The organism is Ascidiaceihabitans sp. (assembly GCF_039986515.1).
Classification (GTDB): Bacteria; Pseudomonadota; Alphaproteobacteria; order Rhodobacterales; family Rhodobacteraceae; genus Ascidiaceihabitans.
The window spans coordinates 1-115,343 of record NZ_JBDWQO010000023.1; the positions used below are offsets into that span (position 1 = coordinate 1).

A 115,343-nucleotide genomic window follows, 5' to 3' on the forward strand; every position below is an offset into this window, starting at 1 on the left:
AATCATCCTGACCCGGCACACCCGCTTCACGGCTTTCAAGGCTGTGCACGGCAATGGTTTCTTCCTCAAGCAGGTATTTTTCCAAAGCGTCCGACGGCAATGACGTCGATTGGCTAAGCGACGTGGCGCGGTTCTGGTTGGCAGACCAGCCTGCGGTTTTGGCATTCACAGGGTTGATACGGAACCAGATGTTGGAAGGCACATGTTCGCCACGGTGGCATGTATAGCATGTCACACCGACCTCTTTGTTGGCGTTGACGTGACCATCCCATTCTTCGTTGATGGCTTGCGTCATCTCGATCATCCGGCGCGAAACAACTTTGGTGTACAGATCGTCGTTGCCATAGTCCTCAAGGTCCGCATCGCCATGGCAATAGGCGCAGCCTTCTTCCGGCGCGATCCACTGCGTCATGGCGGCCATGACCCGGTTGAAGTTGTCTTCTGTCAAATCGCCCAGAACCTGCACGTTTTGATAGATGTCTTTGGCCAGATCTTCGTCGCCTTCGGGAATCCACGGCTCATCTGCCGTGTCGAAGTTTGCGATATCGGGATCAGCTTTGGCCAAAGCCACGTTGAATTCCGGCACCGACATGCCCGTGCCGCGTGGCCCCGTTTGCATGCTGCTTGTTTGGGCCGGGTTGCCCCAGGTCACGATCAACGCTGCTGCAAAGATCGCGCTGCCCACCGCGCCAACAGCAATGGCAGGGCCAAAGATGTTGACGGGGTTGTCAGCGTTCCATTTGTCAAACCACTTGGGAAACATCGCTTAGTTCTCCTTCCCGATGAAGGCTTCGTAAGATCCGTAGTCCTCGTAGCCATATGAGCCGTCATACATTGGTGCAAAGTTGTGTTCTTGCGCCCAGATGAACCAGTTGTCGACGACGGTGCCTGTCAGCAGGATGCCGATGCCGCCCGTGATCGGGGTCAGAACCGCGAACCACCAAGCCCAGCGGTGGATGCCTTCCATGGTGGCGTTAAAGCCCATGGTCCAGCGCCAGAACAAAGCGGCGCGTTCGGTGGCGGTGCCACGGTCATAGATCTGTTCCAACTCGCGGTCGCCGCCGTAACGCGTGACGGCCAGAATGGTGCCGCCGTGCATCGCAAACAACAGAACCGACCCATAAAGGAACACAATCGAAAGACAGTGGAACGGGTTGTAATAAAGGTTGCCATAGCGGATCGAGAACGCGGTCGTCCAGTCAAGGTGCGGGAAGATGCCATAAGGCACGGCCTCGGACCAGCTGCCCATCAGCACGGGCCGGATCAAACCAAGCACAAGGATCAGGAACAGCAAAGCCGCAAAGGCCCAGGCCACATGTTTGCCCATCTTGTGCTGTTGCGCCAATTGATAGGTGCGCAACCACCATGTGACGCAACCCACCAGAAAGAACATGCCGGCAATGATAAACGCACCGCCGTCGTTCAATGGTGGCATGCTCAGCCCGTATTCGGGACCGGGGGGTTCCAACGCCAGCCAGAACAACTGGCGCAGAAGTTCAGGCACAGACCAGTCCACCTGAACCAAAAAGGAAAAGCCCACGATATTGAACCAGATCATGAAGCACACGCAGGAAATGATCCCGTACATGTTGGCATTGACCGGCCCGATTTGGGCGTTGCCGATGAAGCCCGCAAGGCGTGAGAAGAAAGGCTTAAGCGTGCGTTCCTTCATCAACTCGCCGCTGTCATCCATGCCCCATTCGGGATTGCCCTGAACCAGCACCTGATTGAAGATGTTTTGATAGGTATTAAACATGGATCACAGTCCTCCTACAGGCATGGGGTCCGCGCCCCAGATTGGCATGTCCAACCACCAGTTCCACCACTCGGGCCAGCCAGCGGTCCAGACGGGACCAGAGATGATGATGCACACGGCAGAAAAGAACACAGCGTTCAAAGCCAACAGATAACCAACCCGGTGGATGCCTAGGGTGCCGATAGAATAGCCGATATAGTCGCGGAAAAACGTGTCTTCGTGATCGGGGGTCTTGGCCTCTTCGCCCTCTTCGGGGTTCGCCGCAGACAAGATCAACGCGCCATGCAAAGCCAGCGCCAATGTGGTGGTGAAGAACAAGGTCACCGCCAGCATGTGGGCCGGGTTATAATGGAAATGCAAATAGGCGTAGCCGGTGTTGCTGACCCAATCGAGGTGGCTGAAAATCCCGTAAGGGAAACCGTGGCCCCATGCGCCCATCAGAAGAGGGCGGAAAATGACCAGCGTGACATAGGCCAGAATGGCAAAGGCGAAGCCGGCAGGCACGTGATAGCCCATGCCCAGCTTGCGGCAGATTTCGACCTCGCGCAGCGCCCAGCTGATGAAAGCACCGGTGGCGCAGAAGGTGATGATCTGCCAAAGGCCGCCTTCCAACAAGGGCGCCATGCCCAAACCATAGCTTAGGTCTGGTGGCGCAATGTTGATCAGCCACGGATTAAAGGTGCCCTGCTGCGAGGCGCCCCAAAAGATCAAAATGGTGCCTAACAAGGCGAAAAAGGCAGTCGTGACCCCAAAGAAGCCGACATAAAATGGACCTACCCAAAAGTCGAACAGATCACCGCCGACCAACGTCCCTCCGCGGACGCGATATTTTCTTTCGAAGCTGAGCAACGCCATCTTCATGTCTCCGCAATTGGTGGCTTGTGCCCCGAATGGGACGGCTGCCGTCATAACAAGTGATTGGTTTGCTGCGGGCGTCGCGACATGCGCCTCGCCCGCAGCTTTACTTTGGCTTTCCTTGGATCACTGGTTCAAACGCATGCCCCGAAAGGCACGCCTTTTGAACTTACTGCGCGTTTTGCGCCGCCAGTTCGAACCAGTTGAAGTGCTCGGTGCTCAGCAGGACGAGGTGAATCATCGCTGCCAGCAGGAACAGGAAAACGCCTTGTGCGACAAACACACGGCGTGGATCAAAAATGAGCCAGACTTTGTAGAACTTTGCCATTTATCAATCCCTCCTTAGAACCACGGGCGCCAAATGAAGACTGCCAAGTGAGCAACCACGGCAACTGCTGTAAACAGCCAGAGCCCGCTCATGTAGACAGAATGCAATTCTTGCGCCTGTTCGTCTGTGAGACCTGTGAAAGACAGGTTTGTATTATCAGCCATAATTATTCCTCCGGGAGGTTATGCTGACGCCGCGCACCCCGCGGCCGGGTCCTTTAGGGGTCTCCCCCCTCGGGGCTCTGTCCGCCTGTTGCCAGACGTCCAGTTCGTGTTCCCAACAGGCGCACACAAGCCGGGAATTTCGGGGATGGGTCTCAGCCTTAGTGGCTGAAAATCATCGTCACACTGTCAGTGTGCTCGCGGGTCACCGCGAAAAAATCATAGGCGTTATGATGCGGGCTTGGGTCCAGGCGCGGGCCATTGGCCCTTTGTCCGTGAACGATCGCGACTTGAACGCAGCCAGCGCCCACGTCAGGCAAGCCAGCGGCAAAGTCGCCACAAAGATCACGGCAAAATAAACCATGAACTCGGTCTTTTGCGCATTTCGTTTCGGGGCAGCGGACTGCTCCATCGGGGTATTCGACGTGAGGTCAGTCATGTCGTCTCTCCTCCAGTTGGTTGTGACCCGGTCAACGGGTCCAATGCGCGCACAGTTTCCAAAACCACACGTTCCGCACCATTCGCGAGGGCTGCTTGCTCAGCCGCATCGCGCAGGGTTTTTGCCGCGGAAATTCGGGTTAGGATCGGATGCTGTTCCACAATGCGGTCCAGCATGTCTTGGGCGTCGGCGTCCCATGGGAAATCGCGACGCAGGGTCGTTGGGGTGGCCTCGGCGGCGTCCATCTCAGACGCCAAAGGCAGGATGTGGAACAAGGCATCAAACAGCCCGTTGCACACTTCCTGCACCATATAAGTCGCCCCCGCATATCCCATAAACGGCGTGCCTGTGGCGCGACGGATCGCAGCCCCCGGAAAGGACGCCGGAATAAACGCAGGGGCTGGGCCGAAACCTGCCTTAAGCTCAGCCAAATACATCTTTTCGTTGATAGACCCCATCACGATCAGCGGGCGTTTCTGGCCCATCATCGCACGGACTTCTTCGTTGTTGGTTTTCTTGCCAGCCGTGCGGGCGACCGCAAAAGCACAAGGAAGCCCCATGTCGTCCTCAAGAAACTGTCGGATGCCGCGCGTGTAAGTCTCATTTGCTACAATCGCAAAGGACGCGGTGGCAAAGAAATCCTGCGTGACAGAACGCCAAAGATCCCAAACCGGTTTGATGGTGGAATGCTTTTCACGTTCGATAAAAGGTTCGGGATCGAGGCCCACCAAATCCCCCAGTGCGCGCAGGAATTTGGTAGTGCTCTCGATCCCTATCGGGGCTTGCAAGTATGGCTTGGCAAGAAGCTCACACAATCCACGCCCGAACTCGCGGTACATGCAGATGTTTACATCCGCATTTACCAGATCTCTCATTTCGGCAACATGGGCGCCCAAGGGCATCACCATATTGACCTCACAACCGATCCCTTCGACCAGCCGTCGTATCTCGGCCAGATCGGATGGCATGTTGAACGTGCCATACATCGGACCAAGGATATTCACGCGAGGACGCGCACGGTCCTCGCGTTTCTTTTCAGGCGGCATGCGCCCTTTCGTCATGCCAAACTCGGTAAAGATCCAAGTCATGGCACGATCCGCCGCTTCCCACTGATCTTCATCAATGGTGCGTGGCAGGAATCTCTGAATGTTGGTGCCCATGGGCGTGACACCGCCACCGATCATCTCGGCAATGGACCCCGTCACAACAACCGCAGGCAACGCCGGATCAAGCGTACCCCAAGCGCGCTTCATCGCACCCTCGGTGCCATCACGGCCCAATTCTTCCTCACCCAACCCCGTCGTCACAATCGGCAACTCATGGGGCGGCAACGCATCGGTGTAGTGCAAAACAGAGGTCACCGGCAGGTTTTCACACCCCACAGGGCCATCAATGACACACTGCAAACCCTTCACGGCACAAAAGGCATAAACCGCACCCCAATAGCCACCAGCCCGATCATGATCCATCACAAGCATCAGACCGCACCCCCCTGCTTCATCTCGCCAGATAAACCTCGGGGGTGTGGGGGCTGGCCCCCACTGCAAACATATGATGCAAACACACCCATCAAATCATCTGCGCGGCCTTCGCCGCCTTCGCTTGCCGTTCAATCTTTTTCTGGTTCTGTGCACGGAAATCTGGCCGCACATTCGGCGCACCCTCCCAGACACCTGCCGTGTCACCAGAACCCACACCCTCAAAAAACGCCTTCATGTGGGCCATGCGGTCTTTGTTCCCAATCGCCGCATTGACGACTTGGGCCAAAGACCCAGCCCCCGCTGGCCCCATCAAAGGCCGCGCAGAAATCAGGTTGGTGAAATAAAGACCCGGAATGCCCAGCTCTTTCGCCTTTTGCACAACAGGTGTCGTGCCAATGGCCAAATCAGGCTGCACCGCTTCCATCGCCGCACAATCATCTTCCAAAGATGCACGGAATTGAACCTTCACACCCTTGGCCTCAAGCCACGCGCAATCATCCGCATTCCAAGGTGTCTTCGGACAGGCGGTGCCCACATAAGGCACAGTGGCCCCGCTTTCGATCATCAACCGCGCGACCAGCAATTCAGAGCCTTCATAGCCCGATAGCGTGATGGTGCCGTCAATCTTGGCCCCTTCAAGGGCCGATTTGATCGCAGGCAAGAACGCGTTTTGCGCCGCAGCGATTTGATCCGCAGTACAGCCATGCGCCTCGCCGATACCCTTCAACCACGCCGCTGTGCCATCAACGCCAACGGGCGCAGACCCAACAACAGGACGGCCAGCGGCCTGAAACTCACGCACAGAGGCGGTATAAAACGGATGGATCGCCGCCACGACGGTACTATCAAGCGCGGAATAAAGTTCACGCCACTCGCGGCACGGCACAACAGGCCCCGCCGCCAATCCCATCGGGGCCAGCATCGCGCCAATCATCATCGGATCGGCTGGAAACATCTCGCCCAAAAGCGCCACAGTTGGACGGTCCGACTTGCCAGCGGCAGGCGACGCCACAGGCCCCGCCTCAATCTCTTCGCGGGCATATTTCAACATCGCACCGGCCAAAACATCCTTGGCCTCGGCGTGGGTCGGAATGCCAAAGCCCGGCACATCAATGCCCACAACCCGCACGCCATCAATCTCACGCGGCAGCAGACGCAAAGGAACACCGGACGCCGTCGGAACACAAAGGTTGGTCACAACAATCGCGTCGTATTTTTCAGGGTCCGCCAGATCATGCACACTTTCGCGGATGTCCTCGAACAGTTTGCCGGTCACCAACGTCTCGGAATTAAACGGAACGTATCCAACGGACCGACGCGCGCCATAAAAATGCGACACAAAGGTCAGACCATAAACGCAGCAGGCAGAACCAGACAACACAGTGGCCGTACGGCGCATGCGCAAACCCACACGCAAAGACCCAAAGGCAGGACACATCGACTGCGGCTTGTCATGGGGGCCTTGCGGATAATCCGCCGCAAACTTGTCCAACATCTCGGAATTGCCCGCCATACGCGCGGCCTTTTCCATCTCGGACCCGGAATGACAACCAAGACCATCGACAGGCGCCCCCGTCACGGCAGGCATTTCCGCTTCACGCAGGTGCCCCGTCGTGACCTCGACCGCATCGGTGGCGTCATATGTGACTTCATCACTCATGCTTCGTCATAAACCACTTCAAGGGACGGCTTGGGTTCGGCATTCTTGCCACGCATGTCCATATCAGTGGCAGGTTCCAGCACCACGTCACCGCCCGTTTCGGACGCATCAAACAGACCCAGCAAAGCGTCCTGATCCAAAGGCGTCGGACGTACAGGCGGGGCCACAGCGACGTTTTCCCCAAGGGCCGCAAACAATGCGCCCCATTCGGATTCGGCGGTGCCAACGATTTGGTAGTTGGCGGATTTCTTGCGCAAATCATCATTTTGCGGGATCGCGGCCAAGACCGGAATATCAACTGATTCCGCAAATGCCTGCGCCTCACCCGACCCGTCGTCTTTGTTGATGACCAGACCGGCCACGCCTACGTTGCCACCCAGCTTGCGGAAATATTCCACAGCAGAACACACGTTGTTGGCGACATACAAAGACTGCAAATCGTTGGACGCGACCAAGATTACCTTTTGCGCCATGTCGCGGGCGATGGGCAGACCGAAGCCGCCACAGACAACGTCGCCAAGAAAATCAAGCAGAACGTAATCAAAGTCCCAATCGTGAAAGCCCAGCTTTTCCAGCAGTTCAAATCCGTGGATGATGCCGCGCCCACCACAGCCGCGCCCCACTTCCGGCCCGCCAAGCTCCATCGCAAACACACCACCGCGCTTGAAGCAGACATCGCCAATGGCGACCTCTTCGCCCGCCAGTTTCTTGCGGGTCGAGGTTTCGATGATGGTTGGGCAGGCCTTGCCGCCAAACAGCAAAGACGTGGTGTCGGATTTCGGGTCACAACCAATCAGCAAAACGCGTTTGCCTTGTTCAGCCATCATGTGGCTGAGGTTGGCCAGCGTAAAGGATTTGCCGATGCCGCCTTTGCCATAGATCGCAATGATCTGGGTTTTGCTGGTTGGCTCTTCGGCGATGATGTCCGCCAGATCTTCGTGGGCCTCATCACGCAAACGCTGATCGAAATCCTTTAGATTTGGTACTTCGTCTTTCACGGTCAATGCTCCCAGTTCAGTATCATTTTCAGGCAGGACGGATCCGTGAACGCCTGTTCATAAGCGGCCGCCGCTTGGGCCGCATTCGTTTGATGTGTGATCAGACCGCCCAAAGACAGCGTGCCGCTTTCAACCAAAGCGCGGGTGGCCATCAGGTCGTCACGCGTCCATTCGGCAGCGATGCGAAACCGCGCCTCTTTCATGAAGGCCGGCGGAAAGGCGAACGACAAAGGCGTGGCATAGAACCCGGCCAAAACGATTTCACCGCCCTTGGCTATGCGCCCCACCAGATCGTTCAGCAGTTGCGCCTGACCAGACGCGTCATAGATAGATGTATAATCGCGGCGCGTGTCGGCGTCGGGGTGCACAACCTCATAGCCGGTTGCACCCGCTTGACGGCTTTCGTCGATTTCCCAAACCGTTGGCGCAGGAGCACCCGAAGCAATTGTCAGGCGCGCAAGCAAACGACCCAGAACACCGTGGCCCACAATCAGGTCTGGCACGGCTTTGTTCATACCAGCCATCGCATGGCGGGCAGTGGCAGCAAGGGCCAGCAAAGCCCCTTCTTCTTTCAAAGCGGGATCAATGCGTGTGACACGTTCGGAATCAGTGACCAAACGATTGGACGCACCGCCAAACAATCCAAAGGCCCCGTCAAAGCAATTGGCACCCGGCACAAACACGCGGTCGCCCGGCTTGTAGCCGGTCAAGGGACCGGCCTCGACCACTTCGCCAGCCGCCTCATACCCCGGCACCAAAGGATACCCCATGCCCGGGAATGGCGGCATATCGCCTGTCCAGAACAGTTTTTCGGTGCCTGTGGAAATGCCGGAATGTGTGACGTCCACCACCAAATCCCCCACACCCGGCGCATTCAATGCGAGGGTCTCGACCTCTAGATCACGTGGACCTTTCAGAAGAACGGCGGTGGTTTCCAAGTAAGCCTCCCAAGGCGATGATGAAGCGGCACGTTTTCCCAAGACAGACTCAGGGGGTGCGACATTCTGTAAGTGTCATTCTAAGTGGACACGGCCATGTGTCAATTAGTTTAGACACTTTTGTGTCAGGTAAATTTTACAGCAATGGTTTTTGCGCGGTCAAAACACGCGTCACGAAAGGCCGGGCGGGCGTCGGGCTTTGGATGTTTTCAAAGCCTGCGTCACGGCAAAGCGCCTCAATCTGTTGGGGGGATCGCGTGCGTCCGGTTTGCATCGCCATGGTGTAGAAGGCAAAATACACATCGCCAGACCGGTCAGGCTTTGCGCCGCCGCCCATCGGCTCTGACACAATCAGCCGCCCCCCCGCAGGCAACGCCGCGTGTACTTTGTGCAATAAACTGCGCACCGTATCGTCAGAATGGTCATACAGAACACGGATCAACGAAATCGCATCGGCGCCCGTTGGCAAAGCGTCGTCCCGAAAAGACCCCGCATGAAGCGTCACGCGGTCCGCCAACCCCGCCGCATCAAAACGTGCCTGCGCGTCAGGGACGACTGCAGGCAAATCGAACAACTGTAAATCAAAACCCGTATGCACCTGCCCAACGGTTTCCAAAAATGCCCCCGTGCCGCCGCCCACGTCCAGCAAGGTGGCGATGCCTTTGAAAGATGTCATGCGCAGCGTGTCTTCAGCCACCAGCTTTTGGCTTTGCGCCATAAGGTCGGAATAGGTGCGTGCCACCTCGGGGTCTTCTGCGCTGGCCGCGCCAAAGACATAGGGCCAAAATTGCGACAGCTCTGTCTGGTCGGGACCGCGCAGCAAAGCCACCGGATCCTCAAGATCACGGTAAAACGCTTTGTGGTGGCGGATCATCGCCTCAAGTCCCGGCACACCCATCAAGGCCGCACCCCGCCGTGCCAGCGCAAAACGACCATCGCGTTTGCGTGTCAGCAGCTTCAACGCCGCCCCCGCCTGCAGCGCAATTTCCATCCGGTCGGGGGCCACATTCAAAGCTTGCCCCAAAGTCTCGGGCGACATTGGCCCTGCGCGCAGGCGTTTGAAAATATCCATCTCGACCAAAGCCATCAGAACCTGACTTTGAACAAATCCCTGCACCACATCGAACAACACCGCGCCGTCACGCCGCGCAAAACCACGGGTTAAAGGAAACTTGCTGGCCCAGCTTTGAAACCCCGGGCGCGCAATCAAACGGTTGATCCAACCGCCTTTCCATTGGCCCAGATCAGGGGTGTCCGCCGTCATTCGCCAGGCACGCTTTGCGGACTGACCACGGGGGTCAGACGTTCCGCATACATACGCACCATTTCAGCCAGCTGCGCTTCGCCGGGGCAACTTGGAATGGATGAAATCGCACCCCCCAAGATGTCTTTCAAACGCTGGATCGCGCCTTGGACCCCCAGCAGCGTCACCGCATTGGGACGGCCGTGCAGATCATCTTGCCCTGCAGGTTTGCCCAATGTGTCGGCATCGTACAACGCATCCCGCAAATCGTCCGCGACCTGAAAGGCTTCGCCGATGCGCGCACCCAGTTCGAACCACGGCTCTGCCTCTTGGCCCGCAGCGATGGCCCCCATCTGGGTGGCCGCAATAAACAATGCGCCTGTCTTGGCCTGATGATAGGCGCTTAGATCAATCTGCGCTTCGCTTTCCCAGCCTTGGCCTGCACAAATGCCCCCTGGCATGCCTGTGCGTTGGGCCAATGTTACAATCATTTGCGCCACACGATCGGGCGCATGAGACGACTGACGGGCCAGAATTTCAAAAGCCAGCACAATCAGGCTGTCGCCCGTCAGCACCGCCAAAGGTTCGGAATAGGCCAGATGCACGGTTGGCTTGCCACGGCGGGTGTCCGCATCGTCAAAGCAAGGCAAGTCGTCATGCACAAGTGACGCACAGTGGATCAGCTCAAGCGCGGACGCCGCAGCATCGGCCAGCATCGGTTTGTCATCACCACACGCCATCGCAACAGAGGTCAGTATGGTGGGGCGAATACGTGCGCCACCCGGTGCTGTGGCATAGGCCAGTGCCGAAGCCAATCGCGGCGGCACAGCCCCGGCGTTGTCCGGAAACTTGGCTTGTCCCACTTTAACTGCATTGGAAATCGCGGCTTCGATGCGGGTATTCAGGCCCATGTGGACTCCTCTCACTGGCGCATTTTCATGCATGTGTCACGATATTCGGACACTAAAGTGTAAATCATACTGGACACATTGCGTTCACGAGTCAACAATCAGCTCACGCCATCCCAACCCGGAGCCCCAATGCCCAAGCCATCCCATATGCTTGCCCCCCATGCTGTCGTGATCGGCGCCGGCATCGCAGGGCTTGCAACTGCACTGCGATTGCGGGCGCAGGGATTGGACGTGACGGTTGTGGAACGGCACAGCTGGGTGGGCGGCAAAATGCGCACGGTTGCATCGGACGCAGGCCCCATTGATGCAGGCCCAACGGTGCTGACCATGCGACATGTCTTTGACGATCTGTTCCAAAGCGCAGGAACACGGCTGGAAGATCACGTGACGCTTATTGCACAACCCACGCTGGCGCGGCATTTCTGGCCCGATGGCAGCACGCTGGATCTGCACAGTGACCCCGACAAAAGCAGCGCAGCCGTGCATGCGTTTGCCGGACCAGAGGCCGCACAACAGTTTGAGACGTTTTGTGCCAAAGCCAAACGGCTGTATGCCGCTTTTGACGCGCCAATGATGCGCAGCCCAAAACCGACGCTCGCCAACCTTACAAAACACGTCTTGAAACACCCAAGCCTGATCCGTGATATGGCCCCGTTGTCGTCTTTGGCCAAAAGCCTTGCCCGCGATTTCGACGATCCGAGACTTGCGCAGCTTTTTGCACGTTACGCCACCTATGTGGGCGGTTTGCCACAAATGTCGCCTGCGATCCTGTCGCTGATCTGGCAGGCCGAAGCCGCAGGGGTTTGGGTTGTGCAAGGCGGGATGCACAAACTGGCCAAAGCGATTGCAGCGTGTTTTACCAGCATGGGCGGCACATTGCGCACCAACTGCCACACGCACAGCATCGAAACAGACAACGGATCTGTCACCGGCATCAAGCTTCAAAGCGGCGAACGGCTGTCATGTGATTGCGCCGTGTTCGCCGGTGATCCCCGCGCACTTGCAACGGGCCAGCTTGGACCGGATGTCGCACATATTGCGCCGCAAACAAAACGGCTGGAACGCAGCCTGTCGGCGCGGGTCCATAGCTTTGCCGCGACGCCACGTGGTCCGGACCTTGCACATCACAATGTGTTCTTTGACGGCGACCCGAAGGCAGAATTCCAAAGCCTTGCCCAAGGACGCGTTCCTGAACGCCGCACGCTTTACATCTGTGCGATGGACCGCGGCAAGGGCGCAGCGCCACCCCCCCTGGAACGCTTCGAGATCATATCAAACGCACCGGCGACCCATGCCGACACCGACCCACAGGAGCTGGAAACATGGCACCAATCGACACTTCAGACGATGGCGGGCTTCGGTCTGACTTTCAGTCCGACACCACACACGAACAGCATAACGACACCGCAGATGTTCGACGCGATGTTCCCGGCAAGTCTGGGCGCACTTTACGGCCAAACACCGCACGGGATGCTGGCCGCGTTCCAAAGGCCCACGACACAAACCCCTGTGAACGGGTTATATCTGGCCGGGGGCGGGACACATCCCGGAGCGGGCGTCCCGATGGCGACGCTCTCTGCGCAGCACGCGGCCGAGGCGATCTGGAACGACCTAACTTCAACATCGACGTCTGCCCGAACGGCTACGCCTGGTGGTATGTCGACGGCTTAAGCGATTGCGGGGCCCGCGCGGTGTCGGTGATCGGCTTTATCGGATCGGTGTTTTCGCCGTGGTACAAATGGTCAGGCCGCAAGAACCCGCAAAACAACGTCTGCATCAATGTGGCGACCTATGGCCCCGGCGGACGTTTCACCATGACGGATCGCGGCACCCCTGCCCTGCGCCAGACCGCATCACGGCTTGAGGTCGGCCCGTCATCCATGCGTTGGATCGGCGACCAGCTTGTCATTGACATCGACGAAGTGTCATCGCCGCCTCTGGTGTCGCGGGTGCGTGGCCAAATTCGTGTCACGCCTTCGGCGATAACAGGTGTCGAATTGCCTTTGACGCCGGATGGTGCGCATGTCTGGCGCCCCTTCGCCCCCAAGTCACGCATCGAGGTCGACATTGACCGCCCAGGCTGGCAGTGGTCCGGCGAAGGCTATTTTGACGCCAACTTTGGCACCCGCGCCTTGGAGGATGATTTCAGCTATTGGACGTGGGGCCGGTATCCTACCGCAAACGGTGCCACCTGTTTTTATGACGCCACGCGGTTGGATGGTTCGGAATTGGCCGCTGGCTTTGCCTTTGACGCTGACGGCACCGCCCGTGAAATCCCCCTGCCCCCGAAAGCCGCGATGAAGCGCAGCCTTTGGGCCGTCAAACGCGAAACACGCAGCGACGCAGGCTATGTTCCGACCCAGCACCAGAACATGCTGGACGCGCCGTTCTATTCCCGATCCGCCGTAAGGACGAAACTGGACGGCGTTGAGACAGTTGGTGTTCACGAGGCTTTGGATCTGACCCGTTTTCGCCACCCTTTGCTTAAACCGATGTTGGCTGTGCGTGTGCCCCGCAGACGGAACTGGGTATTTGGATAGGATGCAGGGGGCCAGCCCCCGTCTTGCAGACTCCCCCGAGGTTTATTTAGCGAGATGAAGTTAGCCGGCTTGCTCAGGGTTGAGCTTCCAAACGGACGCATTCAAGGCCGCAGCAATCGTCACCCACAACAGGTAGGGCGCAAACAACATCCCCGCCAATGTATCAACCTGCCAGAGCGCAATCATACCAAGCAAAACGGCGACCCACAGCCCCCCGATCACAGCCAACCCAAGCCGGATTTTCTGTAAACCGAAGAACACAGGCGTCCACAATGCGTTCAGCGCAATCTGGATCGACCAAAACGCCATCGCGATTCCGTTGCCTTCTGCCAGTGCCACACGGGCCCCCGCCGCAGACATACAAATGTACAGCGTGATCCACGTGACCGGAAATACCCAGTCAGGCGGCGTCCAAACCGGTTTATTTAAGTCGCGATACCAAGCCCCCGGTGGAAACAGACCACCTGTTGCACCCGCGCTGAAGCACGCCACCATAAACAATGTGAAGAGAAGCCAAAACATAAAAACTAACTAAGCGACGCAGGTGTCTGGTTCAACCCACCGCGTTCCGCGCGGCTGTGATGTTCCAGTGCGGCAAGCACGTCGAACAGCTTGTCACTGCGCGGTCTTTCGCGAGGATCGCTTGTGGCGTCGACCAGAAACTGCACCTCTGGAACGGGGTTGGCATACAGCACCGCAGATCGCGGCATCACCATGCTTAATCCACTGCGACCAACGGACTGGGCCAACCACCCCAGCTTTTGGGCCTTTGAGGTGCGGGCCCGCGCCGTGATCGAATCGTAGTCCATGCGCGTCAGTTTGCCTGCGATCCCCGCATAGATGAACCGTGCCGCATAAATTCCCGGGCGACAGCCCACTGGCAACGCCCCCAAGCCTGCTTCGGATCTATAGTACAGTCGGTTCGCTTCCATCACCAACCGCTTCACCATGGCGCGAATATCTTTCGTCGCGCGCGGATCAGCCATAAAGGCGCCAACATCCACACCAGCCTCTGCAAACCAATCGGTTGGCAGGTACAAACGCCCTTCCAGTGCATCTTCGCCCACGTCGCGTGCAATGTTCGTCAGCTGCATCGCGACACCCAAATCACACGCCCGTGCCAAAGCGTCCGCGTCGCGGACCCCCATCAGCACACACATCATTGCACCAACAGCCGACGCCACGCGTGCACTATAGTCTATTGTGCCACTTAGGGTCTTATATCTGCGTGCCTCCGCGTCCCATGCCAATCCTTCCAACAAGGCATCAGGCAAAGCGCGAGGCATGTCAAAATCGGCAACCACAGCCGCAAAAGCACGGTCAGGGGCCGCGTTTTCCGGCCGTCCTTCGTAGACGCGATCCAACCGATCACGCAAACGCAAAACGGAACGCACCTTGTCCGCTTTCAAATCAACTTCGTCATCAGCCAAACGGCAAAACGCGTAAAGCGCCAAGGCAGGATCACGGACCTTTTTGGGCAGCAGATGTGACGCGGCATGAAAAGACAAAGACCCATGGCGAATTGCATCACGACATTGTTCAAGATCGTCAGGATTTATCATTTCACTGTCTCCGCATCCGGCACCAATTTGCCCAGAACTTCAGCTGTCGAAATCACCCCAGGCACGCCCGCACCGGGATGCGTGCCCGCCCCAACCAGATACAGGCCTTTGGTTTCTTCAGACACGTTGTGGGGGCGGAACCATGCGCTTTGCAGGATGCGTGGTTCAATCGAAAAACCCGCACCATGAGGGCTAAGGTAGCGGTCGCGGAAGGTTTCCGGCGTAAAGACAACTTCGGTGCTGATCTTATCCGCCAATCCCGGCAACAACTGATCCTCAAGCACCTGCAGCATCTTCGCCTTGTACTTGGGTTCTTCGGTTTTCCAATCCACGCCACCATGGCCCAGATGCGGCACAGGGCTGAGGACATAAAACGAATCGTCGCCATCCGGTGCCACAGTCGGATCCGTGATCGAAGGGCGATGGACATAAAGGCTCATGTCGTCGGCCAATTTGCCCTTCATGAAAATGTCGTCGAGCAATTCGGTGTAACGCGGTGCATTCAAAATGGTGTGGTGGCCCACATCGCCCCACATATCGCGGGTGCCTTTGGTGCCGAAATACCAAACAAACAAAGACATCGAATAGCGGGTCTTTTTCAATTTGCCCGGTGTCCACCGGCGCTTTGGGACATCGGCCATCAGGCGATCATAAGTATGGCCCGCATCAGCATTGGATACGATCACATCAGCCGCCATATCCAAGCCGGATGTCAAACGCACACCCTGCGCCTTGCCGTCATTGACCAAAATGCGATCCACTTCGGTGTCCATCAACAGCGCACCGCCCTGATCCTCGATCACATCTGCCATTTTGCGGGCCATCTCGGCGATGCCACCCATGGCGTAATGCACACCGAATTCCTTTTCGAGATAGCTCACAAGGATATACATTGACGTCACATGAACAGGATCACCACCGATAAACAGCGGATGAAAACTGAAGGCCATGCGCAGCTTTTCATTTTTAAAGCGCTTGGCGGCATGGGCATACACGGATCGGTCGGCGCGCAGCATCCCAAACGTGGGCAGCACTTTGACCAGATCCCACAGTTTATGCATGGACCGGCGGCCCAGATCCTCAAAGCCGAACCAATACCGCTTGGCGCTGTCGTTCAGGAATTTGTCAAAGCCTGCCACGTCGTCGGGCGAGATTTTCGCAACTTCGGCCCGCAGCTTGTCGGTGTCTTGTTGGGCCACAAACTTGGTGCCATCAGGCCAGCGAATTTCGTAGAACGGATCAAGCGCTTTCAGCGTCATATCATCATCAAAATCACGCCCGCACGCCGCCCATAGATCGCGGTACAACTGCGGCACGGTCACAATGGTCGGCCCCAGATCAAAACGGTGCCCATCTTGCCAAATGGCACTGCCCCGCCCACCGGGCACGTCAAGCTTGTCGATAACCGTGACGGCATAGCCCTTGGCCCCAAGGCGCATCGCTGCGGCCAAACCACCAAGCCCCGCGCCAATCACAACGGCTTTCGGGCGGGCCGGTGCATCAGTGTCTGCAACGAAGGAATCAAGCGGCTCAACACGTGTCATCATAATCAGACGATACATGTGTCTAGTTTAGTTGACAATTCTTTCCTGAGCCGTACCCTAGCTTTACGCAGAATATGCCAAACGACAGTGCAAGAATGACCCAGACGATCAGTATATCCTTTTTCCGCTTTGACAGGTGGCAAGACAGGCTTTGGGCCATGTCCATGATGGTTGCTGCGCGCGCAATCCTGCCACGTGTGGCGGATATCGGTTTCTGGAAGCTGTGCGGATCTGGCGCGGGGGTCGGCTTTGATGTTGCCCCCAATCCAAAAGTTTTTGCGATTCTGGCCACTTGGCCTGACGCGCAAACCGCACAGGCGCGCACCTCATCGGCTGGTATTTTTCAGCGCTATGTCAAACATGCTTCCGAAACATGGACGGTGTTTTTGAACACAACGTCCGTGCGTGGCCAATGGGCAGGATCTGCCCCTTTTGATGTGTCGGATGAACACCACGCAGGTCCTTTGGCCGTGCTGACACGCGCCACCATCAAAACCCGCAATGTCCTGCGGTTTTGGAAACGTGTCCCCGACATCAGCGCTGTCATCGGTGACGACCCGAATGTCATGTTCAAAATCGGCATCGGGGAAGCCCCTTTGTTGAACCAGATTACCTTTTCGGTCTGGCCCGATGCCCACAGCATGGCGGAATTTGCACGCCGTGACGGACCTCATGCACGCGCAATTCGTAGTGTTAGAGACGAATCCTGGTTCAAGGAAGAACTTTACGCCCGCTTCACCATCGTCGGTGATCGCGGCACGTGGGGCGGTTCCAGTCCCCTTACCCAAACAGAGAGACCCGCATGAAGACCCCTTTTCCTTTCTCGGCCATTGTGGGCCAGTCCGACATGAAACAAGCGATGATCCTGACCGCAATCGATCCCGGAATAGGCGGCGTTTTGGTGTTTGGGGATCGCGGAACTGGAAAATCTACAGCCGTGCGCGCATTGGCGGCCCTGTTGCCCCCCATCACAGCCATCAAAGATTGCCCCATCAACGCAGAGACGGCAGATGAATGCCCGGAATGGTCCCAAAACCGCACAACAGAGACATATTCATGCCCCACACCCGTCGTTGATCTGCCCTTGGGGGCCTCCGAAGATCGGGTTGTGGGGGCCTTGGATATTGAACGCGCATTAACACGTGGGGAAAAGGCCTTTGAACCCGGTTTGCTGGCCCGTGCCAACCGTGGGTATTTGTACATCGACGAAGTGAACTTGCTGGAAGATCACATTGTAGACCTTCTGTTAGACGTGGCCCAGTCTGGCGAAAATGTGGTTGAGCGCGAAGGTCTTTCCATTCGCCACCCGGCCCGCTTTGTACTGGTGGGATCGGGCAACCCGGAAGAAGGCGAATTACGCCCCCAATTGCTTGACCGTTTTGGTCTTTCCGTCGAGGTCCGCTCGCCTCAGGACGTCAAGGAACGCGTCGAAGTCATCAAACGCCGCGATGCCTTTGAACGTGACACAGATGCATTTCTGAAAATCTACACCAAACAAGATGCAAAAATCCGCAAAGCGATCGTTAAGGCAAAGGCCCTGTTGCCGACAGTGACGCAAGAGGATGACATCCTGAATGATTGCGCAGCGCTTTGCATCGCGCTTGGGTCAGATGGCTTGCGGGGCGAATTGACTTTGTTGCGCAGCGCCCGCGCCTTGGCAGCCTACAAAGGGCATGACACAATCACACGCGACCACTTGCGCACAGTGGCACCCATCGCATTGTCCCACCGATTGCGGCGCGATCCCTTGGATGATGCAGGTTCTGCCACCCGTGTCGTGCGCACCCTCGACACCGTTCTGGCATGACAGACGCCGCCGCCAATTGGCATCGCGCCCTGCTGGCAATGGCGCTGTTGGCCGTAGATCCGGTCGGGTTGGGGGGCACTGTGATCCGCATGCGCGCAGGTCCAGCCCGGGACACTTTGATGCAGAGCCTCACGGATATCCCATTGCCGCAGCGCAAAATTCACCCCAACATTTCGGACGAACAGCTTTTTGGCGGAATTGACATTGCGGCCACGCTGTCAAGCGGACAAGTCGTTGAAACGAATGGTATAATGTCAGCGCCCTGCGCCCTTTTGCTGACCATGGCGGAACGTTGCAGCCCTGCATTGGCCGCAAAGCTGGCTTTGACCTTGGACAAACACCCGCACCACTGCGTTGTCGCGCTGGACGAGGGGGCAGACGCGGATGAGGCCTGCCCTCCTGCCCTATCTGACCGGCTCGCTTTTCATGTGGCGTTCGACGATCGCATACCAAGGGCTGCGCCACATGTCCCCGCGGGGACACCGCAGGGTCTCGTTTCGGATGTGACCTCGACCGGTGAACAAATCGAAGCGCTGACCGCCCTTGCCTATCAGCTGGGCATCACAAGCTTACGCGCCCCCCAGTTAGCCATCAAAGCGGCCCGCGCCCACGCGGCACTACATGGACGAATTTCCGTTGAACAAACGGATCTGGACACAGCGGCAGCCTTGGTTCTTGCCCCACGCGCCTTGCACTTTCCTGCCCCACCAGAAGAAGAAACCGCCGAAGACGCCCTGCCCCAGACAGAACGTGACGGCGCCGATGACGGGAACGCCAACCATGATGCACTGCCTGACGGCGACATGTTGGTCGATGCGGTAAAAGCCGTTCTGCCTGCGGATGTTTTGGCAGCACTTGTCCCCGCGGGGACAACCCGCAAAGCGGCAGGGTCAGGCGCAGGATTGAAGCGAACTTCGAACCGGCGTGGTCGCCCCCTGCCCTCGCAACCCGGCAAACTGGACGGCACACACCGCATCGATCTGGTCGCAACACTTCGCGCAGCGGCACCTTGGCAGTCCGTGCGGGCAAAGCAACGCCCCGATGCGGACGGCCTGCACATCAGGCCGTCTGACATTCGTGTCAAACGCTATCAGGAACGTTCTGACAGGCTATTGGTTTTTGCGGTAGACGCGTCCGGATCCACCGCCGTCTCACGCCTGGGCGAAGCAAAGGGCGCGATTGAACTGTTGCTGGCACAAGCCTACGCAACACGCGACCATGTGGCGCTGATCGCCTTCAAAGGTACAAGCGCAGACGTTTTACTGCCCCCCACCAAGTCACTTGTACAAACAAAGAAACGGCTCGCTGCCCTGCCCGGCGGAGGTGGCACGCCTTTGGCAAACGGATTGCAGGAAGCGGCTTTGATGGCTCAGGCCGGACGCGCCAAGGGCCTGACCCCCACAGTCGTTCTGATCACCGATGGACGCGCCAATGTGGGACTGGACGGCACGGCGGGACGGGCCCAAGCTGCAAATGATGCCATTGCCTGTGCAGGGGTCATTCGCACAAATGGGATACCTGCATTGGTCATCGACATGAGCAACCGACCCGAACCACAGCTTAAACAGCTGTCAGCGGCCCTTGACGGATCATACATCGCCTTGCCACGCGCCAACGCCGAACGGCTAAGCGCGGCGGTCAACGCATCCTTGGCTGAGGTTTGATATGAAGTGGCCTGTGCCCACAGACTGGCCACACAGCGATGTGTCACAGCGCATCTTTAACCCACCACACCGATGGCACGTACAGCACATGGGGCAACAGATGGGGCAGGGACCGGTCGCTTTGCTTTTGCATGGGGCAGGGGGCAGCACACACAGCTTTGCAGGGCTTATGCCGCTTTTGGCGGACCGCTTCACTGTCGTGGCAATCGATCTGCCTGGACATGGTTTCACACAGCTCGGTGCACGGCACCGAAGCGGCCTGCCACCCATGGCCGAAGACATCGCGGCGCTGTGCCAAAAACAAGGTTGGAAGCCAGACATCATCATTGGTCATTCAGCTGGCTGCGCCCTTGCACTTGAAATATGCGACACCATTTTGTCCCCGCGGGGACAGGTTCCGAAAGTCATCGGTATCAACGCGGCCTTAAGCACATTTGAAGGCATCGCAGGCGTGCTTTTCCCGGCGATGGCAAAAGCGCTGGCCGCCCTTCCGTTCACCGCAAAAGTGTTTTCCGAATTGGCAGGCAAACAAGCGCGGGTTCAGTCTCTAATTGGCGGAACAGGGTCAAATCTTACCCCCGATCAGATCGACTTATATACACGTTTGATCTCTGACCGTGACCATGTGGATGGGGCACTATTGATGATGTCTCAGTGGTCTTTGGACGCACTGTTGGGCAGGCTACACTCAATCAGCACCCAAACGCTGCTGGTGGCTGGGGCGCAAGACAAGACGGTTCCAGCGACTGTATCCACAAACGCGGCCCACGCCCTACCCTGCGCCCGGTCAATGGTTCTTGAAGGGTTGGGCCACTTGGCGCACGAAGAAGACCCTAATCAGGTGTTTAGACCCATAATCGACTTTGTTGATCAATCCGCCAGCTGATCCAAAAAGCTACGCACCGCAGCCTCCAGTTTGCGTTGATCTATTGCACCGAAATTTCGATCCAACTGAACTTCGAAACGCCCATCCGTCGCGGTGCACCTTGCCTGACCCTCAGGCCGGTTCAATTTAAGCGTCGTCTTCGCACTGGATTTCGCAGAAATAGGTGCCGCGGCGCGTTTCGGGCCTGTGAGACTTGCGGACAGAATGCCCAATTCCTCAGAGGCATCGCGTTTTGGATGCGCCCTAAGAACCGCCGCGATCTGAGTGACCAGCTTGGGATTGCTTTCAATTGCCTTCACCACCTTCAAACCCAAGGCGCGCGGAATGGCTTCGGCATGCATCAGATCACGGCCAAGGACTTGCAGCAGATGGGCAAAGTGGCGAATGTAGCTGCGCTTTTGCCGTCCTGCCGAGGCGAACAGAATGTCCACAGCATCGCGGGCGGCTGTCGTGTCTGAACGCTTGGAATACGACAATGCCAACTGCGCCATTTCAGCAAATGAGATATCGCGCCGCACAAGGTTTTCATCCACCATACGGCGATACAGATGATCCAGTTGCACACCGCTGGCCTGCAAAGTTGCTGGGATTTGCGCGTACATCGGGTCGCGCGTCTCTTGATACAATTCCTGATAGGCCGACAAACGACGAAAGCCTTGGATCAATTCGTAGCCGCCGCCGATGTCTTCCACGTGAATCGGGTTGGACAGGCCCACAGCTTGAATGGACGCCTTCAATTCCGCCAGTTCAGGGTCGCGTGATGCAGCCCGGTCGCGGATCAGCTTGGTGGTGTGAATATCCGTCAACGCGACCCGCGCCACGATAGCGCCGTCTTTTTTCAACGCGACATATTCATGGGCAAGACGATCGTTTTCCGCGCGAATGTCAGCCTCGGCGGATTGGCGTTCTGTCAGTGCTGCGGCGTTTTCGGAAATGGCAGACGCCATAGGCCCGCGCCGGGTTTCGCCCACTGTGGATATTGCCGGTGCAGGCTCTGCTTCAAAGTCGATGTCGAATACGCGGCGCTTGCTCATGTCTCGTCCTCCAGTTTGTCCCAGGCATCTGTCAGATTGGTGCGAAATTCAGCATAGGCCTGATCAAAAGACGCCCGCGCACGTCGCCATGTTTCGCGTGTCATATCGCGGTAGTCGATTTCATAGATCGACGACAAAAACCGCCCCGATTGCTCAACGGCACGCGTCATTTCGATGGGATGTTCCGTCAATCTGTCCCCGAACACTTTGCCAAAGGCAGACTGCATTGCGCGGTGCAATTCGTTGTTCGGCTCAAACCGTGTGATCAGGAAACGCAGATCAAGAAACGCCTTGGGCAAGTTCATTGTCCCCGCGGGGACAAGACCCTGAAAGCGCGACAAATCTTCAAGCGCCTCGGACAATTGCCCGATGAAAGATGTCGTTGAATCGTATTCCCAATAGCCGGGGCCAGAAGGGATATAAAGCATGTCGGCGGCGAACACCGCGTTCATCGATTGGTAGCCGATCGCAGGGGGGCAATCGAACAAGATCACATCGTAGGCATCCGCCGGCAGCTGATCAAGGAACCGCGACACAGCTGCGAAGAAAGACCATTCGGGGTTCATGTGGCGGTATTGGGCGCTGGCAAATTCAACGAAGGCCGCGTTGGCACAGCTGGGTACAATGTCGATGGTCGGCCAGTTTGTTGGCTTGATAAAATCAGCGGCCCGCAACCCTTCCAACCCCATGTCGGCGATGGATTGGGGCAAACGTCGTTGGGGCAGGGCGGCCCCGCTTTCGGCGCCTTGCGCGGCAGAGTTCATGCGGTTGGTTTCTGCGGCCAAATCCCGCGCCATGATGCCCCAGACGGTATATTCCTCGGCCACATCGGTGAGACCCATGGAGTGACTGAGCGTAGCCTGCGGATCAAAGTCGACACAGAGCACGCGGTAGCCATCAAGGGCTGCGGCATGGGCAAAGTGCAACGCCACTGTGGACTTGCCTGCGCCCCCTTTAAAGTTGGCAATGGCCGCCCGCATTGCCCGTTTTCCAGCGGGGCGTTTGGGCATCAGCGACTTGCGGTTCACCTTCAAACGGCGGCGCAATTCGTTGATTTCCTCAAGGCTATACCAGCGTTGCCGCCCGTCTTCTTCCACTGTGCCCTGGGGCAGGGTGGGGTCAGCGGCCAAGCGCCCGCGCATAGTGGATTGGTTCACCTCAAAAATCAGCTCTGCCACCTCCCAGCTTGAAAACCGCCGCAGCGATTTTTCATTCTGGGGTGAAAACGTCTGCTGCCGGATAAAGCCCTGCATCTTCAAGGATTGGGCCTGTAACTGGGCGAGATCTGCGTGTGTGAACATGGTATGCCTGTCGCTGGTGTCTATATGCTGTCCCCGTGGGGACGCTATTTTTGTGTTTTCCATGAATTACGCTGATTTGGAGAAAAAAGCAAAAGGGAATATGGTTTTCATAGAGGGCCCACGATCCAACCAGATATGGGCGCATCCGCGCTTGGAATGATTCGGACCACCGCATCATGACACAACCAACATCACGCAAAACCTAGGGGACAGTTTTTGACTATCCGCTAGGGAATGGGGGACACAACGCACTGAATAGGGGACACTTAGGCTGTCACCCTATACCTATCTTACCTAATTTTCTTTCTAAAATTGGTTTAGCTGGATCAAGTTATCCACATGCGTCTTGACAGAATCGTACAAAAGGACGCAAATCAGCACACAGAGACGAAAAGCGGCGACAAGCTGCGTAAATGAGCCGCAATAGGCCATAGATGAGGCACCATCCGCATAGAAGCGATGGTAACATATGAGGGCAGCCATGCTTTCCACGAAACCGGTGGGACGTGGAGCACAGGCGCGCAAATACGATCTTCTGACAGCATTAGGGGCTTATGCCCTATCGCAAGGCAAGCATGATCAGCGCCGTGTTCTAAGACTAATGACTTTGATAACCGCGCGCTACAATTGGGCGCGTGATGAACTTAGCGTGGGGGGCCGTGAAATCGCCCGCATGTGGTGCGTCGACGAGCGTACCGTGAAACGCGAGATGGCGCATTTGCGCACGCGGGGATGGCTTGTTGTGCACCTGCAAGGGGCGCGGGGACGGGTTACGCGATACGGTGTCGATTGGGACAGGATTATCGCAGACACCCAGTCCCAATGGGACGCTGTCGGGCCGGATTTTGCCCTGCGCATGGGGGCCCAGGACGCAGTGGACACCACCGTGGTGCCGATGCCTGTGAAAGGCACTGTTGTGGCACCTGACGTGTCTGATGGCACGGAATGGGCTTTGGCCAAGGGGTTGATGCATACGCAGGACGCAGGACTTTATGCGTCTTGGATCAGCGGTTTGGACCGGGCCGGTCGGGTAGGGGGGGTGCTGACGATCAAGGCTCCGTCACGCTTTCATGCCGCTTATGTGCAAAGCCATCTGGAGGCGCGGCTTTTGCGGGTCTGTCAGGATGTTGATGGCGACGTGTCAGAAATTCGCATCGTCACATGATTGTACGATATCAATCGCCTGTGCGGTCTTCATCATAAGAGATCAGGTTGTCCATTTCAGGCAGCCAATGTTCGCGCCGTTTTGTCCACAATTGATAGGTTGGCGTAAATTGGTTCGGGTCATCAAGTGCGCCAAGGTGAATTTCTATTTCATCCCCCGTTTGGGCAAACACGGATGAACCACACCGCACACAGAAATGCCGTCCTTCATACGCGTGGGGTGTCCCGGTTACAGAGACTGCAGCCATCGAAAAAACAGCGGCCGCATAAAACGCAGCCCCGTGATGTTTGCGGCACTTGAGACAGTGACACAGGCCCACCCGCTTTGGTGCGCCATGGGCTATGACGCGCACGTCGCCGCAAAGGCATCCGCCCTGAACCGATGTCATATCATATCCCCATTGGGTGCGTTACAGATGAAAAAAGCCGCTGCGTTCCCACAGCGGCTTTCTCTTGAAACGAGAGTGGACTTAGCTGTCAGAGCTTGTCTCTTCTTCGGCCTCTTCCATCGCAGGGCCCACCGATTTGAGATAGGCCGCGACGTCGTCACCGCCTTTTTTCAAGCGAAAGGACATGCCTGATTTGGCTTTTTTGTCATCCAGGTATGTTTGCAGGAATTTCTTGGGGTCGACGACGTATTCTGCCAGATTGGCTTCGTCCCAGACCAAACCGGCTTCGCCTGCAGCCATGATGCTGTCTTTGTATTTGTAACCCTCCAAAGCGCCCGCTTGACGCCCGATGACGCCATACAGGTTCGGGCCGGATTTGCCGCCTTTGTAGATCACGTTGTCACCGTCTGAAATCATGTGGCAGGCTTTGCATTTTTTGAATGCCTTTTCACCGGCTTCGGCGTCACCTGTTGAATGACCATCTGCGAATGCGGGGGCTGCCAAGCTGAGGACAGCCAAGGTTGCGAATGTACGAAACATATTTTTTCTCCAGTGATGATTGCCTTATTACTTAGCGCATCATCACCAGAGTCAACAGTCACATCGCCGCGATTTTACGCGATTTTATGCCACAGCATGTGAAATTGCGCATTGTTTCCAAAGCTCTTTCAACGCCATCACCAGATGTTCGATGTCATCCGTGCTGTGCAGGGGCGACGGGGTGAACCGCAACCGTTCGGTGCCTTTGGGCACTGTGGGATAATTGATGGGCTGCACGTAGATGCCATAGGTCTGCATCAGGTAGTCCGCCAGCATCCGCGTTTTCACCGGATCACCGATCATCACAGGGATGATGTGGCTGGGGTTGTCGAGATGCGGAATGCCTTCCTGATCCAGCCGTTTGCGCAAATAGGCCACCTTTTGTTGCTGCATCATCCGTTCAGAGCTGCTGTTTTTCAGGTGCTGGATCGACGTTTGCGCCGCCGCCGCGATGGCTGGGGGCAGGGCAGTGGTAAAGATGAAGCCCGACGCAAAACTGCGGATGAAATCGCACATCGCCTCGGACCCGGTGATATAGCCCCCCATGACGCCGAATGCTTTGCCGAGCGTGCCTTCAATCAAGGTGATCCGGTCCATCAACCCCTCGCGTTCGGCCACACCGCCACCGCGCGGGCCATACATGCCAACGGCGTGGACCTCGTCGATGTAGCTAAGTGCGCCGTGTTTTTCGCAGACTTCCACGATTTCACGGATGGGCGCGATGTCGCCGTCCATGGAATAGACCGATTCAAAGGCCACAATCTTGGTCGCGTTGGCGGGCAGGGCGGCCAGTTTGCGGTCAAGGTCTTGCGGGTCATTATGCTTCCAGATCACCTTGGGGCATTTTGCGTGGCGGATGCCTTCGATCATGGAGGCGTGGTTCAGCTCGTCCGACAGGATCACCGCATTGGGCAGGCGTGAGCCCAGCGTGGACAACGCCGCCCAGTTAGACACGTAACCAGAGGTGAACAGCAGGGCCGCTTCTTTGTTGTGCAAATCGGCCAGCTCTTTTTCCAACTCTTTGTGGGCGTGGTTGGTGCCAGAGATGTTGCGCGTGCCGCCGGCCCCTGTGCCATAAGCGGTCACGGCATCGATCATCGCCTTGCTGACGGCGGGGTGTTGGCCCATCCCCAGATAGTCGTTGGAACACCAAACGGTGACCTGATCCGGCGCGTCCTCGTCGTGGCATTTGGCCTTGGGGAAAGACCCCGACATCCGTTCCAGTTCGGCGAATATGCGGTAATTGCCTTCGCCTTTCAGATCATCCAGTTGCGTCTGAAAAAGTGCATCAAAGTCCATGATGTCCCCCCTTAATCGTGTTTTTTGGTGTTGATTTGGGCGCGGGAAGCATCCAGCGCCAGAGTTTTTCGTCCGGAACGGGCAGGACCATGACCCAGTGTTCCAAAAGTGCGAGTGCGGTGAGCGCACTTAACAAGGCAAAACCTGTGATCTGCCCCGGTGTTTCTACCGCCATCAGCCGTTCCAACCAGCAGGCTGCGGCAAAGGTCAGTGCTGTTGTTGAAATGGGAAACAGCCAGTTCATGCGGCGATCCCGAAAGTGACTTGGCAGATGCGCCAGCGCGTCGGGCAGAAAATCCACATTGATGCGGGGCACCCCCAGAAACAGGTTCAGTTTCGCGGACACACGCGCAAAGAACAGCACCGCAAACGTCCACATGCCAAAGCCGTTTTCGTGTCCCGTACCCACCAGAAACATCGCAATCAAAGCCGCGATCAAAAGCATTTCGTGGTAGGCCAGCGTGCCCCAAGCACGAATAAAACGTTCCCATTCTGGCGTGTGCGGGGGCAAGGCATGTGTGTTGGGGCCGGTGATTGTGCCTGTCAGAAAGGCCAATTCGATCCAGCCCCAGATGCCAAGTGCGCTAAGGAACGCGACATAGACCCCGAAGAGGGTTTCATTGTCCAAAGACCACCAGAACCCGTAAGCCCCAACCAAGATCATCGGCAAGCCACACAGCACAGTTGTTGTTCGCGCACGTTGCCCTGCGCGGTCTGCGTATTTGACCGCCATCAAAATTGCCCCGGTGGAGAACCACCAGACAAACAGGGCAATAATAGAGGCGATCCAGGGGGTCATTAGTAGGCAGGCTCCATCAGCACCGCGTCAGGGCATTTGTGTTTTTTGACGGGGATCGTGAACAGCGACACAAAGGCCATACCGGCCCGTGCCTGTGCGCCCAGTTTGCGGAAGAATTGCTTGTTTTCCACCGCCTCTGCCAGATCGGCATTCGCCTTTTGCAAACGCTCAAGACCGCGCTGCCAGCGGGGGTTGTCAATATCCAGCGTGATCGGGAAAATCTGCTGCGTCAGGGCCGAGGTTTTCACATAGACCTCATGGGCGTACCAATCGGGATCCACGCCAAGTGCTTTGTGAAACACAGGGCGCTGGTGATCGCGCACATACATCGTGGCGAACACGGCCGTCAGGAAGAATTTGATCCACCAGACGTTCACACCACTGGTCAGCTTGGGGTCGGTTTTCATCAGCAAGGCGAAAGCCTCGCCGTGTGAAAACTCATCGTTGCACCATTCCTCGAACCATTTGAAAATCGGGTGAAAGCGGTGTTCGGGGTGCGCCTGCAGGTGGCGGAAAATCGTGATGTAACGCGCATAGCCGATCTTTTCCGACAGGTAGGTGGCATAGTAGATGAATTTGGGGCGGAAGTAGGTGTATTTCTTTTTCTGGGTCAGAAACCCAAGGTTCACAGACACGCCTGCCTCGCGCAGCGCATCGTTGATGAAACCGGCATGGCGTGCTTCGTCGCGGGCCATCAGCTGGAACAGTTGGGTGATGTCGGAATTCGATCCGCGACGCTTCATTTCCTTGTAAAGGACGCAGCCTGAAAATTCAGCGGTACATGAGGACACCAGAAAGTCGATGAATTCCTTTTTCAGGGCAGGCTCCATCCCGTCCCAATCCACTTCGTCCCAATCGGCGTTTTTCTTGAAGTGGCCTTTGTTCGGGTCTGACACCATCTGCGCAATCAAACGGTCCCATTCGGCGCGCACAGGCGTCACGTCGATGGCGTCCAATTCATCAAAATCAGTGGTGTAAAAGCGCGGCGTCAGCAGGGTGTTTTGCATGGCAAGCGCCGTGGCGCTGTCGCTGTCGGTGATGGACTGCGCCTGTTGCAGTTTCAGGCTTTCTTCGGCGTCGGTGATGTCAGAGGTGTGTTTGGGCTGCATGTTCATAGCTTCACCTCATCGGAAAAGGAAAATTCGCACAGTTCCATGACCTCGAAGTCCCCTGTCAGGCGGGTCCAGAGGCGTTCCAGTTTTGAAGCGCGGTAAATTGTGGCTTCGCGGTCCTCGGATACGATTTCACCGAAGGGGGCCATAATTTCCGGCCCGTGCACTTGCACTTCGTCGCCGGGATAAACGGTGGCACCGTTGTTGAAGCGGACGTGGGCGTGCAGGCTTTCGAATTTATGGCTGATTTCGACGGTGCAGGGGGCACGTTCGATGTCTTTTGTCAGTAGTCCCATGAGGTGGCTTCCCTTTTGGTTTCAGTTGGTACCCAGCAACCTGGCGAAGGTGCGGGTGTTGTCAGCGCCGAAACCCATCAGTTCTGCAGACCATCCGGTAACGGGATCATGCAAAGACAGGCGGTTTCCTTGACGCAGTTGCAGTTGGACGGGGGCAGACATATCTGCCCCGATCTTGGCCCGTTCGCGGGCAATCACGCGTTCGACACCTGCGACAAAGCCGCCTTTGTCCGCGCTAAAGTCGGCAATCACAGACCCGTTGGGGTCCAAAACTGTGGCGGCCCCGGACGCTTGTCCGGTGATCAGAATATCGCGTTGGGCGATGATCTCGGTTTGGGCGGGGGTGCCGTCCAAAGGACGATCCGACAGGGATGCAATAGCGACCAGCGCAACCACGGCCAGAACAAAGGCACAAACCAAACGGATCAGGACGCGCGGCACCAGATCTTCTTGGGGGGCATGAACGCGGGGGGTGTCTGTGTGTGCCATCTGATTATTCCGCTGCCACGGCATTGGGCGACACAGGTGCGCGCGCCACTTCGGGGCGTGTCACACGCGCTTCGGCGGCCGAGGCCAAAATGCCAGCCACACGTTCCGCGTCCTTGATGCAACGCAGCGCAGGCTGTGCCTTTTTGAAGTGCCATGGACGCGCATGGGGCCAGCACACCAGATACCCAAGTTGGGTGTCGCCGGTTGTGTCCAGCGCGATGGTGCCGGTGCCGTTTTTGCGCATGTCCAGCATCGCGTTGCCCACCTGCGTGTAGGGCAGATTGATCGTCAGCGTCAAAGCCGCCCCGATCCGCATCACCACACGGGCATCGGTGATTGTGTACATGGTGGCGCGGGCCTGAACATAGGCCACAAGCCACAGCAACGCACACACCACGGTCCCCAACAACAGATATGGCACAGCCGCGCCAATGGCCTGACCCAGCGGCAAAAGATCAACCACCGTGGTGAAACGCCAAGCGGCCAGCAACGTGAAATATCCCGCAACCCATTTCAATGACAACGCCCCGCAGGCCAGCGCCCAAGGGTCAGGGCGCCCCTGCCACAGGATCTGTTCGCCTTTCGGGGGGCGTTCGGGAAGCCCCTCAACGGGCTCTATTTCGAAGTCATCATGAGACATGGCTGGTGTCCCCTTTTTTGGGTTGCGATTGTGGTTTTAGATCAGCGGTTCTTGACGTTTGGCATCGGCATAAAGATGGCCGCCGCCGTAGTAGCCGCTGATTTTGTCTTCTTCCAAGCAGGTCACTTCCGTGGCGCTTTTGTGCTTTGGCACATTGGCAAATTGCGCGGCATAGATGGATGTGATGTGCATGCGGTCTTTCTTGATGCGCACCATGGTCATGGGCACAAGACGTGTGCCGCCGCCATGCGCTGCGTCCAGTTCGTATTCGACATACCGCACCAGCTGTTCGGGTTCGTCGATCCACATGTCGGTGACTTTGCCAACAATCTCGAAGTCACCGGATTCAACAGGCAACCCACGTGGATCACGGCCCGCGGACACGCTGAACGCTTCTTTGGTGGACATCGGAATGATCTTGGGGTGGCCGTGGCCGTCCAGTTCCGGCAGATCGCGGCGCGGCGCCCAGGATGCGGGACCAACCCCGTCGATCATCGGATCGCCTGTGGGCTCCAGCGGATAGCCGTTGCCGGACCCTACACGCTTTAACGCGATGTCGGCACGCTCTGGTGCTTGGCCTGATGGCACGGAAATAGACCCGCGCCCGTGGGGCAGATCAAAGGTTTTGTCTTCGGGGATCGGCCACATCGACGGGTTCGAGGACTTGTTTCCTTCGTCGTCTTCCATCGGATAGCCTTCGCGCATGTTTTCGCGTTGGATGTAGATGATAAGCGCTGCGAAAAAGATCCAGAACAGCCAAAGCACCAGTGATGCTATGTCGAATTCGCCGAAGAATGTGCCAGTCATAGTATGTCCTCCTGGACGGGTTTTATGTTGGGAAATCAGCCAGACCCAAGGGGCGTTGGTTGATGTCCATAGGGGTGGGGGGACCGCTGCGGCGCACCAGTGGTCCCAAGACGATAAGAGTGACGAAAAGCAGGCCAATCTCGGTGTGGTAAACGAATGAATATCCTGTGGCGGGGGTATCAAGGGCTGTGCCCCATGCGCCGGATGTGGCCACGGTGCTGATCCAGTCACGCAACGTGCCGCCCATGGCGATGGCAAGCCCTGCGGCGCTGGCTTGTGCCGCGCCCCATGCGCCCAACGCCAGACCACGTCCCGCTTTGCCTGTCGCAGGCATGGTCATGGCCGCTGTCAGTGTCGCGACTGCAAACAAGCCGCCGCCGAAGCCGATCATCAACGCCCCGGCATAGAACAGGGCGTTTGACGCCATGGGGGCTGCGAAAATCACCAGACTAAAGGCCCAGACACCCGCCAGTATGCCGCCGCCTGCCAGACGGTAGGGGTTTGACCCTTTGGCCAGCCGCGCCCCTGCCAGCGCAAAGCCCAGCAAAGCGCCAATGGCCCAAAGCGCTGTCAGCATCGTTGTGGCCGACACCGAAAGCCCGAGAATTTCACCGCCGTAGGGTTCCAGCAACACGTCTTGCATATTGAAGGCCATGGTGCCGACAAACACACAAACCAGCAAACGGCCCGCTTGGCCGCCGTCCATGAAATCTGTCCACGCATCGCTGAATTTGGGGCGCGGGGCGGCGCGTTCGTCCGCGGACATGGGCCGCACGCTTTCCTGTTTCCACAGGGCGATCAGGTTCAGCACAACGCCAACCACAGCAGCCCCTTGCACCACGCGGATCAGTTTCAGGGACGTAAATTCAGTCAGCAACCCGCCGATGATCACCGCAGAGACCCCCATCCCCACAAGGAACATCACATAAAGCAATGCGACAACGCGGGGTCGTGTTTCGTCTGTGGCGCGGTCCGAGGCCAGTGCCAATCCTGCCGTTTGCGTCATATGCAATCCAAGGCCCGTCATCAGAAACGCCAATGCCGCCAACACTTCGCCCGCGAAGGGAATGGTGTGGACCACATCGCCACCCAGAACCAGCAGCGCAAAGGGCATTACAGCCAGCCCGCCAAATTGCCAAAGTGAGCCGAACCAGATGTAGGGCACGCGCTTCCAGCCAATCGCGGACTTATGGGTGTCAGAGCGGAACCCAAGCAGCGCCCGAAACGGGGCGATCAGAACAGGCAGTGCGATCATGATGGCCACGATCATGGCCGGCACGCTGAGTTCCACAATCATCACACGGTTCAATGTGCCCAAAAGCATTACAGAGGCCATGCCCACGGACACCTGAAACAGCGAAAGGCGCAGCAATTGCGCCAAAGGAAGGCCTTCGCTGGCGGCGTCCGCAAAGGGCAATGCCCGCAGGGTAAGGCGCTTCAGTCCACTCATCCGCGCAGCTCCATCGCTTGGGAAAAGTAGAAACCGGATTTGACGCGATCCACGGGACGCAAAGGACGCATCACGCCGCAGCGTTTGGTGGCGGCGATCAAGGGGGCGGTGGCATGCGGCACCATAGTCGGGCTGCGATCGGACCGTGGAAACAGCTTGCCCGCATACCACATTGCCATCAACGCACGGGTGCGCGGGGCAACGGTAAAGACGATGTTGCGGCCTGTGCGCTTGTCCAAAGTGGCCAAGGCCGCGCCGATTTCTTCGGCGGTATAGTAGATCAGACTGTCCATTGCGACGACGTGATCAAACAGCCCCAATGTGTCGGACAACATGTCGCCAGACGTAAATGTGACTTGGGCTTGGTGGTGGTCGGGCAAGCGTTTTTGCGCGATTGCAACCAGCGACGGCGAAATATCAACAGCGACAACTGTGGCGCCGCGTGCGGCCAGTTCCGCCGTCATTTGTCCGGCCCCGCACCCTGCATCAAGCACCCGCTGACCTGTCAGATCGACCGGCAAGCGTGACAACATCAGCGCACGCATCTTGTCACGGCCTGCGCGCACTGTTTCACGGATTTTTGACACAGGCGCGTCAGAGGTCAGTGCCTCCCATGTTTTGGTGGCAGTCTTGTCGAAATAGGTCTCTACCCGTGACAGGGTTTGGTCATAGGCCAATCAATCAAATCCCAGCAATTCAAAGATTTCACGGTCGGGCAACGGGGCAGGGGCCAACGGATCCGTGCCCGCCCAAAGTGTTTCGGCCAAACGGATGTATTCTTTGCGCACCTGCACAACATCTTCGTCGTCGGGCATTTCAAACAACGTCTTTTTCTTCAGGCGAGACCGGCGAATGGCGTCCAGATCAGGCATATGCGCGATGCGGTTGAAGCCCACAGTCTTGCAATACCGGTCCACTTCGTCGGTCTCGCGGGACCGGTTGGCGACACATCCGGCCAAGCGCACTTTGTAGTTGGCGGACTTGGCTTGTACGGCGGCAATAATGCGGTTCATCGCGTAGATGCTGTCGAAATCATTGGCTGTCACGATCAACGCGCGGTCGGCGTGTTGCAGGGGGGCTGCAAATCCACCGCACACAACGTCGCCCAACACATCAAAGATCACAACATCTGTATCTTCCAAAAGGTGGTGTTGTTTCAAAAGCTTAACGGTTTGACCCACGACATACCCGCCACAGCCTGTGCCCGCAGGGGGGCCACCGGCCTCAACGCATTTGACGCCATTGTAGCCTTCGAACACAAAATCCTCGGGGCGCAGTTCCTCGGGGTGGAAATCCACCTCTTTCAGGATATCGATGACCGTGGGCACAAGTGTGCCTGTCAGGGTGAATGTGCTGTCGTGTTTTGGGTCACATCCGATTTGCAAGACGCGCTTGCCCAGTTTGGAAAAGGCCGCTGACAGATTGGACGATGTTGTCGATTTGCCGATGCCACCTTTGCCGTAGACGGAAAAGACCTTCGCGCCTTCGATTTTGGCATCTTCATCCTGATGGACCTGAACGGAGCCTTCGCCGTCCTGACCGCGCAGGTTCGGGGGGTTGCGATCGAGTGGGCTCATATCGCCCTCCTTTCCAAGGGGCACTTGACCCCCGCTAGGGGGCGCACAGCCCCTGTTTCTTTCAATTCCAAATTCTCAAAGGACCGGTTCATTCTGCAGCGATCCCCTCAAGCTTGTCTTCCAAGGCATCTGCGGCATCCTGCAAAGCGGCCAAAGTTTCGGGGTCGGGCGACCAATAGTTGCGGTCGTTGGCTTCCAGCAGGCGATTGGCCATACGCGAAGACGCTGTGGGGTTCAGATCGGCCAGCCGCTTGCGCATGTCTTCGTCCAGAACGAAGGTTTCCGAGATGCGCTGATACACCCAATCGTCCACCTGTCCGGTGGTCGCCGACCAGCCCATAGTATTGGTCACATGCGCTTCGATCTGGCGCACACCTTCGGACCCGTGTTTCAAAAGCCCTTCAAAAAACTTGGGGTTGATGGCGCGGCTGCGGGTCTCAAGCGCTACCTGATCTTTCAGGGTGCGGACCTTGCCACTGCCGCGGGTCTGGTCGCCGATGTATACGGCCGCATCTGTGCCCTTGGCGCGTTTCACAGCCCGCGCAATCCCACCAAGCGTATCGAAATAGTGGTCCACGGTTGTGACGCCCAATTCCACGGATTCAAGATTTTGATAGGCCAGATCCACATCCGCCAATGCCTTTTGCAGCAATGCGGGATTGGACGCTGCCTTGCCATCGGTGCCATAGGCAAAGCTTTTGCGCGCTTCATAGGCGTCAGCCAATTCGTCTTCGTCCCCGAAGGCTGAACTGTCGACCAGCGCATTTACATTGGATCCGTAGGCCCCTTCGGCATTGGAAAAGACGCGCAACGCGGCGGTGTCCATATCAACGCCCATTTTGTCGGCGTAGTCCAAAGCGTGGGCACGGATGAAATTCTGGTCCAAAGGCTCGTCTGCCAAAGCGCATTTTAACGCGGCTTCCGCCAACATGCGGGTTTGCAAAGGCAGCAAATCGCGGAAAATTCCCGACAGCGTCATGATGACGTCGATGCGGGGGCGGCCCAGGGTTTCAAGCGGGATCAAATCAGCGCCAGCCAAACGGCCAAAGCTGTCAAACCGCGGGGCGCAACCCATCAAGGCCAAAGCCTGTGCAATCGGTCCGCCATCAGATTTGATGTTGTCGCTGCCCCACAACACCAAAGCCACCGTGCGCGGCATCGCGTCGTGGGTGTCCAGCAAAAGCTGTGCCTGTTTTGCGCCGTCACGACAGGCAAATTCAGTGGGCATCCGGAAGGGATCAAAGGCGTGGATGTTGCGCCCCGTGGGCAGAATGTCTGCGGAGCGGATCAAATCGCCACCCGCAACCGGCGGGGTGTAGCGCGCGTCCAAGGCCCGCAAAATTCCGGCCAATTCGGTTTCGTCTTGCAACAGTGCATCAATGCGCGCCCGTGCGTCTGCGTCAGGCAAATCCATCAAGTCCAGATATTCCGCCCGCGCCGCATCGGTCAGGGTTTGGCCGACAATGTGCAGCCCGTCGGGGATCAGCGCGTCTTCGGTTTCAAGCAAGGTCAGCCACAAATCGGCAGGCGCGATGTTACCCATATCCACGGCGGCGGCTTGCTCTGCGATCAGGGCTTCAAGTTCTGCACGTTCGCCTGCATCAGGGGCAAGTGCGCGCCAGCGCGTCAGGCTGTCTTTCAGCTCAATCAGTCCTTTGTACAAACCCGCCGTCGCCAAAGGCGGTGTCAGATGCGTGACGGTGACTGCACCGGACCGGCGCTTGGCCAAAGAGGCCTCAGAGGGATTGTTTGAAGCATAAAGGTAGATATTTGGCATTTCGCCAATCAGCCGATCCGGCCAATCCTGTCCGCCAAGACCCGATTGCTTGCCGGGCATGAATTCCAACGCACCGTGCATTCCGAAATGCAGGATCGCGTCGGCGCTATAGGTGTCGCGCAGCCATTGATAGAAGGTGACAAAGGCGTGTGTCGGGGCAAAGCCGCGTTCAAACAACAAGCGCATGGGGTCGCCTTCGTACCCGAAAGCAGGCTGCACCCCCACAAAGATATTGCCAAAGTGGGCCCCCAACACAAAGACACCACGACCGTCTGATTGCACGCGGCCGGGGGCGGGGCCCCAAACGGCTTCAACCTCGGCCAGATGTGGGCTGCTGCCGACGATTGCATCGGCGCTGACGTGGGCCGCGACATTGGCTTCTTGGCCGTATTGGGTGGCATTCCCTTGCAAAACGGCGGCGCGAAGGGCGTCCACATCAACGGGCACTTCAACGGTGTAGCCTTGGGTTTTCATTGCCGTCAGCGTGTTAAACAGGCTTTCAAAAACACTGAGATAAGCGGCTGTGCCCACAGCACCCGCATTGGGTGGAAAGCCGAACAACACGATGCCTATCTTTTTGTCGGCATTGCGGGCTTTGCGCAGTTTCGCCAAGCGCACGGTTTTTTCAACAAGGCTGGTGATGCGTTCATGGCAGGGGGCCATGGCTTTGGTCTCATCCTGGGTTTGGCACTTGTGAACGCAGCCCGCGCAACCGTCAGGGCCATGGCGCCCGCCAAAGACAGTCGGGTTGGTGGCCCCGTCAAGTTCAGGCAAAGCGACCAGCATCGTGGTTTCAATCGGACCCAGACCCTGTGCGGCGTCAGACCATTGACCCAAGGTTTGAAACTCAAGGGGATGGGCCGCCACATAGGGAATATCGAGGCGGTTCAGAACGTCGATTGCGGCCGCGTTGTCGTTGTAGGCAGGACCACCCACAAGGCTGAAGCCGGTCAGCGACACCATAGCATCAATATGCAAACCCTGATCGTTCAGAAAATAGGTATCCACGGCAGGACGGCCATCCAACCCGCCTGCGAAACTTGGAATGACGCGGATGCCTTTGGCCTCGAATTGGCGAATGACAGCATCGTAATGCGCGGTGTCCGAGCTTAGGACATAGGACCGCATCATCAGCAAGCCAACGGTGGCAAGGGGGGCTGCGGGGGCAGGAAGGTCGGCGATGTCGGTTGTGATGCGGTGGGGCAGATCAGGGTGATACAAGCCGCAATCGGGGTAATCGATGGGGGCCGCGGCCTGCGGTTGCGTGACCCAGCCCGTGTTGGTGGCATAGCGGTTCAAAAGGTTGCGGATCATTGCATCGACATTGTCGTCAGAGCCGCCCAGCCAGTATTGCATGGTCATGAACCAGGCGCGCAGATCCTGGGATTTTCCAGGGATGAACTTCAGGATTTTTGGCAGACGACGCAGCAACGCCATCTTCTTTTGACCGTCGTTTGCAGAAGGCTTGGAGGATCCGCGCAAACGCTTCATCAGCTTCATGGCACCGGATTGGGGCGCCATCATATCCAGACTGCCCATGCGGGTCAGCTTGACGATAGAGGCGTCGGCAATGACGCCCACCATCGCATCACAGTGATCGCGGCGGGCTTCCAGGGTGGGCAAAATACGGGCGACGTGTTCTTCCAGAAACAACAGGTTGGACACGATGATGTCGCCTGTTTCCACGGCTTGGCGAGCGGCCTCGAATGCGTCGGGGTTTTCACCCCATTCGGCAGCGGCATGGACAGAAACAGACAGGCAGGGATAGTCACGGGCCAAAGTTTCAATGGCACGATTGGCAGGACCGGCCGCATGGCTGTCCAGGGTCAGGATCACAAACCGGTAACCGGGCAACCGGCCATGTATGCCTGCATCATCGCGCATAATGGGCCTTGGCCTCATATAAGGTATCGATACTGATTTCGGACACGCCGCGATCGGCTGCAAAGGCTTCTGTGTTGCGGCGGGCTTTGCCGCGCACAAAAAACGGAATCTTCTTCAACTCTTTTTCAGCATCCATCAGCCAGATCACATCACCGGACACGATCTTCTTTTCGCCTGAAATACCCCGGGGGGCGTCCGAAGGACGGGGGGCCCTCTCAGTGCTTCCTTCGGGAGCACTTGCCGGGTGAGGCGCGTCATGCGAGGCATGCCGCGCTGACAGCTCCCCCCTTCCAATGCGCGCCGCAGGCGCAGAGTGTCCACCATGGTGCGAAGCGCCGGCCGCATCGTTAAATTCAAAATCATCGCGGAACATGTGAAGCAAATGCTCTTCCAAGCCCATGACAAGGGGATGGACCCATGTGTCGAAAATCACGTTGGCCCCTTCGATGCCCATTTGAGGTGAATAGCGGGCGGGAAAATCCTGCACGTGAACAGGGGCGGAAATGACGGCGCAGTGGATGCCCAAACGCTTGCCGATATGGCGTTCCATTTGGGTGCCAAGGATCATTTCGGGCTGCAACGCTTCGATGGTGCGTTCGACTTCGAGATAGTCGTCGGTGATCAATGGATCTACGCCATAGACTTTGGCAAGGCTGCGAATGTCGCGGGCCATTTCACGGTTGTAGCACCCTAACCCTACGACCTCGAAGCCCATTTCGTCGCGGGCAATGCGGGCGGCCGTGCGTACATGTGTGCCATCGCCAAAGATGAAAACACGCTTGCCGGTCAAATATGTGCTGTCCACGGATGCCGAATACCACGGCAGGCGCAAACGGCTGTCGTCCAGATAGGGGGGCTTTCCGGTTATCTTGGATACTTCTTCAATAAAGTCACGGGTCGCGCCGACACCGATAGGGACGACTTTTGTATACGGTTGGTCAAAGTTCTTTTCCATCCAACGTGCAGCGGTTTCCGCTGTTTCGGGGTACATCAGAACATTGAAATGTGCAGCCCCCATACGTTTGATGTCGGTCGGTGACGATGTCATCGGGGCGACAACATTGACGGAAATTCCCATGTCGCTGAGCAACGCTGTGACTTCTTGAATGTCGTCGCGGTGGCGAAATCCGAGCGCTGTGGGGCCGATCAGGTTGGCGGTGATCTGTTTCGTGCGGTCCATCGGTTTGGCAAGAGATTTTACAATCTGGTAGAATGTCTCGTCTGCGCCGTAGTTTTCTTTGCGCTGATAGCTTGGCAATTCCAGCGCGATGGTGGGCACGGGCAATCCCATCAATTCGGACATGCCGCCCGGATCGTCCTGGATCAATTCCGCGGTGCACGACGCCCCCACGATGATCGCTTCGGGTTTGAAGCGGTCATAGGTGTTTTGCAGCGTCGTTTTGAACAAATTGGCTGTGTCACTGCCCAAGTCACGGGCTTGAAATGTTGTGTAGGTCACGGGCGGGCGATGGTTGCGCCGTTCGATCATAGTGAACAAAAGGTCGGCGTATGTGTCACCTTGGGGGGCATGCAACACGTAATGCAGCCCCGTCATACCAGTGGCCACGCGCATGGCGCCGACGTGGGGCGGGCCTTCATATGTCCAGACAGTCAGTTTCATGCGGGCAACCCGCGGGGGCCAGCCCCCACACCCCCGAGGTTTATTTCGCGAGATGAAGCAGGATCGAGTTTGAGCATTTCGGCGCGGCGCATCGGGCGTGAAAAGAGCCCCGCCAGATCACCGGCCTGTTCGTAGAAATGCACGGGTGTAAAGACCAGTTCGATGGCCCATTTTGTCGCCAGACCTTCCGCTTCCAGCGGATTGGCAAGCCCAAGCCCGCAGACTGTCAGGTCGGGCCGCGCGTCCCGACAGCGTTCCAGCTGAAGATCCACGTCTTGCCCTTCGGCAAGTGTCGGGCCTTGTGCCAGCATATCCAGATCCGGTCCCACGATGCCTTTGTGAATAAAGGGTGCCGAGACCTCGATCGCGTCCATTCCACATTCGCGTGTCAGGAACCGTGCCAAAGGTATTTCCAACTGGCTGTCGGGGAAGAAGAAAACAGATTTGTCACGCAATGCTTCTGATGCCTGCGCGATTGCTTTGCGTGCGCGTGCACGTGGGGCTGCGGTGACACGGTCAAATGTTTCCGCGTCTATTCCAAATTCATCGGCAATGGTCCGCAACCAGGCCGTTGTCCCTTCTTCACCGAAGGGAAAGGGCGCGGGCAGGTGGCGTGCGCCGCGCCGTTCAAGGGCTGCATGCGTGTCCCCCAGAAAGGGTTGCGTTAAAGCAAACACAGTGCCCGACCCGACCCCGAGATCATCATCGGCGCGTGGGGCAGGCAGGACCTTCACGCCGTCGATGCCCATCTGGTTGAGCAAGGACACCGCTTGTTCTTCGACCACATCGGGCAGTGCGCCCACCAACATCAGCTGGCGCGCATCGGTTTTGGCCAGCACCGGAACCATAGAGGCAAGACATGCATCTTCGCCTTGCGTGAATGTTGTTTCGATCCCGGAACCGGAGAAATTAAGAACCCGCACAGAAGGGGCGTGCTTTTCTGTCAAACGCTCTGCCGCGCGCGCGAGATCAAGTTTGATCACCTCGGACGGGCAGGAGCCCACCAGAAATAGCTGTTTGATGTCGGGGCGTCGCGCCAACAGTTCGGTGGCGACACGGTCCAATTCAGTTTGGGCATCCGCCAGCCCCGCCAAATCGGTTTCTTCAAGAATTGCTGTGCCGAATCGGGGTTCTGCAAAAATCATCACGCCAGCGGCCGATTGCAGCAGGTGCGCACATGTGCGGCTGCCAATCACAAGGAAAAATGCGTCCTGCATTTTGCGGTGCAACCAAATGATACCCGTCAGGCCACAGAAAACCTCGTGTTGGCCACGCTGTTTGAGAATCGGTTCGTCACGGCAACCGCGCGACAAAGAAGGCGGTGACAGATCATTCATGCGGTGGCCTCTTGGCGGGCATCAAGCCCATGTGATTGAGGGGATGTTTCTGCGGCAGCTTGAACGCGTGCTGCCCGCAGCTTCAGAATGAATTGCACCGCGTTGATGACGTAGGCGGTGTAAGCGGCAAGGGCTAAAAACATCAGCTCGACCGGTGTCATAAATCCCGTCCAAAGCGCCCAGACATAGGCCGCATGCAACGCAATCACCGCAAAGGAAAAGACGTCTTCCCAGAAGAACGCAGGCGCGAAAAGGTATTGACCAAAAACGACTTTTTCCCAGATTGCCCCTGTCACCATGATCAAGGCCAAAGCAGCTGTTTTGATCAGAATGGACCATGTCGCGACCCCATAGCCTTCGCCGGTCAAAAGGTAGCGCACCACAAGGACGGCAGAGATCAGGAATATGATGAATTGCACAGGCGCCAAAACGCCTTGCACCAACGTCCAAACGCTTGCGTCGCGGCGCATGCGTTGCTGGGGTGTGTAAAGCCCTGCCCGAACGCGATTTTCATCAGATTTCGCCATTTCGTGTAAGCACCTTGGATTGCATGGTTCTTCCATGATGGTACTGGCGTGAAGTAAAAAGTGTCAATTAAAAGTTACACAAATGATGTAAATGAAAATGCGCAGATTTCTTTGGAAAAGCGCATATATTCAGGGAAACATGGCCAAAACAGGCTCTTTCGGTGGAAGATTGGCGGGGTATGGTGCCAAAAGTGTCAAAACTAATTGACATTGAGGTGTCTAAGCCTGACAGTTCTTGCCATTGGCTGCTGTTTTGTGTGCGGCTTTGGCCGATGCCGCAAATTCCACGCGAACAAGCGAGTTGTATGATGACCCAAGAGGATTCACATTTTCAATTCGACACTGGTCTCAGTGGTGTAGGCCTCAGTGATGCAGGTCTTGAGATGGGTATTGATGCCTGCCATCTGGCGGATGCGCCTTCGGTTGGCCTTGTGTCACAGGTTATTGCTGCATTGCGGGACAGGAAGCCGATTGTCGCCGGTGGTCCGCGCCAACATGCTCTTGATCATCTGGTTGAAGCTGTTGTGGCGTCTGCCGGTTTTGATCCGCGCCAAATGTTTGCAGATCTGGCGGCCCACCGCGTCACAGAAGTAGAGGCGGTTGATGTCTACATCCCGCACGCCGCCGAGGTTCTGGGGGTGCGCTGGCTGGAGGATGATCTGTCATTTGCCGATGTGACGATTGCCGCATTGCGCTTGCAGGCCATGGTGCGATCCATGTCATGGGCGCCCTTTGCGGGTGTGGATGCCATGTCGGCGCTGATCGTTTTGCCTGAAAGCGAGCAACATTTTTTGGGGGGCTCTGTTTTGATGTCCCAGTTGGAGCGCTTGGGCCTGTCCGTTGAAATGTCCATGTGCGAGCCACAATCTAAAGTGGTAAGTCGCATTTTGCACGATCGGCCAGAGGTTATTCTATTTACTTGCTCGGGTGCCGCAGCGCTTGCATCCATCACAGAAACTGTCCAAAACATCCTTAGAACTGTCGCGATGCCGCCAGTGCTTGCGTTGGGCGGGCCGATTGTTTCGCAAAAAGACAGTCTGAAAGAAACAACAGGCGTAGATATTGTGACCTGCGAAATTACAGATGTGGTCGAGGTTTGCGCGAGCAAACGAAACGCGCAGTCCGGCAGATGACCACAAACGGCAGCAGCTTTTGGACCAGTGGCGCCGTGCCGCTGATCGAGCCCGAGTTCCTCGGCAGCATCATCGGTGCCGCTTCTGATATTGCTCTTGTTGTTTCGGCCGAAGGCATGGTTCTGTCTGTTGTCCTAAATTCCAGTGAAGCCAGTTTCGGCGATCTTAGTCATTGGGAAGGGCGTTCGGTTCTGGACTTTCTGACCGAAGAAAGCATCACCAAGTTCAGGGCTGCTCATACGTCTTATTTGGCCGGTGACGTGCCGCAGAAATCGCTGGAATTGAACCATATCGATGCCGGCGCTTGGCAATATCCCGTCCGTTATACGTTTCATCGCTTTGGCCAGGAAAATGCCGCTTTGCTTTTGGGTCGCGACTTGCGCCCGATTGCCGAGACGCAACAGCAGTTGGTACAAGCACAGATCGCGCTTGAGCAAGGGTATGAGGCGCGCCGTGAGTTTGACGCCCGCTACCGTGTTGTCATGGGGCAAACGTCTGATGCGATAGTATTTGTGGCGGCCCAGTCGGGGCGTATTGAAGATGCAAACGCGGGCGCGGCCGCGCTGTTCGGTGTAAAGCTTGACGCATTGGTCGGGTCTGGCTTGTCCTCTTTGGTGACAGAGCCATCTACCGGTGCAACTTTGGAAGCTTTGATGACGGCCACTTTGGGCGATGACCAAAGCGATGTGGTTGTGCGCTCTAAACGGGCCCAGTCGCAGTTGCGTTTGCGTCCTACTATTTTTAGATCTGGTGGTCAGCGGATGTTGATGTGTCAGGTATCGGATGTCGATGCGGCTGCACCGACCCCGGATACTGCGGCCCTTCAGGCCGCTGCATTGTTCCGAAAAAGCACCGACGCCATTGTGTTTACGGATGCAAAGGGTGTGATTGCATCGGTCAATGAGGGATTTCTGGACTTGATTGGCGCGGCCCATCTGGCTGACGTTGTCGGAAAGTCTATGGCAGATTTCTTTGCACGCGGTCAGATTGATCTGGGCGTTTTGAAAGATGCATCGGAACGCGCCAGCCCGATGCGCATGTATGCCACAAAGCTGCGCAATGAATTGGGCGGCACGACCCCCGTCGAGATTTCGGCCACGCGGTTGGAAGATGAAGACGTGGTTGGCTTTGGTATGATTTTGCGTGACGCCACGCGTGCGGATACCGTCCGCGGTGGCGCAGGCACCGGTGTGGGGGCGGCGGACCGCAATGTTGTGGATCTTGTTGGCTCTGCGTCTTTGAAAGATATCGTCGCCGAAACCACCGATGTTGTCGAGAAGATGTGCATTGAAGCGGCAGTTGCATTGACTAAGAACAACCGGGTCGCTGCCGCCGAAATGTTGGGTTTGTCCCGCCAAAGCCTGTACGTCAAGTTGCGCAAATACGACCTTCTGAGCAAAGACTGATCGTAAATTGACCGGCGGCGGGGTGCACCAAGGTGCACCTTACCCAATAACCGCCCCTGTTGTGCATGTCGTCTGGTGTCCTGCCTCTTGCTTCGACTCAAAGTGTCAGCCATAGTTTACACATGACTGTAACTGATGTGATACAGATGCGCCGCTTTCCAGAGCCTGCTGCATCCCTACGCCTGATCAAACCTATCACATGGTTTCCACCGATGTGGGCCTATGTCTGCGGTTTGATCTCATCCGGTGCCTCGCCAGTTGGACAATGGCATCTGGTGATCCTTGGCATTTTATTGGCGGGTCCCATAGTCTGCGGCATGTCCCAAGCCGCCAATGACTGGTGTGATCGCCATGTTGACGCCATCAATGAACCGGACCGCCCTATTCCATCGGGCCGCATTCCGGGTCGGTGGGGCTTGTATATCGCTTTGGCCATGTCTGTTTTGTCGCTGGTTGTTGGCTGGCAGTTGGGAATTTGGGGCTTTGGTGCCACCGTCGTTGGTGTTTTGGCGGCATGGGCCTATTCGGCTGAACCCGTCCGGTTGAAGCGGTCGGGATGGTGGGGGCCGGGTCTGGTGGGCCTAAGCTACGAAAGCCTGCCGTGGTTTACGGGTGCGGCTGTTTTAAGTGCGGGGGCGCCGTCTGCGGCTGTTGTTGTCATCGCGTTGCTTTATGGCATTGGGGCGCATGGCATCATGACCCTGAATGATTTCAAGGCCTTGGAAGGGGACCGCCAGATGGGCGTCAATTCCTTGCCTGTGACGCTTGGTCCTGAGAAGGCTGCCAAGGTTGCCTGTTTTGTGATGGCTGTGCCGCAAGTCGTTGTGATTGCCTTGTTGGCGTTGTGGGATCGTCCCTTACATGCGCTTGGCGTGGCGGGCGTGTTGTTGGTTCAGTTCTGGGCCATGACCGTGATGTTCAAAGACCCTAAAGCCAAGGCGCCGTGGTACAATGGCACCGGCGTATTGCTTTATGTCAGCGGCATGATGATCGCGGCCTTCGCGTTGCGGGGCATGGCATGATCGGCTGGGGCACATTGATCCGTTTGTGTCTGGTCAACGCGGCAATCGGCGGGTTGGCGGCACTGCCTGTGAACCTGTTCAACCGCTTGATGACGGTAGAGTTGTCATGGCCCGCCCTTTTGCCCGGTTTGTTGGTGGCTTTGCACTATGCTGTGCAACTGACACGGCCTGCTTGGGGGCATCGCTCTGACGTAAAGGGTGGCCGTACGGTGTTTATTTTGGGCGGTTTGGTGTTGGTCAGTCTTGGCGTGATCAGCAGTGCCTATGGTATTCTGGTCGCCAGCGGTGCGCCAATGATGGCGTTGGCGGTCTGGATTGTGTCTTACACCGCGATCGGGATGGGGATCGGGGCGGCTGGCACCTCGTTCTTGGCATTGTTGGCTGCAGCGTCAGGATCGCGCAAAGGGGCAGCCGCAACTTTGGCGTGGCTGTTTTTGATCGCGGGCGCGATTGCGGCATCCATTGGAACTGGCATCGCGTTGGAGCCGTACAGCGCAGAACGCTTGTTGGTGATTGTCTCTATCGTCTGCGCGATCGCTTGTGTCGTGGCCTTGCTGGCAACCTTGGGTGTTGAACAGCATGTTCCCCCCACAACGATGGACCCCGCCACGCCTTTACGCGACGCTTTGCGCCAGACATGGGCAGACCCTGCTGCCCGGCAATTCACTGGATTTGTGTTTCTGTCGATCCTTGCGTTCTATTTGTCCGAGCTGATCCTTGAACCGTTTGCGGGCCACATCCACGGGTTATCACCCGAAGACAGCACCAAACTGTCGGGGGGCAAGGATGGTGCCGCGTTGCTTGGCATGATCGGGGCTGGCGTGTTGTCGCATTTCCGCTTTGGTTCATTGCGCATCTGGGCCATTGCAGGGTGTTTGATTTCGGCGACAGGATTGCTGGCCTTGGCAGCAGGGCTGCCTTTGGTGCCTGCGACGGTGGTGCTGGGTCTGGGCAACGGGTTGTTTGTGGTCGGCGCCATCGGATCAATGATGCAGCTGGCGGCGGCGCATCAGGACGCCACCGGCACGCGCATGGGTGTCTTTGGCGCGGCCCAAGCCGTTGCCGCAGGTTTGGCGGGTTTGATTGCCACAGGCATGTTGGATTTGGCGCGTTTTGTGGCCAGCGATGCCCATGCCTATGCGTCTGTCTTTACGCTTGAGGCTGTCTTGTTTCTGGCAGCTGCGGTTATGGCGGCGCGGATCATGGCGCGGCCTGACGATTTGAAAAATGCAACAATGGTTCCGGGAGAATGAGATATGTTTGATGTCGTCGTTGTAGGTGGTGGGCCGTCCGGTGCCACAGCCGCTGAGGATCTGGTCCGTTCCGGCCATAAGGTCGCGCTGCTGGACCGCGAGGGCCGCATCAAACCCTGTGGCGGGGCCATTCCACCGCGCCTGATGCAGGATTTCTTTATCGAGGACGCGCAACTGGTCGCCAAGGTGAACACGGCGCGCATGATCTCGCCCACAGGCCGCCATGTGGATATCCCGATTGAGAACGGCTTTGTCGGCATGGTGGATCGCAAGGATTTTGACCCTTTCCTGCGCAAACGCGCTGTAGATGCAGGGGCAGATTATTACACAGGCACTTTTGTGCGCATTGAGCGTCCTGAAGGCACACCTGTGGTCATTTTCCGCGACAAGGAAACGCAGGAAGAACGCGAACTGCCCTGCAAGCTGGTGATTGGGGCCGATGGGGCGAAGTCCCGCGTGGGGCTGGCAGAGGTCAAAGACGCCGACAAAGTGCCACTGGTTTTTGCCTATCACGAGATTATCAAAGCGCCCGAAAAGACCGAGATCTACGATCCGGTGCGCTGTGACGTGATTTATGATGGCGCGATTTCGCCGGATTTCTATGGCTGGGTTTTCCCGCATGGAGACAGTGCGAGTGTGGGGATGGGGTCGGAACTGTCCTCGGTGAACCTCAAGGATGCGACGGCGGCATTGCGCAAGGCGTCGGGTCTTGAACATTGCGAGACGCTGCGCAAGGAAGGTGCGCCCATTCCGTTGAAGCCTATGGACCGTTGGGACAATGGCAAGGATGTGATCTTGGCAGGGGATGCTGCTGGCGTTGTGGCGCCATCATCAGGCGAAGGCATCTATTACGCGATGGTCGGGGGGCGTGTGGCCGCGACGGCCTGTGCTGCGACTTTGGCGTCTGGTCGTGTGAAAGACCTGCGACTGGCGCGCAAGCTGTTCATGAAGGAACACAAGATGGTGTTTCGCGTCCTCGCGTCCATGCAAAACGCCTATTACCGCAACGATGACCGCCGCGAACGCTTTGTATCCCTGTGCCACGATGTTGATGTGCAGCGCCTGACCTTCGAGGCCTACATGAACAAGAAGCTGGTGCGCGCGAACCCCTTGGCGCATCTGAAAATTGGCATTAAGAACATGGCGCATCTGACCGGATTGGTGAAAGCGAACCACGTATGAGCATTATGATCCCCGCATGGGTCGATGGCACGCTGGTGCCTGTCGAAAAGCTGGAAGCCCATGTGAAAGGGCTGCGCCATAAGGCTGTGTCGGTGTTTGTGCTGCGGGGGTCCGAAATGCTGTTGCAGCGCCGTGCCTTGGGCAAATACCACACGCCGGGGCTATGGGCGAACACGTGCTGCACGCACCCCGATTGGGATGAAGCGCCCTTGGCCTGCGCGCAGCGGCGTCTGGACGAGGAATTGGGGATCACTTGCGTGACGCCCGAATTCCGCCAGAACCTTGAATATCGCGCTGACGTAGGCGGGGATTTGATCGAACACGAAGTTGTGGATGTGTTTGTGGCCCATGCGGGCGATGATTTCACCATGACGCTGAACCCCGACGAGGTGATGGAGGCCGAATGGGTCGACCACCACGAAGTCCGCCGCCGCATCGATGCCAATCCCGATGCGTTCACCCCATGGATGCGCATCTACATGGATCAACATGCAGATGCGATTTTTGGGAACGAACTGGTTTAGGTAATCTGGACGTCCAGCGTGCCGACCCCATCCACACCGCCCGTCAAAACATCACCCTTTTGTACAGCACCTACACCCGCAGGGGTACCTGTCATGATCAGGTCTCCGGGTGCCAGCGTCACGTAACGCGACAGGTAAGCCACGTGGTCATTCACGGACCAAATCATGTCCGCAATATCAGCATCCTGCCGTGGTTCATCGTTTACATTCAACCAGATACGCCCTTGCGTTAGGCTTGCAATGTCCGCCATAGGGCGGATCGCCGACATAGGCGCGGACTGATCAAAGCCTTTGGACATGTCCCATGGGCGGCGCGTGTCTTTGGCCGATTGTTGCAAATCCCGGCGGGTAAAGTCGATGCCGACAGCCGCGCCCCAAATGTGGGCGGGCACGTCCTGCGGGGCGATGTTCGCACCACCTGTTCCGAGCGCCACAACCAGTTCGATTTCATGGTGCAGGTCTTGGGTTTGCACCGGATAGGGCAAGGCGCAGGGGCAATCGACCACGGCATCGGCAGGTTTGGTGAAGAAAAACGGTGGCTCACGATCGGGATCATTGCCCATCTCGCGGGCGTGCGCCTCATAGTTGCGCCCCACACAAAATATGCGGCGCACAGGGAACCTATTGGTGGTGTTTTCGACGGCGACACTGGCTTGGACAGGTGGGGTTAGGACAAAGGTCATGGGCACTTCTTTATATGTGTTTGTCTGTTGCCCCGTCATAACACGGCAAATCTGTGCAGAGGAAATCTAATGTTAAGTTTCACTCTTTAGGTCTTGTGGCAACGGTATCGGAGTTCGCGGAAAGAATATGGTTGTCTTGGAAGATATTTCTGCGGGCTCCGGTACGAATGCGCGGCTTTTGGGGGTGCGTTTTGAGCTCGGCTAAAGTGATGGAATGGCAAGGGCCTGAATGGGAGCTTACCCAAAGCGACTTTGAATATGTTTCGGATTTGGCAAGGGCAAAATTTGGGCTGGATTTGTCAGACGCCAAGCGGTCATTGATTTATTCCCGATTGGCCAAACGTATGAAGGCGTTGGGATACACAGAGTTTTCACGGTATTTGGCGCGATTGAACGGCCCTGACGCAAAGGCCGAGATGGACGAATTGCTGTCTGTTCTGACAACAAACATCACGCATTTCTTTCGTGAAGAACATCATTTTCACACTTTAGAAACCAAGGTGCTCCCACAGCTGATCGATGCGGCCCGTGCGGGGGGGCGCGTGCGTTTGTGGTCAGCGGGGTGTTCTTCGGGACAAGAACCCTTTTCGATGGCAATGGTTGTTTTGAATATGTTTCCTGACGCCACAAAATATGACTTCAAAATTCTGGCAACAGATATTGACCCGGTCGTTGTTCAGGCGGGCATGCGTGCGACCTATTCCGAATCCAAAATGGATGGATTGCCAAAAAATTTACGCGACAAGTTTGTGATACAGGAACGGCCTCCGCAAAGAGGGTTGCGCGTGACACAAAACGTGCAGGATTTGGTGACCTTCCGTGTCTTGAACCTGATCGAACCCTTACCCATGCATGGTCCGTTTGATGCAGTGTTCTGCCGGAATGTAACGATCTATTTCGACAAGGCGACACAAGCCAACGTCTGGGATCAGATATGCAAAGTCATGCGCAGTGGTGCCTATCTTTTCATTGGCCATTCGGAACGCATTTCAGGACCGGCGACCACGAGCATGAAGAAGGAAGGTTTCACGACCTTGCGCAAAGAATGAAGGGGCGTTGGGGATTGCATCGGCATGTCGCACATCTGGAACGGTGCGCTGATAAACTTTGCTTCAGCGATTTTTACAACGGAATGAGTGAAGAACATGTCTTCGCATGAAATGAAGCGCCAAAGCGTAATCCAGGGCGAATGTTACGTCACGAATGATCGGTTTGTTGAATATTCGACGGTTCTTGGGTCGTGCGTTGCCGTATGTTTGTACGAACCCGACGCTATGGTGGGTGGGATGAACCATTTCTTGCTGCCTGGCAGTTTGGAAGACGCGACAGGGGACATGAAATACGGCGCGTATTCAATGGAGCTGTTGATCAACGGGTTGCTAAAACTTGGTGCTGATCGTTTCAAACTTGAAGCCAAGATTTTTGGAGGAAGCCATATCAGTGCTTCCTCACATCAGATTGGGCTAAAAAACCAGATTTTCACCAAGGAATTCCTGTACCGAGAAGGAATCCCCTGCATTGCCGAAAATCTTGGTGGGCCTTACGCGCGGAAATTGCAGTTTGTTCCAACCACCGGAAAGGTGCGTCATTTACTTATCCCGGCCAACGAATACCCCAAAGACGAAGCGGTTAAACCCATCACGCAGGGCGGATTTTCCTGGGTTGAGCTGTTTTAAGAAAACGACGGCGTCATAGGGGGCGTTGAAAGCTGTTCTGCACTTAGCTGTTGCGTCGGACAACGACATGTTTAGCCCCGAGTGGCATGGCGCGTCTTTTTAAATTTGAAAACCTATCGGGTTTGGAAAAGCCTATTTTGCACAAAACGCGACAAAAATTTTGAACTGATGAGATCCTACATTTCAGAAAACGCAAAATGCGTTTTCGAGTTCCTGTGTTTGAGGATTATGGTTTGTGGCCTGTCCCCCCGATGTGACAAGACCAGCCTAACCCTGACAACGCATGGAGCAGACTATGGCCCGCGACTATTTGAAGAAAGCCACCATGACGGCCCAATCGGGTTCTGACGAAGTGCGCGAAACCGTCATGAATATTCTTGCGGACATCGAGGCAGGCGGCGATGCGGCCGCATTGAAATATGCAGCCAAGTTTGACAATTACGATGGCCCGGTCGTGTTAAGTGCTGATGAAATTGCCGCGGCTTCTGCCAAAGTGCCACAAAAGCTAAAAGACGACATCGCGTTTGCGCACAGCAATGTGCAACGCTTTGCGGAATTGCAAAAATCCACCATGACAGATGTGGAAACCGAAATCGTCCCCGGTTTGATTGCTGGACAAAAGGCGATCCCGGTGCGCACGGCGGGCTGTTATGTGCCCGGTGGGCGGTACAGCCACATCGCCTCTGCAATTATGACGGTGACCACGGCCAAAGTCGCGGGTTGCGAAAACATCGTGGCGTGTTCCCCACCCCGCCCCAATGAAGGCATCGCACCGGCGATTATCTACGCAGCCCATTTGGCGGGCGCCACGCAAATTTTGTCGATGGGGGGCGTGCAAGGCATCGCGGCCATGACCTTTGGATTGTTTGGCCTGCCCAAGGCGGACATCCTTGTGGGCCCGGGCAACCAATTCGTGGCCGAAGCCAAGCGTTTTCTCTTTGGGCGTGTGGGCATTGATATGGTTGCGGGTCCAACTGATAGCTTGATTTTGGCAGATGCCAAAGCTGACGCGCATATCTTGGCAACGGATTTGGTGTCTCAGGCCGAACACGGGTACAATTCGCCAGTTTGGTTGGTGACGGATGACCGCGCGTTGGCCGAAAAAGTGATGGGCATGGTCCCAGATATGATCGCCGATTTGCCAGAGTTGAACCGCATGAACGCAGAAGCGGCTTGGCGCGACTATGCCGAAGTTATCCTGTGCGAAGACCGTGAAGAAATGGCCGCCTGTTCCGATGACTACGCGCCCGAGCACCTGACCGTTCAGGCCGAAGATCTCGATTGGTGGTTGGATCGTTTGCAGTGCTACGGTTCGCTGTTCTTGGGTGAAGAAACCACCGTATCTTATGGTGACAAAGCCTCTGGCACGAACCACGTTTTGCCGACCTCAAGCTCTGCCAAATACACTGGCGGCTTGTCCGTGCACAAATACATGAAGATTGTCACTTGGCAGCGCGGCACCCCTGAAGGCACCAAGGACGTGGCCATTGCAACAGCCCGTATTTCCCGCCTTGAGGGGATGGAAGGCCACGCCCGCGCCGCGGATGTGCGTCTGGCCAAATACTTCCCCGGCGAAAACTTCGACCTGACGGCGGCAGAGTAAACTCTGCCTGCCAGCTTCCATTTTCACCCCGCACACGAGGAGTAACTCACGTGTCTATCAGTTCCAAAATCGTGGATGATTTCATCGCCAATGGCGTCGAATTTGTCACGACCGTGCCGTGCAAACAGTTGGCCGGTGTCATCGACGAAGTCGACGCCCGCCCCGAGATTTTCCACATACCCAGTAACAAAGAAGACGAGGGCATGGGGCTTTGCGCAGGGGCCTTCATGGGCGGCAAACGTCCTGCCATCATCATGCAAAACACCGCGATTGGTGTGACCATCAACACGCTGGCCACACTGACGCAGTATTACCGCATGCCTTTGCCGATGCTGATTTCTTACCGCGGTGAATTGCGCGAACCTGTCGCCTGCCAAGTCGAAATGGCCGTGCACACCAAGGCGCTTTTGAACCAGATGAACATCCCCACGTATCACTTCCACAAGGAATCGGATGCGGATGAATTGGATGCGATCCTGAAGTATACTTTCATGTGCAACAAACCTGTGGCGATCCTGACGGATGCGTCCTTTTGGGGAGGCTACGGCGACCAATGATCCGTTCTGAAATCCTGCGCGAAATCGCGCCTATCCTTCGTGACCAATTGGTTGTTTGCAACATCGGTCTGCCCAGCCAAGAACTCCACATGATCGACGACAATGCCAAAAATTTCTACATGCTTGGGACCATGGGGCTGTCGTCTTCCATCGGTCTTGGTCTGGCTTTGGCCCAAGAGAAAACCGTCGTCTCTATCGACGGTGACGGGTCAGTCCTGACCAACCTTGGCACGCTGCCAACCATCGCCAACAACGTGGCCGACAACTACATCCTGATGATCATCGACAACGGATCTTATGGCTCTACCGGTGATCAACCGACCTATGCCGGCAAGAAAACCAAGCTCGAAAACGTGGCGGCCGCCTGCGGTTGCGAGAATGTTGTGACCGTGCAGGACGTGGACGCAGGCAAAGCGTTGCAGGCCGCCATCGACAGCAAACAAATGACGATTATTGTGGTGAAATGCGACAGCGGCAACATCAAGCTGCCCGTGATCACCATGGACCCCGTTGTGATCCGCGACCGCTTTATGAAAGCCGTTGCAAGCTAAGGTCTAGGGTGCGCGGGGAAACCGTCGCGCACCTTACCCGGCGAACTCGACCAGAGTATGGTCGCAGCCGATCAGGGCCGTTTCGATCAACTCGGCGATAAGCACCCAATCCCCGCCCGCAAGTCCGGCCCCGATCATCGGATAACCTATGCGACTGTTTGGAAAACGGGTGGCAATGTCTTCAAAGCAGGATTTGATCGCATCGTAATCTGCTTTGCGCCCGCGACCCTTCCATTGGAACTGTGTGTAGGCGTTTACAATAACTAGATTGTCGATGTGTGCCACCGAAACTGTGCCAAGCTTATCCCGTGCGCCATAAGTGGTTGTTTTGTCGGCTGCGAATGCTTCGGGGAACGTTGCTGCGATACGTTTTGCAATACCTGCTCCCATCGTGTGAAAGCAATTGCAGCCATGCACAATGACATCAAAGTCCCCTGCTTGGGCCATCTTGATAAGATCGCCGCGTACTGTTTTCATGTGAGTACCCCATTCCCCTAAAGACGATCGCCAAAGCTTCTATAACAATCCACAGGCGCTCCACAATCCCCGCTAACAACCCGTTTGGGAACGCATCAGGGGCTGTGTTTGTAGTCGCTTTGAAACTGGTGATAGCAAAATCTTGCAGGCATACATCACCACATTTCTTTATAGAGGGCCACTATTTCGTCTTCGCTGGGCACACGCGGATTGTTCCGTGGTGAACCTGACGCCAACGCTTGGCGTGCCATCAGATGCAACAGGTCATCGTCTGCCTCATGGCCCAACTGGCTGGGTGAAGGCACTTTCAAATCTGCGTTCAGCGCCCTTAAGGAACGCACCAGTTTGTCGCAAGCGGCTGCGTCTGTATCTGCCGCTTCGGCGAACCCCATAACGCGTGCGGCTTCGGCGTAGCGGGCCGGGGCGGCCTGTACCGAAAACGCAGTCACCACAGGCAAAAGCATGGCGTTGCTAAGCCCGTGGGCCACATGAAAATGCGCACCGATAGGACGGCTCATGCCATGAACCAGTGCAACAGAGGCATTGGAAAACGCCATGCCCGCCTGTGATGCTGCCAGCATCAACGCCTCGCGCGCAGTGGCGTTTGTCGGGTCATTGCAGGCGGTGCGCAGATGGGTTGCGATCAACGGCATCGCGGATAGGGCGAAGGCATCGGTGTAGGCATGGGCGCGTTTGCTGACATAGGCTTCAAGTGCGTGGGTCAGGCTGTCGATGCCTGTGTCTGCGGTGATGCGTGCGGGTTTGGTGGTGGTAAATTCCCAGTCGATTAAAGCCGCTGTGCCCACGCACGCCAGTCCTGACAGGTTGTACTTTTCAGGGGCGCCCGTGTCTGTGATCACACACCACCGCGTCAGTTCTGATCCAGTGCCGCCGGTGGTTGGCACGCAAATCACCGGCAACCCGCAACGGTCAATTTGCCTTGGCGCTTTGTAATCGCGCACGTGGCCCGGGTTGACCGACATAAAGGAAATCGCCTTGGCTGTGTCCATTGGACTGCCGCCGCCAAACCCGATGATACAATCGTAATCGCCTGCGTTCAGCGCGGCGATCCCCGCGTCAACGCAGGTGTCGGTCGGGTCCTCGATCACCCCGTCAAACAGCCCGTACGGCAGATTTGCGGCATCAAGTATGTCACAGAGCCTTTGCACATGGCCAAGTGTGACCAACCCTTTGTCCGTGACGATCAAAGGGCGTGACGCGGCCATTTGCACCATCACCTCTGGCAGTTCCTGCACGACCCCGCCGCCGATGCGGATGATGCGAGGGGATTGGATACGGGCGAAGGTTTGCATGGTAAGTGTCGCTTTGGCTTGGGTCTGGCTTGAAGCCCAAAGGGACGATTGTGCCGCCCCTTTGATGCAGTTTGGGTCAGTCGATAAAGATGACGTCGCCGTCAGCAGGATCATTCAACACGGCGCGTCCTGTGACACCATCGTGAACAAGATAGCATCCGTTGACAGCAAAGGATTCTTTGTAGTGCGGTTTGCCGTCCGTATATGTCACCTTTTCCAGCCGTAGCCATTTGGGGGCCGAATCCCCTGTCACATATTCAATTTTGGCGGTCTCGCCGTTGACGATCACCAACGCTTTGTCGTCCAGTTCTTCGTCTTCAGAGGCCGTGAAGCCGTAGGACCAGACATTGGCTGACTTATTGTAAATGTGGCGGGTGCAGTCGGCAAAGGCCGCGCCTGAAAGCAGTGACAGGGCAAGAAATGCGGTGCCGGATAATGCCGGTACAGTTCGAATCGTAATTTTCATAAAATTGTTCTCCTATAAAAAGAACAGTACCTGCACCTTCCAGATTGAACAGGAAAAATGCAGTTTGCGACTTGGATCACTCTGCCGCGCGTTCCACACCTTCGGCAATCGCTGTGCGCAGACGCTTTTCTAGCGTGCGTTGTTTATTTTCGGAATGGTATTTCAGCCCGAACATGTCCTTTACGTAAAACGTATCGACCGCCTGTTCGCCATAAGTCGCGATCACAGCGTTGGCGATATAGACGTTTGACGCCGCCAGACTGCGGGTCAGGTCATGCAGCAATCCGGGGCGGTCGCGGGTGTCGACTTCGATAATTGTATAAATCTCTGACCCTTCGTTGTCGAAGCTGATGTGCGTGGGCACGCGAAATGCCTTTTCGCGCTTTTTCACTTTGTCGCGGTCCACGATGGCGTCGCGTGTCACCACTTCGCCAGCCAAAGTGCGTTCAATCATTTTACGCAAGCGGGGCAGGCGGGCCGCGTCATAGGGTTGACCCTCTGCATCCTGAATCCAGAACGCATCTGTTACAAAGCCGTCTTTGGTTGTGTAACTGCGTGCATCGACAACATTGGCCCCCACAAGGGCCAAAGCACCGGTCAGACGTGCAAAGATACCGGGGTGGTCGTGCATCACAAAACAAGCCCGCGTTGCGTCGCGGTCTTCATCGGGGTGCAGATCCATCAAGATCTCGTCGTTTGTCATGTTGCGCAATAGCCCTGCAAACACCACATGCGCCGTCAGGTGCAGCCCCTGCCAATAGGGGTCGTAATGTCGTGCTGTTTCGGCTTGTAAATCCTTGCGGGGCCAGTCGTGTAGCGCCGATCGCAAAGCTTTCTTGGCCTCGGCGCCGCGGTTTTCGCGGTTCAGGGCCTCCATCCCGTTTTCAAGGGCGTTTTCGGTCTGGCGGTAAAGCGCCCGGATCAGAACCGCCTTCCAGTTGTTCCAGGTGTCGGGCCCAACGCCGCGAATGTCACAGACTGTCAGCACGCAAAGCAGCCCAAGCCGTTCTACTGTTTTCACTGCTTTGGCAAAGTCACGTACGGTGCGCGGGTCGGCGATGTCGCGCTTTTGGGCCATATCGGACATCAGCAGATGGTAGCGCACCAGCCATTCGACAGTGTCCACATCTTCTTGTTTCAGGCCAAGGCGGGGGGCCACTTTGCGCACGATTTGGGCGCCCAGGATAGAATGATCTTCGGGGCGTCCTTTGCCGATATCATGCAGCAGCATTGCCACATAAAGCACTTTGCGGTTCACGCCCTGCTCAAGGATGGAGGAGGCCACAGGCAGCTCTTCTTCCAGCTCTCCGCGTTCGATCATCGCAAGGTTGGCGATGCATTGGATTGTGTGTTCGTCCACGGTGTAGCTGTGGTACATGTTGAACTGCATCATCGCCACGATGTGTTCGAATTCCGGGATGAAAGCGGCAAGAACGCCCAATTCGTTCATGCGCCGCAATGCGCGTTCGGGGTTGCCGTGTTTCAGCATCAGATCAAGGAAAATACGCCGTGCTTCGGGCATGTTGCGCATGTCGTCATCGATCAGGTCCAGATTGGATTTTACCAACCTCATCGCATCAGGATGGATCAGCATACCTGTGCGCAGGGCTTCTTCAAAAATGCGCAACAGGTTGATCTTGTTCGACAAGAATTCATCTTCGCGGGCTATGGCCAAGCGGTTGTGAATAACCTCGTATCCGGTTTTGACCTTGGGTTTGCGTTTGAAAATACGTTCCAGCAGAGGTTCGGCTTTGACGTGCATCGCTTCGAGTTTTGTCAGGAAAATGCGAGTCAGATCGCCTACTTCGGTGGCATGAATAAAGAAGGCTTGCATAAAGACTTCGACACCACGCCGCCCACCGGTGTCTTTGTACCCCATGGCTTCGGCGACCATCACCTGCATATCGAATGTCAGTTGTTCGGTGGCACGGTTGGTCAGCAAATGCAGATGGCTGCGGACCGCCCAAAGAAAATCCTCTGCGGCCACAAAGCTTTTGAATTCGTCTTGCGTAAATACGTTTTTGGACACCAGATCGGCCGCGTCCTGAACCCCGTGGATGTGTTTGGCGATCCAGAACAAAGACTGCAAATCGCGCAAACCGCCTTTGCCTTCTTTTACATTGGGCTCAACGACATAGCGCTGCCCTTGCTTTTCATGCCGTTTGTCGCGCTCGGCCAGTTTGGCTTCGATGAACTTTGGGCCAGCGGCCGCCGTAAACAGATCGGCCCACAGCTTGCTTTCAAGATCGTCTGCCAGACCCGCGTCCCCAATCACAAAACGATGTTCCAGCATGGCGGTGCAAATGGTTGCATCTTCTGATCCCAAGCGGATGCAATCGGTGATCGTGCGGCTTGAATGGCCGACTTTAAGCTTCAGGTCCCACAGCAGATACAACATGTTTTCGATGGTTGTTTCTGCCCAAGCGGTCATTTTGTAGGGCGTAAGAAACAACAAATCGACGTCGGAAAACGGGGCCATTTCACCGCGTCCATACCCGCCCACGGCAATCACGGACAGGCGTTCACCCAGTGTCGGGTTCGGGTTGGGGTTCATGTGGCCCGCAATGTCAAAGGCTGCCGCCACAAGCTGATCCGTCAGGTATGTGTAGCTGCGGGTCAGGGGACGGGCCGCAAAGGGTTTGTTTTGGAACGCAGCCTTGATGGCGACGCGGGCCTGCTTTTGGGTGTCTTGCAGCCAAGCCAGCATTGTGGCCCGTAGGTCTTTGGTTTGCAGGGCCGCGCCAAGCGTTGCCTGAAACGCTGCCTGATTGAATATCGTGTCTGCAGGGCAGATCAAATCCGTAGATGGGTTCATAAATGATCTGCCCTGAAGAAATGTACCGACTTAGGAACCGCCGCCGGAAAAGCCGCGGGGCGCTTGGTCTAGGATGACCACTTTGTTTTCGCGAATACTGGCCACAGCCAAACCGCGTTCATTTGTGCCATCGGACTGCAGACGGAAAATACCCGTGGCCCCCTGGAACCCTGCGCCTTGGGTCAAAGCACCGGCACCCAACGGGTTGGACCGTGATCCGCTGACCAAAGCGCCCACTGCCGCGATCCCGTCAAAGGAAAGGCCCGCAATAGGGTGAGGGGCTTTGCCATAAGCGCCTTCGTATTTTGCGCGGAAGGCGTTGGCACGCGCTGGGTCAGGCAAAGCGAACCAGCCGCCTTGCACACCAGGCAACGCCAGCGTTTGGGCGGGAATATCCCATCGCGTCAGACCGATGTATTGTGTTGCGGCCGGGCGCACACCGGCTTCGGGCAAAAGCTGAGTGATCAAAGGCAAGGCGGATGCTGTGTTAGAGGTCATGAAAACCGCGTTGGCCCCGCCATTGTCCACGGCGGCTTTGATGCGTGGAATAGCCGCGACAACGCCTTCCTGACTGAGCGGATAGTCAACGCTGCCCGCCAATGTGGAACCCGAGCGGCTGATCGCATTTTGGATGGCGTTACGTCCCAACTGACCGGCAACATCCTGCGCACTAACCACCACGATGCGGTCTTTTCCTTGGGATTTTGCGTAGCTGACAAGGCGGTTTGCCGTGTTGTCGAAGGTTGGCCCAAGCACAAAGACGTTGCCGCCTGCGATTGTCGGGTTGTTGGAAAAGGCCAATACGTTGACGTTGCTGCCTGCCACCGCGACGCCCACGGCGTTTGCGGCCTCGGCATAAAGGGGGCCAAGAATGATCTGTGCGCCATCGCTGACGGCTTGTTTGGCTTGTGTTGCCGCTGTGCCTGCATTGCCTGCTGTGCCGTAAACACGCAGATTGATGTCCACACCTTCCAGATCACGGATCGCCAAACGGGCCGCATTTTCAAGACTTTGTGCTAAAAGATCATCACTTGCAGAGCCGCCCCCGCGTGGCACCAACAACGCAACGGCGACAGGTTCGCCTTTTTTGACGCTGGGGCCCGAATTGCCGATAGAGCCAAGAGACAGGTCGTCACAAGCGGCCAGTCCCAAAGCGAAGATTGGCAAAGTGATGACGCGAGATACCCGTAGCATTGACTTGCGGGCGGATTGGAAAAGCGCGAACATTGGTGCAGTAACTCCCTTAAGGTGTGCGCCTTTTGTGGCGCAGCGATTTTGGTCGATAATAGACGTCATGAAAGGCGGGTCCAGCTTTGAATTTTCAAAAGGTTCCCCTTGCACCGGGGTTGTATTTCGTGGGTGTGCCGATTGGCTCAGCCCGAGATATCACGTTGCGGGCTTTGGATGTGTTGGCGTCGGCGGATGTGCTGGCGGCGGAAGACACGCGCAGCATGCGAAAACTGATGGATATTCACGGTGTGCCCTTGAACGGGCGCCGCATCATCGCATTGCATGATCACACCGGGGAAAAGGTGGTGAACGGGCTGCTTGATGCCGTGAAACAAGGGCAATCGGTGGCCTATGCGTCCGAGGCCGGCATGCCATTGATTGCGGATCCCGGGTTTGAATTAAGCCGGGCTGCGGCGGATGCAGGTGTGATGCAAACCTGTGCGCCAGGCCCGTCCGCAGTCTTGACGGCTTTGGCCCTGGCTGGTTTGCCAACGGATGCGTTTTTCTTTGCAGGGTTTTTGCCGAACGCAAAAGGGGCGCGGTGTTCCGCCTTGGAAGGTCTGAAAGCCATTCGCGGAACATTGGCATTTTACGAATCGCCCAAACGCGTGGCGGCCACATTAAAAGATGCGGCGCGCGTCCTGGGGGACGGGCGCAAAGCCGTCGTGTGCCGTGAGCTTACAAAAAAGTTCGAAGAGGTGACCCGCGGCACACTGGGCGAATTGGCACAAGAGTTCTCGGGGCGGTCGGTTAAGGGCGAAATTGTATTGTTGGTCGATCGGGGCGATTTACAGATTGTTAGCGAAACAGACCTAGAAACAGCTTTGGGTGTTGCTTTGGGACAGATGTCTATGCGCGATGCCGTTGATGCGGTGTCGGCCGCACATGATACGCCACGCCGCAAGGTCTACCAGTTGGCGCTGGATATGGGGAAAGACAGTTGAACAGACATTTCAGGGGAAAAACGGCTTATCATGCGGGGTTGTCCGCAGAAGATCGCATTTCCACTGACTACGAACGCCGCGGATGTCCCGTCGCGCGTCGTCGCTGGCGGGGTGCCGCTGGTGAAATCGATCTGATTGCCCGCGACGGGGATGACCTGATCTTTATCGAAGTCAAACAAAGCCGGTCTTTTGATCGGGCGGTACAACGTGTCAGCCCCCGCCAAATGCAGCGCATTTATGCGGCCGCCGAAGAATTTCTGGCCGGTGAGCCGCGCGGCGCTTTGACGAATGTCCGCTTTGATGTCGCACTTGTGAATGGCCAAGGCGAGGTGCGGATCATTGAAAATGCCTTTGGACATGGCTGACCCATTGCACCGCTGCCATTGCTGCGCCATTTAAGGTGTTAGCAATATAAAGGTGCCGCATGAAAATCGCTTTCCAGATGGATCCAATTGCCGACGTCAATATTGATGCCGACAGCAGCTTTCGCTTGGCCGAAGAGGCGCAAGCCCGTGGTCACACGTTGTTCTTTTATGCGCCTGATCAACTGGCCTATCAAGAAGGTCGCATGACAGCGCGCGGTCACGATTTCACAGTCCAGCGTGTGCAGGGGGACCATGCCCATCTTGGTCCGCTGCGCGAAGTGGATCTGACCGATTTTGACGTGATCTGGCTGCGCCAAGACCCGCCATTTGATATGCATTACATCACGACAACGCATCTTCTGGATCGTTTGGCCCTTGATGTTCTGGTTGTGAATGACCCTTTCTGGGTGCGCAATTATCCCGAAAAGCTATTGGTTCTGGATTTCCCCGACCTGACCCCGCCCACCACCATCGCGCGGGATCTGGACACCATCAAGGCGTTCAAAGCCAAGCACGGCGATGTCATCCTGAAACCGCTTTATGGCAATGGCGGCGCGGGTGTATTTCGTCTGACGCCGGAGGATCGCAATCTGAGTTCCCTGCATGAGCTTTTTACGGGGTTCAGCCGCGAGCCTTTGATTGTGCAGAAATTTCTGCCTGATGTGTCCAATGGCGACAAACGCGTGATTTTGGTGGACGGTGAACCGGTTGGTGCCATCAACCGCGTGCCAGCTGCCGGTGAAACAAGGTCAAATATGCACGTCGGGGGCCGGCCCGAGAAAATTGGCCTGTCAGACCGTGATCTGGAAATTTGTGCCCGCATTGGCCCACTTTTGAAGGAAAAGGGTCAGGTGTTTGTCGGTATCGACGTCATCGGAGATTACCTGACAGAGATCAACGTGACCTCGCCCACAGGTATTCAAGAGCTGGAGCGTTTCGATGGTGTGAACATCGCCGCCAAGATTTGGGAGGCCATCGAGGCCAAGCGACCATGAGTTGGCAAAAGTCAGTTTTGAACCCGTGGCTGCGCTGGACCGAACGTCCCCATATGGCACGGGTTCAGGACCCTGAAAAACTGCGCCGGTCCTTTGAAAACAAAGCGCGATTGTTTTTTCATGGACCGCGTGGAACCACCAAAGACTGGACGGACTGTGGGGGCGTAAAATCGCTGCATCTGTCTGGCCCATGGGTCACTGATGGCAGTGTGTTGTTGTATTTTCATGGCGGGGGCTATGTGTTTGGCAGCCCGCAAACACATGCCGCGATGCTGGCACAACTGGCGGCGCGTGTGGGTGTTGAAGCCGTCTTGCCGCGGTATCCGTTGTCTCCGGAACATCCCTTTCCCGCGGCGTTCAATGCTGCGCGTGCAGCGTATTCAGGTCTTTTGGAACAGGGCTACCGCGCCGATCAGATTGTCATGGGCGGGGACAGTGCTGGCGGCAATCTGGTGTTGGCTTTGCTTGCGCAGCTTGTACAAGAGGGTGCCGATCTGCCAGCCGGTGTGTTTGCTTTTTCACCGCTGACCGATTTGACGTATTCCGGGGCCAGTTTTTCTGTCAACGCAGCCCGCGACGTGGTTCTGCCGGCAGAGCGGGCGTTGGATATGATGCAGATGTTTTTGAACGCTCAAGATCGGTCTGATCCTTTGATCAGCCCTGTTCATGCCGATTTCACGGGTGCATGCCCTGTTTGGATGTGCGTCGGAGATACCGAAATTTTGCTGGACGACACACGACGGATTGTGTCCGCCATGCAGCGCCAAGGTGTTGATGTTCAGATGCACATTGAACGTGATCTGCCCCATGTTTGGCCGCTGTTTCACAATATCTTGCCTGAAGGGCGGGCGACGCTGGAACAGTTGGCGGGGTGGATCAAGCCTCTGTTGCGCTTGCAAGGCGGAAACTAACGGCTTCGGCAAGGTGGTTGGCGCGTACGGTTTCCGACCCGTCAAGGTCGGCGATGGTGCGTGCGACGCGCAAAACCCTGTGATACCCGCGCGCCGACAGCTTGAACCTTTCGGCGGCTTTTGTCAGCAAGTCGCGGCCTTCCGCGTCGGGTGTTGCGATGTCTGACAAGGCCTCGCCTGCGGCATCGGCATTCGAGCGCATGTCAGGCGCATCTTTAAACCGTTCCTGTTGCACCGCGCGTGCCGTGGCCACCCGATCGCGGACGTCCTTGGAGCTGTCACCGCTGCTGGGTAAATCCAGATCGGTAAAGGCCACGGGCGGCACATCCACCCGCATGTCAAACCGGTCCATCAGTGGACCCGAGATACGCCCCAGATAATCCTGACCGCACAAAGGCACCTTGGCGCATGCCCGGTCGGGATCTGTCAGGTAGCCGCATTTGCACGGGTTTGCCGCAGCCACCAACATGAATTTACAAGGGTATTTCACATGGGCATTGGCCCGCGCGATCATCACTTCGCCTGTTTCAATCGGTTGTCGCAGTGTTTCCAGCACGGTTCGGGGGAATTCGGGAAACTCGTCCATGAACAACACGCCGTTGTGCGCCAAAGACACCTCGCCGGGTTTCGCCCCGCGCCCGCCGCCTATTATGGCCGCCATAGAGGCCGTGTGGTGAGGTTCGCGGAAGGGTCGTGCTTTTGAGATACCCCCTGCGTCCAGCAGGCCCGACAGCGAATGGATCATGGATGTTTCCAACGCTTCCACCGGTGAAAGAGGTGGCAATATGCCGGGCAACCGTGCAGCCAGCATCGATTTGCCAGACCCGGGTGTGCCGACAAACATGATGTGGTGCCGTCCGGCGGCGGCAATTTCCAATGCTCGTTTGGCGCGTTCTTGCCCTTTCACGTCGCGAAGATCACGCAAAGAACTGGCTTGTGTCACTTCGCCCGGTTGCGCGGGGCTGATGGGGGCCTGTCCGGTGAAATGTCGTGTGACATCGCCCAGAGACGCGGCGGCGATGACTTGCGTGTTGCCCACCCAAGCGGCTTCGGGACCGGAGGCTTTGGGGCAAAGTAAACCACGGTTTTGTTCGGCCGCTGCCATAGCAGCTGGCAACGCACCCACCACAGGGACAAGAGTGCCATCCAACGACAACTCGCCCAAGGCGACAAAGCTTTCGGTGATGTCATGCGGAATGATGTCCAAGGCTGCCAGCAGCGCCATCGCAATTGGCAGATCAAAATGCGACCCTTCTTTGGGCAGATCCGCAGGCGACAAATTGATAGTGATCCGTTTTGAAGGCAACGCGATGGACATTGCCCCAAGGGCGGTACGGACCCTGTCACGGGCCTCCGACACAGCTTTGTCTGGCAAGCCCACGATCGAAAAAGCAGGCATGCCGGGGGTGACAGCGCATTGCACTTCGACTTGGCGGGCTTCGACCCCTTGGAATGCCACAGTGTAGGCGCGAGAGACCATGGCCCCCTCCGGTTGCAACGTATGGTTAACGGCTAGCGAAGGGTGGTTTAGGATTGGTTAACGCGTGCCGCATGCGGCGCATATTCGAAGGGTTCGACCCGAAGTGTTACACGGCGTGTTATACGGCGTGCTATACTGGCCAGTCTTTTGTGGGCACACCCATGTCGTAAGGGAACGGGTTATATGTTACCTCTTGCCCCGATGCCCGCCATGCCTTGAAGGCGCTGTCGTTCAAAACGGTCATGCAATAGCTGCGCGCCGCGTCCGATATAGGCAAATCATACCCCACAACACGCGCGGCCACAGGGGCGAACATGGCATCCGCAATAGAATAGGCCCCAAACAACCAAGGCCCGTCGCCTTTGAAACGGCTTGCATGGGCCCATAGAACCTCGATCCGGTCCAGATCCGATTGCAACGCGGCGTCCACCGCAAAGCCCACATTCACATGCTGTAACTGCATCGGACACTGACCTCGGATTGCCCCGAAACTGGACGCCATTTCGGCGCTGATCCAACGTGCCGTGGCCCGTGCAGATGCATCTTTGGGCCACATATGTGCATCAGGGTTCTGTTCAGCCAGAGTTTCCGCCATAGCAAGGCTTTCCCCAACCACTGTTCCATCTGCCAGTCGCAAAGTTGGCACCAGTTTTGCAGGGGCAAGGTGGGCCATTTCATCGGCCATCGTGCCAGCATACAGCCCAACCAAATGTGTGTTAAAATCCAGCCCGAATTTTTTGAGCATCAGCCAGCCGCGCAGCGACCAGGATGAAAAGGTGCGATCACCGATATACAAATCATAAGTCATGGGCCAAAACGTAATCCGGTCTCGGCACATCGCGCAAACAGCGTTTTGTGCGCATCTTCATCACAAGAGGTGATTGATCCGTGTCACCCTGTCTGCGGTGCGTGTCCAATCGATGGTGGTCACAGACAGGTTGTCGATTTTATGCCCCAGCACCTGTTGGGCCGAAATGCCCATCGCCTGTTGCACTTGTGTCAGGATGGCCCCGAAATGCGCCACGGCGATGATGTGCCTACCCGGATTTTGCTGTGCAATGTGCTGCACGGCTGTATGCACCCTATGGGCCGCGTCGTTCCAGCTTTCGCCGCCGGGTGGGGTCGCATCACCCGGTGTTTCCCAATACGTGCGGCTGAGTGTCGGATGCCGGTCCGAAATATCTGAAAAATGTACCCCGTCCCACGACCCGAAATGCAATTCACGCAATCCGGCCGCATGTGGCAACCGCTGACGATTTGCGGCCATCGCGTCTGCGGTATCGATGCAGCGCGTCAAATCGGAACTGATGACCAATGCGTCTTCTGGCAGCGCATCGCACACCCGCTTTAATTGATCCGTGTCAGACAAATCTGCCGGCACGTCCCGCCATCCGACAAACGTCTTTTGATGGGTCGGCCCATGCCGGACCCAGTGCCACGTTGTTGTGTGAAGTAAGCTCATGGCAGGGTTCCTTTCAGGACATTGGGCAATCCAGCGACCACTTGCACCACCAATGACGCTTGCGCGGCCAAAGCGATGTTCAAACGCCCCTGTGCTTCTCGAAAGCGGCGCGACAACGCGTTGTCGGGCACAATGCCCTGACCCACTTCGTTAGACACAATCAGACATGGGGCGGCACATGCGGCCAGTGCTGTTCGCAGGCTGTGCTCTGCGTCGGCCAGATCATGTTCTTCCAGCAGGTGGTTCGTCAGCCACATGGTGGCACAATCGATCAATACGCAATGGTCTGCGGTGATATCCTGCAACGCGGGCGCAAGATCAAAGGGGGCATCAATGGTCCGCCACCTCTCATCCCGCCGCGCTTGATGAACATCAACACGCTTTTTCGTCTCATCGTCCCAGATGCGTGATGTGGCCACGTAAACAGGGGATAAACGACTGTTTAGGATAAGATTTTCCGCGAAGACCGACTTGCCCGAGGCCGCGCCGCCTATGATGAAAGACAATGGAGGCAACATTTTTTCCAACTTTGTGGTGAACCAAACCGTGGGTGACTGCGTACCTCTATCAACCGCGCAGAACAAGCGCACTGATTAGGGGGATGCCACGATGGCTTTAGACACAGCAAGAGACATGACCTTGTCGCGGGTGGCCATGAAGGCCGAACTTTTGGACGCGGATACTGAACTGCGGTTGGCATATGCGTGGCGCGACGAGCGATGCGAAAAGTCACTGCATCGTTTGATCACGGCCTACATGCGGTTGGCGATTTCGATGGCGTCCAAGTTCAAACGCTACGGTGCCCCCATGAACGACCTGATTCAGGAAGCGGGCCTTGGTCTGATGAAAGCCGCTGAAAAATTCGACCCCGACCGGGGCGTGCGGTTTTCAACCTATGCGGTGTGGTGGATCAAAGCGTCCATCCAAGACTACGTGATGCGCAACTGGTCTATGGTGCGCACAGGATCCACATCGTCGCAAAAGTCCCTGTTCTTTAATATGCGCCGTGTTCAAGCGCGGCTGGAACGGGAAAGTGCGTCGGCCGGTGCGCCGTTGGACAAACATCAGCTGCGCCAGATGATCTCGACAGAGATTGGTGTGCCGTTGCACGATGTTGAAATGATGGAGGGGCGGTTGTCCGGCTCTGACTATTCGTTGAACGCCACCCAATCGGTTGAAGACGAAGGCCGCGAGTGGATTGATGCGTTGGAAGACGACAGCGCCCAGGCCGCTGAGGTCGTTGAACACGAACACGATACGGAACAATTGCGCGCGTGGTTGCTGGATGCCATGAACGGATTGAACGAACGCGAACGCTTCATCGTGCGTGAACGCAAGCTGCGGGACACACCACGTACCTTGGAAAGTCTGGGCACAGAATTGTCTCTGTCCAAAGAACGTGTCCGCCAGTTGGAAGCCGCCGCTTTTGGAAAAATGCGCAAAGCGCTGGAAAGTCAAAGCAAGGAAGTGCATCACTTCCTACTATGAACTTGATATCGAAAATCACATTCGCATTGGCCGCCCTGACTGGGGCGGCTTTTGCGTCTGGGGAACGTCTTACATGGGACGTTGAACCGAACGTGCTGATTATTGGCGAATTGCATGACAATCACGATCACCACCAGCGGCAACAGGCCGCGATAAGGGATTTGACCCCCAAAGCAGTTGTGTTCGAGATGCTGACGCCAAGCGAAGGTGAGGCTTTGCGCGATGTGGCCAGAAACGAAACTGCGATGAAGGCCGCGACAACGGGTTTTCATTGGTCCAACATCGCGGACTACGCCGGTGTTCTGGCAAACAGCGATGTCATCATAGGGGCGGCCGTCGAACGTGACGCTATTATGCAATCGTTTTCGGAGGGGGCTGCGGCAGTGTTTGGACCTGATGCTGTCACATACGGCCTGACAAGCCAATTGAACGAAGCAGAATTGCAAACCCGCATGACACTCCAGTTCAAAGCGCATTGTGACGCGATGCCGATGGACATGATGGGCGGCATGGTCGAGGCGCAGCGACTAAAAGACGCTGTGTTTGCGCGGGTGGTGGTCAAAGCGTTGGAAACACACGGAAGCCCGGTTGTTTTGATCACAGGGAACGGACACGCGCGGATGGATTGGGGCGTGCCGGTCTACCTTGAAAAGGCTGACCCGAAGTTGAGGGTTCACAGCATTGGTCAAGGCGAAGACGACAGCGCGCCGCAAGGGGTGTTCAGTCAAGTGGTCTTCAGCCCTCAAGCTGTCCGCGACGCAGACCCCTGCGCGGCCTTTCAGTAACCCTGTCTTTTCCTAAAAAACTCCAAGGTCTGGGACAGCGCCCCAGCTGGCACTGGCACAAACCAAACACACAGCATATGTTTGGTCGGACCGGTCCAGCACCCTCAGGAAAGCAAGCCTATGCTACGTGACAAAAAAATTCTGCTTATCATCAGCGGCGGCATCGCGGCGTATAAAAGTCTTGATCTGATACGGCGCTTGTCCGAACGCGGCGCGGTTGTGACACCTGTCATGACCAAATCGGCCGAAGAATTTGTGACGCCTTTGTCGGTTTCGGCGTTAAGCGGGTCAAAGGTGTATCGCGATCTGTTTAATCTGACGGAAGAAGCTGAAATGGGCCATATCCAACTGTCACGCAGCGCAGACATTGTGCTTGTGGCGCCCGCGACTGCGGATTTGATGGCGAAGATGGCGCATGGCATTGCCAACGATCTGGCATCGACCCTTTTGCTGGCCACAGACACACCTGTGACGGTTGCCCCGGCCATGAATGTGCGGATGTGGCAGCACCCCGCAACACAACGCAATATCGAAACGCTGAAAGGCGACGGCGTCAGTTTTGTTGGTCCGAACGATGGCGATATGGCCTGCGGTGAATTTGGACCGGGCCGCATGGCAGAGCCATTGGAAATTGTCGCGGCCCTAGAGGCACAGCTTGGCGATGGGCCTTTGACGGGCAAACATATTCTGGTGACATCAGGGCCGACCCACGAACCCATTGATCCTGTGCGCTATATTGCCAACCGGTCGTCGGGCGCTCAGGGCACGGCCCTTGCGCAGGCGTTGACGGCGCTTGGCGCCGAGGTCACGTTTGTGACGGGCCCCGCAGATGTTCCGCCCCCCGAAAATGTCAAAGTGGTGCCCGTTCGAACGGCACAACAGATGCTTGAGGCTGTGCAAACTGCATTGCCGGCGGATGCTGCAATATTCGCAGCTGCCGTCGCAGACTGGCGTGTGCAGGGGGCCAGTGATCGCAAGCTGAAAAAATCCAAAGATGGTCTGCCAACACTCAGCTTTGCCGAAAATCCCGATATTCTGGCGACGGTTGCACAGATGAAGACAGGACGTCCGCAGCTGGTTGTGGGCTTTGCCGCCGAAACCAATGACGTGCAAGCCAATGCCACCGCAAAGCGTAAACGCAAAGCCTGCGACTGGATTGTGGCCAATGATGTGTCACCTGAAACGGGCATTATGGGGGGGGCTGAAAATGCGGTGCATGTGATTGACGACGCAGGCATCGAAGACTGGCCCCGAATGTCCAAGACAGATGTCGCGACCAAATTGGCCGCCCGTATTGCACAGGCACTTGCACCGTGACGGTTGCCATAGAAATTATGCGCGTGGCGGGCGCGGATGCCGATGTTGCCCTGCCAAGCTATGAAACGGCAGGGGCCGCGGGCGCAGACATCCGCGCCAATTTTCCGGATGGTGTTGGCGTCACATTGGCCTCTGGTGCCCGCGCTTTGGTGCCCACGGGCCTAAGTATGGCGATCCCGCAAGGGTTCGAAGTGCAGGTGCGTCCGCGATCTGGTCTTGCGCTGAAACATGGCATTGCTTTGGTCAACAGCCCCGGCACAATCGACGCGGATTACCGGGGCCCTGTCGGTGTCATTTTGCTGAACACCGGATCGGAACCGTTCCATGTGGCACATGGCGATCGCATCGCGCAGATTGTTGTCGCCCCTGTGGTTCAGGCCAGCTTCGACGTGGTCGATGCTTTGGACGACACGGATCGCGGGACGGGCGGTTTTGGATCGACGGGGCGCGGCTGATGGTTTTGGTGTTTGGATTGGCGGCTTTGCTTTGGGGCATGGGCCGCATTATGGGGGCGCCGAACACCGCACGGTGGGCCATGATTGGCCTGCTCTATATTGCCGTGCTGTCATTACATGTGGTTTTGGATGATGGTCATCCTTTGCGCATGGCAACGGGCGAAAGTGGGGCCTTTTGGCTGATTTTGGGGGGTGCGGGCCTGCTGGTCTATGCGTACCGGTGGGTTTTGAAGACCCTGCGCGGACAGGCACAACTGAAAGAGGCGCAACACACGCCCACGCCCAAACCCGGCACCTTCACCGAGACAGAATTGAACCGATACGCCCGCCATATTGTTTTGCGCGAATTGGGTGGTCCGGGCCAAAAGGCGCTGAAGCAAGCCAAGGTTCTGGTGGTTGGTGCCGGCGGGTTGGGGGCGCCTGTTTTGCAATATCTGGCGGCGGCTGGTGTGGGGACAATCGGTGTGATCGACGACGATGTTGTCGACAACGCAAACCTGCAACGGCAGGTCATTCACCGCGATGAAGACATCGGCAAACCAAAGGTCTTTTCGGCCGAAGCCGCGATGATTGCCCAAAATCCCTATGTTGTGGTCAAACCCTACAATCGCCGCCTGTCGCAGGATGTCGCGCCGGAATTGATTGCGGAATATGATCTGGTGATTGATGGGTGCGACAACTTTGCGACACGGTATCTGGTGAACGCTGTTTGTGTTGCGGCCAAAGTACCACTGGTGTCAGGGGCTTTGACGCAATGGGAAGGCCAAATCAGCGTCTTCGATCCGGCGAATGATGCGCCCTGTTACCAATGTGTCTTCCCGCAAGCCCCCTCTGCGGACCTGGCCCCCAATTGTTCTGTCGCGGGTGTTGTTGGTCCACTGCCCGGTGTGGTGGGATCAATGATGGCAATTGAAGCTGTGAAACTGATCGCCGGGACCGGGGCCGTTTTGCGGGGTGAGTTGTTGATCTATGACGCGCTTTACGGCGAAAGCCGCAAGATCGGGGTCAAACCACGGTCTGATTGCCCGGTTTGCGGGTCCTCAGCGTCGATGTGATCAAATCAGCGGTGCCTTGCCCCCAATCTGCATAGATCGCGGGACCGGGATGAAACCCGTCTGACGCCATGGTTGTTGCATCCAGTACCGATTGCACAGGCACATAGTGCAGGGTCGCGTCGGCGTTACAACGGGCACGTTGGGCCAGATCGAACCGCATGGCCTGACGTCCCAGCACCCACCGCAAGGGATTTGGCAGCAGTGGAAAATCAGACATGGGTGGTACGCCCGTAATCCAGAAATGTTCGATGCCGTGCCGGTCCCGTAGCGCTTGGGCAAGACTGTGTTGATCCTGCAGCCAGCGCCGCAGGGATGTGCCCGACGTGATGTCGTTGACGCCCAAGGCCTGCACGGCCACATCGAACTGAATGTCGGGAAGATCGTCCAGACTTTGCAAAACTCCTGATGTGGTCACACCGGTTTTGGCATGCAAGTGCCACGTCACAAGATGGGTTTGGGCCAATGTCTGGGTCAGATGGCCCGCCAATGCCGCGTCCTGATGGTCCACGCCGACGCCTGCCGCAGAACTGTCGCCGATGATCAGAACGGACAGGGCTGGACCTTGCCCCATTGTGCCGCTGCGCGGTCCGTCAGGTTCGGGCAACCGCAACGTACGCGCTTGCAAAAACAACCCCTGCGCCACCAGAACAGGCAACAAAACGGCGCGGGCGATTATCTCGAATACGAAGGGCATTGGCGTTGTTCTTTCATACACACAGACCTAGGTTGCATATCAAAGGAGACCTGCATGACCAATCCATTGCTTTCCACATGGGACACGCCCTTTGGCATTGCCCCGTTCAACCTGATTTCCGATGACAATTTCGCGCCCGCGCTGGACACGGCCTTGGCGTCCCATATGGGTGAGATCGACGCGATTACCAGTGCCGTTGACGCGCCGTCATTCTCTAACACGGTCGAGGCATTGGAGGCGGCGGGGGGCCAGCTTGAGTGTGTGTTGGGTCCGTTTTTCGCGATGGCTGGTGCTGACAGCAACCCCAAGCGTGAGGCCTTGCAGCGCGAGTTTTCGCCCAAACTTGCCGCGCATTTTTCCGAGATTTCCGCAAATTCTGCTTTGTTTTCGCGTGTTGCAGCCGTTTGGGACGCCCGCGACAGCCTTGACCTGACAGACGAACAGCAGCGCGTTCTTATGTTGACGCATCGGGGTTTTGTGCGGTCGGGTGCGGCACTGACGGGGGCGGACGAGCAGCGCATGAAAGAGATCAAGGCGCGGCTGGCAGTGCTTGGCACGCAGTTCACGCAGAACCTTTTGGCGGATGAACGCGATTGGTATCTGGAACTGGGTGATGGTGACTTGGCGGGTTTGCCGGACTTTGCCGTTGCAGCAGCACGCGCCGCGGGGCAGGAAAAGGGTCTTGATGGCCCGATTGTGACCCTGTCGCGGTCTGTGATTGTGCCGTTCCTGCAATTTTCGACGCGTCGTGATTTGCGCGAACAAGCCTACAAAGCCTGGGTTGCGCGTGGGGCAAATGGCGGTGACACGGACAACCGTACCATCGCCGCAGAAACGCTGTCGTTGCGCGAAGAACGTGCGCAGCTTTTGGGCTATTCCAATTTTGCGCAGTACAAGTTGGAAACCGAAATGGCCAAGACTCCGGATGCGGTGCGCAAATTGCTGAGCGACGTCTGGGAACCTGCCAAAGCCCAAGCCAATGCAGACGCATGGGTTTTGGGACAGATGATGCGGGACGATGGTGTGAATGGCGATCTGGAGCCGTGGGACTGGCGCTTTTATGCAGAACGCCGCCGCAAAGATTTGCATGATCTGGATGAGGCAGAAGTGAAGCCATATTTCCAATTGGATCGCATGATAGAGGCGTCATTTGATTGCGCATCCAAGTTGTTTGGACTGTCGTTCAAGCCGTTGGATGTGCCTTTGTACCACGATGATTGCCGCGCATGGGACGTGACGCGCGATGGGGAACATGTGGCCGTGTTTATTGGCGATTACTTTGCGCGTGGATCGAAACGGTCGGGCGCGTGGTGTTCCGCGATGCGCGCACAGGCGAAGTACCCGCAGGCGCAAACGCCCGTTGTTATCAACGTGTGCAACTTCGCCAAAGGTGATCCGGCGCTGCTGTCTTATGATGATGCACGCACGTTGTTTCACGAATTTGGCCATGCGCTGCATCAGATGTTGTCGGATGTGACGTATGAAAGTGTGTCAGGCACATCCGTGGCGCGTGATTTTGTTGAATTGCCCAGCCAGCTTTATGAACACTGGTTGGAGGTTCCCGAAGTTTTGGCTGAATTCGCAACCCACGCCAAAACAGGCCAACCCATGCCCCGCACCCTGTTAAAGAAGGTTTTGGGGGCCGCGACATATGACATGGGCTTTTCGACTGTGGAATATGTGGCGTCGGCGATGGTTGATCTGGAGTTCCACGATGGGTCGGCGCCTGCCGATCCCATGGCCCGTCAGGCCGAGATACTTGCTGAGATGGGCATGCCCCATGCCATTGCCATGCGCCACGCAACACCGCAGTTTGCGCATGTGTTTTCGGGGGATGGATATTCTTCGGGCTATTACAGCTACATGTGGTCGGAAGTTATGGACGCGGACGCGTTTGCATCCTTCGAGGAAGCGGGCGGCGCGTTTGATACAGAGCGCGCAAAAGCCCTGGAAGAACACATTTTGTCCAAGGGCGGCAGCCGCGATGCAGCCGAACTTTATGTTGAATTCCGCGGGCGTTTGCCGGGGGTTGAGGCGCTTTTGAAAGGGCGTGGCTTGGCCGCTTAGGGCTAAGATCATAGGGTCGCTTACGGCAGAGGGCGAAAAAGCACGCCAGTGCCGGAGCGGCTATTTGGGTGAGGCGCCGAGAAGGGCGGCCTTGAGCCTAGCGTGAGTGATGCTGCAAGGTGAACGAAGGTGGGCTTTTAGTAATGCGTATCAAGTAGACGGTCGTTTACTTGATACTCTCTAGGGAAGACCCGCCTTATGCCAAGTATTTCATGCAACTCAAGAATGAAGCGGCACCTGCAACAAACGGCAAACTTCGCCTAACGGGTGATATGTTAAGCACCGTTTTCGCGCCTGACTTAACACAATTTCGCCTATGCGATGTTAGCCCAAGCCGAAAGCGATCATTGCTCTTGTTGCAGCCAACGGCAGCAAATCCGCGCCTTGCCCGTTCATTGCACGCGCAGCGAACGGCTTAAAGACAGGGCTTTGTACCGCGAACCTCCTATTTTGCTGCAAAGCCAAAATTAGGGGCCCGCACATTCCCACGCGATTGTTTGTAAAAAACTGGGTTCAATACCCCAGCGTGCGGTCCACGACGTGCAGCAGCGGCTCATTGTTTTCGCTACGTCTGATGTTTTCTGCAATGGTCAGCGCCGAGTATTTGGCGCGCGTTTCAGATGCGATATGCGGCGTCACCAGCACGTTTTTTTGTGTCCAGTACGGATGATCTTTGGGCAGTGGCTCTTGTCGGAAGACATCAAGAACGGCGTGCCCAATGTGGCCGGTTTCCAGCGCCTGTAACAACGCGTCGTCGTCGATCAAAGGTCCGCGGCCGGGATTTATGATACACGCGTTTTTTGGCATGATGGCCAAGGTTTGCGCATTGAGCGTGTTGGTCGTGGCGGCAGTATCGGGCAGCAAAAGCACACAGATATCGGCACGTTCAAGCGCTTGTGTCAGCCCGTCTGCACCAGACAGGCATGTGATGCCTTCGATGTCTTTCTGGCTTCGTGACCAGCCGGTGACGTTGAACCCGACCTGCGCAAGTTGCGTGGCGGAGGCAGCCCCCAATTCACCAAGCCCCAATACGGTGACGCGTCGGTCCCAGGTGAGGGGCGGCGGCACAGGATCCCACGTGCCGGGGCTTGCGTGAATATGGGCGTCCATCCCAAGATGAAACCGCATCGCATGCCCCAACACCCACTCGATCATACCTTGCGTCAGACCGGGATCGACCATGCGCGTGAGCGGGATTTTAAGTGTTTCGTTGCCCACGATGCCTTCGACGCCTGCCCAAAGGTTCATCACCGCTTTGGCGCGGGTGAAGGGCGTGAAATCTTTGAGATCCGAGTTCGGTGCATAGACAATATAGTCTACGTTCTGGGGCGCTATGTCGGGGCTGATATGTGCTGACACGCCTGCATCCGCTATGGCCGTTTTTAAGGGTGCTTCGTAAGCGGGCCAGCGTTCAGGGCGGGCGGCGAACAGGATGTTTATCATAGATTTGAAGACCTTGGACGGTGGATATGTGCACTTTGAACCAACCCGAACGCCACCATAAGAACCAACATGGCGGACCCGCCGTAGCTGACCAAAGGCAGCGGCACGCCGACGACGGGTGCCATGCCCATCACCATCGACATGTTGACGGCAAAGAACAAAAAGAAGTTCAAAGCGATGCCCAGGATCAGCAACGAAGAAAAGCGGTCGCGGTTGGCGATGGCGGACGAAATGCAGAAAACGATGATGAGGAAATAGAGGCTCAGAAGCGAAATTGCCCCGATAAACCCGAATTCTTCGGCCAACGTCGTAAAGATGAAATCGGTGTGTTTTTCAGGCAGGAAGTTCAGCCGCGACTGTGTGCCTTGCATAAAACCGCGTCCCGAAATGCCCCCCGACCCAAGTGCGATCTTGGACTGGGTGATGTGGTAGCCCGCGCCAAGGGGGTCTTGGCTGGGGTCCAGAAACGTGTCGATGCGGCGGTACTGGTAGTTGTTCAGAAGTTGCCAGCTTTCGCCGCGCGATTGGAACACGGCCGCAATCAACCCGATGCCTGCGGCGATCACGGCGGCGAAATAGGCCCAATGCACACCGGCCAGAAACATCAGCCCGCCACCGGCTGCCAGCAGCAGAATGGACGTGCCAAGATCAGGTTGCTGGATCACAAGGGCTGTCGGAACCAAGATGATTACTATCGGCACCATAACCCACAGGGGTTTCGACTTTTTCTTGGCTGGTAGCCAGTCATAGTAGGCCGCCAGAAACATCACCAAAGTGATCTTCATCAATTCTGAGGGTTGCAAGCGCATGAAGCCTAAGTCGATCCAACGCTGCGCCCCCATGCCGACAGAGCCGAAAAATTCGACCCCCAGCAGCAGCATCACCGACACGCCGTAAGCAAATCCTGCGACGCTGCGCCAGAACCAGATTGGCACCATGCCGATCAGCACCATCAGGACAAGACCCATGGCAAAACGCTTCATCTGTGGCTCTGCCCATGGGCTGTAGCTGCCGCCCGCGACCGAGTAGAGCATCAGGAACCCGACGCCTGCGACGGCCACCAGCAAGATTGTCAAAGGCCAGTTCAGGAACAGTATTTTGCGCGGTCCCGTGGGGACTGATTTAACGGAATACTCAAGATAACTCATGCTTGGTCGTTTCCATCAAAGGCGGCCGTCGGGCGCATTTTGCGCAGTTTCTTTTGCTGTGCGCCGATGCGTCCACGGTCTTTGGACGGGTAGGCCGACAAAGGCGGAGGGCCGCCATATAATGCTTGTAGCGTGATGTCGCGCGCAATCGGTGCCGCCGCTTTTGATCCGCCGCCGCCGTGTTCGACGACAACGGCTACAGCATATTTGGGGTTGTCGGCTGGTGCGAAATCCACAAACAGCGCGTGGTCACGCCGTTCCCATGGCAAGTCCGAGTTGCGGATGACACCGCGTGCACGTTCGGCGGCCGAAATGTTGCGCACTTGGCTGGTGCCTGTCTTGCCTGCCATGCGCATACCATCAGCGATAATGCGACTGCCGTAGGCCGTGCCGCGCCGGTCATTGACCACTGCAAACATGGCGCGTCGCATTTTGCGCAGGTTATCATCGTCCAAAGGCAAAGGGCGGCCTGCGCCTGAAGGTTGTTCCACCCCGTCGATGGACTTCACAAGCCGCGGTTCGACGCTGCGCCCGGTGGCCAGTCGGGCGGTCATGACGGCCAACTGCAAGGGCGACGACAGCATATATCCCTGCCCGATAGAGGCATTGACCGTGTCCCCAATCACCCAGTCTTTGCCGTGCGTTGTGGTTTTCCATGCTTTGGTGGGCGTCAACCCGCGCGCGACCGCAGACATAGGCACATCATGGCGTACCCCAAGCCCGAAGATGTTGGCCATGGCTGAAATTTTTTCAATACCGACTTTCAGCGCCAGATCGTAGTAGTAGACGTCGCAGGATTGCTTAAGCGAATTTTCCAAATTCACACTGCCGTGGCCTGCGCGTTTCCAGCAGTGAAACTTGCGATCGGCAACTTCTAGATGGCCGGGGCAGCGCACTGTGTCTTCGGGCTCAATCAACCCTTCTTCCAGTGCGGCCATTGCTGTCATCATTTTGAAGGTCGATCCAGGGGGATAGGTGCCTTGGACTGTTTTTGATGCCAGCGGGCGGTATTTGTTTTCGGTCAATGCACTGTAGTCGGCCACCGAGATGCCGCGCACAAACAAGTTCGGATCATAGGTGGGCGCCGAGGCAATTGCGACCAGATCACCGGTTTCACAGTCAATCACCACGGCGCTGGCGCTTTCTTCCGAAAGTCTGGCCTGCACGTAATTTTGCAACTCAGCATCGACGCTAAGCTGTATGTCTGATCCGGGGCGGCCTTCGCGGCGGCCCAGTTCACGCATTTCACGACCCGCGGCGTTCACTTCGACCTGCCGTGTGCCTGCGGCACCGCGCAGGGTCGTTTCAACTTTGGCTTCGACGCCTACTTTTCCGATTTGAAAGCGCGGAATGCGCAGCAGCTCGTCCGGATCGTCAAGGCGGTTTAAATCGTAGTCGCTGACGGGGCCAACATACCCCAGAACATGTGCAAAATCAGAGCCCAAAGGATAAACACGGCTAAGCCCAATTTCAGGCGCGACACCGGGCAGGGCGGGTGCGTTCACCGACACGCGGCTTAGGTCGTCCCAATCCACATCGTCAGCGATCGTGACCGGATGGAACGGCGCGCTGCGTTTTATTTCGGTGAGTGCGCGTTCCAGTACCTCTGCGTCCAACTCCATCACTGTGGCCAGCTTGGTCAGGACTTTTTCCACGTCCCCCGCATCCTCGCGCACGATCTTGATTTGGTAGGTCGGGATGTTTTGTGCCAATTGCACGCCGTTGCGGTCAAATACTTCGCCACGCGCAGGGGGGATCAGCTTGAATTTGATGCGGTTTTCTTCGGCCAACAGGCGGAACTGGTCGGCTTGATTGACTTGCAAATGACGCATACGCGCGGCCAAACCGCCCATAAACACCAGCTGTACGCCCCCCAAAATAGCGGCGCGGCGCGAAATCAGGCGGTGGTTTGCCTCTATGTCGGCGCGCGTGCGCTTCATGCCCTGTCCCCCAATGTGTCCAGATCACCGGGATTGGATTTGCGCACACCCATAAAGGCATGTGTCACCCCAGCGATCACCGGATAGATCAGAATGGTAAAGCCCATCTGCATCAATGCCAGCCCAAAGCCCGGCATTTCAACCAACAATATCGAGAGGATCAGCCGATAGGCCAATGTCACGCCCAGAATCATGCCCGCCACAGTCAGCCATTCAACGGGAAAGCCGGTGACGCGTAGACTGCCAATTTGGGCTTTGAGGCTTTCACAGGCCAGCAGCATCAAAAACGCCCAAAGCCCGGGGGGGCGTTGCAGCAAAAGATCGGCCATCAGGAAGACAACAGCCAACAGCAGCACGGGCACATATTCAGGGCGGCGCACGGCCCACGCAAAGGCAAACCCCATCAGCAAGTCCGGCATGACCCACCGTGCAGGCAGGGTGTCCAAAGGCAGAAGATGAAGAAAAACGATACCAAAAGACAGGACGGTAAAATACATTCCCATGACCCACCGCCGCGATACGGACAGTTCATTCACTGGCTGTGCCCTCTACCTGTTCGGTTAAGGTCAGGGGTGCCACCACCCCCGCACTGTCGCGCACCGGTTCGCTGCCGTAGCTGCGCAACACGCGCAAAAATTCAAGCCGCTCATAATCCGCAGCCAGTCTGACACGCAAGCGCCCGCCTGGATCGGCGGCGACTTGACCTATCAGCAATCCGGCGGGAAAGACCCCACCGTCCCCTGAGCTGACAACGCGGTCGCCTGGGCGGATCAAGTCGGGGTTTTCAAGGAAGTCGATCGGGGGGGCGGCGGTGTTGTCACCGGCCACAATGACGCGCTGGCCAGAGGGTTGCACGATGGCTGGAATACGGCTTGAGGCATCCGTTAGCAAAATGACACGGCTGGTGTTTTGGGCGACACCCGAAATGCGTCCCACCAAACCGATCCCGTCCATGGTGGCCCACCCATCAACCAAACCGTCACGCACGCCGACATTCAGCAACACAGACTGGCGGAACGGCGATCCGGAATCCGCCAATACGACACCCGTCACAAACGTCAGTCTTGGATCAAGACGGACGTTGTTCAGATCCAGCAGGCGCGCGTTTTCCTGTTCCAGCTGCAAAGCCGCTTCTTTCCACGACTGCATTTTACGCAGTTCGCGGCGCAATTCCTGATTCTGTTCTGCAATCCGTTGGTAGCTTTGGAAATCGCGCAGCAAGTTGACAGTGCCGGTGACGGGCGCCATCGCCCAGTCAAAGTTGGGCACGATACGGTCTGTGACATGCAAACGAAACCGTTCCACACGCGGGCTGTCGATGCGCCAAACCAGAAATATCGCAATCAAAACAAGCGATAAGACGACAAAAAGCAACCGCCGCAACGGACCTGCATAGTCGTAGTTGTTTGATCTATCCTTGGCCAATGCGGGGGTGTCCTGCTTGGGGTAGGGGATTGGGAAGGCTTAGAAAACCAGGCCTGTTCCCTCAACTATCATAGTCGATGGCGTGACGCAGTTGTTTTTCATACTCAAGCGCCTTGCCAGTGCCCAAAGCCACGCAGTTCAGGGATTCGTCCGCAATCGACACGGCCAATCCGGTTTGTTCGCGCAGCGCCAAATCCAGATCACCCAGCAATGCCCCACCACCGGTCAGCATCACGCCGCGGTCCACGATGTCTGCGGCCAAATCGGGGGGTGTGGTTTCCAGGGCGGTCATCACCGCTTCGCAAATTTGCTGTACGGGTTCCGCCAGCGCTTCAGCGATTTGCGCCTGAGTGACTTCGATTTCCTTGGGCACGCCATTCAGCAGGTCGCGTCCGCGAATTTGCATTGATGTGCCGCGCCCGTCGTCGGGCATGCGCGCGGTGCCGATGCTGGTTTTGATGCGCTCGGCTGTGGTTTCACCCACAAGCAGGTTCTGCTGGCGGCGCAAATAGCTGATGATGGCTTCGTCCATACGGTCGCCACCTACACGCACAGAGCGCGCGTAAACGATGTCGCCCAGAGACAGAACCGCAACTTCGGTGGTCCCGCCGCCGATATCCACAACCATGTTGCCTGTGGGGTCGGTGATGGGCATGCCCGCACCGATGGCCGCAGCAATGGGTTCCGCGATCAGGCCAGCGCGGCGCGCGCCTGCTGACAAAACCGACTGGCGAATGGCGCGTTTTTCCACAGGCGTGGCGCCGTGGGGTACGCACACGATAATCTTGGGCTTGGAAAAGGTAGATCGTTTGTGCACTTTGCGGATGAAGTGTTTGATCATTTCCTCGGCGGTGTCAAAATCCGCAATCACGCCTTCACGCATGGGCCGGATGGCTTCGATTGATCCGGGCGTACGACCCAGCATCAACTTGGCGTCTTCGCCGACAGCCAGAACTTTCTTGATGCCGTCTTTGATATGGTAGGCCACCACAGAGGGTTCCGATAAAACCACGCCTTTGCCTTTGACATAGACAAGTGTGTTCGCGGTGCCGAGGTCAATCGCCATATCCGACGAAAAGAGCCCACCCAATTTATCAAAGATCGCCATCCACGCCTGCCTTGCCATAATCCCAAATCGCCTGCGAGTCGGGACACGCAAGCCGGCCGACTTATAGGCTGTGACGGCTTTAGACGAAAGGGGGTTGGCGCGGGGAATTGTCCCTATATTCGGCGCATTTCCGCTAGATCGCTGCAGTTGCCATGATAGGGTTGATTAATACGGCAAATGATAGGGGACATTATGCGCAAAATTCAGGTGTTGGGTGTTCACCACATAACGATCATGGGGGCGGACAGGCAGACGTCGATTGATTTTTGGGATGGTCTGTTGGGAATGCCTTTTATTTTCGACCAACCCAATCTGGATGATCCCGATGAAGGCCATTTGTATTTTGATCCCGGTGACGGTCGGTTGATCACGATTTTCACCAATGAAGATCGCACAGCGGACCCTGGGCGCACCCCGACGGATGCCGGATGTGTGCACCATTTGGCGTTTGAAGTGGACAGGGCGATGTTTTCGCAGGTGCCTGGACGCCTTGAGGCGCGGGGTATTGGCCATTCCGGTGTGAAAGATCGCGGGTTTATGGATTCCATCTATTTCAAGGACCCGCTTGGGCTTTTGATTGAACTTGCCTGTTACAAGTTCATTCCGCCGCGTGGATCAAGCCATGCTGAAGTGATGCTGGAGGCGCACAAACTGCGCGTAGCGGCAGGGGATGTGGCCATTGGTGAAGTCCATCTGGCAGATGCGGTTGAGTTGATCGTAGAACGGTCGCAAGCCTCGTTAAGTGCCGACAGAACTGCCAAACATCCCTATTGATCCAGTTTCAGTGGGCGCCTTTTTTCGTTTGACGGATTTTGTATTTTGAAATTATACAATTTGTATTGGAGATTCCCGAATGACCAAAAATAAGAAAATACACTGCGGCGAAGACCTCAAAGCGCGTATTCTGACCCAAGATATTGCGCCGGGCACAGACCTTGATGAAGCGCGCCTTGCGGAAGAATATGGCATTTCACGAACCCCGTTGCGCGAAATTCTACACCGTTTGGCGGGGGGCGGTTTCGTGCGTCTGGAAGAAAATCGCGGCGCCAAAGTTGAATCTATGGACCTTGCAACGCTGCGGGTGTTTTTCCAAACGGCCCCGTTGATCTATTGCGCGATCGCGCGTCAGGCGGCGGAAAATCGAACAAGCCGCCAGATTGCGGGGCTCAAGGACATTCAGGTGGCGTTTGCAATGGCCACCAGAGCCCGCGACGTGTCGCAGTCAGCGCTTTTGAATTATCAGTTTCATGAGCAGATTGGCGAGATGGCGCAAAACCCATATCTTTTTGCCGGTCTCAAGCGGATGTTGATCGACCACACGCGCCTCAGTCAGACATTTTTCAACCCGCAGTCGTCCTCGGATGCGGCCCGTGTGGACAAGGCTATCGCCCAACACGATGCAATGATTGCAGCCATTGAAGCCGGGCAAGCCGACGTCGCCATCGACCTGACGTTGCAGCATTGGGACCTGTCACGCGACCAGCTTGAAAAATATGTCCGGCCTGATCCGCTTCCCCTTGATGTGATTTCAATGAAAGACCGCCGCAATGCAATTTGAAGGTATTTATACGCCGCTGGTGACCCCATATCACGATGACTTTTCGCTAAACGAAAAGGCGCTTGCCCAGACCGTGGAGCACCTGATTGCCGCGGGCGTCCACGGGATCATCGTCGCGGGGTCTACTGGCGAATACTACGCCCAGACCGAAGCAGAACGCATTTGGATGATGAACCATTGCGCAAAGCTGATTGGTGGGCGTGTTCCGATGATTGTGGGCACCGGTGCCATTCGCACAGAGGACAGTATCTTGTATGCCCAAGAGGCCAAAAAAGCCGGTGCCGACGCACTTTTGATTGCGACACCACCCTATGCCTATCCCACGGGCCGCGAGATTGCGCTGCATGCGCTGGCGATTGATCGCGCGGCTAATCTGCCCGCGATGCTTTATAATTATCCGGGCCGTATGTCTGTGAACATGGACGAAGAGACGCTGGACCGCCTTGGCCGTTCGCCAAACTTTTGCGCCATCAAGGAAAGCAGCGGCGACATCAACCGTGTTCACATGCTGGCGCGCGATTACCCCCATATCGCACTGTCTTGCGGGATGGACGATCAGGCGCTTGAGTTTTTTGCATGGGGTGCGCGGTCGTGGGTCTGTGCGGGGTCAAACTTTGCCCCCGAGGCACATATCGCACTTTATCAGGCCTGCGCCGTTGAAGGGGATTTTACCAAAGGACGCGCCATTATGTCGGCCATGCTGCCGCTGATGGGGGTTCTCGAACAAGGCGGTAAGTTTGTGCAGTGTATCAAGTACGGCCTGACATTGCGCGGCATCGATGCGGGCCCACCCCGTCGGCCACTGCAACCCCTGAACAAGGACGACAAACGCCAGTTGGCAGATGTCATCCGCACCATGAACACGGCAGTGTCTGCCATCACGGGAGAAGTCATATGAGCGACCTTTTAACACAGGCCGAATACCAAGCCATCGCAGCTGATCTTGATTTCCCCCGCACCGCCTTCATCGACGGCAAATACCGCGCCGGATCGGGTGATGTATTCGCCACTGTGAACCCCGTGACAGGCGATCCGCTGGCCGAGATTTCGGGGTGCAATGCGGACGACGTGGACTTTGCGGTCAGCAAAGCCCGCGAAGCATTCGAACAGGGTCACTGGTCGAAGATGCACCCATCGGACCGCAAGGATGTGTTGATCAAACTGTGCAAATTGATCACCCGCAACCGTCGCGAACTGGCGGTGATGGAAAGCCTTGATAGCGGCAAGCCGATCCTTGATTGCGAAACCATTGATGTGCCTGAAACCATCCATTGTATCAAATGGCACGCGGAGGCTGTGGATAAGATTTACGACCAGACCAGCCCGACGGGAGACGATGCAATTTCCATGATTGTACGTGAACCGATTGGTGTGGTGGGGGCGGTGTTGCCGTGGAATTTTCCTTTGATGATGCTGGCTTGGAAAATTGGCCCCGCACTGGCCGCGGGTTGTTCCGTGATCGTCAAACCGGCGGAACAGACATCGCTGACCGCGCTGCGCGTCGCCGAACTTGCCCATGAGGCAGGCATTCCGCGCGGTGTGTTGCAGGTCTTACCCGGAGACGGGCCTTGTGTGGGCGCACCGCTGGGTCTGCACATGGATGTTGATATGGTCAGCTTTACGGGCTCGACTGAAACCGGAAAGCGGTTCTTGCGCTATGCGGCGGACAGCAATCTCAAAAAGATCGTCCTGGAATGTGGCGGCAAGAACCCTGCCATGGTGTTTGATGATGCCGAAAACCTCGATCACGTGGCGCAGCATGTGGTTAATGCGGCATTCTGGAATGCGGGGCAAAATTGTTCTGCGACCTCGCGGCTGATCGTGCATAAGGCAGTCAAAGCGGCCCTGATGGAAAAGATCGAAGCGCGTCTGCGTGATTGGAAAGTAGGCGATCCGCTTGACCCGAACACGCATATCGGCGCGTTGATTGATGCAGAACATTGCAAAAAGGTGCGCAGTTTCCTTGATAAGAACGATCAGGGCGAGGGCCCGTTCGTGGCCCCCGTGATTTACCATGTCAAAGCGTGCGACGCCAAGGCCAGCGACGAGATTTTTGGCCCGGTCCTGTCCGTCATCGAAGTGGCCAGCAACGACGAAGCCGTCGCCTTGGCCAATGACACGGACTACGGTCTTGCCGCGTCCGTTTTCACGGCAAACACACGCCGTGCCATCCGTGCGGCCCGCGATATTCGCGCAGGCACCGTGACTGTCAACTGCTACGGCGAAGGCGATATTGCGACTCCGTTTGGCGGTTATAAGCAATCGGGGTTCGGTGGGCGCGACAACGGTGTGCACGCCCATGACCAGTTTACAGAACTCAAAACGATCTGGATCGACCTCATCGATCCGCAAAGCGGAGATAACATCGGATGAGCGTCGAAGCCGTCGGAACCACACGTCGTGGACGCGGTGCGCGAAAAGCAGTGCGCCAAAAGCGTGACACCAATATGCTACCCGCCCTCAAACGCGGTATTCCCCTGACAGAACCGATGTCGCCTGAACAGGTGGTGCGGATCGACAATGCCTCAATGGATATTCTGGAAAATGTGGGCGTCGTGTTTCGCGATGATATTGCGCTGGCGGATTGGAAAAGGGCGGGCGCGGATGTGCGTGGTGAACGCGTGCACCTTGATCGGGGCCTCGTGCGTGAATTGATCAGCTCGATCCCGTCGTCGTTTACCTATCACGCCCGCAATCCCGCAAAGAACCTGCCGTTTGGCAACGATCATTCGATTTTTGTGCCGATGACCGGCGCCCCCTTCCTGCGGGACCTCGAAGACAAGCGGCGCAATCCGACGCTGGATGATTTGGCGAATTTCCACAAGCTTAGCCATATGCTGCCCGCGATCCATTCGTCTGCACACCATATTGTCGAACCTTACGATCATCCGATCAGCCAGCGGCATTTGCGTATCACGTACAGTTCGATGAAACACAGCGACAAGACGTTCATGGGCATGACAACAAGCCCCAAAAACGCCGAGGATGTGATGGACATGTGTGCCATCCTGTTTGGCGGCGATTTCATGATGACCCATCCGGTAGTGACCGGCAATTGCAACGGCAATTCACCTCTGGTCTGGGACGAAACCATGCTGGGGGCCTTGCGGGCGTTTGCGAAATATAACCAGCCTATCCTGTGTTCGCCCTTCGTTTTGGGCGGGGCCAATACGCCAGCGTCCACCGCAGCCACGGTCGCGCAACTTAATGCCGAGGCCTTGTCTGCGCTGGCCTATACGCAGGTCGTTCGAAAAGGGACGCCTGCGATTTACGGACATTACCTTGCCACCGTGTCGATGAAGTCGGGCGCACCTATGGCGGGCACGCCGGAAATCAGCCTGATGAATATGATGATCGGCCAGATGGCGCGCCACTACGATGTGCCATGGCGGACCTCTAACACGCTGGGGGGTGCCAAGACCTTTGATGCACAAGCCGGCTACGAAAGTGCAACCACGTTGATGGCCGTTCTGATGTCCGGGGCCAACTACATTTGGCATTCCGCAGGCTGGAACGAGGCAGGGATGCACTGTTCGATGGCCAAGTTTGTCGTGGATGCAGAGCAATGCGCCATGGGCCATCGCATGGCATCCGGCATCAAATGGGATGATTTTGATCAGGCGCTTGCAGCCGTGGCTGATGTTGGGCCGGGCGGGCATTATCTGGGGCACCCCCACACGCTTGATAAATTCCAAGAAGCGTTTTTCATGCCAGAGATGTTTGACAACAATTCCATTGAGCAATGGCAAGCGGATGGCGCAGTCGAGATCAATGAACGTGCGTTGAAACGTGTTCACGACTTGTTGGGCGAATATGAAGAACCCAAGCTTGATGAAGGCGTTAACGAAGAACTGCTGGATTACATCGCACGCCGTGAACGCGAAATTCCAGCCGCTGACGCCCTGAACCAAGACCTGTGACATGAGCCGGATCACCGTCAGCAGATTGCCGGTCGATCCCGGCCCCGCCGCATGGAACGCGGTCCTGCCCGATGCAGCGCCCGCACAATGCGTCGATGGCACCGAAACGGCAGATTGGATCATCATCGGCGCCGGGTTTGCAGGGTTGGCTGCCGCGCGACGGCTGTCACAGCTGTGCCCGACGGACCGCATTGTGGTGCTTGAGGCAAAGCGTGTGGCCGAGGGACCGGCGGGTCGCAACTCGGGCTTCATGATCGACCTGCCACATGATTTGTCGTCTGCCGATTATGGCGGGGCCTTGGATCATGATATCTCTCTGACTGCCGACAACCGGCACGCCATTGATTTTGCGTCGCAAATGGCGCGGGACTTTGGTTTGGGTCCGGATGCTTTTGTTCGCAGCGGCAAAATCAATGCCGCGGCAACGGACAAAGGTTGCAGACACAATCGTGAATACGCAAGGCATCTTTCCGCGATGGGGGAAGCCCACGAGATGCTGGATGCCGATGCGATGGCCGATATGACCGGCACGCGCTACTATCAAAGTGGGCTCTACACAGCGGGCACCGCGATCATCCAGCCTGCGGCGTTTGTGCGTGGCGTGGCGCGTGGGCTTGTGTCCAACAGGGTGCGAATTTTCGAAAACAGTCCGGTGACAACGCTGGAACGGAACGGCAATTGGACGGCCACAACGCTATCGGGGTCCGTGACCGCGCCCAAAGTTATTCTGGCCGTGAACGGGCATCTCAACAGCTTCGGGTTTATGGAAAACCAACTGATGCATGTGTTTACCTATGCGTCCATGACGCGGGTGCTCACCGCACAAGAAGCGGCGGCATTGGGCGGCCATGCTATCTGGGCTGTCACGCCTGCCGATCCGATGGGCAGCACGGTGCGGCGCATTCAAACGGCTCAAGGTCCGCGGATCGTTGTGCGCAATCGCTTTACCTATGACCCGACTATGGAGGTGGGTGAGCAACGCATCCGGTCTGTTGGCCGTGATCACGATGCAGCGTTCAAGGCGCGCTTCGGGATGCTGGCTGGTGTGGAAATGGAATATCGGTGGGGCGGGCGGCTGTGCCTAAGCCGCAACAACGTCAGCGTTGTGCGTGAAGTGGACACTGGCCTATACGCTGCGTGCTGCCAGAACGGGCTGGGCACCACACGCGGCACATTGTCGGGGATACTTGCGGCAGAGCTTGCCACAAACACGCCCTCGGACCGGTTAAGCCGCGCTTTGGATGCCGATCCGCCAACAGTTCTGCCACCGCCATTTCTGACCAAAATCGGTGCCAAAGCCGTTTTGAAATGGCAAGAAAGAAAAGCAGGGCCTGAGCTTTAGAACCGAAGCTGTGAAGGCCCAGCGGCGCAGGATTACGGGCGGGTTTTGTCCTTGGTGCGTCCGCGATGCCCGTAAGGCGTTTCACCGTAGCGCGATTTGAAATGGCGCGAGAACACGCTGTCGGAATTGAACCCTGCGGCCATGGCGACTTCCATGACGCTGAGGTCCGTTTCCATCAAAAGTGTTCGCGCCCTGTCCAAGCGAATGTTGCGGTAGGTTTGGGCCGGGGCCTCGTCCAGCAGTTGTTTGAACTGACGTTCCATTTGACGGCGCGAAATGCCGGCGCTGCGGGCCAGATCCTCAAGGTGCAAAGGGGTTTCGATGTTTTCGTACATCGCCCGCAATGCCGCCAACACGCGGGGATTTCTGGAACTGATGGCCTTGGCAATGGAAGACCGCTGTTCGCTGCGTTTGGAAATGTCCGGCCCGTTCAGGCACATGTCCGATACGGCGATGGCAAAGTCTTCGCCGTAGTCCTCTGCGATGACCGAAATCATCATCTCGGTGGCGGCCGCCCCCCCGCCACAGGTCAAAAGGGTGCCGTCGCGTTCAAACCTGTGCCGCGACGGGGCAAGCTGTGGAAAGGTTTCAATGAAACCGGGTTGGTTTTCCCAGTGCAAGGTAAACTGTTTGCCATCCAACAAGCCTGCACGCGCCAATGTGGCAGCCCCCGTGCAAATGCCGCCTGCGTGACCCCCAAAACGTACATGGTGACGCAGTTGCGACAGCACAGAAGCCGACGCAACTTTGGTGCCATTGTTGCCAGAACACGCAAAAAGATATGCCTCCGGGGGAAGATCACGCAGGGCCGCGTGTACACTGATGTCGATACCGGAGGACGACGACACAGGCGCGCCGTCTTCAGACAAAACAAGCCAGCCGTATAGCGGCTTTTGGGCCAGCTGATTGGCAATGCGCAACGGGTCCAAAGCAGCGCTAAACGCCAATAAAGTAAATTGCGGAAGCAGCAAGAACCCGAACCACCGTGTGGCGAGAGGGTCTTTGACGGGATAGCTGAACGCGCCCGCTGGCACGAGATCGGGGCGATTTGAGGGGCTGAATACGCCGTTGTTCACCAGCTTGCGTCCTTAAACCTTGGGGTCTTCACACCTGAATTTGATCGCATATGCGCCTTTTGTCCACAGCCGCAGGGCGCCACGCAAACAGCGCCCGCTTATCGGGAAGCGGGCGCTTTGTTCTTTTGTCTTGGTACTGTTTGCGTGTTTTACGCTTGTTGTGCTTTCAGTTCCAACCGGCGCTTGTGCAATGTTGGTTCTGTGTAGCCCGACGGATCTTTTGTTCCGCCAAACACCAGATCACAGGCTGCTTTATAGGCAATACCATCAAACGAGGGCGCCATGTCGGTGTAGCTGGCATCGGCACTGTTCTGGCGGTCCACGATGGCAGCCATCTTTTGCATGATGGCATTCACATCGGCCTCCGAGATCACGTTATGGTGCAACCAGTTGGCGATGTGTTGGGCGGAAATCCGGCACGTTGCGCGGTCTTCCATCAGGCCAACGTCATTGGCATCCGGCACTTTGGAACAGCCGACGCCCTGATCGATCCAGCGCACCACGTAGCCAAGAATGCCTTGCGCGTTGTTTTCCACTTCGTGGGCAATCTGGTCTTTGGACCATTTGCGATACGTCGCTGTCGGAATGTCCAGAAGGGCATCCACATAGGCGCGGCGTCCGCCTTTGGCCAAACCGGCCTGAACCGCAAAAACATCAACGCGGTGATAGTGCAGGGCGTGTAGCGTTGCGGCCGTGGGGCTTGGCACCCAAGCACAGTTTGCGCCGGATTTGGGGTGATCAATCTTGGCTTCCAACATGGCCGCCATATGGTCTGGAACCGCCCACATGCCTTTGCCAATCTGCGCTTTGCCAGACAGACCACATTCCAGCCCGATATCGACGTTCTGGTTTTCATACGCACCGATCCAGCCTTTGCGCTTGATGAAATCCTTACGGCTGAAAGGGCCAGCTTCCATAGAGGTGTGGATTTCGTCGCCGGTCCGGTCAAGGAAGCCGGTGTTGATGAAACACACGCGATGTTTGGCCGCGCGGATACATTCCTTGAGGTTCACAGACGTGCGGCGCTCTTCGTCCATGATGCCCAGCTTGACGGTGTTTTGTGGCAGGCCAAGGATGCTTTCGACGCGGGTAAAAATTTCGTCTGCAAAGGCCACTTCTTCAGGGCCGTGCATTTTGGGCTTAACCACATAGACCGATCCGGTTTGCGTGTTGCGCATCCCGTCTGTTTTCTTCAGGTCGTGCATCGCCAGCGTGGTGGTGATCAGCGCATCCATCAGACCTTCGAAGATTTCGTTGCCGTCTTTGTCCAGAACGGCCGGGTTTGTCATCAAGTGACCCACATTGCGCACCAGCAGCAAAGCACGGCCTTTCAATGACAAGTCGGACCCGTCCGGCGCGCTGTAAACGCGGTCGGCGTTCAGGCTGCGGGTGACGGATTTGCCGCCTTTCTCGAAGGTGTCGGACAGGTCGCCACGCATCAGGCCCATCCAGTTGCTATAGGCCAGAACCTTGTCTTCGGCATCAACGCAAGCGACTGAATCTTCACAGTCGATGATGGCAGACACAGCAGATTCCATCACAACGTCAGCCAGACCGGAGGCAGAGGTTTTTCCAATCGGGTGGTTGCGATCAAACACCAGCACCACATGCAAATTGTTGTTGCGCAAAACCACAGCCGTGGGGGCATCTGCGGGGCCTTCAAAGCCCACAAATTTTTCAGGGGCCACCAAAGGACCGCCATCGACCATCAAAGCGCCATCCACAACCGTGTAGCTGGAGGCTTGGCCGTGGCTTGTGTCTTTTACTGTGAATGCATCATCCAAAAAGACGGCTGCACGGGCCACAACGCGCGCCCCGCGCCCGTCATCAAAAGGGCCAGGCGCAGGCAATGTGCCCATCGCATCCGTTCCGTAAAACCCGTCATACAAGCTGCCCCAGCGCGCGTTCGCCGCGTTCAGAACAAACCGCGCATTCGTGACGGGCACAACAAGCTGCGCGCCTGCGACAGATGCAATTTCAGGATCGACGTTGGATGTTTCGATGGAAAAATCGCCACCCTCGGGCAGCAGATACCCGATTTCTTGTAAAAACGCTTTGTAAGAACCCGCATCATGCGGGCTGTCTTTATGGCAACGGTGCCACATATCGATCTGGGCTTGCAGCGCCTCGCGTTTGGCCAAAAGGGCACGGTTCTTTGGCCCGAATGTATTTGCCAAATCCGACAACCCGTTCCAGAATGTCTCTGAACTGATGCCAGTACCTTCCAAAGCTTGGCTTTCGATGAAATTTGCCAAAATCTCGTCAACCTGGATTTCGCTTTTCGTCAGGTAGTTAGGTGCAACTTGGTCTGCCATGATTCCTCACAAAGTGTTTTGCCTGCGCCTTGGTAGGTGTTTGACGGGTGATCTTCAATCCGTAGTCACGACAGGCCAATCCACGGTTGTGATCCAAAATGGGCGTATGTTTTACTCAGGTGCGCTACATAGGTTTGTAAGCAGCTTGGAAAAGGTGCGCATGGACACAGCGGGAATGTCTTCTGCGCGGCTCATAATGCCGACAGCACCGTGGGTTGCTGCCATTTCCACCGGCACGGTGACCAGCGTGTTTTGGTCAAGGTCGTTTGCCACAACCCCGCGACTGATAATCCAAACTGTGTCCGGATCGCTTAAAACAACGGCCCGCCCGAACGTCGGCGACGCGGTTTCAATGCGGTTTTGAAACAAAGGGACCCCTTGGGAAATAAGGTGCCGCGCGACCAAGGGGCGGATTGCTGAATCCTTTGGGGGATAAAGAACGCGAAAGCCATCAAGGTCGGCTGCGGATTGCACATCCAAAGCGAGGCTATCTGGGCGCGCAACAACAACCACATCTTCGGAGTAAAGCTGCTGGAAGCCAAGCCCGACCATTGTGTCGGGATTGCCCAACCGCCCAACCACCAGATCAAGCCCACCGCTGCGCAAACGCGTCGTCAGATCGCGGTGAGACCCTTCGTACATTTCAAGCGTGGTGTTTGGGTTCAGCTTTTGAAACGCCAGAACAGCACGGGGCAAAAGCCGCGATGCAACACTTGGCAAAGCACCCACTTTAAGCTGCCCCGCCGCGGTGCTGTGCGCATGCATGCTGCGCAATCCGTGGCGCAGGGCGGCCGTACTTTGTTCGGCAAATTGCAAAAAGACCTCGCCTTGAGGTGTCAAAGCCACGCCAGAGCGGCTGCGTTCCAGCAACACAACGCCAAGGATCGTTTCAAGGTCTTTTAGGGTTTTTGAGATAGCAGGTTGCGTCAGGTTTAAGTCTTGGGCGGCTATCTTGAAACTGCTGGCACGCGCGATGGCGCTGAAGGCGTCGAGATGGCGAAACTTGATGCGTCTGTCCACATTCATTCCTTTTTGGGCAATCAAATGGCAAGAAGTGTCATTTTCAATATCCATTCAAATATATGAAAAGTACAGTGCGGAGCAGGCAGGAGAGTGGCGTGAAAACTCAGGTGGCGATTATTGGGGGGGGGCCGTCCGGGCTTTTGTTGGCGCAGCTTTTGCATACACGCGGGATCAACAGCGTGGTGCTGGAACGCAAAACCAAAGACTATGTGCTGGGCCGCATTCGTGCGGGCGTGTTGGAACAGGGTCTGGTCAAGCTGATGGAAGAAGCCGGATGCGCGGACAGGTTGCACGCGGAAGGGATCACGCATGTTGGCACTTTGGTGTCTTATGGCGATGAAATGTTCCGCGTCGATTTCACCGAACATACCGGAAAACCCGTCGTGGTTTACGGCCAAACCGAAGTCACTCGGGACCTTTATGATGCGCGTGAACGCAGCGGTGGTGCGATCGAATTCAACGTCGAAGATGTGGTGATCCATGGGGCCGACACCGACACACCCCACATCACCTATACCGTTGCTGGCGTCCCCCGCAGCCTTGCATGTGATTTCATCGCAGGGTGCGACGGTTTCCATGGGGTCAGCCGGCAAACGATCCCGCTGGACGTGCGCCGCGAATATGAAAAAGTCTATCCCTTTGGCTGGTTAGGCATCTTGTCAGAAACCCCACCGGTCAATCACGAACTGATCTACGCCAATTCGTCACGCGGATTTGCCTTGTGTTCAATGCGCAACGAAAACCTAAGCCGCTATTATATCCAGTGTTCTCTGAGCGACCGGCCCGAAGACTGGACAGACGACGCCTTTTGGCAAGAACTCAAGCGCCGTATTCCGTCAGATCAGGCTGACAAGCTGGTGACGGGGCCAAGCATCGAAAAGTCCATCGCCCCCTTACGATCTTTTGTGACGGAACCCATGCGTTGGGGGCGCTTGTTTCTGTGTGGGGATGCCGCCCATATTGTCCCTCCAACCGGGGCAAAAGGTCTGAACACTGCTGCCTCAGACGTCCATTATCTGTATAACGGATTGCGCGACTTTTACGAAAACGACAGCACCCAAGGCATCGACACATATTCCGAAAAAGCCCTGTCCCGTGTCTGGAAAGCAGAGCGTTTCAGTTGGTGGTTCTCGTCACTGATGCACCGGTATCCTGACCAGTCTGAATTCGACTTAAAGATGCAGCTTGCTGAAATAGAGTTTTTGCGGTCCAACACAACGGCCCAACAGTCTATGGCCGAAAACTATGTCGGACTGCCGTATTGATGGCACTTCTAAAGGAGACGACAGGTGACTGATCGCTACACAAAAGGTATGCAAACCCGACGCGCTGTTTTGGGCGATGCGCATGTAGACCGCGCTGAAACACAAACGTCCGATTTTGACGCCCCGTTTCAGGCCATGATCACCGAAGGGGCATGGGGCACGCTTTGGGCTGACGACACGATACCCGCGCGGGAGCGGTCCATGCTGACCCTGTCGCTGCTTGCCGCCATGGGCAACTTTGAAGAAATCCCGATGCACATCCGCGCCACTGCACACACTGGCGCCAGCCCGCAAGATGTGTTGCAAGCGTTCATGCATGTGGCGGTTTATGCGGGCGTGCCAAAGGCCAATCATGCGATCAAACTGGCCAAACAGACCTATGCAGAAATGGGCATCCCGATTTAGCGGCTGTGTCTTTTTAGCGGCTGTGTCTTTCGCCTAAGGTGCGTTTTCAACGGCGTTTTGCAAATCCGACAGGTGTAGCTTTGGAAAGTGATCAAACAGATCGGCCATAAGTACGCGGCATTGGGGCCCGTACCAGTCTTCGGGAAACACGCAATCTGGCAATTCAGGGGCTTTCAAGATAATGCGCCGCCACGCATGCACCAATAAGACGCGCAGCACGGCATGCTCTATCGTGCTGAGGGGGTCAGCCCCGGCCAATTCTTCGCGTACCTGTTTCAATGTTTCGAAAAAAGCTTTTGATGCCGTGCGGGTCTGCAAAGAGCAGATCTTGTTTTTCATCCAGGCCGGAATGTGCGCTGCGTCATCCAGGACGGCAACAAAGCTGGCGGTATGCTTGGGTGGCGTTGTCGCAATGCGCAGGTTCGACGACACCCAGACACCGCAAGCACGCCCCTGCGGTTGAGATTGCGACGGATCACTTACAATCAACCATGCCCGTGTGGCAGTGGCACCGCGCGAATAAATGCGCGGCGACGCAGCAGCACTTTGTGTGCGTCCCCAGTCTGTCAGATGATGCGCACTGGTGCGACCTGTGCGTTCATTTTCAATCCAGCCGTCTTTGCGCAACCGGTGCAGCGCCACCCGCATCGCTTCCGGTTTTATTCCGATATGGTCGCGCATGTGACGCAACATCAGCCCACTGATCTGCGCCCCTTTGTCTTGGGCCAGTTCTCCAAAAACCGTAACCAACAGGGACCAGACGCGCGGAGTCTGGTCTTCGGTCAATCGGCTGACAATCCTATGAAATGATGCGGTGCCCACCGGAACATCATACTGCCCCTCTACATCTTTTCCAAGTCTCAGGGTTTGAAGGCATTCATGGTCAACAATTCATATTCCGCCACCTTGTCCTCATCCTGATTGGTCAGGGTCGCGTGCCATCGCACTTCGCCGTATTCATCGTTGCGCGGCGTTTTGTGTTTGACCGTCAATCGCACTTTGATGCTGTCGCCTGCTTGAACAGGTTTCATAAAGCGCAGAGTATCCAGACCGGTGTTGGCCAGAACAGGGCCTTCATTGGGCTCCACAAAAAGTCCCGCCGCAAAGCTTAGCAACAAATAGCCATGTGCGACACGACCCGGAAAGAACGGGTTTCGCTTGGCGGCCGCGTCGTCCATGTGGGCGTAGAATGTGTCACCTGTGAAGGTGGCGAAATGTTCGATGTCTTCCAGTGAAATGGTGCGCGGATCAGTGTGAATGGTCTCGCCGATGTCCAGATCATCGAAGTGGCGCGTGAAAGGGTGTGCCGGTGCCGGAATTTCGCTCGCCCCCGGCACCCATGTTTTCGAAATGGCCGTCAGAATGTCAGGGCTGCCTTGAACCGCCGTTCGTTGCATGTAGTGCATGACGCCGCGGATACCGCCCAGTTCTTCGCCGCCGCCCGCACGGCCCGGCCCACCATGCACCATATGGGGCAGGGGGGACCCGTGCCCGGTGGATTCCTTCATGCTGTCGCGGTTGTTGAAGTAAAGCCGTCCGTGAAAGGCGCCAGCCCCCACCGCAACGGCGCGGGCAACATCCGTGTCATGGGTGATCACCGACGCCACAAGTGATCCTTGCCCTTTGTTGGCCAGTGCTATGGCATGATCCAGATCGCTGTATCCCATGATCGTAGACACCGGCCCGAAGGCTTCTGTGTCATGCACGCGGGTCGCGGTGTCAGGGTCAGCGCAGTGGAAAACCATAGGGGGCAGGAACGCGCCTTTGGTGCTGTCAGCCCCTTGGACGTCAAAATTGTCCGGATCGCCAATCACCCGTTCCGCCTGCGCACCGATGATTGCGGCCTTTTCCAGAACATCGCGTTTCTGACTGTTGGACACCAGCGCCCCCATGCGGGTTGTGTCGGCTTTCGGATCACCGATGACCGTCTTGGACAGTCGTGCGCCAAGCGCCTCAATCACTGCATCCACATGGGGTTCTGGCGCTAGGATACGGCGGATTGCAGTGCATTTTTGCCCTGCCTTGGTGGTCATTTCGCGGTGTACTTCTTTGACAAAAAGGTCGAACTCCGGCGTGCCCGGCCCCGCATCCGGCCCAAGGATGGACGCATTCAAGCTGTCTTGTTCCGCAACAAAACGGATGGAATTGCGCATGATATGCTCCGACGACCGCAGCTTGAACGCCGTATCGGCGGACCCTGTGAAACTGACCACGTCCTGACAGGTCAGGCGGTCCAGCATATCGCCCAAGCCCCCCGCCACCATCTGCAAAGCGCCGGCCGGTAGAATGCCGCTGTCCAGCATAATGCGCACGGCCAGTTCCGTCACATAACAGGTGGCCGTTGCAGGTTTCACAATCGCAGGGACGCCCGCCAAAAGCGTAGGTGCCAGTTTTTCCAACATGCCCCAGACCGGAAAGTTGAAAGCGTTGATGTGCACCGCCACACCGTGCAGCGATGTTGCAATGTGCTGCCCCAAAAACGTGCCGTGGCGCGACAGTTGTTCGACTTCGCCGTCCAGATAGATGTTCGCATTCGGCATTTCGCGACGGCCCTTGGACGCAAAGACAAACATCGTGCCCACACCGCCATCAATGTCGATCATATGGTCCGCTTGCGTGGCACCTGTTGCAAAAGACAGATCATACAGCGCCTGTTTGTGGGCGTTCAGTTCCGTGGCCAAGGCTTTGAGCATCCTCGCGCGGTCATGAAACGTCAGTTTGCGCAATGCTGGTCCGCCCACATCGCGGGCATGATCCAGCATCGCTTGCACATCCAAAGACCCGTTGCCTGCACGTCCCAGAACCGCACCTGTCACGGCATTTTCAATGCTGCGTGCATCTTCGTCGGGGGCGACCCACTGTCCGGCAACAAAGCTTTTGACGTCAAGAATGCTCATGTCTTTTGTCCTTTCAACCCGCGCCACACCCGTATTGTCCGGCGTCTTTCAATGGAAAATCCTGCTTGGATATTAATTGACCAACCGGTCGGTTTATGCAAGGGTTAACTGAGATATGCAAAGGACACGATCATGACGCCCGAAGACCGCGCCCAGAAATCATCCCAAGCCCTTTGGGAAGGCGACACTGCGTCAAAGTGGTTGGGGATCACGATTGAGGAGGTCCGCGAAGGCCGTTCGGTTCTATCGCTGACAGTGCAACCACACCATTGCAACGGCCACGGCATTTGCCACGGCGGCATCACCTTTTCACTGGCCGACAGCGCCTTTGCGTTTGCCTGCAACAGTCGCAATCAGGCAACCGTTGCCCAACACAACGCCATCACCTTTGTTGCCCCCGGCCACGTCGGTGATACGCTGACCGCCACGGCGCACGAAGTGTCGTTGACAGGACGCAGCGGCATCTACGACATCCGCGTCACAAATCAGGACGGCAAGACAATTGCTGAAATGCGGGGCATGTCGCGGGCCATCAAAGGCCAGTTGTTTACAGAATAATTCTACGGGAACTCTACGGGGACACAGACCAGATCATGAAAGACCTAAGCCCAAAAAAATCAGATCTCGATCCTATCGAAATCGCCAGCCGCGACGAAATATCTGCCTTGCAACTGCAACGCATGCAATGGTCGGTGCGCCACGCCTATGACAACGTGGCGATGTACAAAAAGCGCTTTGACGATGCGGGTGTGCATCCCGACGACCTGAAAGAACTTAAAGATCTGGCAAAGTTCCCTTTCACCCACAAAAACGACCTACGGGACAATTACCCCTTTGGAATGTCCGCGGTGCCGCGTGCGCAAATGGCGCGGGTTCATGCGTCCTCTGGCACAACAGGTAAAGCGACAGTGGTGGTTTACACCAAGCACGACATTGACGTGTGGGCGGATACTTTGGCCCGCAGCCTGCGCGCCTCTGGGCTTCGGGCTGGTGACATGGTGCACAACGCTTATGGTTATGGGCTGTTCACTGGCGGTTTGGGCGCCCATTACGGCATTGAAAAACTGGGTGCCACTGTTGTTCCCATGGGCGGCGGCCAGACCGAAAAGCAAATTGGCCTGATCACGGACTTCCAACCCAATGGAATTATGGTGACGCCGTCGTACATGCTGAATATTCTTGAAGGCTTTCATAAAGCGGGCATTGATCCGCGATCGTCGTCTTTGGATGTGGGAATTTTCGGCGCCGAGCCGTGGACAAACGCCATGCGCAAGGAAGTCGAAGACGCCTTCGACATGCATGCCGTCGACATCTATGGGCTTAGCGAAATCATGGGGCCGGGTGTGGCCAACGAATGTGTTGAAACGAAAGACGGTTTGCACGTCTGGGAAGACCACTATTATCCCGAAATCATCAATCCTGTCACAGGCGACGTCGTCGAAGATGGCGAAGACGGCGAACTGGTCTTCACCACACTGACCAAAGAAGGCATGCCCATGATCCGCTACCGCACGCGCGATCTGACACGGTTGTTGCCGGGCACCGCACGCAGTATGCGACGGATGGAGAAAATAACCGGACGTTCCGATGACATGATCATTTTGCGCGGCGTCAACGTCTTTCCGACGCAAATCGAAGAGCAGCTTTTGGGCACCGAAGGGCTGGCGCCCTATTTCCAGATCGAGCTGTTCAAATCCGGCCATATGGATGCGATGCGCGTGATCACAGAAGCCACACCCGTTGCCGCAGATGAGGCGTCAAAATCTGCAGCGGCAACGGCTTTGACAAAGCGTATCAAGGATATGGTGGGTGTTACGACGGACGTTGTCGTAGGCGATCCCGGAACGGCCCCCAGATCGCAGGGCAAGGCCGTGCGCGTCGTCGACAACCGAAGCAAGGGATAGCACTTGGCACGTCCCATCGCCAAAGACCACGACGCGAAACGCGCCCATATCCTGAAAACAGCAGCCCGCGTGTTTGCCGATACCGGTTTCGCGCGGGCGTCGATGTCGCAGGTGGCGAAAGACTGCGGAATTTCCAAGGCGAACATCTACCACTATTATGACAGCAAAGACGCGCTGTTGTTTGATATTCTCGACACGTATCTTCTGGCGTTGCGCGATCGCGTTCTGACGCTTTCCCTGACGGGTTTAAGTCCCGAGGCGCAGCTGCAGGCCATCATCTGTGAAACCTTGCATGCCTATAATGGAATGGACGAGGAACATAAAATCCAGACCGAAGGCATCCCTTTGTTGACGACCAACCAGCAAGCGATCCTGAAAGGCTATCAACGCGATATGGTTCGCCAACTCAGCGATGTTGTCAAATCGATTGCGCCCCAAGTCTTTGGAGACGACAAAACAAAACTTCGCGCCACCGTGATGTCGATCTTTGGCATGTTGAATTGGTTCTACATGTGGAACAGCGGGGCGGGGGATGCCGAGCGCACAGAATATGCGCAGCTTGTCACCCGATTGACCCTGTCAGGGGTAAAGGGCCTTTAAGGGGCCGCTAGTGGTGATCGTAGTCCACAACAATGCGGTCACTGACGGGGAACGATTGGCACGATAGGATAAACCCCTGTTCGACTTCGTAGTCTTCCAGCGCATGGTTGGCGATCATCTCAACTTCGCCCTCCAGAACCTTGCATTTGCATGTTGAACATACACCTGCCTTGCACGCAAATGGCGCGTCCAGCGCGTTGTCCAAAGCGGCGTCAAGAATGGTCTGGTCCTTGTCCATAGTAAAGCTGCGCGATGCGCCGTCCATGGTTATGGTGGCATCGGTTGCTTTGGCTGTGGCGTCGGTACCCGCGCTGGACGCCTTGCGTTTTAACCGGCCCGGCTGGGCACTGGCGAACAGCTCAAATTTGATCTGGTCGTCGGTCAGCCCATGATCGCGCAGGGCTGCCGCAATGGCCAGCATCATCGGCTCCGGGCCACAAATGAACGACGTATCGACGCTTTCGATATCGATCCAGTTGGCAAACAGCGCTTTGCACTTGTCCGCGTCAATGCGGCCCGTGAACAGGTCTATGTCTTGCGCGTCACTTTCCAGAATATGGATCACCGTCACCCGTTGCATGTAAAGGTTTTTCAGGTCTTCCAGCTCTTCGCGGAACATGATCGTGTTCACACCGCGGTTGGCATAGACCAGCGTAAAGGTGCTGTGGGGTTCGCGTTGCAACACCGTCTTCATGATCGACAACACAGGTGTCACCCCAGACCCGCCTGCGAACCCAAGATAATTTTTGCCCACAGCCGCATCGAGGGGTGTATGAAAATTGCCGGCAGGTTCCATGGCTTCCAACGTCATACCCGGTTTCAAGTTGTCATTGGCCCATGTGGAAAATGCACCGCCATCGACCTTCTTGATGCCCACCTGCAAGATGCCATCATCTTTGCCCGCGCAAATGGAATAAGACCGGCGCACTTCGGTGCCGTCGAAATCCTGGCGAAAGGTCAGATACTGACCTTGGATAAAGTCGAAATCGCCGCCGCCTGCGGGTTGCAAGCTGACAACAACCGCATCGCGGATCGTTTTATGAACATCAGTGACAGTCAATTGATGAAAGCGCGCCATCTGCTGGTCCTTTTAGATACATTTGAAATAGTCGAAGGGTTCAAGGCAGTCTTTACACTGCCACTGGGCCTTACATGGGGTTGACCCGAATTGACTGATCCGCACGACATGGGTGGATTTGCAACGTGGGCAGTTTTCCGGCCCACCGGCAGCACGCGGCGGGGCGATGCCGTAATCTGTCAGCTTTGTGCGCGCACCATCGGTTAACCAGTCGGTGGTCCATGGCGGGCTAAGCTGTGTCTTGATGCGAATGTTGTCCACACCACGGTCGCGCAAGGCCGTTTCAATATCAAGCGAGATCACAGTGGTCGCAGGGCAGCCCGAATAGGTCGGCGTTACGGCCACTTCAACAGTGTCCCCGTCCCACGCAACACCGCGTACGATGCCCAGCTCAACCACTGAAATTACCGGTATTTCAGGATCCGGCACATCTGCCAACCACTCCCAGATCGTGTCGACGCTGGGGTGCATGTTACCAGTTGGCTCCGGGATAGGCGCGTTGCAGCCATTGCATCTGCGTCAGAATATGCCCCAGATGCTCACTGTGCTGACGCCCTGATTTACCACCTTTGTGCGCAAAATCGCTGTCGGGAATGGTAAGCGTCGCCTGCGCCATCACATCCCCCACATGCGCGTCAAACGCAGCCCTCAAACTGGTCAGCTTAGGGGCGATACCAGCCTCAGCCATAGCCGTATCAACAGCATCGGGCACAAACATCTCGCCCACATAGGGCCAAAGCAGATTTAGCGCATCCTGCATGCGTCGGTGGCTTTCCAAAGTGCCGTCGCCCAAGCTGATCACCGTGTCGCCGGAGCGTTCCACATGGTATTGTACTTCTTTGACGGCTTTGGCCGCAATTTCGGCCACACGCGGTTCCGAGGACTGTTCCAAACCGCGCAGCATTGCCAAGTGCCATACATCGAACAGGAACTGGCGCATCATCGTTTGACCGAAATCACCGTTGGGTTGTTCCGTCAGCAAACAATTGCGAAAATCCCACGCATCGCGCAGCATTGCCAGATCATCAGCACTGCGGTTTTCGTCTTCCACTTCGCCGGCCAGACCAAGCCACATTTGTGTTTGGCCAATCAGATCAAGGGCTGTGTTGGCCAGCGCAATGTCTTCTTCAAGGATCGGCGCATGCCCACACCATTCGCTGACGCGGTGCCCCAACACCAACGTGTTGTCCCCCATCCGGCACAGAAATTCAAAATAGGCGGCACGGTCCGTCATTACATCGCCCCCACTTCGTCGGGGATGTCGAAAAATGTCGGATGACGGTACACTTTCGCTTCCGAGGGGTCGTACATCGGGCCTTTGTCCGACGGCGAAGACGCGGCAATATGGCGGGCTTCGACAACCCAGATGCTGACGCCTTCATTGCGGCGGGTGTAAACGTCGCGGGCGTTTTTCATCGCCATTTCTTCATCGGGCGCGTGCAAGCTGCCCACATGTCTGTGGCTCATGCCGTGTTGACCGCGAATGAACACTTCCCACAAAGGCCACTCGGCGCGCTTGGGTGTGTCTTGTGATACCGAAGTTTCAGAGTTTGAGGAGGTCATTCCGCAGCCACCTTTCCGATACGGCGTTTTTCGGCATGGGCCAGCATACCGTCCCGCACCCATGCGCCGTCGTCCCACGCCTTGTTGCGCGCAGCCAAGCGTTCTGTGTTGCACGGGCCGTTGCCGCGCAGCACATCAAAGAATTCGTTCCAGTCGGGTTCGGCGAAATCATAGCCGCCTTTGTCTTCGTTCCACGCCAGCGTTTCATCTGGCACCGTCAGCCCAAGATATTCCGCCTGTGGCACCGTCTGGTCGACGAACTTTTGGCGCAGCTCGTCATTGGTGTTCATCTTGATTTTCCACGCCATGGACTGTTCGGAATGGGTGCTTTCAGCATCTGACGGGCCGAACATCATCAGCGATGGAAACCACAAGCGGTTCAACGCATCCTGCGCCATTTTCTTTTGCGCAGGCGTGCCTTTGGCCATCTTCATCATGATGTCGTAGCCTTGGCGCTGGTGGAACGATTCCTCTTTGCAGATGCGCACCATCGCACGGGCATAGGGACCGTAAGACGTGCGTTGCAGCGGCACCTGGTTCATGATGGCAGCCCCGTCCACAAGCCAACCCACAGCGCCCATATCGGCCCATGTCAGCGTGGGGTAGTTGAAAATGGACGAATATTTCATCCGCCCGTCCAGCAGCATTTCCGTCATCTCGTCGCGCGTCACGCCAAGTGTTTCAGCGCCACAGTACAAATACAAACCGTGGCCCGCTTCGTCTTGCACTTTGGCCAACAGGATGGCTTTGCGTTCCAGTGTCGGCGCACGGGTGATCCAGTTGCCTTCGGGCAGCTGACCCACAATCTCGGAATGCGCGTGTTGCCCCATCTGACGGATCAGCGTCTTGCGGTATCCCACAGGCATCCAGTCTTTGGGCTCGATCTTTTCACCAGCGTCAATGCGCGCCTGAAAGGCCGCCAGCTTTTCGGGGTCTTCAAGCGTCGCTTCGGATTTTACCATCTGTGCATACATTTGAGCGTCTCCTGTCAGGACCTTAAATTCGTTCGATAATCATGGCAGCGCCTTGGCCCACACCCACGCACATCGTGCACAGGGCATAGCGGCCACCGCTGCGTGTCAACTGATGCGCCGCTGTCAGAACCAGACGTGCGCCCGACATGCCAAGCGGATGACCGATTGCAATGGCGCCCCCTTGCGGGTTCACCCGCGGATCGTCATCAGCCACACCAAGTTCACGCAACGTGGCAAGACCTTGGGCGGCAAAAGCTTCGTTCAGTTCGATGATGTCCATCTGGTCAATGGTCAGACCGGCACGGTCCAGCACCTTTTGGCTGGCAGGAACCGGACCGATCCCCATCACACGCGGCGCAACCCCAGCCGAGGACATGCCGACGATCCGCGCCATCGGGGTCAACCCGTGCTGCGTTGCTGCCGCTTCTGACGCAATCAACAAGGCCGCGGCCCCGTCGTTCACACCGCTTGCATTGCCAGCTGTAACGCTAAGATCAGGGCCATTCACACCTTTCAGTTTTGCCAGCTTTGCAGCATCTGTTCCGGGGCGGGGGTGTTCATCCGTGTCAAAGACAACCGCATCCCCTTTGCGCTGCGGGATGTTCACCGCGCAGATTTCATCCGCGAAACAGCCGGCGTCATGGGCTGCAGCCCAGTTTTCTTGGGACCGTGCGGCCATTGCATCCTGATCCGCGCGGTTCACCCCGTAATCGGCGGCAACATTATCCGCTGTTTGGGGCATGGAATCGACACCGTACTGCGCTTGCATCTTGGGATTGATGAAACGCCAGCCGATGGTCGTGTCGTAAACCGTGTTGGCGCGGGTGAAGGCGCTGGTGGCTTTGGGCATCACAAAGGGCGCGCGGCTCATGCTTTCGACGCCGCCTGCGATGGTCAGGTCATAGTCGCCTGCCTTGATCCCCCGCGCAGCAAATCCCACGGCATCCATGCCACTGGCACACAGGCGGTTGATTGTCGTGCCAGGCACGTCTTCGGGCAGACCGGCAAGCAAAGCCGCCATGCGGGCCACATTGCGGTTGTCTTCGCCGGCCTGATTGGCAGAGCCGAAAATCACGTCATCCACACGCGACCAGTCCACATCGACATTGCGTTCCATCAAAGCTGCGATCGGAAGGGACGCCAGATCATCGGTGCGCACAGACGACAGTGCCCCGCCGTAGCGGCCGATCGGCGTTCTGACACCGTCACAAATCAAAGCTTCCATGCGTCATTCCACCCTTAGATTGGTCTTTCCCCTACTATCTATAATAAGACGGATGGATTCGATCAACTATAAAGTTACTGAAAAACCCATCGTTAAGTTTTTAAGTAACGCTTTTGGTGAAGCCATCAGAATTCACTATTGCAACCGTTCACACAGCAATACTTTTGATGATACCAAGCGGCAGTGGATGCTGCAGCCACCGCACATCCGTCCCAACCAGAGACCCGACATATGACAGTTGCACTGCTTTTTATCCTACTTGATGCAGTGGGCACCTTTGTGTTCGGCCTAAGCGGCGCAATGGTCGCCATGAGGCGGCGTTTCGATATCTTCGGCATACTGGTTCTGGCTGTCGCAACAGGGGTCGCCGGCGGCATGGTGCGCGACCTGTTGCTAGGGTCCACGCCACCCGATGCCCTGCGCACTGTCTGGCCTTTGGCCATCGCAAGCCTTGCGGGGTTGTGCGTATTTTTCTTCAAACCCCTGATCGAACGGCTGAACCGCCCCGTTATGCTTTTGGATGCCATCGGGCTTGGCATCTTTGCTGTCGCTGGCTGCCGCAAAGCCCTGCTTTATGGGCTTGATGCACCCGGGGCCGTTCTTTTGGGCGTGATTTCGGCGGTAGGCGGGGGTGTATTAAGGGACATTATGGCGACGGAAGTGCCGCGTGTGCTTCACGAAGATATCTATGCACTTGCCGCTCTTGCGGGGGCGGCCGCTTATGCGGGCTGTCTGTGGTTTGGGGTTCAAGACAGCATCGCGGCCGTGGGTGCTGTCATTCTTGCAGTTGGGTTACGACTGGCAAGCGTGCGCTTTGGATGGCATTTGCCGCATCCTCCGAAGTGACAGGTCTGGGCAGACGGCACTGCGTTCGCTACACTACACCCTCACCGCGAAAGGAAGCCAAGCATGTCCAATCCCTGCATTATTTGCGTCGCAATCACCGGATCCGTGCCCTCAAAAAACGACAACCCTGCGGTGCCGATCACGATCGCAGAACAGATCGAAAGCACACATGAGGCATTTGAGGCCGGGGCAAGCATTGCCCATTGCCATGTGCGGGACGACAACGGCACACCCACATCTGATCCCGACCGCTTTGCGGCATTGAAGGAAGGGATAGAAGCCCATTGTCCCGGCATGATCGTCCAGCTTTCGACGGGTGGGCGGTCCGGCGCGGGACGTGACCGCGGGGGCATGTTGCCATTGTCGCCGGACATGGCGTCTTTGTCGGTGGGATCAAACAATTTCCCAACACGCGTCTATGAAAACAGCCCCGATCTGGTCGATTGGCTGGCATCGGAGATGATCACGCACAACGTGAAACCCGAAATCGAAGCCTTCGATCTGAGCCATATCGTTCAAGCCACACGCATGGCGGCTGACGGGCGATTGAAAGGCCCGCTTTATGTGCAATTCGTGATGGGCGTGAAGAATGCAATGCCGGCAGATGAGCCTATTTTCGACTTCTACATCGAAACCCTAAAGCGTCTCGCACCCGATGCCCAATGGTGCGCCGCAGGCATCGGACAGGCGCAGCTTACCGTCAATGAATGGTCGATTTCCAAAGGCGGGCACACACGTGCCGGATTGGAAGACAACGTGCGCTTGGACCGCACCACGCTGGCCCCGTCAAATGCGGCATTGGTGCAACGTGCCGTGGACTTGTGTGAAAAATACGAACGCCCCGTCGCCACATGGCAACAGGCCCGCAACATTCTGGGGTTGCGGAAAGTCATGGTCTGAAATGACCAAAGACAAGCGACCCTACAAAGGCATTTTTACCGATACCCGCAACTGGGACCGGTTTGAACATCGCCCAGGAGATATCTTTGTCTGTGTGCCACCCAAAAGCGGCACGACATGGATGCAAACTATCTGCGGGTTGCTGATCTTTGGCGATCCTGACGCAGATGTCTCATACCCCGAGATTTCACCATGGATCGAGTTTTCGCTGAGCTCAAAAACCGTAGATGCCCGCCTTGAAATGCTGGCCACCCAGACGCATCGGCGCTTTATCAAATCCCACACTCCGCTGGACGGCATCCCGTATTTTGAGGATTGCACCTATCTGGCGTGTCACCGCCACCCGCTGGATGTGCATTTTTCGATGTGGCATCATGTGCAAAACATGAAAATCGACCATATCGACCACTTGCACACACAAGACAGAGCCGCCAACTTCAACGCTTTTCTGGCCAACAGCATCGAAAACGAAGGGCTGGATCAACCCAGCCTTGAACTGATCACACATCATTATGAAACGGCGCGTGCGCGGGCAAAGCTGCCAAATGTGCACCTGTTTCATTACGCCACCCTGTCGCAGGATTTGTCGGGGCAGATGCGGCGGATTGCGAAAGCATTGAATATTTCACATCCCGACGCCTTGTTCGATGCCTTGGTGGAAAAGGCGACATTCAAAAGCATGAAAGCCAATGCGCTGAAAACAGCGCCCGGCGCCAAGGGCGGGCTTTACAAAGACCCCAACGCCTTTTTCAACAGCGGCCAAGGCCGTAAATGGGACGGGATTTTGGATGCGCATCAATTGGCGCGTTACAGGCGGCGTGTTGCCAATCTATTGGCACCAGAAGACGTCATCTACCTAGAGACAGGCCAGTGTTAATTTAGTTTGCGCCGCACCTGTCAGATGAAGATGCAGCGCATTTTGGTTTAGTACTGCCGTTCACCATCATGGGACGCAACACGCGGCACCAGTGCACGCACCAGTTCGGTCATGTCCAAAGTGCCGACAGTTTCACCATCTTCCTTAACGACATATGCATGCGACGTGTCCCCGCCAGACCGCGCAATCATGCTTTCAAGCGTGTCGTTCGCGTCCACTTCGCCATGGGCGTTGTCAGGCACTTCGCCCCCTGCCAATGGCTTCATAATGGACCGCACCCGCAGAACCCGTGCGCGGTTGATATCGCTTACGAAGTCTTCGATGTAGGGGTCATTGGGGTTCAGCAAGATGTGCTGCGGTTCGCCCTGTTGCACGACAAAACCGTCCTTCAAGATCACAAGGTGATCGGCCAGCTTCAGCGCTTCATCAAGGTCATGTGTGATGAAGATGATGGTCTTGTGCAGCTCTTTTTGCAGCTCAAGCAGCAGGTCCTGCATGTCGGTCCGGATCAAAGGATCAAGCGCCGAAAAGGCTTCGTCCATTAGCATGATATCGGTGTTGGCGGTCAAAGCGCGGGCGATGCCCACACGTTGTTGCATGCCCCCTGACAATTGGGCCGGATAGTGGTTTTCAAAGCCGTTAAGACCAACACGTTCCAACCATTTTGTCGCTTCCTTGTCGCAAGCGTCTTCGGTGTGACCGCGCACGGACAAAGGCATGCCTGCATTTTTCAGCACGGTTTTATGTGGCAGAAGCGCAAACTTCTGAAACACCATCGACATCTTTTCCTGACGCGCTTTGCGCAAACCGTCCTCGGACAGTTTCATCACATCTTCACCTTGCACGATGATCTCGCCCGCGGTGGGTTCGATCAAGCGATTGAGGTGACGGATCAGCGTAGATTTGCCTGAGCCCGACAGGCCCATCACAACAGTGATTTCGCCTGCCTGCATGTCCACGTTGATGTTGTTAAGCCCCAGCACGTGTTTGTGCTGGGCCAGAAGCTCTTCTTTGCCCATGCCTTTTTCGACATGATGCAAGACGTCCTTGTCGCGGGCTCCGAATATTTTATAGAGCCCGCGAAGGCTAACCATTGGTTCTGTCATCGTACCGGTTCCTTAGTGTTTGACATGGGTCATATCGACCCGCGTGAGAGCGGCTTTGGACACACGGTCAAGGATCACAGCCAAAAGAACGATACCAATACCAGCGACGATGCCGACACCCAGTTCAAGGTTGCGGATCCCGCGCAGGACGTTCACGCCAAGGCCTGGCGCCGATACCAAGGATGCGATCACAACCATGGCAAGGCTCATCATGATGGTCTGGTTGATGCCAGCCATGATGTTGGGCAGCGCCAGTGGCAATTGCACACGCAACAGTTTCTGTCTGGAGTTCATCCCGAATGCGTTCGCAGCTTCAATCACATCCTGATCTACCAAACGAATGCCCAGATCGGTCAACCGGATCACTGGCACAATCGCGTACAAAATGATCGCAATCCCGTACAGCTTCGATTCTGTCACCGAGAATAGGAAAATCAGAGGAATGAGATACACAAAGGTCGGCAAGGTTTGCAGCAAATCCAGAATGGGCACTGTGCCTTTTTGCAACCTGTCAGATTTGGACATGGCAATGCCTATGGGCACGCCAAGGAAAACTGAAATCGTCGTACAGACAAAGATAATTGAAAGCGTCTGCATCGCAACATCGTAGTGGTCCACCAGACCAAGCAACATGATCGAAACAAACACAAAAATCGTCACCGGTTTGGACCGGCTGGCATACCATGCGATAGCCACAAGGATGGGGATCATCACATACCAAGGCGTCGCTTCAAACAACCAAAGTGCGCCATCCAGCATCCAGCTGAGGGGTTGTGTGATCGGGTCAAGCACGGTTTTCAGTGCAGGCTTCGCCGCCAAAAACCCTTCTTCGATGCCTTTTGTCACATCACGTGACTGGATAACGCTGCTGCAACTTTCGTTGAGGTTATCAAGTGAGGGAAACGGGAAGACAGGGCCAGAAGCCTCTTTTCCGCCCGCTTGTGCCATAAGGTCTGCCATCGAAAGGGGCGCACCGTCTCCAGCCTCGCCACACCAATCGCTGAGCCCTAAGGCGCTGAATATCTTATCATAAAAGGCCATGTTGTTCCTTGTCCCCTGACCGGCAAAATGCCCCCCGTCCAGTCAGACGAGGGGCAGATTTCAAAGCGTTGGATTACTTAAGAAGTGCAGAAAGGTTTTCTGTGGCTTCTTCGTCCAACCATGTTGCCCAAACGTCTTTGTAGTTTGTCAGGAAGTACACGGCCGCTTCGTCATAGGACGCGTTGTTGTCCAGGCGCCAAGCCAGAACTTCACCCATCTGGTCGTTGGTGAAGCTTACGTTTGCCATCAAAGCTGCTGCTTGTGGTTCACGCTCTGCAAAGCCACCGGCCACTGCTGTCACAACTTTGGACGCAGGGTATTCTGAGAAAGTTGGGTTGGCGCAGTCAACGTCACCGTTGCACGTGTGTGCCTCGGCATCGAAGTCGCCCACTTTGACGGCAACCATCGGGTATTTGCCTAGTACGGCTGTTGGTGCCCAGTAGTAACCGAACCATGGTGCTTTTTCTTCAAACGCCGCAGCGATCGACGTTTGCAGTGTTTCACCGGAACCGTGCTGGAAGCGCTCAAGTCCGCCAGCGGCCGCGTCCAAGGCGATCAGGTTGTTGTTGTTGATGATATCGCATGCCCAGCCTGACGGGCAATCGTGGAATTTGCCGCCAACTTTCTCCGGGTTGGCCATGATGCCTTCCCATGTTGTCAGCTCTGGGTTGGATTCTGCGAGATAGGCAGGGATCCACCAGGCTTCGACGCCGCCATCTGACAGCACGTCAGCCAGTTCAACCAGTTTACCTTCTTCCAACAGGCCAGGGTATGCCGGAGTGGAGTTCGCCCAGACTTCGGTCAAAATGTCAGGCTCACCTGTTTCGGTGATGGACGTGATGGCTGTCACGGTGGAAGACGGCACTTTTTGCACGTTGCAACCAAGACCTTGTTCCATCAGGAACGCGGACACAGCTGTAACCACGGCAGAAGATGCCCAGTTCATTTCAGTGATCGTGACGTCGCCGCAATCCGCATAGGCGGCAGAGCCGGATGTCATCAACGCTGCAACTGCTGCGCCTTTCAAAAGTGTGGTTTTTTTCATTTTAATCTCCCTGAGATCGTTTGCCCTTGTTGATTTAAGGCCATGCGGTGGGCGTCCAGCATGGTTGATGCCCCGCACGCAACATGCGCAAGGGGCGGTAATTCCCGATCTGGCGCCGTGCCAGCCGGGTATAGGGTGCGGTGCGGATCATCCAATCACCGGCAATTCGGGTGCAGCACGTGTGCTTAACAGGTCAGCCCCGCCACCACGCACCACAATATTTTCTTCATGTACCATCATCAAGCCGTCACCGTAAGACAAGGACGGCTCAATCGTCAGAACCATGTTTTCTTTCAATTCTGTGTTATCGAAAGCCGCATGGGACGGCTGTTCTGTCAGTTGCATGCCAAGTCCATGGCCCAGCCGTCCAATATCGCCACCCGAGCCATCGAGTTCTCCAATCACCTTAGACATAGCCGTGAACAAATCGCGGCATGTGTTGCCGGGTTTAGCAGCATCTATGCCCGCCTGTGTGGCACGCCACAGCACATCATAAGCACGTTTTGCGACATCATCTGCCGTGCCGATGGCCCAGTTGCGGTCAAAGTCGCAAAAATATCCGTCCCATGTGCAGCCAGTGTCCAGCATCAGCACATCACCATGCTGCAAGGGGCGCTGCGTTGGTGGCGAAATCACGTCGGCATAGCCCCCCTGGGCGGCCGCACCCACAACATAAGGGGCGTCATCTGCCCCTGCCTGCAGCGCTGCAATCCGAAAGGTGCGGAACACATCTTCAAGCGGTTGGCCAAGCGACATGATTTCGGGAACACGGGCAAACGCCGCGGACCCGATGCCGCAGATATGGCGCAGTTTTTCAATCTCGGCGTCAGACTTCACCATGCGCAGCCCTTGAATCAGCCCTGTCACATCAACGATGTTCATCCCCGGCAGACCAGCCATCAAGCGTTGCCAGTCCCCAAGAGGCATCTGCAGCTTGGTCTCGTGGCCCATCATAACGCCAAGCTTGGCACCCGTTTGTGACAAGGGCGCAAGCAAGTCATGCAACAGGCTTATGCCGTCGTCTTCCGGCGCGGGGGCGCTCCATGTTCGAATGTCATCAAGCCACGACCGCCCCATCAATTCAGCGCCAATTTCAGGGATAACCGCAACCGGCTGACCGCTGGCGGGCACAAACACAAACCACGGACGCGTTGGGCTTTGCCAAAACAGCGTGTGGAACCCTGTAAAGTACCGCACGTCCTGTTCGCTCATCAGCAGCAGACCATCAATGCCAGCGGCGGCCATCAGCGCTTGCGCGTTTTCGGTACGTGCACGGAACTCAGAATGGGCAAAACCCCGTTCGGGCGCGGCGCCGTTCATGTGGTGTACCCCTGGCGCGAAGGCGTCCTGTCGTCGCGACCATTCACAATGGCATGGGCTGAAAACTCTGCCATCTCACCGCGCCACACCTGACGTCCGAAGCAAAAGGGCACACCCGCGCCGTCCCGGATCACTTGTTCCAGTTCTACAACTGCGTGACTGGCCGCGATGTTCAGCAATGCTGCCTCGGACGCCCCTGCACCGCGCATCCGGATCACGATATCACCAGTGCTGGCCGCGGTGCCATAACGATTGGCCAGAATTTGCGTGGTGGACTGCGCCAGATCGTGATCCAGAAAATCGGGGAACCTATCCGCCAGCAAATATTCCGTTTCAACAAATATCGGATGTGCGCATGTGCGAAACAGGCGCACATACTGTAAAATCTCGGTGCCGACCGGTTGTTCCAACGCAGCAGCCAAGTGGGCGTCAGCGGTGATCTTGGCGGTGTCGGTGACTTCGATTTTCAAATCCACGTCGTTGGTCTGGGCAGTGCCCACAAAGCTGACCATGTTGCTGACGTTGTATGTCAGTCGCTTGGGCGATACGAAGCGTCCGCGCCGGTCCGAACTGTAAACAAGGCCTTCGCTTTCAAGCGCTTCAAGCGCACGGCGCCCTGTCATGCGGCTTACGCCATACGTCTGGGACACGCTGCGTTCGGATGGAAGAATATTGTGTTCTTTCAACGCGCCAACCGCAATCTGGACGCGGATGTCATCAGCGATCTGGAGAAAGCGAGGACGCGGTGATGGATCACCTTTGCGGCCTGTGTTGCCTTGTCCATCCATCAAATCGCCTGTCCTCGAATCGCTAATTTCGGACAAGGCTATTTGGTATATACCAAAGCAATCAACCCCCTTTTTTAGATTGACACAAGCAGCTTCAGTGCAGTTAAATTAGCGCTGAAATCTGGTATATACCAACTAGCAACGAAGGGTGGCAGCTGACTATGAACAACCATATCGAAACGCTGCAGTTCGAAACCGATCAGGGGCTTGGGGCGCGCGCACGTCTGGGATTGATCGTGTTGCAAACAGATCAAACCATCGAACACGAATTTGCCGGGATTTTTGGCGCGCAGCGTGATGTTGCCCTGTATGCCACACGCATCCCGAATGCGATGGACGTGTCCCCGGATACGCTGCGCCAAATGGCGATTGATCTGCCGCAAACAGCGCATCTTTTGCCGCCTCGGTTCGGATTTGATGTGATGGGGTATGCCTGTACGTCAGGGGCCACGATGATCGGCGAAGACCGTGTCGCAGCCATGATCAGGGATGTGCATCCGGATGTGACAACCACCAATCCAATCACAGCTTGTAAAGCGGCGCTTGCAGCACTGGGGTTGAAGAAAATCGGCTTGGTAACGCCCTATCCGGTTGATGTGACCCTCGAAATGCAAGCCAACCTGCAAGCTGCAGGATTTGAAACAACCGCTGTTGCAACTTTTCAGGAATCCGACGATTTCACCGTGGCAAGGATCAGTCCCGACAGCATCCTGCAAGCGGTCACACACATCGGGGCGCGTGACGAATGTGACGGTGTCTTTGTGTCTTGCACAAGCCTGCGCGCCTTGCAGGTCATTGAACAGGCCGAAAAGACCATTCGCAAACCAGTCATTTCAAGCAATCAGGCCTTGGCTTGGCACATGATGCGCCTTGCGGGATTGACCGATCCCGTCCCACAGGCAGGCCGCCTATTTTCCCAACCTCTTTCCGAACAGGACGCCCCATGACCCAATCCCTTCCCAGCCACGCACAAGTTGTCATCATCGGCGGCGGTATACATGGCTGTTCTGTAGCGTATCATCTGGCGAAAGCCGGTTGGAAAGACGTCATTTTGTTGGAACGCAAGGCCCTGACCAGCGGCACGACATGGCACGCGGCGGGGCTTGTGGGGCAGTTGCAGGGCAGTCACGCAACAACGGCGTTTGCCAGCTACGGCGTAGAATTATTGCAAGAAATCGAAGCCGAAACAGGCCAGAACCCCGGCTTTCGGCAATCAGGGTCCATTTCGATTGCCGTAAACGAAGAACGCTTGGCAGAATTGAAACGCAAAGCGGATTTCGCGTCGCTCTTTGGGGTAGAAGCGCATTACATGCCAACCGACGCCATTGCCGAACGCTGGCCGTTGATGAATGCCGATGGTGTATTGGGCGGCATTCACATGCCCTCGGACGGGTCCGCCAACCCGATTGACCTGACCCAAGCCCTGGCCAAAGGTGCACGCATGCACGGCGCTACGATCCGCGAACGCATCAAAGTCGAAGAGGTGCTGACAGACGCTGGCAAAGTCACCGGCGTGCGCACGAACGAAGGCACGATCACAGCCGATGTCGTGGTAAACTGCGGCGGCATGTGGGCGCGTGAATTGGGCCAGAAAAATGGGGTAGGCGTCCCGCTGCATGCCTGCGAACACTACTACCTTGTGACCGAACCGATCCCTGATTTGCCCAGCGATCTGCCAGTCCTGCGATCCTATTGCGATGGCACCTACTGGAAGGAAGATGCAGGTAAATTGCTGTTCGGTTTCGCACATTTCCATGCCAAAGCCTGGGCCAAAGACGGCATCCCCGAAAGCTTTGAATTTGACAGCCTGCCCTTCATCGAAGACGACGTGATGGAGGTATTGGAACTCAGCATGAACCGCGTGCCAATCCTTCAGGAAACGGGCATCCGCACGTTCTTTAACGGGCCCGAAAGCTACTCTCATGACGGGCGGTTCACCTTGGGAGAAGCCCCTGATCTTAAAGGCTATTACGTTCTGGCAGGTTTGAATTCGACTGGCATTCAATCTGGCCCCGGCGCGGGCAAGGCGCTGGCCGACTGGATCATGGCCGGCCACCCGACACTGGATCTGGCCGAAATGGACCCCGCGCGCATCGAAGATTGGCAAGCCCGTGATCCTTACCTGCAAGAACGTTGCCCCGAGACGCTGGTACTGACCTATGCGATGCATTGGCCCGGTCGCCAACGGACCACTGCCCGTGGCCTTCGCCGCACGCCATTCTACCACCCGATGAAGGCCAAAGGTGCTGTCTATGCCGAGGCCCAAGGCTGGGAACGTCCCGGCTGGTTTGCACCCGAGGGTGTCGCGCCGGAATACGATTACTCCTTCCATCGCCCAAGCTGGTTCGACCACGCCCAAGCCGAACAAAAGGCTGCCCGCGAAGATGTGGCGATGATTGACTATTCCATGCTGGGCAAACTGATGGTTGAGGGGGCGGATGCGCTGACCTTCCTGCAACGCGTTTGCACCAATGACATCGACGTGCCTGTTGGTCGCGTGGTCTACACGCTGATGTTGAACGAACGCGGCGGCATCGAAAGCGACGTGACCGTGGCGCGCCATGGGGCAGACAGCTTTATGGTCATGTCCTCGATCTCGCACACGCGCCGTGATGCGGATCACCTACGCGCCCATATCGCAACTGGTGAAGATGTGCGGTTGCGCGATGCCACCACAGACCATGCGGTGTTGTCGGTTGCAGGGCCCAAAGCGCGGGATTTGCTGGCCGCGGTCTGCGATGTCGACCTGTCAAACGACAGCTTCCCCTTCAACAGCCTGCAAAGGTTCCACATCGGCCACGCACCCGTCTTTGCACAGCGGCTGTCCTACACCGGCGAAATGGGCTGGGAAATTTTCATTACCCCCGATTTTGCCGAACATGTGTTTGAGGTCTTGTGGGATGCAGGCGTCCCACTCGGGCTGCGGCTGGTGGGCGGCGAAGCCTTGAATGCGCTGCGGGTCGAAAAGGGCTTTTTGCACTGGGGTCATGATATGTCTTACACCGAAGCCCCGCATCAGGTTGGTTTGGGGTTCATCTGCAAGCCGAACAAAGCGGTGCCGTTTGTGGGATGCGATGCGTTTGTGCGCCGTAAGTCCGACGGCAAGGGCCCGTTTTTGTGCCATGTGAAATTACACGACGCAGCGCCCCTTCTTCATCACAACGAACCGGTTTTGAAAGACGGCGCCGTCGTTGGTTACGTGGCAAGCGGCGCTTATGCCTATGCACAGGGCGCCGCAATCGGAACGTGCTTTATTGATGCGGCGGATCGTGCTTCAGTTGCGAACGGCGCATACGAAGTCGTTGTCGAAGGGAAAGCGGTTGCCGCTACAGTGCAACTGAAACCCTTTTCCAAACCACTGACCCAAGCGTAAGCCGTGAAACCAAAGGCGGACGGTATAAAGGCGAACGACATGGAGACCGGGAACTGGAACACGCAAACACTGCTGGGTAAGTTGATTGCTTACCCAACAATCAGCGCGGACCCCAACATCGACCTGATCACGTTCTGCGCCGATCTGTTGCAAACGGCTGGCGCAAAAACCACCATCTTGCGGGACGCGACCGGCAAAAAAGCCAATCTGTACGCAACCATCGGCCCGCAAGATCGCCCCGGGATCTTGTTGTCGGGGCATACGGATGTTGTCCCTGTTGCTGGCCAGAACTGGACCGTACCGCCTTTTGAGATGACGGAAGCAGACGATAAACTGTTTGGGCGCGGGACCTGCGATATGAAAGGGTTTGTTGCCTCAAGCTTGGTTTGTGCGCTTAAGGCGGCAACCCTTGATCTGCGCACGCCCTTGCACCTTGCCCTGTCCTACGACGAAGAAATCGGCTGCGTTGGTGTGCGGTCCTTGATTGATATGCTGGCCGCGGCACCATTTGTGCCGCAGCTTTGCATCGTTGGCGAACCCACATCAATGCGGGTTGCGACCGGTCACAAAGGCAAGACAGCAGCCAAGGTCCAAGCCACCGGCGTCGCGGCCCATTCAGCGCTTGCACCAACGGGTTTGAACGCGATCCACATGGCCTGTGATATGATCGGGTTCCTGCGTGACATGCAGGCAGACCTCAGCCAGTCTGGCACACGAGATGACGACTATGATGTGCCGTATAGCACGGTTCATGTGGGAACAGTTGTGGGCGGCACCGCCCTGAACATTGTGCCGGATCACGCAGAATTCCTGTTTGAAATCCGCAATCTGGCTCAAGACAATCCTGCCGACATCATGTCGCGTCTGGAAAAATACCGCGACGATTATCTGCGAGACCTGCGCACGCGCTTCGGGGCGGCAGACATCACAATCGACATCACAAACACCTATCCTTCGTTGGCCACTGATCCGGCCAGCGGCGTTGTCGGTCTGGTCCAGTCCTTGGCGCAAACCAACCAAACCATCAAAGTCGCGTTCGGCACAGAAGGCGGGTTGTTTTCGCAAAAACTGGACGTGCCGACCGTGGTATGTGGGCCCGGATCGATGGACCAG

General features: G+C 56.6%; 111 protein-coding genes (1 of these 111 running past the window's edge). 45 read left to right on the forward strand and 66 right to left on the reverse strand.

Annotated elements, in window-relative coordinates; genetic code table 11:
- The 12 genes from pufC to ABJL60_RS20500 form a co-directional block, all read right to left on the reverse strand.
- Positions 1–763, reverse strand: a 763-nt coding sequence (gene pufC, locus ABJL60_RS20445) for a photosynthetic reaction center cytochrome PufC (protein ID WP_348502190.1), incomplete at its 3' end; no start/stop codon positions are given.
- A gap of 3 nt (positions 764–766) precedes the next feature.
- Positions 767–1,756 (reverse strand): photosynthetic reaction center subunit M, encoded by a 990-nt coding sequence (gene pufM / locus ABJL60_RS20450; protein ID WP_348291981.1) that lies wholly within the window; start codon positions 1,754–1,756, stop codon positions 767–769.
- Between the two features lie 3 nt (positions 1,757–1,759).
- On the reverse strand, positions 1,760–2,611 hold the full coding sequence (gene pufL, locus ABJL60_RS20455) for a photosynthetic reaction center subunit L (protein ID WP_108830396.1): 852 nt from the start codon (positions 2,609–2,611) through the stop codon (positions 1,760–1,762).
- A 169-nt stretch (positions 2,612–2,780) separates the two neighbouring features.
- Complete coding sequence (pufA, locus tag ABJL60_RS20460; RefSeq protein ID WP_108830295.1) at positions 2,781–2,939, reverse strand: light-harvesting antenna LH1, alpha subunit; 159 nt, start codon at positions 2,937–2,939, stop codon at positions 2,781–2,783.
- 14 nt (positions 2,940–2,953) lie between these two features.
- On the reverse strand, positions 2,954–3,103 hold the full coding sequence (gene pufB, locus ABJL60_RS20465; RefSeq protein ID WP_108830296.1) for a light-harvesting antenna LH1, beta subunit: 150 nt from the start codon (positions 3,101–3,103) through the stop codon (positions 2,954–2,956).
- A gap of 202 nt (positions 3,104–3,305) precedes the next feature.
- Positions 3,306–3,539 carry a cytochrome PufQ gene (gene pufQ, locus ABJL60_RS20470; RefSeq protein ID WP_348291978.1) on the reverse strand — a complete coding sequence of 78 codons (234 nt, stop codon included), beginning with the start codon at positions 3,537–3,539 and terminating at the stop codon, positions 3,306–3,308.
- On the reverse strand, positions 3,536–5,017 hold the full coding sequence (gene bchZ / locus ABJL60_RS20475) for a chlorophyllide a reductase subunit Z (RefSeq protein WP_348376299.1): 1,482 nt from the start codon (positions 5,015–5,017) through the stop codon (positions 3,536–3,538). The genes pufQ and bchZ overlap by 4 nt, the downstream gene beginning before the upstream one ends.
- A gap of 91 nt (positions 5,018–5,108) precedes the next feature.
- A complete protein-coding gene (gene bchY / locus ABJL60_RS20480) occupies positions 5,109–6,608 on the reverse strand; it encodes a chlorophyllide a reductase subunit Y (RefSeq protein ID WP_348376356.1) in 1,500 nt (499 codons plus the stop codon).
- 68 nt (positions 6,609–6,676) lie between these two features.
- Complete coding sequence (locus ABJL60_RS20485; RefSeq protein WP_348291974.1) at positions 6,677–7,678, reverse strand: chlorophyllide a reductase iron protein subunit X; 1,002 nt, start codon at positions 7,676–7,678, stop codon at positions 6,677–6,679.
- Between the two features lie 2 nt (positions 7,679–7,680).
- Complete coding sequence (gene bchC / locus ABJL60_RS20490; RefSeq protein ID WP_348376298.1) at positions 7,681–8,616, reverse strand: chlorophyll synthesis pathway protein BchC; 936 nt, start codon at positions 8,614–8,616, stop codon at positions 7,681–7,683.
- A 136-nt stretch (positions 8,617–8,752) separates the two neighbouring features.
- Positions 8,753–9,880, reverse strand: a complete 1,128-nt coding sequence (locus ABJL60_RS20495; protein ID WP_348376297.1) for a methyltransferase — start codon at positions 9,878–9,880, stop codon at positions 8,753–8,755.
- Positions 9,877–10,770, reverse strand: a complete 894-nt coding sequence (locus ABJL60_RS20500) for a polyprenyl synthetase family protein (RefSeq protein WP_348291968.1) — start codon at positions 10,768–10,770, stop codon at positions 9,877–9,879. The genes ABJL60_RS20495 and ABJL60_RS20500 overlap by 4 nt, the downstream gene beginning before the upstream one ends.
- 129 nt (positions 10,771–10,899) lie before the next feature.
- On the opposite strand from ABJL60_RS20500, the gene crtD reads away from it, so the two are divergent.
- Entirely contained in the window at positions 10,900–12,441 is a 1,542-nt protein-coding gene (crtD, locus tag ABJL60_RS20505) for a 1-hydroxycarotenoid 3,4-desaturase CrtD (RefSeq protein WP_348376296.1), read from the forward strand.
- 26 nt (positions 12,442–12,467) lie between these two features.
- Complete coding sequence (gene crtC, locus ABJL60_RS20510) at positions 12,468–13,310, forward strand: carotenoid 1,2-hydratase (protein WP_348292153.1); 843 nt, start codon at positions 12,468–12,470, stop codon at positions 13,308–13,310.
- A gap of 60 nt (positions 13,311–13,370) precedes the next feature.
- On the opposite strand, the gene ABJL60_RS20515 is transcribed toward crtC, so the two are convergent.
- The 3 genes from ABJL60_RS20515 to ABJL60_RS20525 are packed head-to-tail and all read right to left on the reverse strand — an operon-like array spanning position 13,371 to position 16,416.
- On the reverse strand, positions 13,371–13,832 hold the full coding sequence (locus ABJL60_RS20515; RefSeq protein ID WP_348376295.1) for a TspO/MBR family protein: 462 nt from the start codon (positions 13,830–13,832) through the stop codon (positions 13,371–13,373).
- A gap of 5 nt (positions 13,833–13,837) precedes the next feature.
- Positions 13,838–14,872, reverse strand: a complete 1,035-nt coding sequence (gene crtB / locus ABJL60_RS20520; RefSeq protein WP_348376294.1) for a 15-cis-phytoene synthase — start codon at positions 14,870–14,872, stop codon at positions 13,838–13,840.
- On the reverse strand, positions 14,869–16,416 hold the full coding sequence (locus tag ABJL60_RS20525) for a phytoene desaturase (protein WP_348376355.1): 1,548 nt from the start codon (positions 16,414–16,416) through the stop codon (positions 14,869–14,871). Before ABJL60_RS20525 ends, crtB begins: the two co-directional genes overlap by 4 nt.
- Positions 16,417–16,511: 95 nt before the next feature.
- Here ABJL60_RS20525 and crtA point away from each other — a divergent pair, with 95 nt between their 5' ends.
- From crtA to bchO, 4 genes are read left to right on the forward strand one after another with little or no spacing between them, the layout of a single operon-like run.
- Complete coding sequence (gene crtA / locus ABJL60_RS20530; protein WP_348376293.1) at positions 16,512–17,222, forward strand: spheroidene monooxygenase; 711 nt, start codon at positions 16,512–16,514, stop codon at positions 17,220–17,222.
- Entirely contained in the window at positions 17,219–18,223 is a 1,005-nt protein-coding gene (gene bchI, locus ABJL60_RS20535; protein ID WP_348376292.1) for a magnesium chelatase ATPase subunit I, read from the forward strand. Before crtA ends, bchI begins: the two co-directional genes overlap by 4 nt.
- Positions 18,220–19,887, forward strand: a complete 1,668-nt coding sequence (locus ABJL60_RS20540; RefSeq protein ID WP_348376291.1) for a magnesium chelatase subunit D — start codon at positions 18,220–18,222, stop codon at positions 19,885–19,887. The genes bchI and ABJL60_RS20540 overlap by 4 nt, the downstream gene beginning before the upstream one ends.
- A gap of 1 nt (position 19,888) precedes the next feature.
- Complete coding sequence (gene bchO / locus ABJL60_RS20545; RefSeq protein WP_348376290.1) at positions 19,889–20,773, forward strand: alpha/beta fold hydrolase BchO; 885 nt, start codon at positions 19,889–19,891, stop codon at positions 20,771–20,773.
- Here bchO and ABJL60_RS20550 read toward each other — a convergent pair.
- The gene (locus ABJL60_RS20550; protein ID WP_348291952.1) at positions 20,758–21,807 is read right to left on the reverse strand and encodes a ParB N-terminal domain-containing protein; all 1,050 of its coding nucleotides are present in this window, start codon (positions 21,805–21,807) and stop codon (positions 20,758–20,760) included. The genes bchO and ABJL60_RS20550 overlap by 16 nt on opposite strands.
- Positions 21,804–23,108, reverse strand: coding sequence for an AAA family ATPase (locus tag ABJL60_RS20555; RefSeq protein WP_348291950.1), 1,305 nt, complete (start codon positions 23,106–23,108; stop codon positions 21,804–21,806). Before ABJL60_RS20555 ends, ABJL60_RS20550 begins: the two co-directional genes overlap by 4 nt.
- Before the next feature lie 481 nt (positions 23,109–23,589).
- On the opposite strand from ABJL60_RS20555, the gene ABJL60_RS20560 reads away from it, so the two are divergent.
- The gene (locus tag ABJL60_RS20560; protein ID WP_348376289.1) at positions 23,590–24,273 is read left to right on the forward strand and encodes a hypothetical protein; all 684 of its coding nucleotides are present in this window, start codon (positions 23,590–23,592) and stop codon (positions 24,271–24,273) included.
- 10 nt (positions 24,274–24,283) lie between these two features.
- On the opposite strand, the gene ABJL60_RS20565 is transcribed toward ABJL60_RS20560, so the two are convergent.
- The 16 genes from ABJL60_RS20565 to bchF form a co-directional block, all read right to left on the reverse strand.
- Positions 24,284–24,661, reverse strand: coding sequence for a GFA family protein (locus ABJL60_RS20565; protein ID WP_348376288.1), 378 nt, complete (start codon positions 24,659–24,661; stop codon positions 24,284–24,286).
- A gap of 81 nt (positions 24,662–24,742) precedes the next feature.
- A complete protein-coding gene (locus ABJL60_RS20570; RefSeq protein ID WP_348291944.1) occupies positions 24,743–25,201 on the reverse strand; it encodes a c-type cytochrome in 459 nt (152 codons plus the stop codon).
- An 84-nt stretch (positions 25,202–25,285) separates the two neighbouring features.
- Positions 25,286–26,500, reverse strand: coding sequence for a 5-aminolevulinate synthase (gene hemA / locus ABJL60_RS20575; RefSeq protein WP_348291942.1), 1,215 nt, complete (start codon positions 26,498–26,500; stop codon positions 25,286–25,288).
- Positions 26,490–27,299: a putative photosynthetic complex assembly protein PuhE gene (gene puhE / locus ABJL60_RS20580; RefSeq protein WP_348376287.1), complete on the reverse strand. Its 810-nt coding sequence runs from the start codon at positions 27,297–27,299 to the stop codon at positions 26,490–26,492. Before puhE ends, hemA begins: the two co-directional genes overlap by 11 nt.
- Positions 27,299–28,414, reverse strand: coding sequence for a magnesium-protoporphyrin IX monomethyl ester (oxidative) cyclase (gene acsF, locus ABJL60_RS20585; protein WP_348376286.1), 1,116 nt, complete (start codon positions 28,412–28,414; stop codon positions 27,299–27,301). The genes puhE and acsF overlap by 1 nt, the downstream gene beginning before the upstream one ends.
- A complete protein-coding gene (locus ABJL60_RS20590; RefSeq protein ID WP_108830319.1) occupies positions 28,411–28,707 on the reverse strand; it encodes a hypothetical protein in 297 nt (98 codons plus the stop codon). Before ABJL60_RS20590 ends, acsF begins: the two co-directional genes overlap by 4 nt.
- 21 nt (positions 28,708–28,728) lie before the next feature.
- Positions 28,729–29,196: a photosynthetic complex assembly protein PuhC gene (gene puhC, locus ABJL60_RS20595; RefSeq protein WP_108830320.1), complete on the reverse strand. Its 468-nt coding sequence runs from the start codon at positions 29,194–29,196 to the stop codon at positions 28,729–28,731.
- Between the two features lie 4 nt (positions 29,197–29,200).
- Positions 29,201–29,836, reverse strand: a complete 636-nt coding sequence (gene puhB / locus ABJL60_RS20600; RefSeq protein WP_348291936.1) for a photosynthetic complex putative assembly protein PuhB — start codon at positions 29,834–29,836, stop codon at positions 29,201–29,203.
- Between the two features lie 36 nt (positions 29,837–29,872).
- On the reverse strand, positions 29,873–30,643 hold the full coding sequence (gene puhA, locus ABJL60_RS20605; RefSeq protein WP_348291934.1) for a photosynthetic reaction center subunit H: 771 nt from the start codon (positions 30,641–30,643) through the stop codon (positions 29,873–29,875).
- A 22-nt stretch (positions 30,644–30,665) separates the two neighbouring features.
- Positions 30,666–32,093 (reverse strand): PucC family protein, encoded by a 1,428-nt coding sequence (locus tag ABJL60_RS20610; RefSeq protein ID WP_348376285.1) that lies wholly within the window; start codon positions 32,091–32,093, stop codon positions 30,666–30,668.
- Complete coding sequence (bchM, locus tag ABJL60_RS20615) at positions 32,090–32,770, reverse strand: magnesium protoporphyrin IX methyltransferase (protein ID WP_348376284.1); 681 nt, start codon at positions 32,768–32,770, stop codon at positions 32,090–32,092. The genes ABJL60_RS20610 and bchM overlap by 4 nt, the downstream gene beginning before the upstream one ends.
- Positions 32,771–33,670 carry a ferredoxin:protochlorophyllide reductase (ATP-dependent) iron-sulfur ATP-binding protein gene (bchL, locus tag ABJL60_RS20620; protein ID WP_348291929.1) on the reverse strand — a complete coding sequence of 300 codons (900 nt, stop codon included), beginning with the start codon at positions 33,668–33,670 and terminating at the stop codon, positions 32,771–32,773.
- Between the two features lie 88 nt (positions 33,671–33,758).
- Positions 33,759–37,331 (reverse strand): magnesium chelatase subunit H, encoded by a 3,573-nt coding sequence (locus ABJL60_RS20625; protein WP_348376283.1) that lies wholly within the window; start codon positions 37,329–37,331, stop codon positions 33,759–33,761.
- On the reverse strand, positions 37,321–38,952 hold the full coding sequence (bchB, locus tag ABJL60_RS20630; protein ID WP_348376282.1) for a ferredoxin:protochlorophyllide reductase (ATP-dependent) subunit B: 1,632 nt from the start codon (positions 38,950–38,952) through the stop codon (positions 37,321–37,323). Before bchB ends, ABJL60_RS20625 begins: the two co-directional genes overlap by 11 nt.
- Positions 38,949–40,289 (reverse strand): ferredoxin:protochlorophyllide reductase (ATP-dependent) subunit N, encoded by a 1,341-nt coding sequence (locus ABJL60_RS20635; RefSeq protein WP_348376281.1) that lies wholly within the window; start codon positions 40,287–40,289, stop codon positions 38,949–38,951. The genes bchB and ABJL60_RS20635 overlap by 4 nt, the downstream gene beginning before the upstream one ends.
- Positions 40,286–40,816: a 2-vinyl bacteriochlorophyllide hydratase gene (gene bchF, locus ABJL60_RS20640; protein ID WP_348291921.1), complete on the reverse strand. Its 531-nt coding sequence runs from the start codon at positions 40,814–40,816 to the stop codon at positions 40,286–40,288. The genes ABJL60_RS20635 and bchF overlap by 4 nt, the downstream gene beginning before the upstream one ends.
- A 191-nt stretch (positions 40,817–41,007) precedes the next feature.
- On the opposite strand from bchF, the gene ABJL60_RS20645 reads away from it, so the two are divergent.
- The 6 genes from ABJL60_RS20645 to idi all read left to right on the forward strand — a co-directional run bounded on the left by ABJL60_RS20645 (position 41,008) and on the right by idi (position 47,336).
- Positions 41,008–41,949, forward strand: coding sequence for a hypothetical protein (locus tag ABJL60_RS20645; protein ID WP_348376280.1), 942 nt, complete (start codon positions 41,008–41,010; stop codon positions 41,947–41,949).
- Positions 41,946–43,355 carry a transcriptional regulator PpsR gene (gene ppsR / locus ABJL60_RS20650; protein WP_348376279.1) on the forward strand — a complete coding sequence of 470 codons (1,410 nt, stop codon included), beginning with the start codon at positions 41,946–41,948 and terminating at the stop codon, positions 43,353–43,355. The genes ABJL60_RS20645 and ppsR overlap by 4 nt, the downstream gene beginning before the upstream one ends.
- A 122-nt stretch (positions 43,356–43,477) precedes the next feature.
- On the forward strand, positions 43,478–44,377 hold the full coding sequence (gene chlG, locus ABJL60_RS20655; protein ID WP_348376278.1) for a chlorophyll synthase ChlG: 900 nt from the start codon (positions 43,478–43,480) through the stop codon (positions 44,375–44,377).
- Positions 44,374–45,630, forward strand: coding sequence for a BCD family MFS transporter (locus ABJL60_RS20660; protein WP_348376277.1), 1,257 nt, complete (start codon positions 44,374–44,376; stop codon positions 45,628–45,630). The genes chlG and ABJL60_RS20660 overlap by 4 nt, the downstream gene beginning before the upstream one ends.
- A 3-nt stretch (positions 45,631–45,633) precedes the next feature.
- Positions 45,634–46,812 (forward strand): geranylgeranyl diphosphate reductase, encoded by a 1,179-nt coding sequence (locus ABJL60_RS20665; protein WP_348376276.1) that lies wholly within the window; start codon positions 45,634–45,636, stop codon positions 46,810–46,812.
- The gene (gene idi, locus ABJL60_RS20670) at positions 46,809–47,336 is read left to right on the forward strand and encodes an isopentenyl-diphosphate Delta-isomerase (protein ID WP_348292146.1); all 528 of its coding nucleotides are present in this window, start codon (positions 46,809–46,811) and stop codon (positions 47,334–47,336) included. Before ABJL60_RS20665 ends, idi begins: the two co-directional genes overlap by 4 nt.
- Here idi and ABJL60_RS20675 read toward each other — a convergent pair.
- Complete coding sequence (locus ABJL60_RS20675; protein ID WP_348376275.1) at positions 47,333–48,019, reverse strand: fumarylacetoacetate hydrolase family protein; 687 nt, start codon at positions 48,017–48,019, stop codon at positions 47,333–47,335. The genes idi and ABJL60_RS20675 overlap by 4 nt on opposite strands.
- Positions 48,020–48,210: 191 nt before the next feature.
- On the opposite strand from ABJL60_RS20675, the gene ABJL60_RS20680 reads away from it, so the two are divergent.
- The 5 genes from ABJL60_RS20680 (at position 48,211) to comE (ending at position 52,406) form a co-directional block, all read left to right on the forward strand.
- Complete coding sequence (locus tag ABJL60_RS20680; protein ID WP_348376274.1) at positions 48,211–49,068, forward strand: protein-glutamate O-methyltransferase; 858 nt, start codon at positions 48,211–48,213, stop codon at positions 49,066–49,068.
- Positions 49,069–49,305: 237 nt separating this feature from the next.
- Positions 49,306–49,695, forward strand: a complete 390-nt coding sequence (locus tag ABJL60_RS20685) for a chemotaxis protein CheD (RefSeq protein ID WP_348422646.1) — start codon at positions 49,306–49,308, stop codon at positions 49,693–49,695.
- A 295-nt stretch (positions 49,696–49,990) separates the two neighbouring features.
- On the forward strand, positions 49,991–51,298 hold the full coding sequence (gene hisD, locus ABJL60_RS20690; protein ID WP_348376272.1) for a histidinol dehydrogenase: 1,308 nt from the start codon (positions 49,991–49,993) through the stop codon (positions 51,296–51,298).
- 50 nt (positions 51,299–51,348) lie between these two features.
- Complete coding sequence (comD, locus tag ABJL60_RS20695) at positions 51,349–51,855, forward strand: sulfopyruvate decarboxylase subunit alpha (protein ID WP_348292137.1); 507 nt, start codon at positions 51,349–51,351, stop codon at positions 51,853–51,855.
- The gene (gene comE / locus ABJL60_RS20700; RefSeq protein WP_348376271.1) at positions 51,852–52,406 is read left to right on the forward strand and encodes a sulfopyruvate decarboxylase subunit beta; all 555 of its coding nucleotides are present in this window, start codon (positions 51,852–51,854) and stop codon (positions 52,404–52,406) included. Before comD ends, comE begins: the two co-directional genes overlap by 4 nt.
- Positions 52,407–52,439: 33 nt before the next feature.
- Here the strand turns inward: comE and ABJL60_RS20705 are convergent, their stop codons facing one another.
- From ABJL60_RS20705 to ABJL60_RS20725, 5 genes are all read right to left on the reverse strand, one after another.
- Positions 52,440–52,883, reverse strand: a complete 444-nt coding sequence (locus ABJL60_RS20705) for a macro domain-containing protein (RefSeq protein ID WP_348376270.1) — start codon at positions 52,881–52,883, stop codon at positions 52,440–52,442.
- Positions 52,884–53,038: 155 nt separating this feature from the next.
- Positions 53,039–54,310, reverse strand: a complete 1,272-nt coding sequence (locus tag ABJL60_RS20710; protein WP_348376269.1) for an iron-containing alcohol dehydrogenase — start codon at positions 54,308–54,310, stop codon at positions 53,039–53,041.
- Complete coding sequence (locus tag ABJL60_RS20715; RefSeq protein ID WP_348292129.1) at positions 54,273–54,662, reverse strand: hypothetical protein; 390 nt, start codon at positions 54,660–54,662, stop codon at positions 54,273–54,275. The genes ABJL60_RS20710 and ABJL60_RS20715 overlap by 38 nt, the downstream gene beginning before the upstream one ends.
- A gap of 76 nt (positions 54,663–54,738) precedes the next feature.
- Complete coding sequence (locus ABJL60_RS20720; RefSeq protein WP_348292127.1) at positions 54,739–57,477, reverse strand: [protein-PII] uridylyltransferase; 2,739 nt, start codon at positions 57,475–57,477, stop codon at positions 54,739–54,741.
- A gap of 30 nt (positions 57,478–57,507) precedes the next feature.
- On the reverse strand, positions 57,508–58,704 hold the full coding sequence (locus ABJL60_RS20725; RefSeq protein ID WP_348292125.1) for a penicillin-binding protein activator: 1,197 nt from the start codon (positions 58,702–58,704) through the stop codon (positions 57,508–57,510).
- A gap of 86 nt (positions 58,705–58,790) precedes the next feature.
- On the opposite strand from ABJL60_RS20725, the gene rsmI reads away from it, so the two are divergent.
- Genes rsmI through ABJL60_RS20745 form a run of 4 tightly spaced genes read left to right on the forward strand, consistent with a single transcriptional unit; the run spans position 58,791 to position 61,922 of the window.
- Complete coding sequence (gene rsmI / locus ABJL60_RS20730; protein ID WP_348376354.1) at positions 58,791–59,651, forward strand: 16S rRNA (cytidine(1402)-2'-O)-methyltransferase; 861 nt, start codon at positions 58,791–58,793, stop codon at positions 59,649–59,651.
- Positions 59,648–60,016, forward strand: a complete 369-nt coding sequence (locus ABJL60_RS20735; protein ID WP_348376353.1) for a YraN family protein — start codon at positions 59,648–59,650, stop codon at positions 60,014–60,016. The genes rsmI and ABJL60_RS20735 overlap by 4 nt, the downstream gene beginning before the upstream one ends.
- Positions 60,017–60,075: 59 nt before the next feature.
- Positions 60,076–61,011, forward strand: a complete 936-nt coding sequence (gshB, locus tag ABJL60_RS20740) for a glutathione synthase (protein ID WP_348376352.1) — start codon at positions 60,076–60,078, stop codon at positions 61,009–61,011.
- Positions 61,008–61,922, forward strand: a complete 915-nt coding sequence (locus ABJL60_RS20745) for an alpha/beta hydrolase (protein WP_348376351.1) — start codon at positions 61,008–61,010, stop codon at positions 61,920–61,922. The genes gshB and ABJL60_RS20745 overlap by 4 nt, the downstream gene beginning before the upstream one ends.
- Here the strand turns inward: ABJL60_RS20745 and ABJL60_RS20750 are convergent.
- The 4 genes from ABJL60_RS20750 to cobU all read right to left on the reverse strand — a co-directional run bounded on the left by ABJL60_RS20750 (position 61,888) and on the right by cobU (position 65,382).
- Positions 61,888–63,402 (reverse strand): YifB family Mg chelatase-like AAA ATPase, encoded by a 1,515-nt coding sequence (locus ABJL60_RS20750; protein WP_348376350.1) that lies wholly within the window; start codon positions 63,400–63,402, stop codon positions 61,888–61,890. The genes ABJL60_RS20745 and ABJL60_RS20750 overlap by 35 nt on opposite strands.
- 130 nt (positions 63,403–63,532) lie before the next feature.
- Positions 63,533–64,210: a glutathione S-transferase gene (locus ABJL60_RS20755; RefSeq protein WP_348376349.1), complete on the reverse strand. Its 678-nt coding sequence runs from the start codon at positions 64,208–64,210 to the stop codon at positions 63,533–63,535.
- Between the two features lie 60 nt (positions 64,211–64,270).
- The gene (locus tag ABJL60_RS20760; protein ID WP_348292108.1) at positions 64,271–64,864 is read right to left on the reverse strand and encodes a histidine phosphatase family protein; all 594 of its coding nucleotides are present in this window, start codon (positions 64,862–64,864) and stop codon (positions 64,271–64,273) included.
- A complete protein-coding gene (cobU, locus tag ABJL60_RS20765) occupies positions 64,861–65,382 on the reverse strand; it encodes a bifunctional adenosylcobinamide kinase/adenosylcobinamide-phosphate guanylyltransferase (protein ID WP_348376348.1) in 522 nt (173 codons plus the stop codon). Before cobU ends, ABJL60_RS20760 begins: the two co-directional genes overlap by 4 nt.
- A 91-nt stretch (positions 65,383–65,473) precedes the next feature.
- On the opposite strand from cobU, the gene ABJL60_RS20770 reads away from it, so the two are divergent.
- The 5 genes from ABJL60_RS20770 (at position 65,474) to moeB (ending at position 69,964) form a co-directional block, all read left to right on the forward strand.
- On the forward strand, positions 65,474–66,352 hold the full coding sequence (locus tag ABJL60_RS20770) for an RNA polymerase factor sigma-32 (protein ID WP_108830353.1): 879 nt from the start codon (positions 65,474–65,476) through the stop codon (positions 66,350–66,352).
- A complete protein-coding gene (locus ABJL60_RS20775; RefSeq protein ID WP_348376347.1) occupies positions 66,349–67,137 on the forward strand; it encodes a ChaN family lipoprotein in 789 nt (262 codons plus the stop codon). The genes ABJL60_RS20770 and ABJL60_RS20775 overlap by 4 nt, the downstream gene beginning before the upstream one ends.
- A gap of 120 nt (positions 67,138–67,257) precedes the next feature.
- Complete coding sequence (gene coaBC / locus ABJL60_RS20780; protein ID WP_348376346.1) at positions 67,258–68,454, forward strand: bifunctional phosphopantothenoylcysteine decarboxylase/phosphopantothenate--cysteine ligase CoaBC; 1,197 nt, start codon at positions 67,258–67,260, stop codon at positions 68,452–68,454.
- 17 nt (positions 68,455–68,471) lie between these two features.
- Positions 68,472–68,909 carry a dUTP diphosphatase gene (gene dut / locus ABJL60_RS20785; RefSeq protein ID WP_348376357.1) on the forward strand — a complete coding sequence of 146 codons (438 nt, stop codon included), beginning with the start codon at positions 68,472–68,474 and terminating at the stop codon, positions 68,907–68,909.
- The gene (moeB, locus tag ABJL60_RS20790; protein ID WP_348376345.1) at positions 68,909–69,964 is read left to right on the forward strand and encodes a molybdopterin-synthase adenylyltransferase MoeB; all 1,056 of its coding nucleotides are present in this window, start codon (positions 68,909–68,911) and stop codon (positions 69,962–69,964) included. Before dut ends, moeB begins: the two co-directional genes overlap by 1 nt.
- On the opposite strand, the gene ABJL60_RS20795 is transcribed toward moeB, so the two are convergent.
- The gene (locus tag ABJL60_RS20795; protein ID WP_348292098.1) at positions 69,915–70,658 is read right to left on the reverse strand and encodes an SGNH/GDSL hydrolase family protein; all 744 of its coding nucleotides are present in this window, start codon (positions 70,656–70,658) and stop codon (positions 69,915–69,917) included. The two genes, moeB and ABJL60_RS20795, sit on opposite strands and share 50 nt — an antisense overlap.
- A 54-nt stretch (positions 70,659–70,712) precedes the next feature.
- Between ABJL60_RS20795 and ABJL60_RS20800 the strand changes: the two genes are divergently transcribed.
- Positions 70,713–72,725, forward strand: a complete 2,013-nt coding sequence (locus ABJL60_RS20800) for a M3 family metallopeptidase (RefSeq protein WP_348376344.1) — start codon at positions 70,713–70,715, stop codon at positions 72,723–72,725.
- Between the two features lie 513 nt (positions 72,726–73,238).
- Here the strand turns inward: ABJL60_RS20800 and ABJL60_RS20805 are convergent.
- From ABJL60_RS20805 to ABJL60_RS20830, 6 genes are all read right to left on the reverse strand, one after another.
- Entirely contained in the window at positions 73,239–74,168 is a 930-nt protein-coding gene (locus tag ABJL60_RS20805) for a glyoxylate/hydroxypyruvate reductase A (protein ID WP_348376343.1), read from the reverse strand.
- Positions 74,165–75,316 (reverse strand): rod shape-determining protein RodA, encoded by a 1,152-nt coding sequence (gene rodA, locus ABJL60_RS20810; RefSeq protein ID WP_348376342.1) that lies wholly within the window; start codon positions 75,314–75,316, stop codon positions 74,165–74,167. Before rodA ends, ABJL60_RS20805 begins: the two co-directional genes overlap by 4 nt.
- Complete coding sequence (mrdA, locus tag ABJL60_RS20815) at positions 75,313–77,256, reverse strand: penicillin-binding protein 2 (RefSeq protein WP_348376341.1); 1,944 nt, start codon at positions 77,254–77,256, stop codon at positions 75,313–75,315. Before mrdA ends, rodA begins: the two co-directional genes overlap by 4 nt.
- Positions 77,253–77,753, reverse strand: coding sequence for a rod shape-determining protein MreD (locus ABJL60_RS20820; protein WP_348376340.1), 501 nt, complete (start codon positions 77,751–77,753; stop codon positions 77,253–77,255). Before ABJL60_RS20820 ends, mrdA begins: the two co-directional genes overlap by 4 nt.
- Positions 77,754–77,784: 31 nt before the next feature.
- The gene (gene mreC, locus ABJL60_RS20825; RefSeq protein ID WP_108830363.1) at positions 77,785–78,681 is read right to left on the reverse strand and encodes a rod shape-determining protein MreC; all 897 of its coding nucleotides are present in this window, start codon (positions 78,679–78,681) and stop codon (positions 77,785–77,787) included.
- A gap of 61 nt (positions 78,682–78,742) precedes the next feature.
- Positions 78,743–79,789, reverse strand: a complete 1,047-nt coding sequence (locus ABJL60_RS20830; protein ID WP_348292088.1) for a rod shape-determining protein — start codon at positions 79,787–79,789, stop codon at positions 78,743–78,745.
- 192 nt (positions 79,790–79,981) lie between these two features.
- Here ABJL60_RS20830 and ABJL60_RS20835 point away from each other — a divergent pair, with 192 nt between their 5' ends.
- The 6 genes from ABJL60_RS20835 to ABJL60_RS20860 all read left to right on the forward strand — a co-directional run bounded on the left by ABJL60_RS20835 (position 79,982) and on the right by ABJL60_RS20860 (position 86,609).
- Complete coding sequence (locus ABJL60_RS20835) at positions 79,982–80,563, forward strand: VOC family protein (RefSeq protein ID WP_348376339.1); 582 nt, start codon at positions 79,982–79,984, stop codon at positions 80,561–80,563.
- A 79-nt stretch (positions 80,564–80,642) separates the two neighbouring features.
- On the forward strand, positions 80,643–81,347 hold the full coding sequence (locus tag ABJL60_RS20840; protein ID WP_348376338.1) for a GntR family transcriptional regulator: 705 nt from the start codon (positions 80,643–80,645) through the stop codon (positions 81,345–81,347).
- Positions 81,337–82,245 carry a dihydrodipicolinate synthase family protein gene (locus ABJL60_RS20845; RefSeq protein ID WP_348376337.1) on the forward strand — a complete coding sequence of 303 codons (909 nt, stop codon included), beginning with the start codon at positions 81,337–81,339 and terminating at the stop codon, positions 82,243–82,245. The genes ABJL60_RS20840 and ABJL60_RS20845 overlap by 11 nt, the downstream gene beginning before the upstream one ends.
- A complete protein-coding gene (locus ABJL60_RS20850; RefSeq protein ID WP_348376336.1) occupies positions 82,242–83,720 on the forward strand; it encodes an aldehyde dehydrogenase in 1,479 nt (492 codons plus the stop codon). The genes ABJL60_RS20845 and ABJL60_RS20850 overlap by 4 nt, the downstream gene beginning before the upstream one ends.
- Positions 83,717–85,267 carry a trimethylamine methyltransferase family protein gene (locus ABJL60_RS20855; protein ID WP_348376335.1) on the forward strand — a complete coding sequence of 517 codons (1,551 nt, stop codon included), beginning with the start codon at positions 83,717–83,719 and terminating at the stop codon, positions 85,265–85,267. The genes ABJL60_RS20850 and ABJL60_RS20855 overlap by 4 nt, the downstream gene beginning before the upstream one ends.
- Position 85,268: 1 nt before the next feature.
- Complete coding sequence (locus ABJL60_RS20860) at positions 85,269–86,609, forward strand: FAD-binding oxidoreductase (RefSeq protein ID WP_348376334.1); 1,341 nt, start codon at positions 85,269–85,271, stop codon at positions 86,607–86,609.
- Between the two features lie 32 nt (positions 86,610–86,641).
- Here the strand turns inward: ABJL60_RS20860 and ABJL60_RS20865 are convergent, their stop codons facing one another.
- The 3 genes from ABJL60_RS20865 to pcaQ form a co-directional block, all read right to left on the reverse strand.
- Positions 86,642–87,685: a GlxA family transcriptional regulator gene (locus ABJL60_RS20865; RefSeq protein WP_348292074.1), complete on the reverse strand. Its 1,044-nt coding sequence runs from the start codon at positions 87,683–87,685 to the stop codon at positions 86,642–86,644.
- Positions 87,686–87,834: 149 nt separating this feature from the next.
- Complete coding sequence (locus tag ABJL60_RS20870) at positions 87,835–90,000, reverse strand: malate synthase G (RefSeq protein WP_348376333.1); 2,166 nt, start codon at positions 89,998–90,000, stop codon at positions 87,835–87,837.
- A 111-nt stretch (positions 90,001–90,111) separates the two neighbouring features.
- Positions 90,112–91,026 carry a pca operon transcription factor PcaQ gene (gene pcaQ / locus ABJL60_RS20875; RefSeq protein WP_348376332.1) on the reverse strand — a complete coding sequence of 305 codons (915 nt, stop codon included), beginning with the start codon at positions 91,024–91,026 and terminating at the stop codon, positions 90,112–90,114.
- A gap of 92 nt (positions 91,027–91,118) precedes the next feature.
- Between pcaQ and pobA the strand changes: the two genes are divergently transcribed.
- Both pobA and pcaC read left to right on the forward strand, forming a co-directional pair.
- The gene (gene pobA / locus ABJL60_RS20880) at positions 91,119–92,288 is read left to right on the forward strand and encodes a 4-hydroxybenzoate 3-monooxygenase (protein ID WP_348376331.1); all 1,170 of its coding nucleotides are present in this window, start codon (positions 91,119–91,121) and stop codon (positions 92,286–92,288) included.
- 24 nt (positions 92,289–92,312) lie between these two features.
- On the forward strand, positions 92,313–92,693 hold the full coding sequence (gene pcaC / locus ABJL60_RS20885; RefSeq protein ID WP_348292066.1) for a 4-carboxymuconolactone decarboxylase: 381 nt from the start codon (positions 92,313–92,315) through the stop codon (positions 92,691–92,693).
- Positions 92,694–92,726: 33 nt separating this feature from the next.
- Here the strand turns inward: pcaC and ABJL60_RS20890 are convergent, their stop codons facing one another.
- Both ABJL60_RS20890 and paaZ read right to left on the reverse strand, forming a co-directional pair.
- Complete coding sequence (locus ABJL60_RS20890; RefSeq protein ID WP_348292064.1) at positions 92,727–93,479, reverse strand: PaaX family transcriptional regulator C-terminal domain-containing protein; 753 nt, start codon at positions 93,477–93,479, stop codon at positions 92,727–92,729.
- A gap of 74 nt (positions 93,480–93,553) precedes the next feature.
- Complete coding sequence (gene paaZ / locus ABJL60_RS20895) at positions 93,554–95,590, reverse strand: phenylacetic acid degradation bifunctional protein PaaZ (protein WP_348292062.1); 2,037 nt, start codon at positions 95,588–95,590, stop codon at positions 93,554–93,556.
- Positions 95,591–95,722: 132 nt separating this feature from the next.
- Between paaZ and paaI the strand changes: the two genes are divergently transcribed.
- The 3 genes from paaI to ABJL60_RS20910 are packed head-to-tail and all read left to right on the forward strand — an operon-like array spanning position 95,723 to position 98,094.
- Complete coding sequence (paaI, locus tag ABJL60_RS20900) at positions 95,723–96,148, forward strand: hydroxyphenylacetyl-CoA thioesterase PaaI (RefSeq protein WP_348292061.1); 426 nt, start codon at positions 95,723–95,725, stop codon at positions 96,146–96,148.
- Between the two features lie 35 nt (positions 96,149–96,183).
- A complete protein-coding gene (gene paaK, locus ABJL60_RS20905; RefSeq protein WP_348376330.1) occupies positions 96,184–97,494 on the forward strand; it encodes a phenylacetate--CoA ligase PaaK in 1,311 nt (436 codons plus the stop codon).
- 3 nt (positions 97,495–97,497) lie between these two features.
- Entirely contained in the window at positions 97,498–98,094 is a 597-nt protein-coding gene (locus tag ABJL60_RS20910; RefSeq protein WP_348376329.1) for a TetR/AcrR family transcriptional regulator, read from the forward strand.
- 7 nt (positions 98,095–98,101) lie between these two features.
- Here ABJL60_RS20910 and paaE read toward each other — a convergent pair whose 3' ends face one another.
- Genes paaE through pcaF form a run of 6 tightly spaced genes read right to left on the reverse strand, consistent with a single transcriptional unit; the run spans position 98,102 to position 102,934 of the window.
- Complete coding sequence (paaE, locus tag ABJL60_RS20915) at positions 98,102–99,172, reverse strand: 1,2-phenylacetyl-CoA epoxidase subunit PaaE (protein ID WP_348376328.1); 1,071 nt, start codon at positions 99,170–99,172, stop codon at positions 98,102–98,104.
- 12 nt (positions 99,173–99,184) lie between these two features.
- The gene (gene paaD, locus ABJL60_RS20920; RefSeq protein WP_348292053.1) at positions 99,185–99,643 is read right to left on the reverse strand and encodes a 1,2-phenylacetyl-CoA epoxidase subunit PaaD; all 459 of its coding nucleotides are present in this window, start codon (positions 99,641–99,643) and stop codon (positions 99,185–99,187) included.
- Position 99,644: 1 nt separating this feature from the next.
- The gene (paaC, locus tag ABJL60_RS20925) at positions 99,645–100,406 is read right to left on the reverse strand and encodes a 1,2-phenylacetyl-CoA epoxidase subunit PaaC (protein ID WP_348292051.1); all 762 of its coding nucleotides are present in this window, start codon (positions 100,404–100,406) and stop codon (positions 99,645–99,647) included.
- On the reverse strand, positions 100,406–100,735 hold the full coding sequence (paaB, locus tag ABJL60_RS20930) for a 1,2-phenylacetyl-CoA epoxidase subunit PaaB (protein WP_348376327.1): 330 nt from the start codon (positions 100,733–100,735) through the stop codon (positions 100,406–100,408). The genes paaC and paaB overlap by 1 nt, the downstream gene beginning before the upstream one ends.
- The gene (gene paaA / locus ABJL60_RS20935) at positions 100,732–101,709 is read right to left on the reverse strand and encodes a 1,2-phenylacetyl-CoA epoxidase subunit PaaA (RefSeq protein WP_348292048.1); all 978 of its coding nucleotides are present in this window, start codon (positions 101,707–101,709) and stop codon (positions 100,732–100,734) included. Before paaA ends, paaB begins: the two co-directional genes overlap by 4 nt.
- Before the next feature lie 22 nt (positions 101,710–101,731).
- Positions 101,732–102,934, reverse strand: a complete 1,203-nt coding sequence (gene pcaF, locus ABJL60_RS20940) for a 3-oxoadipyl-CoA thiolase (RefSeq protein WP_348292046.1) — start codon at positions 102,932–102,934, stop codon at positions 101,732–101,734.
- A 231-nt stretch (positions 102,935–103,165) separates the two neighbouring features.
- Here pcaF and ABJL60_RS20945 point away from each other — a divergent pair, with 231 nt between their 5' ends.
- From ABJL60_RS20945 to ABJL60_RS20955, 3 genes are all read left to right on the forward strand, one after another.
- Positions 103,166–103,780, forward strand: a complete 615-nt coding sequence (locus tag ABJL60_RS20945; protein ID WP_348292044.1) for a trimeric intracellular cation channel family protein — start codon at positions 103,166–103,168, stop codon at positions 103,778–103,780.
- A 63-nt stretch (positions 103,781–103,843) separates the two neighbouring features.
- Positions 103,844–104,680 (forward strand): 3-keto-5-aminohexanoate cleavage protein, encoded by an 837-nt coding sequence (locus tag ABJL60_RS20950; RefSeq protein ID WP_348376326.1) that lies wholly within the window; start codon positions 103,844–103,846, stop codon positions 104,678–104,680.
- 1 nt (position 104,681) lies between these two features.
- Complete coding sequence (locus ABJL60_RS20955; protein WP_348376325.1) at positions 104,682–105,557, forward strand: sulfotransferase domain-containing protein; 876 nt, start codon at positions 104,682–104,684, stop codon at positions 105,555–105,557.
- Positions 105,558–105,604: 47 nt separating this feature from the next.
- On the opposite strand, the gene ABJL60_RS20960 is transcribed toward ABJL60_RS20955, so the two are convergent.
- The 5 genes from ABJL60_RS20960 to ABJL60_RS20980 form a co-directional block, all read right to left on the reverse strand.
- A complete protein-coding gene (locus tag ABJL60_RS20960; RefSeq protein ID WP_348292038.1) occupies positions 105,605–106,663 on the reverse strand; it encodes a betaine/proline/choline family ABC transporter ATP-binding protein in 1,059 nt (352 codons plus the stop codon).
- A gap of 12 nt (positions 106,664–106,675) precedes the next feature.
- A complete protein-coding gene (locus ABJL60_RS20965) occupies positions 106,676–107,704 on the reverse strand; it encodes an ABC transporter permease subunit (protein ID WP_348292036.1) in 1,029 nt (342 codons plus the stop codon).
- 73 nt (positions 107,705–107,777) lie between these two features.
- Positions 107,778–108,749 carry a glycine betaine ABC transporter substrate-binding protein gene (locus ABJL60_RS20970; protein WP_348292035.1) on the reverse strand — a complete coding sequence of 324 codons (972 nt, stop codon included), beginning with the start codon at positions 108,747–108,749 and terminating at the stop codon, positions 107,778–107,780.
- A gap of 147 nt (positions 108,750–108,896) precedes the next feature.
- A complete protein-coding gene (locus ABJL60_RS20975; RefSeq protein WP_348376324.1) occupies positions 108,897–110,069 on the reverse strand; it encodes a Xaa-Pro peptidase family protein in 1,173 nt (390 codons plus the stop codon).
- A complete protein-coding gene (locus tag ABJL60_RS20980) occupies positions 110,066–110,857 on the reverse strand; it encodes a GntR family transcriptional regulator (protein ID WP_348376323.1) in 792 nt (263 codons plus the stop codon). Before ABJL60_RS20980 ends, ABJL60_RS20975 begins: the two co-directional genes overlap by 4 nt.
- 161 nt (positions 110,858–111,018) lie before the next feature.
- Between ABJL60_RS20980 and ABJL60_RS20985 the strand changes: the two genes are divergently transcribed.
- The 3 genes in view from ABJL60_RS20985 to argE are tightly spaced (at most 39 nt apart) and all read left to right on the forward strand, a layout consistent with a single transcriptional unit that may run on beyond the window.
- Positions 111,019–111,804, forward strand: coding sequence for an Asp/Glu racemase (locus tag ABJL60_RS20985; protein ID WP_348376322.1), 786 nt, complete (start codon positions 111,019–111,021; stop codon positions 111,802–111,804).
- A complete protein-coding gene (locus ABJL60_RS20990; protein WP_348376321.1) occupies positions 111,801–114,230 on the forward strand; it encodes an FAD-dependent oxidoreductase in 2,430 nt (809 codons plus the stop codon). Before ABJL60_RS20985 ends, ABJL60_RS20990 begins: the two co-directional genes overlap by 4 nt.
- A gap of 39 nt (positions 114,231–114,269) precedes the next feature.
- Positions 114,270–115,343, forward strand: partial view of an acetylornithine deacetylase gene (gene argE / locus ABJL60_RS20995; protein WP_348376320.1) — the 5' portion only. The gene runs 96 nt beyond the window's last position; 1,074 of the gene's 1,170 nt are visible here — the first part of the coding sequence; the start codon lies at positions 114,270–114,272; its stop codon lies beyond the right edge, outside the window.

Coding starts and splice junctions, on each gene's coding strand:
- rodA (WP_348376342.1), bottom strand. CDS start 75,316: ATGAGTTATCTTGAGTATTCCGTTAAATCAGTCCCCACGGGACCGCGC.
- ABJL60_RS20800 (WP_348376344.1), top strand. CDS start 70,713: ATGACCAATCCATTGCTTTCCACATGGGACACGCCCTTTGGCATTGCC.
- ABJL60_RS20550 (WP_348291952.1), bottom strand. CDS start 21,807: ATGAGCAAGCGCCGCGTATTCGACATCGACTTTGAAGCAGAGCCTGCA.
- ABJL60_RS20705 (WP_348376270.1), bottom strand. CDS start 52,883: ATGAAAACAGTACGCGGCGATCTTATCAAGATGGCCCAAGCAGGGGAC.
- pcaQ (WP_348376332.1), bottom strand. CDS start 91,026: ATGAATGTGGACAGACGCATCAAGTTTCGCCATCTCGACGCCTTCAGC.
- ABJL60_RS20570 (WP_348291944.1), bottom strand. CDS start 25,201: ATGTTTCGTACATTCGCAACCTTGGCTGTCCTCAGCTTGGCAGCCCCC.
- paaC (WP_348292051.1), bottom strand. CDS start 100,406: ATGACGGACCGTGCCGCCTATTTTGAATTTCTGTGCCGGATGGGGGAC.
- ABJL60_RS20950 (WP_348376326.1), top strand. CDS start 103,844: ATGTCCAATCCCTGCATTATTTGCGTCGCAATCACCGGATCCGTGCCC.
- paaA (WP_348292048.1), bottom strand. CDS start 101,709: ATGTATGCACAGATGGTAAAATCCGAAGCGACGCTTGAAGACCCCGAA.
- pufA (WP_108830295.1), bottom strand. CDS start 2,939: ATGGCAAAGTTCTACAAAGTCTGGCTCATTTTTGATCCACGCCGTGTG.
- paaD (WP_348292053.1), bottom strand. CDS start 99,643: ATGCACCCCAGCGTCGACACGATCTGGGAGTGGTTGGCAGATGTGCCG.
- acsF (WP_348376286.1), bottom strand. CDS start 28,414: ATGAACATGCAGCCCAAACACACCTCTGACATCACCGACGCCGAAGAA.
- ABJL60_RS20860 (WP_348376334.1), top strand. CDS start 85,269: ATGAGCCGGATCACCGTCAGCAGATTGCCGGTCGATCCCGGCCCCGCC.
- hemA (WP_348291942.1), bottom strand. CDS start 26,500: ATGGACTTTGATGCACTTTTTCAGACGCAACTGGATGATCTGAAAGGC.
- ABJL60_RS20500 (WP_348291968.1), bottom strand. CDS start 10,770: ATGGGCCTGAATACCCGCATCGAAGCCGCGATTTCCAATGCAGTTAAA.
- bchZ (WP_348376299.1), bottom strand. CDS start 5,017: ATGCTTGTGATGGATCATGATCGGGCTGGTGGCTATTGGGGTGCGGTT.
- ABJL60_RS20685 (WP_348422646.1), top strand. CDS start 49,306: ATGAACCATTTCTTGCTGCCTGGCAGTTTGGAAGACGCGACAGGGGAC.
- ABJL60_RS20770 (WP_108830353.1), top strand. CDS start 65,474: ATGGCTTTAGACACAGCAAGAGACATGACCTTGTCGCGGGTGGCCATG.
- ABJL60_RS20830 (WP_348292088.1), bottom strand. CDS start 79,789: ATGGCGATCTTTGATAAATTGGGTGGGCTCTTTTCGTCGGATATGGCG.
- ABJL60_RS20970 (WP_348292035.1), bottom strand. CDS start 108,749: ATGAAAAAAACCACACTTTTGAAAGGCGCAGCAGTTGCAGCGTTGATG.
- ABJL60_RS20980 (WP_348376323.1), bottom strand. CDS start 110,857: ATGGATGGACAAGGCAACACAGGCCGCAAAGGTGATCCATCACCGCGT.
- cobU (WP_348376348.1), bottom strand. CDS start 65,382: ATGTTGCCTCCATTGTCTTTCATCATAGGCGGCGCGGCCTCGGGCAAG.
- ABJL60_RS20720 (WP_348292127.1), bottom strand. CDS start 57,477: ATGAACCCATCTACGGATTTGATCTGCCCTGCAGACACGATATTCAAT.
- idi (WP_348292146.1), top strand. CDS start 46,809: ATGAGCATTATGATCCCCGCATGGGTCGATGGCACGCTGGTGCCTGTC.
- ABJL60_RS20525 (WP_348376355.1), bottom strand. CDS start 16,416: ATGACACGTGTTGAGCCGCTTGATTCCTTCGTTGCAGACACTGATGCA.
- ABJL60_RS20870 (WP_348376333.1), bottom strand. CDS start 90,000: ATGGCAGACCAAGTTGCACCTAACTACCTGACGAAAAGCGAAATCCAG.
- ABJL60_RS20975 (WP_348376324.1), bottom strand. CDS start 110,069: ATGAACGGCGCCGCGCCCGAACGGGGTTTTGCCCATTCTGAGTTCCGT.
- ABJL60_RS20610 (WP_348376285.1), bottom strand. CDS start 32,093: ATGAGTGGACTGAAGCGCCTTACCCTGCGGGCATTGCCCTTTGCGGAC.
- comE (WP_348376271.1), top strand. CDS start 51,852: ATGATCCGTTCTGAAATCCTGCGCGAAATCGCGCCTATCCTTCGTGAC.
- ABJL60_RS20555 (WP_348291950.1), bottom strand. CDS start 23,108: ATGTTCACACACGCAGATCTCGCCCAGTTACAGGCCCAATCCTTGAAG.
- puhE (WP_348376287.1), bottom strand. CDS start 27,299: ATGACCCCCTGGATCGCCTCTATTATTGCCCTGTTTGTCTGGTGGTTC.
- paaB (WP_348376327.1), bottom strand. CDS start 100,735: ATGACCTCCTCAAACTCTGAAACTTCGGTATCACAAGACACACCCAAG.
- ABJL60_RS20560 (WP_348376289.1), top strand. CDS start 23,590: ATGCTTTCCACGAAACCGGTGGGACGTGGAGCACAGGCGCGCAAATAC.
- crtD (WP_348376296.1), top strand. CDS start 10,900: ATGCCCAAGCCATCCCATATGCTTGCCCCCCATGCTGTCGTGATCGGC.
- paaE (WP_348376328.1), bottom strand. CDS start 99,172: ATGGCGCGCTTTCATCAATTGACTGTCACTGATGTTCATAAAACGATC.
- coaBC (WP_348376346.1), top strand. CDS start 67,258: ATGCTACGTGACAAAAAAATTCTGCTTATCATCAGCGGCGGCATCGCG.
- moeB (WP_348376345.1), top strand. CDS start 68,909: ATGGTTTTGGTGTTTGGATTGGCGGCTTTGCTTTGGGGCATGGGCCGC.
- ABJL60_RS20745 (WP_348376351.1), top strand. CDS start 61,008: ATGAGTTGGCAAAAGTCAGTTTTGAACCCGTGGCTGCGCTGGACCGAA.
- ABJL60_RS20805 (WP_348376343.1), bottom strand. CDS start 74,168: ATGATAAACATCCTGTTCGCCGCCCGCCCTGAACGCTGGCCCGCTTAC.
- ABJL60_RS20635 (WP_348376281.1), bottom strand. CDS start 40,289: ATGAATGATCTGTCACCGCCTTCTTTGTCGCGCGGTTGCCGTGACGAA.
- paaK (WP_348376330.1), top strand. CDS start 96,184: ATGAAAGACCTAAGCCCAAAAAAATCAGATCTCGATCCTATCGAAATC.
- pufM (WP_348291981.1), bottom strand. CDS start 1,756: ATGTTTAATACCTATCAAAACATCTTCAATCAGGTGCTGGTTCAGGGC.
- ABJL60_RS20835 (WP_348376339.1), top strand. CDS start 79,982: ATGCGCAAAATTCAGGTGTTGGGTGTTCACCACATAACGATCATGGGG.
- ABJL60_RS20775 (WP_348376347.1), top strand. CDS start 66,349: ATGAACTTGATATCGAAAATCACATTCGCATTGGCCGCCCTGACTGGG.
- bchY (WP_348376356.1), bottom strand. CDS start 6,608: ATGCCTGCCGTGACGGGGGCGCCTGTCGATGGTCTTGGTTGTCATTCC.
- ABJL60_RS20515 (WP_348376295.1), bottom strand. CDS start 13,832: ATGTTTTGGCTTCTCTTCACATTGTTTATGGTGGCGTGCTTCAGCGCG.
- ABJL60_RS20850 (WP_348376336.1), top strand. CDS start 82,242: ATGAGCGACCTTTTAACACAGGCCGAATACCAAGCCATCGCAGCTGAT.
- hisD (WP_348376272.1), top strand. CDS start 49,991: ATGGCCCGCGACTATTTGAAGAAAGCCACCATGACGGCCCAATCGGGT.
- bchF (WP_348291921.1), bottom strand. CDS start 40,816: ATGGCGAAATCTGATGAAAATCGCGTTCGGGCAGGGCTTTACACACCC.
- pufQ (WP_348291978.1), bottom strand. CDS start 3,539: ATGACTGACCTCACGTCGAATACCCCGATGGAGCAGTCCGCTGCCCCG.
- bchL (WP_348291929.1), bottom strand. CDS start 33,670: ATGAGCCCACTCGATCGCAACCCCCCGAACCTGCGCGGTCAGGACGGC.
- paaI (WP_348292061.1), top strand. CDS start 95,723: ATGACGCCCGAAGACCGCGCCCAGAAATCATCCCAAGCCCTTTGGGAA.
- pufL (WP_108830396.1), bottom strand. CDS start 2,611: ATGGCGTTGCTCAGCTTCGAAAGAAAATATCGCGTCCGCGGAGGGACG.
- puhA (WP_348291934.1), bottom strand. CDS start 30,643: ATGACTGGCACATTCTTCGGCGAATTCGACATAGCATCACTGGTGCTT.
- ABJL60_RS20945 (WP_348292044.1), top strand. CDS start 103,166: ATGACAGTTGCACTGCTTTTTATCCTACTTGATGCAGTGGGCACCTTT.
- ABJL60_RS20845 (WP_348376337.1), top strand. CDS start 81,337: ATGCAATTTGAAGGTATTTATACGCCGCTGGTGACCCCATATCACGAT.
- ABJL60_RS20955 (WP_348376325.1), top strand. CDS start 104,682: ATGACCAAAGACAAGCGACCCTACAAAGGCATTTTTACCGATACCCGC.
- pufB (WP_108830296.1), bottom strand. CDS start 3,103: ATGGCTGATAATACAAACCTGTCTTTCACAGGTCTCACAGACGAACAG.
- ABJL60_RS20565 (WP_348376288.1), bottom strand. CDS start 24,661: ATGACATCGGTTCAGGGCGGATGCCTTTGCGGCGACGTGCGCGTCATA.
- ABJL60_RS20840 (WP_348376338.1), top strand. CDS start 80,643: ATGACCAAAAATAAGAAAATACACTGCGGCGAAGACCTCAAAGCGCGT.
- chlG (WP_348376278.1), top strand. CDS start 43,478: ATGACTGTAACTGATGTGATACAGATGCGCCGCTTTCCAGAGCCTGCT.
- crtA (WP_348376293.1), top strand. CDS start 16,512: ATGACCCAGACGATCAGTATATCCTTTTTCCGCTTTGACAGGTGGCAA.
- crtB (WP_348376294.1), bottom strand. CDS start 14,872: ATGATAAATCCTGACGATCTTGAACAATGTCGTGATGCAATTCGCCAT.
- ABJL60_RS20755 (WP_348376349.1), bottom strand. CDS start 64,210: ATGACTTATGATTTGTATATCGGTGATCGCACCTTTTCATCCTGGTCG.
- dut (WP_348376357.1), top strand. CDS start 68,472: ATGCGCGTGGCGGGCGCGGATGCCGATGTTGCCCTGCCAAGCTATGAA.
- ABJL60_RS20625 (WP_348376283.1), bottom strand. CDS start 37,331: ATGCGCGATGATGCAGGCATACATGGCCGGTTGCCCGGTTACCGGTTT.
- ABJL60_RS20990 (WP_348376321.1), top strand. CDS start 111,801: ATGACCCAATCCCTTCCCAGCCACGCACAAGTTGTCATCATCGGCGGC.
- ABJL60_RS20665 (WP_348376276.1), top strand. CDS start 45,634: ATGTTTGATGTCGTCGTTGTAGGTGGTGGGCCGTCCGGTGCCACAGCC.
- ABJL60_RS20715 (WP_348292129.1), bottom strand. CDS start 54,662: ATGAAAATTACGATTCGAACTGTACCGGCATTATCCGGCACCGCATTT.
- ABJL60_RS20820 (WP_348376340.1), bottom strand. CDS start 77,753: ATGTATTTTACCGTCCTGTCTTTTGGTATCGTTTTTCTTCATCTTCTG.
- mrdA (WP_348376341.1), bottom strand. CDS start 77,256: ATGAAGCGCACGCGCGCCGACATAGAGGCAAACCACCGCCTGATTTCG.
- bchI (WP_348376292.1), top strand. CDS start 17,219: ATGAAGACCCCTTTTCCTTTCTCGGCCATTGTGGGCCAGTCCGACATG.
- ABJL60_RS20590 (WP_108830319.1), bottom strand. CDS start 28,707: ATGGGACTACTGACAAAAGACATCGAACGTGCCCCCTGCACCGTCGAA.
- ABJL60_RS20760 (WP_348292108.1), bottom strand. CDS start 64,864: ATGAGCTTACTTCACACAACAACGTGGCACTGGGTCCGGCATGGGCCG.
- ABJL60_RS20725 (WP_348292125.1), bottom strand. CDS start 58,704: ATGTTCGCGCTTTTCCAATCCGCCCGCAAGTCAATGCTACGGGTATCT.
- ABJL60_RS20795 (WP_348292098.1), bottom strand. CDS start 70,658: ATGCCCTTCGTATTCGAGATAATCGCCCGCGCCGTTTTGTTGCCTGTT.
- pcaF (WP_348292046.1), bottom strand. CDS start 102,934: ATGGAAGCTTTGATTTGTGACGGTGTCAGAACGCCGATCGGCCGCTAC.
- ABJL60_RS20985 (WP_348376322.1), top strand. CDS start 111,019: ATGAACAACCATATCGAAACGCTGCAGTTCGAAACCGATCAGGGGCTT.
- bchO (WP_348376290.1), top strand. CDS start 19,889: ATGAAGTGGCCTGTGCCCACAGACTGGCCACACAGCGATGTGTCACAG.
- puhB (WP_348291936.1), bottom strand. CDS start 29,836: ATGTCTCATGATGACTTCGAAATAGAGCCCGTTGAGGGGCTTCCCGAA.
- ABJL60_RS20960 (WP_348292038.1), bottom strand. CDS start 106,663: ATGACAGAACCAATGGTTAGCCTTCGCGGGCTCTATAAAATATTCGGA.
- gshB (WP_348376352.1), top strand. CDS start 60,076: ATGAAAATCGCTTTCCAGATGGATCCAATTGCCGACGTCAATATTGAT.
- ppsR (WP_348376279.1), top strand. CDS start 41,946: ATGACCACAAACGGCAGCAGCTTTTGGACCAGTGGCGCCGTGCCGCTG.
- bchB (WP_348376282.1), bottom strand. CDS start 38,952: ATGAAACTGACTGTCTGGACATATGAAGGCCCGCCCCACGTCGGCGCC.
- puhC (WP_108830320.1), bottom strand. CDS start 29,196: ATGGCACACACAGACACCCCCCGCGTTCATGCCCCCCAAGAAGATCTG.
- ABJL60_RS20710 (WP_348376269.1), bottom strand. CDS start 54,310: ATGATCCTGCTGACGGCGACGTCATCTTTATCGACTGACCCAAACTGC.
- ABJL60_RS20750 (WP_348376350.1), bottom strand. CDS start 63,402: ATGGTCTCTCGCGCCTACACTGTGGCATTCCAAGGGGTCGAAGCCCGC.
- ABJL60_RS20495 (WP_348376297.1), bottom strand. CDS start 9,880: ATGACGGCGGACACCCCTGATCTGGGCCAATGGAAAGGCGGTTGGATC.
- ABJL60_RS20855 (WP_348376335.1), top strand. CDS start 83,717: ATGAGCGTCGAAGCCGTCGGAACCACACGTCGTGGACGCGGTGCGCGA.
- ABJL60_RS20675 (WP_348376275.1), bottom strand. CDS start 48,019: ATGACCTTTGTCCTAACCCCACCTGTCCAAGCCAGTGTCGCCGTCGAA.
- ABJL60_RS20660 (WP_348376277.1), top strand. CDS start 44,374: ATGATCGGCTGGGGCACATTGATCCGTTTGTGTCTGGTCAACGCGGCA.
- ABJL60_RS20540 (WP_348376291.1), top strand. CDS start 18,220: ATGACAGACGCCGCCGCCAATTGGCATCGCGCCCTGCTGGCAATGGCG.
- paaZ (WP_348292062.1), bottom strand. CDS start 95,590: ATGAGCATTCTTGACGTCAAAAGCTTTGTTGCCGGACAGTGGGTCGCC.
- ABJL60_RS20965 (WP_348292036.1), bottom strand. CDS start 107,704: ATGGCCTTTTATGATAAGATATTCAGCGCCTTAGGGCTCAGCGATTGG.